Genomic DNA, 115,343 nt, shown 5'->3' on the forward strand with positions numbered 1-115,343 from the left:
CGAATTATAGACACTTCCTAAACAACGTCAACAGCCAGAACTAAAAAACTGCAAAATAAAGGGAAAAAAGTGAGATTGAGCAAGAATTAGGACTAAATTGATTACGGAATAGTCAATTTAACGTTAGCGCCCCACCCAAGAACAGAGAAGCGCATGCAAACATGACATAAAGCGGGACTATATAGGCGCCATTAACACAAACGCCACCACGCCTTAATGGGCAAAGTGTTGTATATCAACTAATTGTATTTCTGAGGCAGGAATAGGATCTGAGAAAAAGTGCTGAGCCACACGCGCGAAACGGGTAGGCCCGTCGGTTACTAAGAACTGAACCTCCCCTTTGACCGCCCCTATATTTAATAGACCATCTATTTGCAATCGATCAGCCACCGCACGGGCCGTTATCTCTGCCGAATCGACTAAGCTGACCGCGTCACCCATCACCTCCCCAATCACTCCCTTTAATGCAGGAAAATGCGTACAGCCTAATACTAGCGTATCGATCATCGGATGATCGACATGCCGGAATGGTTCAAGACAGGCTTCAACTATTTGCTTAACGAGATCACCGTTATGCCAACCCTCTTCAGCAAGCGCAACAAATAATGAACAGGGGTGGGCTACAACAGAAGCACTAGGTAGCCGTTCTAATATTGCATTTTGATATGCTTGGTTATTAACGGTCCCTTCCGTAGCAATCACACCGATATGCTGACTCTGGGTAGCATCACAGCTAGCGTCGGCACCTGGGCCAATAACACCAATCACAGGAATATCTGGATATAAATACTGAAGTGGCTCAATAGCCACCGCCGATGCCGTATTACATGCAATCACAAGCATTTTAACGTTGCGCTCAATCAGCGCTTTCGCCGCTTGTTCAGCATAACGGGTGACAGATAACGCACTCTTAGTTCCATAAGGAACCCGTGCAGTATCACCTAGGTAGATGAGGTTTTCATTAGGAAGGCGTTGACGAATCGCATTGAGGACGGTGAGCCCACCCACGCCGGAGTCAAAAACACCTATAGGCAGCTGGACATCACCACTTGCACTCATCGCTTACTTTTTTTCTTCTTGTTCATTTTTTTCAATTGTTTTACGTGATCCCTAAAACGCTCTTTTTTAGCTAACTGACGCGAGCTAAGCGGGTTCACTTTGCCTTCAAATGGGTTTTCGCTCGATTTGAACTCGAAACGAATCGGCGTGCCTTTAATGGCAAGCACTTTAATAAACTTGTTTTCCAGATAACGCTTATATGAACCCGGCAACGATTTTGTCTGATTACCATGGATAACAATAATAGGGGGATTAGACCCACCCTGATGAGCATAACGTAATTTAATACGACGATTATTGATCGCAGGCGGTTGATGATCGGCGACAATATCTTCAAGCAATCGCGTTAACTTACTGGTCGACCATTTAGCCATGGCACAATCGTAAGCTTCTTCAACAGAATCATACATATTACCCACCCCACTTCCATGAAGCGCGGAGATAAAGTGCATACGAGCAAAATCAGCGAACTCAAGCTTACGCTCAATCTGCTCTTTAACCTCATCCTTCTCTTCAGCCGTCATGCCATCCCATTTATTCAATGCAATAACTAATGACCGCCCGGTATCAATCACAAAGCTGAGCATATGCATATCTTGCTCAGTTATTCCGTCACGGGCATCGATAACCATAACGACTACATGCGCATCTTTAACCGCTTGCAGAGTCTTAACAATAGAGAATTTTTCTACCGCTTCACGAATACTTTTACGACGTCGAATACCTGCCGTATCAATCAGTGTGTAATTCCGACCATCGCGCTCGTAAGGGATATAAACACTATCTCGTGTCGTACCGGCCTTATCAAATACAACGACACGCTCTTCACCTAACAAACGGTTAACCAAGGTTGATTTGCCCACATTCGGCCGACCAACCACTGCAATTTTGATCCCTTTCTGCACTTGCGCCATCACTTCAAGCGACTCTTCAGTCAGCTCTGGTAACTCTTCAAGCACATATTCAATTAACGAGGTAACACCACGTCCATGGGCAGCAGCAATCGCCAATGGATGACCTAAACCTATAGAGAAGAAATCACCGATAACAACATCAGGATTTAAGCCGTCCGTCTTATTTACAACTAAATGGCAAGGCTTTGATGTTTTACGTAAGTAGTTAGCAATAACCTCATCGGCAGGGTTAAGACCTGCACGACCATCAACAAGAAACAACACTATATCCGCTTCATCGATCGCCTGAAGTGATTGTTTAGCCATTTCATAGTCGATACCTTGCTCATCGCCCGTGATACCGCCCGTATCAATTACGATGTAATTCTGATCCTCACCTAATTGACCCTCGCCATACTTTCGATCGCGCGTAAGCCCTGGCAAGTCAGCCACTAACGCATCTCTTGATTTAGTTAGGCGGTTAAATAATGTAGATTTGCCGACATTCGGTCGACCAACGAGAGCAATTACCGGAAGCATGAACCCTACTCCTGCATTATGCAGGTATAAACAAAACGACGGCTACATGCCTAGCAAGTAGCCGCCAGAATCGAACAATTTAAGTTACTGTATGCTCAGCGCAGCCAAACGGCCACTATTTGTGAGCACATACAAAACATCATCTTTGACGAGCATATCGCCATAGACGCCTGAAGAATCTACCTTATGTCTAGCAACAAAATGACCATCGGTCTGCGACATAACATGCAGATAACCTTCATAATCAGCGACCACAACATCACTACCTATAGTGGCAGGCGCTGTGATACCTCTATTTTCAAGCTCAGCCTGGCGCCAAACACTCGCGCTACTTGCACGATCAAACGCCTGAACAGCGTCATTAGACTCACTGACGTAGATATTACCAAAACCTTCAGCTAATGAGTGGTAGCTTGATACATCCTGCGCCCACACTACCTGCGCACGGAATGGGTTTATCGCCACTAGACGTCCCTGATAACTAGAGACATAGATCATCCGATCAACTAACAGCGGACGCCCATCAATATCAACCATACGCTCCAATTCAGATCGACCTTGCGGCAACGCCACTCGACTTTCCCAAATTGCAGCACCTTTAGCATTATCAATCGCTACCAGCTTACCGCTAGCAAACCCTGCAAACGTAACATCACTTGCCACAATAGGTGAACTGGTGCCACGCAAGGTTAAACGAGGAATCTGGCTGTCATATAACCAGCGCTGCTCACCCGTCACTATATCAAAGGCAATAACTTTACCGTTAATTAGCTGAAAAACGGCGAGCTCTTCATTAAATTGAGCCGCTGAAGTCACTTCCGAGTTAACGTTAGCACGCCATAACTCAGCACCATCTTCAGCAGAAAGCACAACCACTTCACCCTCTTCGTTAGCGACAGCTACTCGGCCAACACCTGCACCAACACCGCCCACGATCGTGGTTTCAAGCTCTACTTCCCAAACTTTCTTGCCTGTTTTAACATCAAACGCATACACCGACCCATCTTTATCAGAGGCAAATATATGCTCTCCATCAATGGCCGGTCTAAACTGGTGATACTTGTTACCTAAGCCTGAACCTACAGAAGCGGACCATAAAACAGATACAGTTTTTTCTGCCTCAAATGAAACCAAAGGATTGGGTTCAACTTCTTCGCCATCATCACCCCAAAAGCCACAGCCTGCGATGATCAGAGACGCGATACTAACTGCAGCTAAACGGCATAGACTTTTCATTTAACTCTCCTGTGCAGCCAGATCATTCAATTTCATTTCTAACAACGGACGGTTATTCGCAGTAGATGCATTAAGAGCCGTCTCATACGCAGACTTAGCCTGAGCGATTTCACCTTTAGCGAGGTAAATATCACCTTTCAACTCATTAATACTCACCACATAACCAGCAACCGGCACACTATTGATAATAGTCAGTGCTTTATCCGCATCGCCTTGGTCAGCAATAATTCGTGCTTTACGCATACTTGCTAACACAAAAATTGATTCCGTCGGCTGATGAGCCAAAACCCAATCAAGCTCGGTAAGCGCCTTATCCAACTCACCCTGCTCAACGGCAACACGCGCCATAATGAGTGCTGCATAATTTGCATAGGCAGTATCATCATAATCCGCTTTAAGCTGCCCACTCAGGTGGTTAGCTGTCGCCAGCTTCGCTTCATCCTGCTGCGGGCCGATTGCACCAACAACAGAATCCAATAAATTTTGATACAGAATAGACCCATTCTCAGCCTGAACAGACTCGTGCTGCTGCCAACCTTTCCAGCCAAGAACGGCTGCCAACGCTACCGCAATACCTAGAATCAAGGATTTGCCATTCTCATCCCACCACGACTTTAGCGCCTGGACTTGCTCTTCTTCGGTGCGTAGCTCTGCCACCTTAAACTCCTGTGCCTATGTTCAAATTCAATAAATTTAGGTTATGCGCGATAGTATTCTGTAATCGCTGCCAGCATCTGCGCTTCCGTAAGATCAAACACCGGTTCATCTTGGTGCCAGATTGTACCGCAAAGCTGCTGATTATCAGACTCTTTTACTAATAGAACAAGAGGCGCACCTGATTGTTGCGCTTTCTGTTTAATATTTTTTAATCCACCGCAGTGTACACGCACTCTTAAGCCCTCACATTCATCACGCAAACGATCAGCCAAAAGTACAATTTTGGATTGCAAACCTTTCTCTTCTGCCGCCACATAGAGATCAAACGGCAAACGCACCTTCTCAGGTATCAGCTCTAATGTTTCAAGCAATAAGATTAGGCGCTCAACACCCATCGCAAATCCAACCGCCGGTGTAGGTCGTCCGCCTAACTGCTTAACCAGTCCATCATAACGACCACCCGCACAGACCGTACCTTGAGCACCTAACTTATCAGTTACCCACTCAAAAACGGTTTTGCAGTAATAATCCAAACCGCGCACTAAACGAGGGTTAACCTCATAAGCAATGCCCGCTGAATCCAAAATTGATGTTAGCTCAGAGAAATGCTGCCGCGATTCCTCATCTAAATATTCACTCAACACAGGCGCATCATTTAACAGTGTCTGTGTTTGTGGGTCCTTGCTATCCAATATACGCAGTGGATTAGAGTCTAGACGACGCAGACTATCTTCATCCAACTGCGCTTTATGCGCACTTAAAAAAGTAACGAGCGCGTCTTTATACTCAGCCCGCGCCTCATTACTACCTAATGAGTTAAGCTGAAGCGTAACCGAGTCGAGTAACCCCAACCGCTTCCACAAACGCGCACTCAATAGAATAACTTCTGCATCTATATCTGAACCGCCCATCCCAAAGGTTTCGACACCAATCTGATGGAACTGACGATAACGTCCCTTTTGAGGGCGCTCATAACGAAACATTGGACCTTGATACCAAAACCGCTGCATCTGATTAAAGAGCAAACCATGCTCTTCTGCGGCACGCACGCAGCTTGCCGTACCTTCGGGACGAAGCGTTAAACTTTCGCCATTGCGGTCATCAAAGGTGTACATCTCTTTTTCAACAATATCAGTTACTTCACCGATAGAGCGTTTAAAGAGATTCGTCTGCTCAACGATCGGCATACGAATTTCACTGTAACCATAAGCAGAAAGGACATCATTGACGGTACTTTCAAGATATTGCCATACTGGCGACTGTTCGGGCAGGATGTCATTCATCCCGCGGATGGCTTTAATTTTGGCCAAAACTACAACCTATAATGCTAAAAATTATTCAGAAACAGGGAGATTTAAACGAACGACATTCTTATTACTAAAGGGCGCTAGATCAAACGTAGCCCCATTATATCTAAAACTACCAACCGCATCCGCCGCACCAATAAGAATGCTCAACGGCGGTTTACCTGTAACGTTAACACTCTGCCCTTTTCCCCTAAGGTTATTAAACAGCTTTTGACCGTCACCATCCTTAATAGATACCCAGCACTCCGCAACAAAATCAGCAGAGATTGTAATATCCGCGTTGACATCCAACACTTGACTAGAACCGTTCAGCGCAGCGCCAGCCTCAGCTGATTTTGGCGTTGCATCGATCGCATCCTGAAGCGCTTTACGCTCCTCTTCAGTCAACTCGGCCTGCTCTTCATCAACCGCGGCTTTATTGCTTAGACCTTCATCAACAGGACTGTCATCTAATGTAGGCAAAGCTAAAGTAGCCGTACCATTTTCTAACATGACAACGTCACCCGCGTCGGTTGCCGATGAAGCGTTTTCTATACCCTCACCTTCAGGCGCAGACGTGGCATCAAAACCGCCATACTGAGTCTGCCACCACCAGATTGAGACCCCTAAAATCGCTAACACAAACACCCATGTGAATAATTTCATCAATGGATCGCCCATCTTAACCTGCTGACGAACGCGACTAACAGGACGAATAGCGCCGTTGCTGGAGCCCTCACCATGAATGGCGACATATTCCGCAACGCGCGCATCGATACCATCAATACCTAACATCTTTAAGTAGGCACGAATATATCCTCTAGCAAATACCATACTTGGCAGGCCTTCTAAACGACCAGCCTCTATACATCGAAGGTACTCAGTCGGCAGGTTTAGATCCGCTGCCGCTTGTTCTATAGATATAGAGCGAGATTCACGAACAGACGTCAGGCGCGCACCCCATTCTTCAGCCAGCACTTCAGGTTGGCGTTCTTGTTCTTCATTATTCAACGCGCAGACTCCTCATATTCACGATACTCTTTTGAATCCGGGTACAGGTTTTTAAGAATCAATGCAAAAGTAGCGGCACGGGTTGCTTCTCTATTATGTCGAGCCAACCGAATGCCGACCCAAAGACTTTTTGCATAGTGATCAACACGTCGATTTTCTACTAAAGCAAGAAAACGATCAAAGTAATTTTCAGCTTCCAAGTAATTACCTTCTAATAGATACAGATCGGATAATTCTACCAATGAGACCGGCCGATTAGCGGTTACTTGTAGCGCACGTTTAAACGCGTGCTTAGACGCTTCATTACGTTCCAACAAACGATAGCAGCGGCCTAAGTTTTCAAATGCTTGGGATCGTAAGTTATAGAAAGGATCTTCGGTGGCTCTTGCTAGCTCTTCACATGCTTCGGCATAACGCTCATTAGAGAAGAGAAAAGCACCAAAATTATTGTGTACCATGGCGGAGTCAGGTGCGACCGATGTCGCCTTGCGGAAGTACTTCTCAGCTAAATCATCATCACCCTCAAGCTGAAAGGTCAAAGCTAATCCATTATACGCTTCGGCGTAACCACTATTAAGCTCAATAGACCGCTGGAATGACTGCTTCGCCGTTACCGTATCGCCACTTTGAAGGTATTGAAACCCCAGCTGGGAATATGCTTCATAAGCAACTGTCTTATTGCTCTCAGGCTGGGAACCCTTTGTCGTACAACCCACGACGACTAGCACCATAAATAGAGCGAGTACCAGTTTGATTCCTCTCACGCTTTCCTTCCCTCTTTTTGTTATGAGTGACGCTTACTCAAGCCCTTGTTGTACAACAGGTATATATTTTTGACTACGACGCGTTCGGTCTTCAACTTGACCCACTAATTGACCACAAGCAGCATCAATTTCATCACCGCGCGTACGTCTTACCGTCGTAACAATGCCACCATGAACGATAATCTCTTTAAATGCCAGAATTCTTTCTTCTGTCGGACGCTCATAGCCTGAATTAGGAAATGGATTGAATGGAATGATATTCAATTTTGACGGCATTCGACGTAAAACTTTCAGTAACTGCTTGGCATGTTCCGGCTTATCATTTACACCATTAATCAACGTATATTCAACGGTGATGACGCGCTTATCACTTAGCTTGCCTAAATAACGATTACAGGCATCAACCAAGTCGTTAATAGGATAACGTTTATTAATGGGCACAAGAATATCACGTAAATCATCATTCGGCGCATGTATAGAAACCGCCAAAGACACATCGGTCACTTCAGCAAGTTTATCAATTGCAGGCACAACCCCCGCAGTGGATAAAGTAACACGCCTTTTAGATAAGCAGTATGCATTATCTTCCATCATCAATGTCATCGCATCAACGACGTTATCGAAGTTCATTAGCGGCTCACCCATCCCCATCATCACTACATTCGACACAACCCGTTGTGAGGTTGTGTTGTAGTCACCATAGGATCTAATCGCAATACGCAGCTGACCAATAATTTCAGCTGCCGTCAAATTGCTATTAAAGCCCTGCTTACCCGTAGAACAAAAACTACAATCTAATGAACAACCTACCTGCGATGATACGCACAGTGTTTTGCGATCGCCGTCAGGAATTAAGACAGCCTCAACACTGGAGCCACTCTCAGTACGAATAACCCATTTTTTAGTGCCATCTTTGGAAACTTTTTCGAGTAAAACTTCAGGCTCACGAATTTCCGCAACTTCTTCCAGCTTAATGCGTAATGCCTTACTGATATTCGTCATCTCTTCGAAGCTAGAGGCTCCAAGCTGATGAATCCATTTAATCACCTGGGTTGCACGGAATTTTTTCTCGCCAATTTCTTCAAAAAAAACTTCCAGTTTTGCGGGTGACATGCCCAGTAAATTAACTTTCTTGGTGGATTCAGTCATGGATGACAGTGCTCATAATTGGGGTAGATCAATAGACCGCTTAACCCGAAAAGGAGAAAGCGGCCTGGACGGCAATTACTTACCGAAGAAGTAAGCGATTTCGCGCTCAGCTGATGCTGGAGAATCAGAACCGTGTACCGCGTTTGCATCAATAGACTGTGCAAAGTCACGACGAATTGTTCCTTCAGCCGCTTCCTGTGGGTTAGTAGCACCCATTAGCTCACGATTTAAAGCAATTGCATTTTCGCCTTCAAGCACCTGAACAACAACAGGACCAGACGTCATAAATTCAACAAGATCACCAAAGAAAGGGCGTTCTTTATGTTCTGCATAAAAACCTTCAGCTTCCTCTTTAGAAAGCTGTTTTAGCTGCATTTCAACGATTTTTAGACCGTTAGTCTCAAAACGAGAAACGATTTTACCAATAACGTTTTTAGCAACTGCGTCAGGCTTGATAATTGAGAACGTACGTTCAAGTGCCATGTTTAAAGCTCCAAAATAAAATAAAACAAAAAGAGTTATCTGAAAACCTTTACCGTTTGGTTAAATACCTACTTTTATCAATAGGAAACAATCAACAAACTGCAATAGGGCTTTCGGATGACCCCTACAAAAATCCAGCGCGCAATTATACGCTAGAGCGGCGCCAGAAAACAGCACTTAAAAAACAACAAAACCCGGCTTAACCGGGTTTTTATACAATAGCTTGAGAATTAATCCATCTCTTCTATCCAAGCCATTTGAATGCCTTCAAGAATCTTCTCTCCACAACGATCAGGATCATCATCAAACGTTTCGAGATCCATCACCTTTTGATACAGATCTGGAAAGCTAATCGTCATAGGATCCTGCTCTGGATACTTTTCAGACAACTCTATAGCAATATCTAATACATCCACCCACTTAAGACTCATATCAATCCCTTTAGTGACGTTCAGAAACCTGATTAATGGTGTACTTTGGAATTTCAACGACTAAGTCTTCATCCCCTACTACCGCCTGACAACTCAAACGCGACTCAGGCTCTAAGCCCCAAGCCTTGTCTAACATATCATCCTCAAGCTCATCCGATTCCTCTAAGGAACCAAAGCCTTCACGCACAATCACGTGACAGGTGGTACAAGCGCAGGACTTTTCACAGGCGTGCTCAATCTCGATTCCATGAGCAAGCGCCGCATCACAGACCGTAACCCCTGGCTCGGCGTCAATCACCTTACCTTCAGGACATAACTCATCGTGTGGCAGAAAGATAATCTGCGGCATCACTCACTCTCCCCAAGTTCATCAATACTGTGGCCTTGCAACGCTTTCTGAATACTATGATCCATCCGGCGCGAAGCATACTCATCCGACGCTTTCGACAAGGCGGCAACGCCCCGTTCAATAGCAATCAGATCACTACCATTACGTAGCTCAATTAGTTTTTCAATCTCACTTTCCAGTGCGGCGTACTCATCAGCACTCAACAACTGCTTACCGTCAGCGACCAACGCATCCTGAAGTGAAACAATCAGCCGATCTGCATCCACCTGCTGCTCGCGCAACGCACGCACATCTTTATCTTCAGCAGCATTTAAATAGGACGCTTTCAGCATCTCTGCAATTTCAACATCACCTAAACCGTAAGACGGTTTAACCTGAATACTACTCTCAACACCCGAGGTCAGCTCTTTCGCATGAACACCCAACAAACCATCGGCATCCACTTGATAGGTAACGCGAATTTTAGCAGCGCCCGCCGCCATCGGCGGTATACCCCGTAAAACAAACCGCGCTAAAGAGCGGCAATCCGATACCAGCTCACGCTCACCTTGGACAACATGAATCGCCATCGCCGTTTGGCCATCTTGATACGTGGTAAACTCTTGAGCGCGCGCAACAGGAATAGAGGTATTCCTATGTATAATTTTCTCCGTTAACCCACCCATCGTCTCAATACCTAGCGAGAGTGGAATAACGTCCAGCAACAACATACCGCTATCAGGTTTATTACCTGCCAGCACATCAGCTTGAATAGACGCACCCACGGCAACAACACAGTCTGGGTCTATTTTTATATGTGGCTCACGCGCGAAAAACTGCTTTACCTCTTCCCGCACCAATGGCACACGGGTTGAACCGCCTACCATCACAACTTCGAGCACATCTTCAGCTTCAACCGATGCATCTTTCAACGCTCTACGGCAAGCCCGAATGGTACGCTTAACAAGTGGCGAGACCAGCTCATCAAACTGAGCTCTCGATACTGTAATGGACTGTTTATGCCCTTTAATCTCAAGATCAATGGTCGCTTCGTCAGCACCACTCAATACTTCTTTCGCTTGTTTTGATTTTTCCATCAAATAGCGGGATACCGAATTACCATCAATATCTACGCCTAGCTGCTGCGCTATCCACTCAGCCAGAGCCAAGTCAAGATCATCACCACCCAGTGCACTATCACCACCGGTAGACAGCACCTCAAACACGCCTTTATTTAGACGCAGTATAGATATATCAAAGGTACCACCGCCAAGGTCATAAACGGCAATAATGCCTTCCTTACCTTGATCTAAACCATAAGCAACAGCCGCAGCCGTAGGCTCATTCAACAAGCGAAGCACTTTAATATTCGCTAAGGTCGCTGCATCTTTAGTCGCCTGCCGCTGCGCATCGTCAAAATAAGCAGGAACCGTAATAACAGCACCCGTCAACTCGCCGCCTAGCGCCTCTTCAGCACGGGCAACCAACGTTTTCAATATATCAGCTGAGACCTGAACAGGGCTTTTGTTGCCTGCTGCTGTTTTAATGTACGGCATACCACCATCATTAATATCAAACTGATAAGGCGCTTCATCACCTAGCGTCTTAAGATCACTAACGCCGCGCCCCATTAATCGTTTAACCGATATAATCGTATTATCTGGATCTGAAGCAGCATAGGTACGCGCCTCAGCACCCACCAAATGATTGCCGCATGGCATATACCGCACAACGGAAGGCAACAGGTGCTGACCATCAATATCGGGGATGGTAACTGCTTCACCACTCTTAACGGATGCCACAAGAGAATTGGTGGTGCCTAAATCGATACCAACTGCCAATTTATGCTGATGCGGAGCTTCACTCTGCCCCGGTTCTGCTATCTGTAATAGCGCCATAGTATTGCGTTAACCATCCAGCCTGTCTTCGAGACGTTCTATCTCAACGACAAGCTTTTCTAAAAATTGCATTTTACGCACAGACTCAGTTGCGACACTTAACGCCTCATCCTGATAATTCTGTGCAAACTGTTCGCGCAAAGCCTTTAACATACCTTGAACTTCAACCTGTAGCGCGTCTAATTCAGTATATGGATCTTCCAGCTCAGGAATCTCTTCCAAACGCTCACGTAACTCCATCTGCTGCATCAAGAACATTGGGTCGACGGCTGTAGATGACTCACTCTCGGTATCAATCCCTCGTAATGACAGAAGATACTGCGCTCTTAAAAGCGGTGAACGTAATGTCGCGATCCCTTCATTAAGGAAGGACATATATTGCACAGCCATACGCTGCTCACGATCAGATAAATGAGCATAACGGTCAGGGTGAAGTGTTTTTTGTAATTCGCGAGAACGATCAGCCAGTGCTGACTGATCAACAGTGTACGATACCGGCAGGCCGATAAACTCAAAAAAATTCTTAGTGATATCCATCATTCTGCCGAAAAGAGTTTAGACGTTAAAGCTTTCACCGCAACCACATTCGCTAGAGACATTAGGGTTATTGAATTTAAAACCTTCATTCAACCCCTCTTTCACGAAATCTAATTCAGTACCATCCAAGTACAACAGGCTTTTAGGGTCAATAACAATCCGAACATCTTGCGGACCATTAAACACCTCATCCTCTTCCTGAACATCATCTACGAATTCAAGGACATAAGCCATACCAGAACAGCCAGAGGTACGCACACCTAAACGAATACCCGTACCGTGGCCACGCTTCTCAATATAGCGAGCAACATGCTCTGCTGCCGCCTCAGTCATGGTAATTGCCATAAACGTCTACTTCTCCCGAACAAGCAACTAAACGATTACTTGCTCTTTTTTTCTTTATAGTCGGCTACTGCCGCTTTAATCGCGTCTTCAGCTAACACAGAGCAGTGAATTTTCACTGGTGGTAACGCTAACTCTTCAGCAATGGCAGTATTTTTCAACTCTGCTGCTTCTTCTAGCGACATACCTTTAACCCACTCAGTGATTAAAGAGCTAGAGGCGATCGCAGAACCGCAACCATAAGTTTTAAACTTAGCATCTTCAATAATGCCATCGTCGCTTACCTTGATCTGTAAGCGCATAACATCACCACATGCAGGCGCTCCTACCATGCCGGTACCAACGTTTGCATCTTTATCATTCATCTTGCCAACATTACGAGGGTTCTCGTAATGATCAATAACTTTCTCACTATAAGCCATGACGACCTCCAAAAACTTTCAGCGTTGAATTAGTGATGAACCCATTCAACTTTGCTCAGATCAACACCGTCTTGAAACATATCCCACAACGGTGAAAGCTCACGTAGCTTGCTCACTGCATCCTCAATTTGAGCCACAGCGTAATCAACCTCTTCTTCCGTCGTAAAACGCCCGAAAGAGAAACGAATAGAACTATGTGCAAGTTCATCATTCAAACCCAACGCACGAAGCACATAGGAAGGCTCTAAACTTGCAGACGTACAAGCCGAACCGGAAGAAACAGCCAGATCTTTTAATGACATCAGTAATGACTCACCCTCAACAAAGGCAAAACTGATATTTAAATTACCCGGAACTCGCTGCTCTTTAGAACCATTCAAATAAACCTCTTCCATATCCTTAATACCGGCAAGGAAGCGATCTCTTAATGCGATAATAGCTTTAGTATCGGCAGCCAGCTCTTCTTTACAGATACGAGCAGCTTCCCCCATACCTACAATTTGATGTGTCGGCAAAGTACCTGAACGCATACCACGCTCATGACCACCGCCGTGAATTTGAGCTTCCAAACGGACACGCGGCTTACGACGTACAAACAGTGCACCGATCCCTTTTGGACCATACATTTTGTGCGCGGAGAAGGACATAAGATCAACTTTCGCTTTATCTAAATCAATCTCTATTTTGCCGGCACTTTGAGCCGCATCCACATGAAAGATGATACCCTTAGCACGGGTCAACTCACCAATGGCTTCAATATCTGTAATTGTGCCAATCTCGTTATTCACATGCATAAGCGACACAAGAATCGTATCTTCACGAATAGCATCTGCAACCGCTTGCGGCTCAATCAAACCATCTGTATTGGGCGTTAAGTAAGTTACTTCAAACCCTTCACGTTCAAGCTGACGGCATGGATCTAAAACAGCTTTATGCTCAATCTTAGAGGTAATAATGTGCTTACCTTTCTTTTGATAGAAATGAGCTGCGCCTTTTACCGCTAAATTATCAGATTCTGTAGCGCCCGAAGTCCAAACAATCTCACGGGGATCCGCATTAATCAGATCAGCAACTTGGCGTCGAGCAATCTCTACTGCTTCTTCTGCTTTCCAACCAAACAGGTGTGAGCGAGAAGCGGGATTGCCAAAATTACCATCCACCGTCAAACACTCGACCATTTTATTAGCAACGCGTTGGTCAACAGGAGTCGTAGCGGAATAGTCTAGATAAATCGGTGTTTTCATTAATTCTCTCCGAGCCTACTTATACAGACGCTTTACCTGAAAGCGCCAGCGTATCTGATCCCGTCATAATCTGATCCAAATTAACCCGATCCTGACGTTCTGAAATATTTTGCACATCTTTTCTGGCGACTAAATCAGCCAATGATATGCTTCTTAAAAAACCATGAATTTGATCACTTAAATCGCACCATAGATGGTGAGTGAGGCAAATTTCGCCACTTTGACAGTCACCATGACGCTGGCAACCTGTCGCATCGACCGATTCATTCACCGCATCGATAACCTCAGCAACATTGATAACAGCTTGTTCGCGATTAAGCTGATAGCCACCACCTGGGCCTCGCACACTACGTACTAATTCATTTCTACGCAGTTTTGCAAATAACTGTTCAAGGTATGACAAAGAGATTCCTTGTCTTTCTGATATATCAGCCAAACTAATAGGACCCTTGCCTTCATGCAGAGCCAGATCAAGCATTGCTGTTACAGCATAGCGCCCTTTTGTCGTCAGTCGCATATTTCGTACCCCGATGCGAGTTAGCATTTGAGTCTATTATGCAATACCCGACTAAAAAGGTCAATTAAATAACCAACCATTATAGTAGGGCTTTACCTACTTTGTGCGCGAATTCTAACACGAATAGACGATAACCCCACGCCCCAAATCAAAGATTACTCTTTAACCTGCTTCTGGGTGGCCGTTAAGATGCCACGCAGCACATTCACCTCAACCTTATCCAACAAGGAACGAAGGTATAGGCGGCGCAATCTAGGCATTAATTGACGCGGACTATCTGGGTCCAAAAAATCAATATCGATGAGCGTCTGCTCCATATGAGCAAACAACCGCTCTAGGTCAGCACTATCTGCCAAGTCGATATCCCAATCCGTTCCCCACTGCGGTTTATGCACCGCATTTTGCTCAGCATACAAACTCGCCATGCGTAGCTCATAGGTAATCACCTGAACAGCCGCCGCCAAATTTAACGAACTAAACGCCTCATTTGAGGGTATGTGCACATGATGATGACAAAGGTGAAGCTCTTCATTAGTCAGCCCACGATCCTCTCGACCAAAAACGATCGCGACTTTTTTATCCGTCATGATAGGCGATACGATTGAAGCCAACTCGCGAGGATCAACAATAGGCCAAGGGATATGGCGACCACGCGCACTTGTCCCAACAACTAACTGACAATCCGCAATAGCGTCCTCTAGAGTCTCGTGAATAACCGCACTCTCTAGCAGGTCCGTTGCCCCTGAAGCTCGCGCATCAGCATTGGGATGCGGAAACTTTTTAGGCGCCACAAGATGCAGCTCTTCAAACTTCATATTTTTCATTGCACGCGCGACCCCACCAATATTTCCAGGATGGGTAGTATTAACAAGCACGATACGCACATTAACTGACATCAAATCGACCTTAGAAAGTAGGAAACAACCTATTTTAACAGACCTAGCGGCATCAATTCAGCTATTAAGCACATCTAATCCCCGACTTAACACAAGCTTTTATTCACGACTCTCCCATCATCAGGTATAATACCTGCTTCAATTTTGTACAGTCTTTAGGTCCCCATCAGATGCAACCTATGGTTAACATTGCACTGCGCGCTGCTCGCGTCGCAGGAGAACAGATTACCCGCGCCGTCGAACGCTTAGATCTTGTAAAATCAGAACAAGCGGATGTAGCAAAATTAATCAGCGAAACATGTAAAAAAGCTGAATTAAGCATTACTCAGGCGATCCACAAAGCTTACCCAAGCCACAAAGTGGTTGGGGAGTACACTGGGGAACATGCACCTATTGGCGAAGGCCCTGAATTCACTTGGAGCATCAATCCAATTGACAGCCTATCCAATTTCTCCAACGGCTTACCAACCTTTGCACTTTGCATTGCAGGCCAACAGAACAATCGCATAGAACACGCATTGATTCTAAACCCCATTACGAACGAAGAATTTACAGCTAGCCGCGGCCATGGGGCGCAGCTAAATGGTAAACGCTTACGCGTAAGCAACCATAAAGGCATCGAAAACGCCTTAATCAGCACCGGCTTCTTCAATCGCAAAAATGATAAAGATCACCTCGAAACTTATCTCAATATTTTTCGCGATATCACCACAACAGGTGGCACCCTTTATAACGGCGGCTCCCCTGCACTCAATTTAGCCTACACTGCGGCAGGCCGAATCGATGGCTATTACCAGATCGGCCTAAATTACGGTGAGATCGAAGCAGGGCTTCTACTTATTCAAGAAGCTGGCGGACTTGTAGGGGACTTTAAAGGCAGCAATGATTTCCGTAAAAACGGTAATTTAGTTGCAGGCAACCCTAAAATGTTTAAAGCACTCACTAAGGCACTTCAACCATCACTTACTGATGATCTGAAATAGACCTTACTGTAGACACAAAAAAACCGGCATATGCCGGTTTTTTTATGCTTACACAACCCTTACACTTCGTAAGGGTTACGTAAAATAATGGTCTCAACACGATCAGGTCCAGTAGAGATAATATCTACAGGCGCCTCAACCAGCACTTCGATACGCTTAATATAAGCAACAGCTGCTGCTGGTAGCTCATCAATCGACTGCGCACCGACTGTGCTCTCATGCCATCCTGGCATTGTTTCATAAACCGGCTCAACCGCTTCGTAATCTTCACTACCACTAAGCGATGTAACGATATGACCGTCTGAATCTTTATAGCCTACACAGATGTTAATCTCATCCATGCCATCCAAGACATCAAGTTTAGTCAAACAAAGACCTGAAACAGAGTTGATCTGTATCGCATGCTTCAATGCAACCGCATCAAACCAACCACAACGACGCGCACGACCAGTCGTAGAACCAAACTCATGACCACGTTCAGCCAAACCTTCACCTACATTACAATGCAGCTCTGTAGGGAATGGGCCACCGCCAACACGCGTAGTGTAAGCTTTAGTGATACCTAAGATATAATCCAGATACAACGGACCAAAACCACTGCCCGTAGATGCACCGCCCGCTGTCGTATTAGACGATGTCACATAAGGATAAGTGCCATGATCAATATCTAACAATGACCCCTGCGCACCTTCAAACATAATATTCTTACCCGCTTTGCGCAGGTCATGAAGCATAGCCGTCACATCAGCAACCATAGGCGCAATCTGCTCACCCATCGCCAACGCTTCATCAAGCACTGTTTGGTAATCAACAGGCTCAACCTTGTAATAATGCTCAAGCTGGAAGTTGTGATATGCCACAACCTCTTTCAATTTAGTTGCAAAGCGCTCTTTATCCATCAGGTCAGCTAAACGCAAACCACGACGCGCAACTTTATCCTCATAAGCAGGACCGATACCACGACCTGTCGTACCAATCTTTGCTTCACCACGCGCAAGTTCTCGCGCCTGATCTAATGCAACATGGTAAGGAAGAATAAGAGGACAAGCGGGGCTTAAGCGCAAACGTTCACGCACAGGAACCCCTGCATCTTCAAGACCTTTAATCTCTTTCAACAGCGCTTCCGGCGAAAGCACCACACCATTACCAATCATACACACGACATTGTCGCGTAATATCCCCGATGGAATCAGGTGCAAAACAGTCTTTTCACCGTCTATAACCAACGTATGACCCGCATTATGTCCGCCTTGAAAGCGAGCGACTGCTGAAGCTTGGTCTGTTAGCAAATCAACGATTTTGCCTTTACCTTCATCACCCCATTGGGTACCCAGAACGACTACGTTTTTGCCCATTGCTGCCTACTTGAGATTACTTGAAAAAATTTAATACACGTTACAGGTCGCTAACGACCCATTCACCATTACGCTGCACCAATTGAGCGGTACATTTTGTTGCCGGTTCAACGTCCGACAACGCATAAATAACACTGACACCATCCGCACGAAGCTGCTTCACTTTCTCTAGAAGCGAAGCATCCTCTTCTGCTGGCGCTAGAACTCGCTGAAGGCTTGGAGCCACATCCGAAGATAGCTCAACAAGCGTATACAGATCAGCACTAAAACCGGTCGCCGGACGCGCACGCCCAAAATCGCGACCAATCTCATCGTATCGACCACCTTTAGCAATCGCTTGCCCAAATCGAGGGATATACGCAGCGAAAACAACACCTGTGTGGTAGTTATAACCGCGCAATTCACTTAAATCGAAATACTGATCTAGATCGGGAAAGCGTAGCGCAAGACGATCAGTTAACTGCTGTAGGTACTCAATAGCGTCAAGCACACGCGCAGGCGCCTCAGCAAACAACTGACGGGCACGCGCTAACACCTCAACCCCACCGTTCAAGCGGGGTAATTCTAACAAACATTTTGCGATGATAGGTTTTGCATCCAAGGCGTTAACAAACAACGTCAACTCAGGCAACGCCTTACGACTTAATATATCCAAATACTGTTCTTTCTGCTGCTCAGTTAACTGCGCAACTTCCATCAACCCAGTAAACACACCAACATGACCTAAATCGATACTCAGCTCATGCTCAAGGCCCACCGCCTGCATAGTCTCAACCATAAGGGAGATAACTTCTACATCACTCTCAATACCTGAGTGACCATAAAGTTCAGCACCAATCTGTAGAGGGTTACGCGAAGCTAAAGGCTGGGTAGGCATGGCATGAACAACAGGGCCGGCATAACAAAGACGTGTTACGCCGGGTGTACGTAAGCGGTGAGCATCAATACGTGCAACTTGCGGTGTAATATCCGCGCGTACACCGATTAAGTGACCACTCATCTGATCCGTTGCTTTAACTGTATTAAGTTCCAAATCACGACCAACACCTGTCAGCAACGACTCAAGATGCTCAAACAAAGGCGGCATAACCAACTCATAGCCCCAATGCTCATACAGATCCAGTAGACGCCTACGTGAAAGTTCAACGCGACGGGCCTGCGAGGGAAGAAGCTCTTGCACACCTTCCGGTAGCAGCCAACGATCTGCCAATGCCATGTGGTACTCCGTATATCTCAAAAAAACATCACACCGGGTAAACACCCGATACTTCAATAAATCTTTAATGAACTACGTAGAGAAGAAAAACCCCTAGTAGCATACTGCCAAGACCGATAAAACGTAGAGATCGGTCACTGATAAGCGCAAGCTGCTGAACAAGATTGCGCCATCGCTGTGGATAAAGAAAGGGGATTATACCTTCAAATATAAGCATCAAGCAGAAACCAATCACCAGACCATTAATCAATTCAGATGACATAAACCTACCTGATATTCCCAATCCCATCACACAAAAAAACCGGGCTTTAACCCGGCTGCGATATTCTATCACGGAATCAGGGGAATGCCTTCCCCTGAACCGCTTTTTTGTATATTTTTACGTCAACATTTCTTAACGTACACTCGGTTGCCCCATGTACTTAAAGAAATCGCTGTCAGGCTTCAAGACAAGCACATCGCCACTTTGGGAGAATGACTCGCGGTACGCCTGCAAACTACGGTAAAACGAGTAGAACTCTGGATTAGCTGAATAGGCTTTAGCATAGTTATTTGCTGCAACCGCATCCCCTTCACCACGAAGCTCTTCTGACTCACGATACGCCTCGGCCTCAATAACCGTTCTCTGACGATCAGCATCCGCACGAATACCTTCCGCAAGCTCTTTACCACGGGAGCGAAGCTCGCGCGCCTCAAGTTCACGTTCAGAACGCATACGTCCATAAACAGATTCAGACACCTCTTGCGGTAGATCGATACGCTTAACACGCACATCTACAACTTCGACACCTAACTCTTGGATAGCAATTTTACTTAAATTATTAGTCAGTTCGCGCATCAACTCTTCACGCTCACCAGAAACAACCTCAGTTACAGTACGCTCACCAAACTGATTACGTAATCCAGTATCAACACGGTCTGAAAGTAGCTGCGCTGCTTTTAACGTATCACCAGACGTTGCGGTATAAAATTTCTGTACATCCGATACACGCCACTTCACAAAAGAATCAACGATTAAACGCTTCTTCTCAAGGGTCAAGTACGCTTGTGGACGCGCATCCAAGGTCAGAATACGTGCATCAAACTTACGCACTTTATTCATCACTGGAATTTTAAAATGCAAACCAGGTGCTACATCCGCTTGGGAAACCTCACCGAACTTCAGCAAAACCGCGCGTTCAGTTTCTTTCACGATATACAGAGAGCTTTGGGCAAACAAAACGACAATCGCTAGGATAACTAGGCCTACTATGGATTTAGATTGCATTATCGACCCTCCCTACGTGTAGTCTGTCTTATACGAAGCTCATCAACCACCTGATCGGTTACTTCTCTCAAGCTTTGGCTATCTAAACGAACGGGTGAGTTCGCATCAGCCGCTACAGGTCGACTTTGCATAATTTTATCCAGTGGTAAGTACATCATATTATTACCACCCTCAACATCGATCAGCACTTTAGGGTTACCCGCAAGCACTTCCTGCATTGTGTCTAAATACAAACGTTCACGTGTTACGTCCGGCGCTTTCTCATACTCTGTTAGTAATGCAGTAAAACGCTTAGCATCACCTTCAGAACGAGCAACAACCTGTTCTTTATACGCACTCGCTTCTTCTAAGACACGCTGTGCCTTACCGCGTGCTTCTGGAATAATTCCATTCGCATAAGATTCAGCTTCGTTTTTAACACGCTGCTCATCTTCTCGCGCCTTGATCACATCATCGAAGGCGTCTTGAACCTGATTAGGTGCCTTAGCTTCTTTGATGTTGACCTTAGAAATGCGCAAGCCAGTACCGTAATCCTTCATATAATTCTGCAAACGTTCTTGCACTTTAACTGAAAGTTGCTCACGCCCCTGCGTCAAAATCGAATGCATATTGGTAGAACCAACCACATGACGAAGCGCAGATTCAGCCGCATGAGAAAGACTTGCTTCAGGATCCCTAACCGTTAAGACAAATCCTTTGGCATCAGAAATAACGTACTGAACCGTCATCTCAACATCAACGATGTTCTCATCTTTAGTCAACATAAGCGCACGATGATCACGGGTACGAACACGTGTCACGTTTACAAGTTCAACAAGATCGATTAACGGTGGGTTCCACTGCAAGCCAGGTTCGACAGTACCACTGTACTTACCTAAACGAAGCACAACGCCTCGCTCCTGCTGATCGACTGTATAAAATCCCCAGCCACCCCAGACCAATACCGCAATTACGGCAATGATCACAAAGAATCCAGCACCCGATGAAGAGCCGGAGTTTCCTCCATTTCCAGAATTACGCTTGCCAGAACCACCGAATATACCACTCAGCTTATCCTGCAGTTTACGTAACGCCTCATCTAAGTCAGGAGGTCCCTGATCACCACCCCCTTTATTACCCCCGCGGTTATTATTACCACTACCCCAAGGATCTTTATTATCGCCATTACCACCAGGCTCATTCCAAGCCATACGCCACTCCGTATAAACAACTAGTTAGCTAAATTAAAACACACAAACCCAATAAACATTATTCGATTGATCATACTACCCCTCTCGTAATACTCGACGTATTTAAAAGAAACAGACGTATCCATCGAACAAACTCAATAAGGATTGACCTCTACTGGAAAACAACGTTCCTGAGGCATACCCAAATGACTCAAAATTTGTAACATATCTTTTTTCTGGATACGCACCTCAAGAACAATAGATCCATTTTCATCCATTTGCTCCGAAAGTACCGCACCACTGTCATACAATCGCGCTCTAAACTGACCTTCACTTGATTGCAAAGTAACACTGTCGTGATAAACATCATCCGCCAGTAACTCATTAACCGCCTGAAATAACAGTTCATGACCTTTACCCGCTACCGCTGATAACCAAACGCGAATAGGTTTACCCTCTTCGTTACGGTCAATGCGAGCCTCACGCCCTTCAAGCAGGTCAATTTTGTTATACACTTCAAGCACAGGCACTTCATCTGCGCCAATTTCACCCAAAACATGTTCAACTTCAGCTACATGCTCATGCCTATCATCATCATGACAATCGATCACATGCAATAACAGTGTTGCCTCAATCGTTTCTTGCAGTGTCGCCCTAAATGCTTCAACCAGTTTATGCGGTAAGTGTCGAATAAAACCAACCGTATCAGCCAGTATCGCGGGCCCAACATCCTCAATATCAATACGACGCAAGGTTGGATCCAAGGTCGCAAAAAGTTGATCAGCTGCATACACTTCGGAGGCCGTAAGCGCATTAAACAACGTCGATTTACCCGCATTGGTATACCCAACCAATGAGAGCGTAGGTACTTCGGCTCGTTTTCGCGAGCGACGCCCCTGATCACGCTGCTTACGTACTTTTTCCAAACGTTTATGAATAGATTTCATCCGAGCACGCAACAAGCGACGGTCAGTCTCAAGCTGTGTTTCACCCGGACCACGCAAACCTATACCACCTTTTTGTCGCTCAAGGTGAGTCCACCCGCGAACCAATCGGGTCGACATATGGTCCAACTGCGCCAACTCAACCTGCAACTTACCCTCATGGGTACGTGCACGCTGAGCAAAGATATCCAGTATGAGTCCTGTACGATCAAGCACCCTACATTGGATTTCACGCTCAATATTTCGTTCCTGAGCGGGACTCAAGGCATGGTTAAAAATCACAACTTGCGCATCATGATGATCAACCAAGGTCTTCAGCTCTTCAAGTTTACCTTGCCCTATGAAGAACTTAGGATTGGGGTGCCCAAGCGACCCAGTAAGAAATTCAACCGGATCTGCACCAGCAGATAATGCCAGCTCTTCGAGCTCCTTCGGACTTTCTTGGTCAGCCGCAGCTGCCAAATTCATGTGTACTAATATGGCGCATTCGCCACTCTTCGGTCGCTCAAAGAACAATGATTATCAGTCCTCTGCTTTCATTTCGTCAGCCGACGGCAGTTTTACAGGACGCGCGGGTACAACTGTAGAAATCGCATGCTTGTAAACCATCTGACTTACTGTGTTTTTCAACAGAATCACAAACTGATCGAAAGATTCGATCTGACCCTGCAATTTAATACCGTTTACCAAAAAGATAGAGACCGGAATACGTTCCTTACGTAACGCATTTAGATAAGGGTCTTGTAACGATTGCCCTTTTGACATTTTGCAAACTCCTTCCCAAGAAATATTTTATATTTTGTCGTTATAGTATTGCTGACGGCGCACAATTCGCCTCACTGTAACCGTATTACAACTAATATACGGCATTTTTACAGTCCAGCATGACATTATATAATGCCACCATCCACTAATTTCAAGGCATTAGATAATAGTTTTGGATCATGAGTGTCCATCCAAGCGAGATTTTCCCAACTTCTCAGCCAAGTAACCTGCCGCTTTGCTAACTGACGCGTAGCCACTACACCCTTAAATTTCATGGTTTCAAAATCCCATGTGCCCGCAAAATACTCCCATACCTGCCGGTAACCAACACACCGTACTGAGGGCATCTGCAGGGTTAAATCGCCACGCTCCCACAACCCACGAACTTCATCAACAAACCCTTGTTCCAGCATGATATCGAAACGTTTTTCGATACGCTCATGCAACATCGTTCGCTCTTTTGGCATCACCGCCATTGGTACGATAGAAAAATCAGGCTGTTGTGATTTTTGCTCTGCCCACAACTCACTCATCGGCCGCCCCGTGATCTCATACACCTCAAGCGCCCGCTGCAATCGCTGCGAATCATTTTTATTTAAGCGCGCCGCCGATTCTGGGTCCACATCCGCTAAACGACGGTGGATACTCTCCCACCCCTCTAGTTCAGCCTTTTTTAAAATCTGCTCACGCACCACGGGATTCGCTTCGGGTAAAGTAGCTAATCCATTCTTTAAGGCGTGAAAATACATCATCGTTCCACCGGTCAACAGAGGAATTTTTCCCGCTGAACGTATTTCATCAATTTGCGCCAGCGCATCACGGCGAAACTCCGCCGCCGAATAAGCCTCGGCCGGATCACATAGATCAATCAGCTTGTGGGGGTAACGCGCCAAGGTAGCCGAATCCGGCTTAGCCGTGCCTATATCCATACCACGATAAATCATCGCCGAATCGACACTCACAATTTCGCATGGCAGTTGATCATACAACTGCATAGCAAGATCCGTTTTACCTGAAGCCGTCGGCCCCATCAAAAAAATAACTGGCAGATTACTCAAAATACCCTCAATTACTGTCCACGCATAAATAACTTATCAAGATCACTCATTGTCATCTGACTCCACGTAGGTCGACCATGATTGCACTGTCCACTACGCTCGGTACTTTCCATATCACGCAGTAGCGCATTCATCTCAGGTATTGTCAGCTGTCTATTTGCCCTAACAGCGCCATGGCAAGCCATAGTGCCTAACAACTCATTAATATGCTGTTCTATTCGCTTACTTTCACCGTAGACCAACATGTCAGATAACACATCACGAATCAGTTGCTCTACATTACCTTTCGCTAACGAAACCGGCACTTGACGCACCACTAACGTTTCTTCACCCATACGCGCCAACTCAAAGCCTAAACGTTTAAAGGTCTCCGCATGCTCTTCAGAACAATCCGCCTCACGATCGCTCACCGCAAGACTCAAAGGTACCAATAACGGCTGAGAACGTACCACATCCTCTTCATAAGACCGCTTCATGCGCTCATATACAATGCGTTCATGTGCCGCATGCATATCGACCACAATTAAGCCTTGGGCACTCTCTGCAAGAATATAAACGCCATGCAGCTGGGCAATTGCATACCCCATCGGAGGGCACTGCTCTTCCCCCTCAGTCACTACATCAGTTTGACTACCCTCAGGGTGCAATGCCCCATAACCTGACAACTGGTCATTAATCTGTCCGCGTGAGGGCTGAGAATTGGCATAATTAGGTACATAACCCGCACCCATGCGGGATGATGAATCACCACCCACCGATCCACCAGCAACCGACGCCTGACTCCGCTGACTAAACGCCATCCGCCCCTGCTCATGTCGCTGTTCTGGTGCGGCCGTTATTGATTGCAGTCCGCCATCAAGCCCCGCGTCAACACTCCGCTCACCCGTTAACTGATCTTGTGGTCGCATATCGGCGATTAAACGATGCAAGGTTCGAAATAAGAAATCATGGACCAAACGACTTTCGCGAAAACGAACTTCATGCTTGGTCGGGTGAACATTGACATCCACTAAGGCGGGATCAAGCTCTAAATAAAGCACGTAAGCGGGAAAGCGACCGTGATAAAGCACATCAGCGTAAGCTTGTCTGACCGCATGGGTCACCACTTTATCTTTTATCATGCGCCCATTAACAAAGAAATATTGTAGATCGGCCTGACTGCGAGAGAAGGTAGGCAAGCCCACCCAGCCCCACAACCGTAGCCCTGAGGCCTCTGCAACCACATCAACATTAAGCGCATTATCGATAAAGGCTGAGCCACAAATGCTGGCCACTCGGCGCTCTTGCTCCAATTGACTATCAGCTTGACGTAACTGATGAATCACTTTCCCGTTATGCCGTAATTGGAATGCCACATCAAAACGGCTTAACGCCAAGCGTTTAACCACTTCATCAAGATGACGAAACTCAGTTTTTTCAGTTTTAAGAAATTTACGCCGGGCTGGGGTATTAAAAAACAGGTCTTTAACTTCAACCGTTGTGCCTTCTGGGTGGGCGGCAGGCTCAATGGTCGCCTCCATATCTCGCCCTTCAGTCTGCACTTGCCATGCATTCTCTTGCGAAGCCTGGCGGGAGGTCAATGATAAGCGGGAGACAGAGCTAATACTGGCTAACGCCTCGCCGCGAAAGCCTAAACTGCCAACGGCTTCAAGATCTTCCAGCACCTGTATTTTCGATGTCGCATGCCGACTTAACGCTAATGGCAGATCTTCTTTGTCTATACCCGCGCCATTATCGCGAATGCGCATCAACTTCACGCCGCCCTGCTCAATTTCAACATCAACCTTACTGGCGCCAGCATCAAGGCTATTTTCTAGAATTTCTTTTATAACTGAAGCAGGTCGTTCGACAACCTCGCCCGCTGCTATCTGGTTAGCTAATCGCGGTGATAGCAAATGAATGCGTGACATTAAAAATCCTTTAACTTGCGGGAATTCTTAGAACTTGGCCCACTTTGATCGTATCATTTTTCAGGCTATTAACCTTACGTAATGATGCCAACGAAACACCATTTTTTGAAGCAATAACGGAAAGCGTATCACCGCGCACAACTTTGTAGCTACGATTATCCTTAGCTTTGCGCTGCGCTATCAACGTAAGAGCCGGCGGCTTACGCTCAAAATGCTGCACAATACCTTTATAGATCGCATCAGCCATCTTCTTTTGATAGCTTCTCGTTTTTAAATTTGCGGCTTCACCGGGATTAGAGATAAATCCAGTTTCAACCAAAATAGAGGGGATATCAGGTGATTTAAGCACCACAAAACCGGCCTGTTCCACGTGGGACTTATGCATACGCGCAAAACGCTTAATATTGGTGTGAATCCCTTTCGCTATAGAGCGACTGTCTTCTCGGCTGGCCGTCATCGACATATCAAGCAAGACACTCGCTAACACATTATCTTTATCATCTAAGCTAACACTCCCCACACCACCAATCAGATCCGCACTGTTTTCTTTACTGGCTAACCAGCGGCCCATCTCACTACTTGCGCCTCTCGAAGAAAGCACCCAAACAGAAGCACCTCGGGCCCGCGGGTCTTTAAATGCATCCGCATGAATAGAGACAAATAGATCCGCATTATGCTTCCGCGCGGCGGTCGTTCGCCCCCGTAAACTAATGTAATAATCCCCGGTACGCGTCAACTGCCCTTTGTAACCCGGCGTTTGATCTAAACGTCGCTTGAGCTCTTTCGCCATCGCCAAAACAACATCTTTCTCTCTAACCCGTCCGCTACCGATTGCCCCCGGATCATCACCACCGTGACCCGCATCGATCGCAATAACAATATCTCGTCCCGCGATAGCTTGAGGCTCCGCCGTTTTAGTCGCTTTACCTAGGGATTCTTTCTCATACAGGTCTAAAACCAACCGATGACCATATTTTTGGTTAGGTTTTAGATCAAAACTTTTGGGCCGCACCCCATGCTTCAGGTCTAACACTAACCTGAGCGTTTTACCGTTTTTACCTGAGCGAATGCGCTCAACGGGGCTTTTATCCAGCCCCAACCGTTCTAAATCTGCCTTTAACGTCGAGTTTTCAACATCCAATACAATGCGGTCAGGGTTATCTAACGTAAATACCTTATGCGCAGCGGGCCCCGAAAGATCAAACACTAAACGCGCATGATCTGGTGCAAGCCATATACGCACTTTCTCGACCTCCGCCGCGTTGACCGCAAATGCGCCAAGCAGCAGAACGGCACCAAATAACCAGCTTACAACCCGTTGATACTTCGTTATTCGCATAAAGCCTTAATAAACCCCTTCACAAAAACTAAAAACGCCCACTTAATCGATAACACAGTATATAAACGTTTAACTCATAAGCTTATCGGCCATTATCTGACCTAGTGCAGTCTGTGGTGTCCAACTCAACTGCCGACCATACCCCAACAACGCTATCTGTAACACTAAATCAGCCACAGGAAGCATCCCACGACCTTTATCTGGCCACTCAACTAAACAGAGCGCTTGCTCATCAAAATAATCTCGAATACCTAGGTACTCTAACTCTTCGGGATCGGACAACCGATATAAATCAAAGTGGTAGATATGCTTACCATTAACCTCATAAGGTTCCACCAGCGTATAGGTAGGACTCTTAACCGAACCTTGATGACCAAACCCTCTAATAACGCCGCGACTCAAGGTTGTTTTACCCATACCAAGATCACCTAACAAAAAAATAACCCCGTGACCTTGCGTAGCTTGGGCTATTTTAGCGCCAAAGGCGACCATAGACGCTTCATCTGGTAGTTCAATCCGATACTCTTTACTCATATTTACCATTTATCACTTTAGGAATCGTTAAAAACAGATCGGACGCCAGCATGCCCACCTCACCTTGAGACTGAGCAACCGCGTCAGCCGCTTTCGCATGGACATAAACGGCAATACGGGCTGCATTTTCCGGGGTCATTTTTTGCGCTAAAAATGCACCACAGATACCCGATAGCACATCCCCCATGCCGCCAACCGACATACCGGGATTACCCCCATTACATAAATAACTGGCGTCACCAGCGGACACAAGCGAGCCTGCACCTTTTAGAACAACAGCGCCACCGCACACCGCTTGTAACTTTTCAACCGCACTAAAACGATCGTGTTCGATCTCAAGCACCGTCATATCCAATAACCGCGACGCCTCACCCGGATGCGGCGTACAGATCCAACGAGCACGTTGATGACGATCATACTGAGTAAATAATTGTTTACTGGCCATTAAATTTAAAGCATCAGCGTCTAGCACCATGGGCTTATCTACAGCCAATGCCGCCGCCAACATCTGCTCAGCCCATGCATTTTGACCAAGTCCGGGCCCTAACACAATCACATCCGCCTGCTCCAGCAATGGCTGCAAGTGCGCACCCGAGTCAACAGACTTAACCATAACCTCTGGACATCGACTTAACGACGCCGCCACATGTTCAGCACGCGTAGCCAAGGTGACTAAACCTGCACCACTGCGTATGGCCGCCTCTGAGGCTAATAACGCAGCCCCGCCCATACCACGATTGCCACCAATCACCAATAAATGACCAAACTTCCCTTTGTGAGACGCCTTTAGACGCGGCGGCAAACACTCACGCAAGTCGTCGTCCGTTGTTCTAAAAAGATTAACAGGGATCGCCTCATAAACATCATCCGGCACTTTAAGATCATCAAATAACAGAGTGCCGCAGTAATCAACAGCCTCTCCCGTCAACAAACCCCGCTTCATGCCGATAAAACTCAATGTCATATCAGCGCGTACAGCAACGCCCAACACGCGCCCGGTGTCAGCACAAAGCCCTGACGGTGTATCAACTGAAATAACCGGCTTAGAGGAGGCATTAAGCTGCTCAATCGCGGCACGAAATGCACCACGAACATGACCGGACAACCCCGTGCCTAACATGGCATCAACTAACAGGGCACCACGAAAGCTCATGCCAGGCCGATAAAGCTCATAGGTCGGATATATCGCTTGCAGCTGCTCCCATGCAGCTAACGCCTCCCCCTGAAGCCCAGCAGAAAAATGCTCATCACCGATACAAATCAGCTGTACATCAAACCCTTTCTGCTTAGCCAACAGCGCAACAACAAAACCATCGCCCCCATTATTACCAGCACCACACAAGAAAGTGATCGCCGTGACGCTGGGGAAACGCTCAAGCATTTCAGCAAAAACAGCGTGCCCCGCTCGTTGCATAAGACGGATACCCGGAATGCCAAATTCATTGATTGCCGTACGATCTAGCACACGGGTTTGTTCCGCTGTGTATAATGTCGCCGGAAGAACCGCTCTGTTAACAGACATCACTTAAACCAATTTTATGTAACGTTATGTTTTTATAACATTATGAGGAATCTTCCCCGTAAAGGGCAAGCCTGAATATATGCCAGATAATCCATCACACACACTCGCAACCCTCGCACAGAAGATAAAAGACTGGGCCAATGAGTTAGGTTTTCAACAGTGCGGGATTACCGATTGCGATCTAAGTGCCGAACGCGCGCATTATGAGCAATGGATCGAAGCGGGATATCACGGCGAGATGGGGTACCTCAACAACCATTTAGACAAACGATTCTCAGCGGATAGTTTACTGCCCGGTACGCAACGCATTATCTGTGTACGTATGGATTACCTGCCACCTGATACCGATGCCTTAGAGGTGCTAGATGATGGTAAGCATGCTTACGTATCTCGCTACACGCTAGGCCGCGACTATCACAAGCTTATTCGTAAACGACTCACCCAACTTGGCAAAAAGATCGATGAGGCGGTAGGGGAAACCGTCTTTCGCGCATTTGTTGACAGCGCCCCCTTATTGGAGCGCCCTTTGGCTGAAAAAGCGGGCATTGGCTGGCGCGGAAAGCACACGCTTATTCTTAACCGTGAAGCTGGGTCTATGTTTTTTCTCGGGGAGTTGCTCATTGACCTCCCCCTGCCTATCGATGAACCCACTACGGAAGAGCACTGCGGAAAATGCACCGCGTGCATCGATGTATGCCCCACCCAAGCATTCCCTCAACCCCACCTACTCGACGCACGTAAATGCATCTCTTATTTAACCATAGAGTTGAGCGGTTCCATCCCCGAAGCCCTTCGTCCTAAAATGGGCAATCGCATTTTCGGTTGTGACGATTGTCAGCTTATCTGCCCTTGGAATAAGTTTGCTGATTTCACGCGGGAACAGGATTTTCATCCACGACAAAAACTCGACAAGCATGAGCTAATTGAGCTCTTCAACTGGGATGAAGCTACCTTCTTGAAAAAAACTGAAGGGTCAGCCATCCGCAGAACCGGTCATATTGGCTGGCTCAGAAACATTGCCGTCGCCTTAGGCAATAGCGACGGCGGCGAGGCGGTCATTAATGCGTTAAATGCTAAATTAACGCATGAATCAGAGATTGTTCAGGAGCATAGCTTATGGGCGCTAAACCGTTTAGCCAAAAGCGAGGAAAAAGGGATGCTACCGATCCATACACATCCCCGACGAGAGAAAATTAAATTCTAAAGCCCTACCCCACCAGCCTTAAACGGGTAGATTAAAGCTTAATGAAATGCTCTCGGTAATATTTCAACTCTTCAATAGAGTCTCGAATATCATCTAAGGCTAAGTGAGAGCCTTTTTTAACGACACCAGCAGCCACTTCAGGCTTCCAGCGTTTAGCTAACTCTTTCAGCGAACTGACGTCTAAATTACGGTAATGGAAAAACGCTTCCAACTCCGGCATATATTTATCAAGGAAACGACGGTCCTGACCAATACTATTGCCACACATGGGGGACTCACCCGCAGCCACATATTGCTGTAAGAACGCAATCGTATCCCGCTCAGCCTGAACCTCAGTCACTGTACTCTCTTTAACACGCTGAGTTAGGCCGGATTTACCATGCTGATTGGTACACCATTCATCCATACCATCCAACAACGCATCAGATTGATGGATCGCTAACATAGGACCTTCAGCCAATATATTTAGATCAGAGTCGGTCACTATGGTCGCAATCTCAATAATCACGTCCGTTTTCGGCTCAAGACCGGTCATTTCTAGATCAATCCAGACCAAATTACCTTTATTTGTCATTAAAAATCTCCAAAGTTGACGCAGGCACTACTCTTTCCCTTAGAATACCCTACCTTAGGCAGCTAAACAGGCCTTATTATTCTATTAAAATCATAAAAACGGGGATATTTAGTGATTCAGCCGCTACTCTTTAAGAAAACACAGCAACCAAGGGCGTATCACTAACAGGCTATGACAAAACGAAAACTTACCCGTCGTCAAAGCTGGCGCATTCAAAAGATCCAAGATGAACGCACCGCACGTGCGTCTAAAAAAGACTCAACCATTGAGCAGCAACTCGACAGTAGTGAATTAGGACCTGAACAACATGGCCTAATTATTTCTCACTTTGGTCGCACCGTTGATGTCGAGGCTGCTGAAGGTGAACATGAAGGCACCATTATTCGCTGCCACATGCGTACTAACTTAGGCCAACTAGTGACAGGCGATCGCGTCATCTGGCGCCAAGGTAAAGATACCGGTGTGGTCGTCGCCAAGCTCGAACGTAAGAGCGAGCTCCTCCGCCCAAACCCCTACGGTGAGATGAAACCGGTCGCCGCCAACATTGATTTTATCGTCATTACGGTTGCGGTCGAGCCGACTCCCCATGCAAACCTTATTGACCGTTACTTAGTCGCTGCCGAACTGAGTGGTATAGAGCCGGTTATTTTGCTGAACAAAACCGACTTACTTAATGCAGAAAACCGAGAAAAAATTGAAGCGATGCTTCAGCGTTATCGCGATATTGACTACGAAGTCTTGCTGGCCTCAACATCGGCAGAAGAGGGCCTCGCAGAGCTTAAAGCCAAACTTGATCAACGGATCAGTGTGTTTGTGGGTCAATCTGGGGTAGGTAAGTCATCACTCATTAACGCCCTACTACCCGGCATCGACTTAAAAGTCGGCGATCTATCGGTACAAACCAAAAAAGGCCGACACACCACAACCACCGCACGGTTATTTCACTTCCCTGATGGCGGCGACCTTATTGACTCCCCGGGAATCAGGGAGTTTGGCTTATGGCATATTGAGCTAGATGACGTTATCAGCGGCTTTAGAGAGCTTAAGCCCCTCGCCGGTTTATGTAAATTCCGTGACTGTAATCATGAAAAAGAGCCGGGTTGCGCGCTGAAAAGTGCGGTTGAAAATGGCACAATCAGTGAGCAACGCTGGAAAAGCTATAAATACATTCTCTCCTCCATTGAGGAGCAGAATAGTTAAATGCAGTACAGACTATAAAAAAATAAGCGAACAAGGGCGTAGTACACATGTCGAACTCTCCATACGGTGCCAAGTCTTGGGTCAGCTACCTAAAAGACCGCCCTCTGCCTGTAAGAAACAGTGTGCTTCGCCGCCTGCAACGTAAATTATGCGATGCTTCCGTTCCACTACAAGACTTAAAAAAAGTCATCAAGTCTGATCCTGTTCTCTGTTTACACATGGTGCGTAAGGCCTCAGAACTGCATGATAAAGTAGACTCAAAAGTAACCAGCATTGATCACGCCATTAACTCTCTCGGGTTAGACCACATAGAGAGCGTTGCCAAAACAATCACCCCACTAAAGCTCAACCCATCGAGCGTAGCGCAGAAAATGTACTTCCGTTATATCGCTGTGAGTCATCATGCGGCTTCTCAAGCCCAGTCATGGTTACTGCGTAAGAAGACCCTCTTTGCAGAAGAAACCTATCTCGCCTCCCTGTTTTACGGTGTAGGTCACTGGCTGCTATGGCAGCATGCCGCCTTACATATGAGCGAAATTCAGATAAAAATACGGGAAGAGAATACGGACGTTGTATTAGCCGAAACCGATATTCTTGGCTGTACAGTTCAAGAAATTTCGCGCGGATTAATTGAGAGTTGGGGCATCTCTGAACTCGCCGTCACCAGCTTAGAACATGAAACATCACCCAATAAAAAGACGCTGGCGCAACTGCATCAACGCGCACTCGGCGATCCACGTTTAAGCGCAGAGGTCCTACGGGATATCAACCACCTCGTACAGGAGAAGTTTTTCCCTGTAAAACTATCCAACTGGATCGCCTTGACCACCAGCTTTGGCTGGGAAAGCACAAAGTCGATGAAAATTATCGATATCATCAATGATTTTTTAAACGCCGAAATTGCAGAAACAATCAACAATTTGCATATCACCTGTGCCCAATCATCACGCATTTATCATGTACCTGGCACACTCGCGCTCGCGGCGGAAATGCTACTACTGCCCTCCCCTAACAGCATTAACTACCGTATCTCTAGCAAAGAAGCTGCGCTGCTTTGCAACGCAATGCCTGCCACCGCACAACAGACAGCAGCTAAGCCTAAATCCCCACAGCCCCGTGAAAACGACACACCCCCGTAAAAAACAAATCGGAATTTCTAGACAAGGCCACGTACGACCAAATAGCTGAACGCTTTTTGAAAGACTACACCGCCTACTCCCAGCCTAAGCATATTTTACGTGGACTGATGCAGGGCTTAAGCAAAGGGTTAGGGTTTAATCGTGTTGCCATCTTACTGGTCAACCATCGGGCTCACTCGCTTAAAACCGCCATCACCTATGGGTTTGACGATGGACACCCGATCCATGCATTTAAATATGACCTGGAAGTACCCAGCCTCTTCAAAAAACTGAGAGAAAAACCAGGCTGCATCTGGATAAAACCCAGTAACAAAGAGCAACTTCTGCATAGGCTGCCTGAAACCTACCATGACTGGGGAAACCCTAACGGTTTCCTCCTCATGTCTGTTTTCTGTGATAAAACCCCCTTAGCCATCATCCACGCTGATTATGATATGGCAGGGCCAGAAATCACTGAATTTCACTATGAACTCTTCAAACACCTCTGCTCCACCGCAACCTCCCGCCTGAAGATAATCAAAAAATAGCGTGGGCTCTCACAATCAGTCAGTTTGTTACAAATATAGACAGGATAAGCTTTCCAGCGTTATACCAACCCAGTATTATCTTCTCTTCTAATCAGTTTTTTGGAGCGATCACATGACACTGCCCCTATTAATTGAGGCCTCTGAACTTAATCAGCACCTCAATAATCCCGATCTATTAATTGTTGATCTCTCCAGTGAAGAGAATTATCTAAAAGGGCATATCCCCGGCGCCATCAATCTACCTGCCTCACGTTTACTTTCAGGACAAGCGCCGGTTCCAAACAAGCTTCCCTCTAAAGATCAGCTACAACAGCTATGTAACGATATCGGCTTAACCAAAAACAGCGTAGTGGTGGCCTATGATGACCAAAAAGGCCCCTTGGCGGGCAGGTTTATCTGGACACTACATGTGATAGGCCACAACAGCGGTTCTATGCTTAATGGCCAACTCGCCAGCTGGACAGCGGCAGACTTACCGCTCGAAGCAAGCCCACAGCACGCCAAAGCCGCCACCGCCTACAACATAAACATTAACCCTGCCCTTATCGCAGACGTTGCATTTATAACACAACATCTAAAAGCACCTAACGTGGTGATATGGGATGCTCGAAGCTACCCTGAATACACTGGCGAGAAGGTTATCAACGCCGCCAAAGGGGGGCATATTCCGGGCGCCCATCACTTTGAATGGACCGATTGCTTCATTAGCGCAGATAACCTTCGGATTAAACCCGCTAATGCATTATTATCAGCGCTTAAAGAGCAAGGCATCACCCCAGACAAAACAATCATTACACACTGCCAAACCCATCGCCGCTCGGGACTTACCTATATCGTTGCACGCCATTTAGGTTTCAATGATGTGCGCTGCTATGACGGCTCATGGTTTGAATGGGGTAACCTACCTGAAACACCTGTGGAGAAATAATGAGAACGCTCAAAGATAAACTGTTTATTCTTTTTCAACAGATTGTGCCGCAACACCTTTTATCGAGACTGGTTGGGAAAATCGCTGATTGCACAATCCCTTGGGTGAAAAACAGCTTTATAACCTGGTTCTGTAATAACTATCAGATCGATATGACGGAAGCACAAGAAGAGGTAGCGACAAACTACCCGAGCTTTAATGCCTTTTTCACACGGGCCTTAAAAGATGATGCTCGACCTATAGACCACACCCAAGGCGTGATTACCAGCCCAGCAGATGGTGCGTTCAGCCAATTAGGCAAGATAGAACATGGCCGAATTTTTCAGGCAAAGGGACGCGGTTATGGCCTAACGACCCTGTTAGGCGGTGACCAAGAACGGGCGTCAGCATTTATCGATGGAGCGTTTGCAACCATCTACCTTTCACCACGTGACTACCATCGTGTACATATGCCTGTCACAGGTACACTCACCCATACCACTTACGTGCCGGGTGATCTTTTCTCAGTCAACCAAACAACGGCGGAAGGGGTTGAGCAGCTCTTTGCTCGAAACGAGCGACTCATCGCCTATTTCGATACAGAACACGGCCCGATGGCCATGGTGTTAGTGGGCGCCATGATTGTTGCAGGCATAGAAACCGTATGGTCAGGACAGGAAGCCCCTCGCCTAAAAGCAGCGGTACACCGATCCTTTCAGCAGGATACCGCCAAACCGATCAGCCTCGAAAAAGGCGCAGAGATGGGCCGTTTTAAGCTCGGCTCAACCGTCATATTATTATTTGGTAAAGACGCTATTAACTGGCAAGCAGAGCTTCAAGCCAATAGCCCCATAAAACTGGGCGAAGCAATAGGCGCACAAAACACCGTATAAACAGCCTATATCTAATAACCCTAAACTATGTCTGCTGTTCTCAACTATTTTTTGACGTAAACTAAACAGATTCAACGATTACCTATAGGTATGAGAGTTACAATGAACAACCTAATTACGTTACTTGAAGAAAAAAATATTCAGCTCAACACTGACAACACCCATGTCCTAAGTAGCAGCGGTAAAAAAACTCAAGTTGTTCCTCTTATCCATCAACGTATTCTGTCCGTCAAAGGCCCTGAAACCGAAAAGTTTCTCCAAGGACAGCTGAGCTGTGATGTTAGCGCAGCCTTTAGCACCGGCAGCTCTTTAGGTTCACACTGCAATATTAAAGGCCATATGCTGAGCCTGTTCCGCCTACTTAAAGCGGGGAATGACGAGGCGTGGTTACGTATGAGCCATGATATCTTCGACAGCGCGACCGCTAACCTGAAAAAGTACATGATGTTCTCTAAAGCAGAGTCCAGCGAAATCAGCGATCAGATCTCAGGGATCGGTCTTATAGGTCCTGGTGCGCAAACCCTAATAGAACGTTGGTTTGGTAACAGCCCTAGCGAAACAAATAGCATCATATCCCTAAGCAATGGCTTAGTGGTACGCGTACCCGGTGATCGGTTTGAGATATGGATGGAAGATAGCGCTTTAGTCGACATGTTACAGCAGCTACCTGAAGAAGCGGGTATTGGCTCAACCAATGACTGGATTCTCAGCGAAATCGATGCCGGTATCCCCGACCTGCGTGCAGAAACGCAGGAAGCGTTCATCCCACAGATGACAAACTTTCAAGTCTTTGCCGGCGTTAGCTTCACAAAAGGTTGTTACACCGGACAAGAGATTGTGACGCGCCTACAGCACCGCGGACAACTGAAAAAGCCGATGTATATTGCGGAAGTCTCTGCAGACACCCCACCACAGGCGGGCGATGCGATTACCGCACTGAACAAACCCAATGCTGGACGCGTCGTTATTGCCGCCCAATGCGGTGAAAACAGATACAGATTGCTCGCAGTTATTGTAAAAAATGTAGCGGAGCAAGATCCCTTGTTCCTGCATGATCAAGCGGTAGAGCTTAAAACGCTTCCCTATTCACTTGATCCAAAGCTTTTTCTACCCAAATAAATGCTCAATTAACTACCAGCAGTTGACCTATTGGTGAAATAACGAGACACTTCTCACATGGATTTAATACCGCTAAGGGAGAAGCGCGGGGATGAAAGGTAGTACAACGAATACCCCGACAATACCGTTATTGCTTATTGGTATGACAGCGATACTTAGTATATTGCTGCTTCTTTATATCCACGTGATTTCAAAAAGCACAAGCCAAAAGTTTGTCCCTTGGGTCGATGCCTCAATGGAGATTAAGCTGGAAACCACACTCGCCCATTTATGGTTTGAAGAGATGTTAGCGGGTGACTCCAGCTTATCCATAGACACCGTCTACCAGCATGTAACGCTGGCTAAATGGTATGCTACCGCCATCTTAGATGGGGGCGAAAACGAACAAGGTATCTACTACCCCCTTCAAGATAGCAAGTTAAGAGCGCAAGTTAATGCGCTGCTGTATTCTTTACAACAGTTCCATAATGCCACCAATACACGTTATCAACTTACCGATAACCGATCCACCACCGATCAACAGCTGAATACGCTTTTCATGCAAATAATGGAAAACGCCAGTACCCTAGAAGCCGATTTAAAACAACATATAGCGCATGAGAACAACTCACAGAACACGCTCTTATTTATGCTGTTTATTGTTATATGTTGTATGTGCTTTATTTCGGCGTACTCTATCTGGCGCTTTACCGACAACCGAACACGCTACCTCAAGCAGCTCTCCGCAGCCCATCGACAAATATCGGAACAGTACGCAAAATTAAAGACTCTGGCCCATACGGATCAGCTAACAGGCATACCCAATCGAAAGATGCTAGAAACCTTCGCCCACCAAGCGCTGAGTAAAGTAAAAAGGGATAAAAAGTGGCTCTCGGTGACCTTTATCGATTTAGATTTCTTTAAACCGATCAATGACCAGTTTGGCCATAATGTAGGCGACAAAGTCCTTATCAATTTCACCAACACGATTAAAGCGCACTTAAGAGAAGGGGACATTCTTTCTCGCTTAGCAGGAGATGAGTTTATTCTTCTGATCGAAGCCGGTAGCGAGACAGACCTTCACGATGCACTCAACCGCATCATATCCTGTGTGCAAAATCAGTTATTACAACCGATTGTCACCACCCCTGTGGATATCCACGTTCGATACAGTGCAGGCACAGCCGTCGCACCAAAAGATTCAACCGACTTTGAGACCTTAGTCCACTACGCCGACCTTGCTATGTACGACAGCAAAAAGAATGGACGCGGGCAGCATCACTATTACGACGACACCAACACCCGCCAAGAGGAGCTCACCTTTGAGTCGACTAACCCTGAGGAGGGAGCTGCCAGTTTATAGCTGGGCGCCCCTGCTGAGTAAGATAATCGTTCGCTTGACTAAAATGCTGGCAGCCCAAAAAACCACGGTAAGACGATAACGGAGAGGGGTGAGGTGCCTTTAAGACCAGATGCCGCTCTTCATCGATACACGCACCTTTCTTTTGCGCATAACTTCCCCACAGCATAAACACCACATGCTGACAGCGCGCGTTAATCACCCGAATAACTTCATCGGTAAAGCGTTCCCAGCCTTTGCCTTGATGTGAGCCAGCCGCGCCCTGCTCTACCGTTAGCACACTGTTTAGCAGTAACACTCCCTGCTGCGCCCAACTTTCCAGATAGCCATGGCTAACAGGCTCAACGCCGAGGTCCGAATACAACTCTTTATAAATATTTACCAATGACGGTGGCACCTTAACCCCCGGCTGGACCGAAAAGCATAACCCGTGGGCCTGCCCCGGTTGGTGATAGGGGTCCTGCCCCAGAATAACCACTTTTACATCATCCAGGGGCGTTGCTTCGAACGCATGGAACCAATTCTCAGAGGGCGGAAAAATCACTTTCTGTTGATCCGCCTGCGTTCGCAAAAATTGCATTAACCTTTGCATATAAGGCTGTTCAAACTGCTCACCTAAAGCCGCTTGCCAACTAGGCGCCTGTGCTAACACCATGATAACTTACTACCCTAATCGTTTAATGGATGCCGTTTTCCCATCGGGGACTCCATAATCACGCGACCATGCCAGATAGAGAAATATCTAAGCTTACCGGGCGCATGGGAGACGACACCTGAAATTATGATTGCCAAGAAATAGATAATGGCATTCGGCTGATCAAACCACCAGATCATGGTCGATAACAACAGCAACTTAACCCCGATAGCCGTCCCTCGCAGCTGAAGCAACCAGATACCATCGGAATACACCTCTAACGCGCTCATGACAAAACCACTCATGACTGTCAGGTATAAAAACCACTGCCAAGACGCCACGGGCTGCTGATATAAATACGCGCCCGCCAACCCAGAAACCCCAATCAAATGCACGGTACGGCTGATAATACTTATCCAACGTTTTGCGGGGATACTCCGTTTTTTTGCGGGGAAGAGCCAATTCATCATATGGGCAGTCTATCTCTCATCAGCGAAAACAATGAAACGCACACCTACAAAAAAGCCCTCAGAGAGGGCTTTCAAGTGTTCGCTATAGTTCTATTTGCAATTACGTCCGTGGACGCATGGCAGGAAACAGAATCACATCACGAATCGAAGGTGAGTCAGTGAATAACATCACGAGACGATCAATACCAATACCCTCTCCGGCAGTCGGCGGCAAACCATATTCCAACGCGTTGATGTAATCGCCATCGTAATGCATCGCTTCATCATCACCGGCATCTTTCTCAGCGACCTGCGCACGGAAGCGTTCCGCTTGATCTTCAGAGTCATTCAACTCGGAGAAACCATTTGCCAGCTCACGACCCGCAACAAAGAACTCAAAGCGATCGGTAACAAAAGGATTATCATCGCTACGACGGGCCAACGGTGAGACCTCAGTAGGGTATTCAGTAATAAAGGTCGGCTGCTGAAGGCGATGTTCAACCGTTTTCTCGAAAATTTCGATCTGAACTTTGCCTAAGCCCCAAGTATCTTTAACCGCAATATCTAAGCGTTCAGCAATCTGGCGCGCCGCATGATCATCAGCCAAAGCCTCAGCCGTAATATCTTCGTTAAAGTGCAAAATGGAATCGAATACACTTAAACGCTGGAACGGCTTAGCCATATCGTATTCAAAGGTTTCAAGGACTTCACCTTCATCATTACGAACGGTATTGATGATCGTTGTTGTACCTAACACCTCTTGTGCCACAGTACGCAGCATATTTTCAGTTAGGTCCATTAAGTCATGGTAGTCGGCATAAGCCTGATAGAACTCAATCATAGTGAATTCTGGGTTATGACGCGTCGATAGACCTTCGTTACGGAAGTTACGGTTAATCTCGAACACCCGTTCAAAACCACCCACAACCAAACGCTTCAAATAAAGCTCAGGCGCTATACGAAGATACATGTCACGATCAAGCGCGTTATGGTGTGTCACAAACGGACGTGCTGTTGCACCACCGGGAATGACTTGAAGCATCGGTGTTTCTGCTTCAATAAAACGGCGTTCAGTCAGGAAGTTTCGAATACCGGATACTATTTTAGAGCGCATCTCAAACACGCGACGCGAATCCTGATTAGTGATCAGATCGACATAACGCTGACGATAGCGAATTTCAGTATCCTGCAAACCTTTGTGCTTATCCGGCAAGGGACGTAGGTTCTTAGTCAGTAACTGGTATTCGCCCATATCCACATAAAGATCACCTTTACCGGACTTGTGTAGAACACCTTGCACACCAATAATGTCGCCAAGATCTAAACGCTTAGCAAATTTACGTGCTTCTTTATTGACATAAAACTGAACACGACCCGTCATATCTTGAATCACGCCAAACGCGCCGCGATTCAACATTACACGGCCTGCAATGCTAACGGTTATCGCCGCTTCTTCCAGCTCTTCCTTCGTCTTATCGCCATACTGATCTTGTAGATCCTGAGCGTACGAATCACGACGGAAGTTGTTTGGAAAGGCATTACCCTCTTCACGAAGCGCATTTAACTTTTCGCGACGCTCTGCGATTAGGCGGTTCTCATCTTGCTTCTGATTATTGTCAGACATCGGTGTGTAAACCTTTAAATTCGTTAACTAATAGTCCAACCTTAAACAGGAAGGACTTGGCTGTTACAACGCACAGGGGTTACACCTATACGCTCTAACAAGCGCCATAATCTCAAGAGACCTATTGTTTAAAAGCCCGCTTTTAAGCTCGCTTCAATAAATAGATCTAGATCACCATCCAGCACCTTATCGCAGTTAGAACTCTGCACATTGGTACGTAGATCCTTGATACGTTGATCATCTAAAACGTAAGAACGAATCTGACTGCCCCAGCCAATATCCGCTTTTGAATCTTCCAATTCCTGCGCGGCTTCACTGCGTTTCAACATCTCCATTTCATAGAGCTTAGCGCGCAGCTGCTTCATACAGGTATCTTTGTTTTGGTGCTGTGAACGCTGACTCTGACTCTGTACAACAATACCCGATGGTTCATGGGTAATACGCACAGCAGATTCCGTTCTGTTGACATGCTGACCACCCGCACCAGAGGCACGGTAAACGTCAACACGAAGATCCGCAGGGTTAATCTCGATCTCTACATTATCGTCAATCTCAGGTGATACAAACACCGACGAAAATGACGTATGACGACGACCACCCGAATCAAACGGCGATTTACGGACTAAACGGTGTACACCCGTTTCTGTTCGTAACCAACCAAAAGCATATTCACCTTGAAACCGAATTGTCGCCGATTTAATACCCGCCACATCACCTGCCGAACACTCTAGCAGCTCAGTTTTAAAGCCTTTATCTTCACCCCAGCGTAGATACATACGCAGCATCATCTCAGCCCAATCTTGTGCTTCGGTACCACCGGAGCCTGACTGAATATCAAGAAAGGCATTATTAGCATCAGCTTCACCAGAAAACATACGACGAAACTCAAGTTTCTGGAGACGCTCTAGCATGGCAGCCACATCGTTTTCGACTTCAACGACGGTGTCTTCATCATCCTCTTCGACCGCCATATCGAGCAGGTCACGCGTATCTTCAACACCCGCCGTCAACTCATCGATCGTCTCAACGACCATCTCGAGCGCCGCGCGTTCCTTACCAAGCTGCTGAGCATTTTCAGGGTTATCCCAAATAGCAGGATCTTCTAGCTCGCGAGTCACCTCTTCAAGGCGCTCTTTTTTACCTTCATAATCAAGAAATCCGCGTAATTCGTTTGCACGATCGTGGATATCTTTTAAGGCATTGAGAATTGGGTTAATTTCCATGATAAAGAATCGTAGACAGCCGTTTAAAAAAGGGCGACATTTTATCGAAATTAAGCCCATAACACTACCAATTTCGATCCATCTTACGCTTTAATTGCCTTAACGCCTTAATTCCACGATTCAAACTAGCACTACATAGAAACAAAGATTTAGAATAGTTTTATTCGGTGACAACGGAATCCAAGATGTTTAGTAAACGCCTTATATTACTCTTACTACTTTTCTTCACGCCTCACCTCTCAGCCGCTACCGGTGAAGGCGAAATCGCCCTCATCGACATGACCGGTTCGATCTTCGGCATTTTAGCGCTTGTCATTTTTGTTATCGGTTATATTTTCGTGCTGGGGGAGGAGTTTATTCACCTCAGAAAATCCAAACCGATTATGGTCGCCGCTGGCTTAATATGGCTATTAACCGGCATCGCCTATGCACTAAGTGGCGACGAACTCACCGCAGGGTTAGCCGTTCGGCAATATATTTTAGAATATGCGGAGCTTTTCCTCTTTTTATTAGCCGCCATGACATTTATCACCACCATGGAGGAGCGTCTTGTTTTCGCCGCACTCCGTTCTTGGCTGGTTGTACAAAGCTTCTCCTTACGAAAAATCTATTGGATCACTGGGTTACTGGCCTTTTTTATCTCGCCTATTGCCGACAACCTATCAACCGCACTGCTAATGGGCGCCGTCGTATTAGCTGTAGGAAACTCCTATCATAAGTTTGTCACCGTGGGCTGCATCAACATAGTTATTGCCGCGAATGCGGGCGGCGCATTCAGTCCCTTTGGCGACATTACAACGCTCATGGTTTGGCAAAAAGGCTTAGTGCAATTTGAAGACTTTTTACTGCTATTCTTCCCTGCATTAATCACTTGGTTTATCCCAGCCTTCCTGATGAACAGAGTCATTGAGGACGGCCCGCCATCCGGCGAAACAAACCTCCTCCACATGAAGAAAGGCGCCGTAACCATTATTATTATTTTCCTCTTCACTATCGCCTTATCGGTGGCCTCACACAGCCTATTACACCTGCCTCCAGTGTTAAGCATGATGACCGGATTAGGCATTTTAAAATTGTTTGGTTTTTACATTAGCCAACAAGCACCCATCAGCCAAGATCAAGGACATATACACCATTACCAAGCGGAAAATATGCAAACCCATGAACAAAGTAAAGGGGATCATGCCGATGTTATCCGCCGCTTTAATATCTTCAAAGTTGTAGAACGCTCATCATGGGATACCTTGATGTTTTTCTATGGCGTCGTGCTTTGCGTAGGCGGTCTCGCCACACTCGGCTATCTCACCCTGTTATCAGAATTTATGTATCAAGGATTGGGCGCAACAACGGCCAATATACTGGTTGGGGTCGCCTCAGCACTGATTGACAACATTCCAGTAATGTTTGCCGTACTGAGTATGGAGCCTGACATGAACGTACAGCAATGGCTGCTGGTCACGCTCACCGCGGGTATTGGTGGTTCACTTCTGTCGGTGGGGTCTGCGGCAGGTATTGCGCTAATGGGGCAAGCTCAAGGGGTTTACACGTTTATGAGCCATCTAAAGTGGAGCTGGGCTATCTTAATAGGATACGGCTCCGGCATCCTAACCCACCTGTATATCAGTGGTTTACTCTAAAACGGCGTTCAGTCGAAGAACGCCGCTAGCGCCTTAGTCCCTGCCAAATTCGGCGAGTACTTGCTGGGACCATTGTTTAACCCGCTCATTCGTCTCGCCATGCTGACAATCTTCATCAATGGCCAAGCCTACAAACTGGGTGCCGTCATCCGTTACCGCTTTTGATGCTTCAAAATCGTATCCCTCAACCGGCCAATACCCCACCATCACGGCACCTTGTGCCTGCATATGATCGTGAAGTAAGCCCATCGCATCAAGAAACCACTCGCTGTAACCTATTTGGTCGCCCAAACCGAAAACAGCACAGGTCTTACCTGAGAGATCAGCCGCTGCAATTACATCCCACAGATCAGCCCAGTCCTCTTGTAGCTCACCAAAATCCCATGTTGGAATACCCAGGATTAAATGCTGGTAATCTGAAATGCTATCTAACCCATCCGCCGCAATATCAATCCGGTGGATTTTATCAAAGCCAACATTCTCTGCTATGAGTTCAGCAACGCTTTCTGTGTTTCCAGTTGTAGAACCATAAAAAAGACCAATCGATCCTTGCATTCCTTTTACCTTATTTCAGACAAACAAAAAGCAGCACATGGCTGCTTTTTTGGATTATAACAAATTACTTATTAAACGCATCGAAAGTAGAGTGTGCGATCTCTTCAATCTCGGTTCTTGCATCTTGTAACGCCTTCAAATTTTGATCACTGGCACTCTTAATTGTTGTTTCAAGATCTTTTGCATAACTCTTCTGTAGGTCAATCAGGTCGGTAGGTGACTGACATTTCTGCATCTCTTGCGTCTGCTGAATGGTGGCTTCAATACAAGATTTGGTACAAGCCATCTGCTGCCGAGTCAGCTCCTCTAACATCTTAGTTTGAATATTAACCAGCTCTCGAAAAGGCCCCATTGAATCTGTAATTTTTTTATTCATATCCTGAAACATAACCACTTCCTCTACTCTACCGCCAGAAGCACAACAATTTCACGTCGCTTATAATTCACATAATGTACGCATGATTTATTTCTTTAAACACTTATAATAAAGCACTCTATCATCAAAATGGCAAAGTTTATCTTGTCCCTATGATACCAAATAACAATATAAAGGATGTGGGAAATGCGCCTGTTACACACAATGTTACGCGTTACTGATTTACAGAAATCTATCGATTTCTATACCGACGTTTTAGGGATGAAACTTTTACGCAGTAAGGACTACCCTGAAGGACGCTTCAGCCTAACCTTTTTAGGCTACGGCGACGAATCAGAGCACACGGTATTAGAGTTAACCCATAACTGGGATACAGATAGCTACGATTTAGGCAACGCCTATGGACATATCGCCATTGAAGTTGACGATGTCTATAAAGCCTGTGAAAAGATCAAAAGCAAAGGCGGCGAGATCGTACGCGAAGCGGGTCCAATGAAAAACAGCACCACCATTTTGGCCTTTGCTAAGGACCCTGATGGCTACATGATTGAGCTTTTAGACGCGACACGTAACGACTAAGCCCAATAAAGAGGCGACCGCCAAAATAAAAATATATAAGAAAAACGCCCGTCATAGCCCGCCATTCGGGGCTATGGCAGGTTTTATTAACGCGCCTTCACTTTACTGCATTCAGCCGTAATGCAGACTCAGGTCATTATTAGTATAATACGCACGCGTTATATTAGAGCGTGCTAAATAAACACGATAGTGATTTTATAATTTGCATACAAAATTCACCTTTATAGCCATTAGGTATGAAAATTTGTATTCAATAGGGTTATAATTAACCACCTCTCTCGAATCCTAACGACATTTAAAGTGAGCGATACTCGATGAAGAAACAATTTCTTTTAGCTGCAGGTTTGATGCTAAGCATTAGCACAACACAACTAATGGCGGCTGACCTCGGCAAAGGCACACTAGCTTTTGATAACAAAGACTACACCACTGCGTTCAACGAACTAAACACTTTTGCCAAAGAAGGCAATCAAGATGCGATGAACATGGTTGGCCAGATGTATGAAAATGGCTGGGGTGTAGAAAAAGACCTTAAAAAAGCACGTCGATTTTACAAGCGTGGCGCAGCGTTAGGTCACATGGGTTGTGTTAACAGCCTGCGCGCCCTAAAAGATCAAGAATACAAAAAAGAGTTAGTAACCGTTGTTCCGGCTGCAGAAGCAGGAGACGCTAGCGCGCAAAATCGCCTCGGAGAGATGGCGGAATTTGGCTATGGCATGAAACGCGACCCTAACTTAGCGATTCAGTGGTACAAACAAGCCGCAGAACAGGGCTTAGTTGCAGCACAACATAACATTGGCCGTAGCTATAACTTTGGCACAGGCGTAGAACAGGATTTTGCGGAAGCAGAACGCTGGTACCGTAAAGCCGCGGAACAAGGCCATACGGATGCGATGTTCTTTTTAGGCACCCTCTATTCCAACAACCACGGCATGCAAGCGGATCAAAACACTAATATTCTTGCTTATGCGTGGATGCACAACGCTGCTGAGCTAGGCAACCGTACAGCGGTCGCCATTGAAAAACGCTTAGTGATGAAACTTAGCGAAAGCGAACTAACCGACGCTAAACAGTTAGCAGCCACATACCGTCAAGAGTACGTTGGCAAGTAACTCCCCGCGTTAAATATAGTAAAGGCGATCCTAGGGTCGCTTTTATTATATTTCTAACCTGCTCGACCTTAGGGCAATCTAAACTGAGTTTATTTCATTCAAGATATCAACAGATTGATGATATAATCACCACCTCATAACCCAATAGACTTCTTGATTAGGTAGGCATACACCTTCCTCTCCAGCCCCTACACGACGAATAAACCTTATGAATAGCGTGAAAACGCCCTCTGCTGACATGTTAAGCCTTTCCTCTAAACGCCCTCAAACAACAGCAACAGTCATACTCGCTGCCGGTTTATTTGCGTATAGCCTCTATTGGCTCAACAGCAATGAATCCAGCCAACTTATGTGGCTGATGCTGATCGGTGGTTTACTGGGATTGGCCCTTTTCCATGCCTCCTTTGGCTTCACCACTGCGTGGCGTAATTTCATTATCAATCGTCGTGGTCGTGGTCTTAGAGCACAGATGATCATGCTCTCAGTCACCGTCTGTTTATTCTTTCCGGCCTTAAGTGCAGGCGAGCTCTTTGGCACAGAGGTTGGCGGTTATATTCGCCCTCTCGGCTATTCAGTCCTGATCGGCGCATTTATGTTTGGTGTCGGCATGCAGTTAGGCAATGGCTGTGCTTCAGGCAACCTTTACCACGCGGGCGGCGGACAATTGCGCGCCATCCCAAGCATGATCGGCTTTATGATTGGCGGTTTATGGGCAACCGCTGACTATGAATGGTGGATGGAGCTGCCCCAATTGGCACCGGTATCGGTGATTGAGCAAGCCGGTGTGGTCGGAGCCATTCTATTAAATCTAGCAGTTTTTGCTGCCATTGCGGGCATCACTATCTGGCTCGAAAAACGTTCCCACGGTGAGGTAGAGACAGATAAAGCCTTCGCCGACATCACCAACTGGCGGCGCTACCTACAAGGCCCTTGGCCCTTCATCTGGGGCGCACTGGCTTTAGCTTTACTCAATTTTGCCACACTCGCCTTAACGGGCCGCCCTTGGGCGGTTGCTGTCGCGTATCCACTTTGGGGCGCTAAGCTTGCCATGTTATTGGAGCTGGAACTAGATTTTGACTTCTGGACCTACTGGCTTCAACCGGGCAGAGAAAGCGCATTAAGTGAAAGCCTCACGAGCGATATAAACTCTGTAATGAATGCAGGCGTGTTACTCGGCGCTTTTCTTGCGGCAGCTATGGCGGGAAAATTCTCCTTTGAGTGGCGCTTACCGCTACTTCATTGGATTGCCGCGATCTTAGGTGGATTGATGCTAGGTTATGGCGCTACTATAGCGTTTGGCTGTAATATCGGTGCTTATTTTGGTGGTATCGCCTCCGGCAGTTTACATGGATGGCTTTGGCTTGTTGCCGCCTTTGCTGGCAGCTACTTAGGTACCTATTTGCGCCCCTTATTTAAGTTAGATGCACAAACCTCAACAGCAAGCACCTGCTAAATACCGCAAACTTTTTACATAATTCAGATGACAGCGATAACCCATGACACGTTCCTTTAAAGAAACCTACTCCGATATAAAGATCGCCAGCCCGCTTAAACGTTTAGGCGCATTTATCTATGACATGATGCTGATTATCGCATTGCTCATGGTCTCTACTGGCATTATCACCATGGGCTTTAATGATGGGGAATCGGTACAAGGTCCCCTATTCCAATCATTCCTCTTTATTTTGGTGTATCTCTTTTTGTCTTTCTTCTGGATGAGGAATGGGCAAACACTCGGCATGCTCGCGTGGCGCTTACGCGTACAAACAACCGAAGGTGAGCGCCTTAATGCTAAGCAATGCTTACTTCGCTACATCGTCGGCATACTATCCCTTCTCGCCGGAGGTGTAGGTTTTTTATGGATGTTTATCAGCAAACAAAAAATGACATGGCACGATATAGCATCCGGCACCCATGTGGTTGAGCTACCGAAACGTGCAAAGATTTTAGAGTAGGGTCAAGATAAAAGCGGTGAGACATCCCTTGCTCAACGGCAGCAAAGCACACCGCTGAGCCTCGATCTTACTTAGCTCGATTTAACAGCCAGAAGCCTAAGCCAATACAGATAACAATAGGTGCCGCCACGGCGATTAAAGGCGAGAAGCCAAATACCGCACTGGTTGGCCCTAAAACATCTTGGCTCAATTTAAACGCCAACCCAACAATAATGCCGGTAATCAGCCGCTGACCTAACGTAACGCTTCGCAGTGGACCAAAAATAAACGAAACCGCAACAATCACCAAAGCAAAGATAGCAACAGGCAGTAATAACTTGCTCCAAAAGGCAACGCGATATTGCGAAGACGCTAAGCCCTGCTCATCCAGATAATCACCGTAAGACAACAATCCAGACATTGATAAGTTCGTTGGTTTAATCATAACCACTTTAAGTAGTTCAGGTGTTAAACCACTGGCCCACACTTCGCTCTCTAGTTCAGATGTCATCAACTGAGCCGCAGCGGGATCATCGCTCTCCCTTTTATCCGGAAAACGGGTCTCTTTAATCCTCGACAACTCCCAATCCTGACCGTTATACCGTGCGGTTTTAGCAAAACTTGCACGTGCCAAGGTCAAATCATCATTAAACTCATAACGGGTCAATCCCCGAACAGAGCCATCAGGAATAACGGCGTTAATATGCAAAAAGGTCATCTCGTCCCTGTGCCACACATGGCTAGCATCACTGATAGCCGAGTTTCCTGTTAGCATCACTTGACGGTGGCTTTGCGCACTCTGCTCGCTCTGCGGTACGACAAACTCACCTAAACTCAAGGCCATAACAACAATCAGAAAAACCGGTTTCATAACGGAAACGATAATGCCGAACGTGGATACACCTGCCGCACGCATAACCGTAAGTTCCGAGCTGGATGCTAAAATGCCCAGTCCTAACAAACAGCCAATCAAACTAGACAGTGGAATAAATTCATAAAAACGACGGGGGGCCGTTAACATCACATACTTAACCACCGCACCAAAGGTATAGTCCCCGCCAATATCCTTCATCTCCTCAACCAACGCGAAGAGCATATCTAAACCAGCAACCACTAAAAGAACAATTAAGAAGCCACCTAATACATGGCGCGCCACATACAGATCTAAAATTTTCATGAGCTTTTCTTCCACAACATACTCAACGTCGGCATAGGTATTTGGTTATACAACCGACTCCAGAAAGCGCCAAACACAATCATATTGAAGGCAAATCCAGCAAAGATTAAATGCACGACCCAAATAGCAAGGGGAGAATATACACCCTCACCAACACTGCTGGTCACACTACTCAGAATTGAAATATAGGTTAGGTAGATAATAATAGATGGCACCAAACGGGCGAAACGCCCCTGCCTAGGGTTCACTCGGCTCAACGGAACCGCTAACAGCGTAACCACTATGGCGAGTACAGGTAACGATAAACGCCAATTTAGCTGGGCACGATATTTAGGCTTGTCTGACTGCCAAAGCGTCGATGTGGGCAAGGCTTCGATATGATCATAGCGAATTTCACTATTTTTGCGCGCGATCTCACTGCCATACTTAGCAAACCCTAGCTCAACAAAATCCCCTAAACCCGGCAACCCTTCATAACGATAGCCATTGGCTAAGATCACAAATCGCTGATCCCGCTCAGTATCCGTCAACGTATCACCGCTTTCAGCTAACGTAATCCGCACCCGGTCATTGGTTTTATTTCGGTCGGCAATAAATGTCATACCTAAAAGGCCGTTTTTGCTCACCGAATCGGTATACGTGACCCGCGCACTATTGCTCTGGCGCTGAAAACGCCCCGGCACAAGGCTTTCCAACTCACTACGGCTTTCTTGATCATCAAAGATTTTATTCGTTTCTGATGCCCCATAAGGCGATACAACCGTTGCTAACAAACCGACAATAACCGCAACAAACAGCGCCGGCCCCATAGAGAAACCGATTAAACGTCGACGGCTCATCCCACAAGCTTCCAACACCGTCATCTCACTCTCAAGATAAAGGCGCCCATAGCCCAACAAAAAGCCTAGGAACAAGCCCAAGGGCAAGATCAGCTCAAGAAAACCGGGCAAACGATAAAGCATAATAGAAAAGAGAACGCTCGGGTCTAACTCACCGACAGCGGCTTTCGACAGATACCTGACAAAACGCCCACTCATAATGATAAACAACAGAACCGAGCTCACAGCGAGCATACTGAGCAGAACTTCACGTGCTAAATAGCGAAAAACGATCACTCTATGTCCTTAATGAAAACTGTTACCGACACAAAAATGGTTTATATTATGAGGCTTCGACATCAAATAAAGCCGATAGTCACAAGAAATTGCCTACTCATTTTGAAAACCGATATGGAAAATCTATTTAGTATCAGGTCACACACCTATATAGTAGCCAGCATTATCCTTTAATCTGCGGACAATGTCTTGTGCAGACGCATACACGCCTCAAGTTGGAGCCAATATGGATTTTGAAATTGTAAACGGTGATATCGAATCACTTGAAACCGAATGTCTAATCATCGCTGTAGAAGCAGATTCCACCTTATCACCCGCAGCCAAAGCCGCCGATGAAGCAAGCGCGGGTTATATTAGCGAGATTTTAAACGGTGGTGACATCAGCGGCAAAAACGCAGAAAGCCTACTACTACACAAAGTCCCAGGCCTAAGTGCCAAACGTGTCCTTCTTCTGGGTTTCGGCAAAGAAGATGAACGCAACAACCGTAACTTCCGTAAAATCGTTACGGCCGCTATGGGCATTGTGAAAAGCACCGGCGTGAGCAGTGTTACCTTTGCACTAGATTGCACACTGACTGACGATGCAGACCAATACCGTCAACTTCGCCATTTAGTTGAGTGGAGCGGTGCCGAGCTTTACAACTACGACGAAACAAAAAGCAAAAAAGCGGATCCATCCAAGCTTGAGCAGATCGGCATTCTGGTTAGCGAAGAAAACTCAGATCTGGCCGAAACAGCACTGCTTGATGGTACTGCCATTGTTAACGGCATGAGCATCGCGCGTGACCTCGGCAACCTACCCGGTAACATCTGTACACCGACCTACCTTGCCGAACAAGCGCTTGAACTCGATGATGAATTTGAAGACCTCACAGCGACCATCGTTGATGAAGACGAAATGGCTGAGTTAGGTATGCACTGCCTTCTATCCGTAGGTACGGGTAGCGCACAGCCTTCAAAATTAGTGGTTATGGAATACAAAGGTGGCCCTGAAGGTGAAAAGCCACATGTATTAGTCGGCAAAGGCGTTACCTTTGATACAGGCGGTATCTCCCTCAAGCCCGGCGGCGGCATGGACGAGATGAAATATGACATGTGTGGTGCAGCCAGCGTATTTGGTGCCATGACAGCCGTATGTGAAATGGCGCTACCGATCAACGTGGTTGGTATTGTTGCAGCAGCAGAAAACATGCCGAGCGGTAACGCAACTAAACCGGGCGACATTGTAACAACCATGTCTGGTCAAACAGTCGAGATCCTAAATACCGACGCGGAAGGTCGATTAGTGCTATGTGATGCCCTCACTTATGCCGGTCGCTTTGATCCCGCGTCTGTGGTTGATATTGCCACCTTAACCGGTGCATGTATCGTCGCATTAGGTCACCACGCAACAGGCGTACTCACCAATACGGACGACTTAGCCCAAGAGCTTATTGAAGCGGGTAATCAAGCGGCGGATAAAGCGTGGCAGTTACCTTTATGGGACGAGTTCCAAGAGCAGCTTGATTCTAACTTTGCTGATATTGCGAACATCGGTGGCCGCCCAGGTGGAACCATCACCGCCGCGTGTTTCCTATCTCGCTTTACAGAAGAGTACCGTTGGGCGCATTTAGATATCGCGGGTGTTGCATGGCACAGTGGCGGAAAAGCAAAAGGCTCAACAGGCCGCTGCGTTCCGTTATTGACCCAGTACCTACTTAACCAAGCGGCTGAAGAAGAATAAAGCCAAGGGTTAACATAGATGACCAGTAAAGCTGATTTTTACGTATTGCCTTCAACCGATCCCGATGCACGGGGTCGTTTTCTGTGTCGTTTGGTTGAAAAGATCCGTGCCCTTGGGCATGAGATCTTTATCCAAACCCGCGACGAAAGCGAAGCACAACGTATCGATCAGCTACTCTGGGAGTATCGTCCTGAATCCTTTATCCCCCACAGTTTATTGAGTGAATCGGATAACGCAGGCGTAAAGATAGGCTGGGACGCACAGCGCCCAGCCCATCAAGATGTGTACGTAAACCTAGATTTAGAGATTCCAGACGACGCGCTTAAGTTTGACCGTATTCTAGAAATTGTCGTGCAAAGTGACGATATACTTTTAGCAACACGTGCTAACTACAAGCAATATCAAGCCAATGACGTACAGATCGATATGCACGATATGCGTAAGAAGATCTAACATTAAATACCTCCATTCCCGCTATAGCCGGGCATATTATTCGAAAAGCATTACAAAAAATTAAAAGGAGTTAATTATGCTTCGAGCAATACTCGTTTCATTCTGCATAACCCTACTAACAGGCTGTGCTAGCGCACCTACGCCTCCAGCCATGAATTTTCATGAGGGAGGTAGAATTGGTTTATATATCGATGTATCTGAAACGATAAAACACAAACACGTAGGCACCACAATTTTCAATAACAATGAGAAGATTTATCCAGTTCAATGGGATTTTGCGAATAGTATTCAACACATTGTTTCCTCCTCTCTCCAGAAAAATGGGTATGAGGTAGTGATCATTCCTAAAGGGAGCATTGCAGTTAACAGCGAAAGTCGAATGATCGAATACCAAAAGGAATCTTGGATCGTACCCCCTTCAGGAAAAAAGCTATTTGAGACGTTAAGAAATGACATGAAGCTCGATGCCGTGTTTATTTTCCAGAAAGGAAATACCCTAGTGAACCTAGAGTGTGGCTCTGGAGGCTGTTCACCTCACTACATGGATGCGCCGGGTCTATATAGCCGCTCTATGTTCGGTTTAGCGTATTATCTAGGATCATGGGGATTCGATTGGTACACATACAGCCTAAATCCTCCAGCAGACTTAACCAAAACCGCCCCCTATGATTTTCACTTTACACAAACCTCAACACCGTTATCGCGTAACCCAGGATTTGAAGAGCCCAAAGAAATCACTGAACTTTCAGCAGAAGAATTACTGAATCTTAGAAAATTAATTCTGCAGGATATAGAGCAGAAAACGCTCATGCTTGTAGAAAATATGAATAAGTAATGATTGAAGCCCTGTGATAAGCAGGGCTTTAATTAATACAAGTGTTCCCGTTCCCACGCACCGTTACATTCCATTACCTTCTATCAAAACGCCAATAACAACACACGCAATCAAGCATCAGCAAAAATAGATCAAAACATCCCGCCCAAACCCTCGCCACTGATTAGCATTAACCTGTATAATGCCGGGTTTATTTGAGCCTCCCAAAAACTCAGGGAAGCCCGTCATTGACTGATTTTCGGAAGAACTAGAGCGCCATGGAAACGACTTACCAGCCGCACGAAATTGAGAAATCCTGGTACAAAACCTGGGAAGACAACAACTACTTCGCCCCATCAGGCGAAGGTGACTCTTACTGCATCATGATTCCGCCGCCAAACGTCACTGGCAGCCTTCATATGGGTCACGCTTTCCAGCATACGATCATGGATGCCCTAACACGCTATAAGCGCATGCAGGGTAAAAACACCTTATGGCAGGTAGGTACAGACCACGCGGGCATTGCAACCCAAATGGTTGTTGAGCGTAAACTGGCAGCAGAAAGCCAGCAGACACGCCATGACCTTGGCCGCGATGCGTTTATCGAAAAGATCTGGGAATGGAAAGAAGAATCTGGCGGTACCATTACCAACCAGATGCGCCGCCTTGGTAACTCCGTTGACTGGAATACCGAACGTTTCACCATGGACTCTGGCTTTTACAAAGCCGTACAAGAAGTCTTTATCCGCCTCTATGATGAAGGCCTTGTTTACCGTGGCAAACGCCTCGTAAACTGGGACCCAAAACTACACACCGCTATCTCTGATCTCGAAGTAGAAAACAAAGAGACCAAAGGTAAAATGTGGTACCTACGCTATCCGCTTGCGGATGGCGCTAAAACAGCCGCCGGTGAAGATTTCCTTGTGGTCGGCACCACACGTCCAGAAACGATGCTCGGTGATACCGGTGTCGCGGTTAACCCCGACGATGACCGCTATAAAGACCTTATCGGCAAAGAGATTATCCTACCGCTTGTCGGTCGCCGCATTCCTATTGTCGGTGATGAACATGCCGATATTGAAAAAGGTACAGGGTGCGTAAAAATTACGCCCGCACATGACTTCAACGATAACGAAGTCGGCAAACGCTGCAAACTACCTATGATCAACATCCTGACCTACAACGCAGATATTCGCGCTGAAGGGGAAGGCTTTAATACTGACGGTACACCAAACAACGACCTTAATACCGCCATCCCTGAAAAATACCGCGGTATGGAACGTTTTGCGGCACGCCGCCAGATCGTAGCGGATTTTGAAGAAGCGGGCTTACTGGTTAAGATCGAAGAAAACGATATGACCGTACCTTACGGAGACCGTGGGGGTGTTGTCATTGAGCCTATGCTCACGGACCAATGGTTTGCCGATGCCAAAACACTGGCTAAACCTGCAGTAGAAGCCGTAGAAAAAGGCGACATTAAATTTGTCCCTCAGCAGTACGAGAACATGTACAACGCGTGGATGCGCGACATTCAAGATTGGTGTATCTCCCGTCAGCTCTGGTGGGGTCACCGCATTCCAGCCTTCTACGATAACGAAGGCAATGTCTACGTCGCCAACGACAAAGAAGCCGCACGGCAAAAATACAACCTAGCGCCAGACACTGAACTACGCCAAGACGATGATGTACTGGATACGTGGTTCAGCTCCGCACTATGGACATTCGGTACCTTAGGCTGGCCTGAAAACACCCAGCGCTTACAGACGTTCCACCCGACCGATGTACTGGTGACAGGCTTCGATATTATCTTCTTCTGGGTTGCCCGCATGATCATGATGACCATGCACTTTATGAAAGATGAAGACGGCAAACCCCAAGTTCCCTTTAAAACAGTTTACGTCACTGGCCTCATCCGCGATGAGAACGGCGACAAAATGTCCAAATCTAAAGGCAACGTGCTAGATCCGTTGGACATGATCGACGGTATTGAGCTACAAACGCTACTTGAGAAACGCACCGGTAACATGATGCAGCCTCAATTGGCTGAAAAAATCGGCAAACGTACCGAAAAAGAGTTCCCAGAAGGGATCTCAGCCCACGGTACTGATGCACTACGTTTCACCCTTGCGGCACTGGCCTCTACGGGCCGTGACATCAACTGGGATATGAAACGTCTAGAAGGTTACCGTAATTTCTGTAACAAAATCTGGAACGCAGCCCGCTACGTGTTAATGAACACAGAAGGCGAAGATTGTGGCCAGAACGCAACGGACGACAGTGGTATCGAGCTATCCCTCGCGGATCGCTGGATCAGCAGCCGCCTACAACAAGTCGAAACCGACGTGATCAAACATTTCGACGAATACCGTTTCGATATTGCCTCTAAAACCCTGTATGACTTCATCTGGAATGAGTACTGCGGTTGGTATTTAGAGCTATCTAAACCGGTATTATGGGATGAAGATGCCTCTGCAGAAGCAAAACGAGGCACTCGCCGCACCTTAGTACGCGTACTTGAAGCATTGCTTCGATTGGCACACCCAATCATGCCGTACATTACAGAGGAGATCTGGCAGCAAGTGAAAGGCTTGGCAGGTAAAGATGGCGACACCATCATGAACCAACCTTACCCTACGGCAAACAACGACAAGTTTGATGCCAGCGCTGAAACAGAGATCGAATGGCTTAAAGGTGTTATTACCGGTGTCCGTAACATTCGGGGGGAGATGGGTATCTCGCCAGCGAAAGAGCTTACCGTTTTATTACAAAACGGCAGCGCTGAAGACCTAACACGCCTAGACGCTAACCGTACCTTCCTCTGCAAATTAGCAGCATTGGAAAGCATCACATGGCTTAACGCCGGTGACGACGCGCCCATGTCAGCAACACAGCTCGTCGGTGATATGGAAGTGCTCGTCCCTATGGCTGGCCTTATCAACAAAGACGCTGAACTGGCTCGCTTACAAAAAGAGCTCGATAAGCTGCAAAAAGATATCGGCCGTGTAAAAGGTAAGCTCGGCAACGAGAAGTTTGTATCCAACGCCCCTGAAGCGGTTATCGCCAAAGAGCGTGAGAAGATGGAAACCGCTCAATCTGCGTTTGATAAACTGCAAGATCAGTACGCTAAGATCGAAGCGCTCTAAGCCGACGATCATCGCTTACCCTTGACCCGTCCTAAAATACGTTGACGGTTTTTTATTAAAGCCAGTTGAGCATTCAACTGGCTTTTTTATGCACTTCAGCAGGTGTTTTCATACCTAAGCTGCTGTGCGGTCTTAAATAATTATATGCATAAATACTTTCATTAAGTACCTGCCTTAAGTCTTCTATTGTTTTATAGCGATGGATTAGAAACTCTTGTTTCAAGATGCCATTGAGTGAATGGCGACAGCGCCTAAAAATAGTACGCGCGGTTCCAATGCTGCAAGAAGGCGCTACCGTTGAAAACGTCGCGCTTGATTTAGGCTATAGCACCGCCTCTGCGTTTATCGCGATGTTCAAACGCTTACTAGGTACCACACCCGATGAATACAGAAAAAACAGCTATTAGCCGACAGCAAACATACCTCAACGTACTCTCTCTTTAACAGGGGTTATCTTTTTAATCGAGCCGCCCGTTAAGGCATAAAAAAGCCTAAGCATTCACTTAGGCTTTTTATAAGAGCGGGGTTTATCACACCACCTAACTAAGCACTGGCATTAATCACCAAACCCGTTTCAGTTCTATCTTGGCTAGATAGCAACGTCATCAGCTCATCAAAGTTAACGGTGCCATCATCATTGAACACAGCAGACACCGCGTCTTCGCCAAAGTCTTCCGTTAGCTTCGCCTGAAGCTCTTCACTGGATACCGTTCCACCCTGTGGCGGCGGAGGCGGCGGCATAGCTCCAGCGGATTGATTAGCCGGACCTACATTGCTCAACAAGTCAGTTAACGCCGTTTCATCAACCGTGCCATCGTCAGCTAATATGCTGCTCGCATCAACACCAAAACGACTCTCTAGATTTTCCACCAGCTCCTCAGCAGACAAACTCCCCTCTTCAATAGCGGAAAGCATGCTGTTTGTCAGTTCTTCAGCCGATGGCGGCTTACCCATCATAGGAGGAGGTCCCATGGGTTGTGTACCCGTAACGTTCATAACATTCCCCTTAAATATCGATGTTTAAAAACGTCAGGATAAGTGCAAAGCCTGTACCGCTTCACCCGTTAATACAATTCTTTTGACTGCTTAACGTAGCTTTACCTAACTTTACAAAAAATGGATGAAATTTAAGTACTTAACACCCAGATCATCATTACTTAGACTCAAGCCAAATGAGATACTCCTCGCAAGCGGCAATCGATTGCCGCCCGATCCAGAGCCGCCAGCTATATGAGCCCATTAACTTAACCGATCCACGCCTGTAGGAAGCCACCCCGTGTGCGATGGTTTTGTGCCCTATTTCCTTTTAAGGCGCTCACTTATAAAGAGAAGAAAGTTAATTCAGAATCATTGCCCAAAAGGACAATTGCGTTCGAGAGGCCAAGCATTACTTTTTGCAACATCAACGGCACAAGATACAGTGACCTACAGCAATCCCGACTTAATCAAGTCAAAACTTTCTAATATGCGGGCCACATACTGGTCTTTAGGGCGAAAACTACCTTGGGTCTTTTGGCGTAAATCGCTTTCCATATGGTTAAGCATTTTACCTAAACGAAAACGGTGTAAGCCTGTCCGAGCTTGAATCGGGTCGGTGATCACACCGGATAAAGCGGCACAGGAGGCCAGTATGGTCAGGACAAAGGCGATAGTCGCGGCAGTTAAGCCTAACGAGGGATCCGGTGGGAAGATGCCGTAATAGAGTTCGCCCACACTAGGCCCCAAGATAAAGTCCGAGGCGGCTAACTGAGCGCTTAATGAATAGGCCAACATCAGTGCAATGCCGATCCCACCCGGCGTAAATTTCTGAAAGGTGAATGCGCCCAAGATGGTACAGGAGAGTGTGTTAGCAATATCCGCCGAGGCGGTTCGCGTCACTTGGTATTGCGACAATGACTCAGCCATCACAGGTTCAAAGCAGCCATGAAAATGCGCCATATCCACCTCGACCTGCTCGGTTTGCTGATACAGCTGGCGCAACTCTTCGGTGATATAGCCATTAAGGGAGTGCGCATGATCCAGCTCGGTGGATGGCCGGCTGAGCAGTTCCGCTATAACAAGGTCAGAAATATGCTGTTGCACCTGAGTAGTAAAACCCGCAGGCACCGCGGCTAACAGCGTGCTAAGCCGTCCTTTAGGTGCAATGTAACCCAGAATAAATCGGATCAAGCAGATTAGCGTATAACAAGGGGCCCAAAACAGGTTCACCGGCGCACGTAAGATATCTAACCCAAAGGCGACACGGTTAGTTTTTTTGGCTCCGGGGTAATCAAAATGGGTGCTGACGAAGTGAGGTATACGTGCTCGACATGCGTCAAAGTAGCGTTGAATGCCCCGCTCAATGGCGGGTTCTATCTTTGACGCTAAGGTCGCTGTCATGGACGGTAAATTCTGAGAGCCTGACATGGTCTACCTTAAGCATAGGATTGTGTGGTGATAACCGGAAAAACACGGTTAGTGTAGCCTATACTTTATTAAAAATAGATGAAAACGTCTCTCGTTGCCGCGACGGTACTAAAACCGGCTAGCACGTCCGTCTAGCCGATTAATCAAGCCCATACGGGGCCGTTTGTAGCGGCCCTATAGCCCGCTACTCGGTGGCGGCCTTCGCAAATTTTGCTAATGCACCCGACACTTTATCCAAGGCACCCTCACAGCCTTCCATGTTATGGCGTGCCGCTAAGTAACGAGGATCATTGTAGCTTAGCCATACCGCGCCATTTTCATCCTTCCAGATTAACGCTTTTTGCGGTAGGTCGATGCCCATGGTTTGCGCGCATTGCATTAACGGGGTACCCGCCTTTGGGTTACCAAACAAAACAACTTCGGTTTCACGCAGTTCTTTATTTACTTTTTTAGCACCGTCGGCATGATTGATACGGGTAAAAACGGTCATCCCTTTACTGGTGAGTACCGATTCTAATTTGTCTGCTGTGTCCTTAACGCTACGTGTACTGGGTACACTCACGAGTCCATTATCCGCTGAGGAACCATCCGCAGCAAACGAGAAATTACTAATACCTAACGTAAGCGCAACTAAGATTAATGCTTGTTTCATATGTAAAGCTCCCTAAATTTAATCAAACAGCCGTTTGGATTGAATATGTGACAAGAAAAATGAGAATAAGTTTCAAATAAAGCAATGACATGCCAATCAACATTACCTGTAACAGGGCAAATCATAAAACACAGCGCGCTTGCTAGCACTGGGGCCATGTCACAGGGCGTCAGCATCTGTATGCTATAGTTAAGTAACATTGTTTTGAACTGATTATTATTAATATATAACTATTTGTTTTTATTAACTATTAATAGCACTATATACACATACCAACATTACTCATATGAGCACTGGCCAGCATTGACCATGAACCTTAACTGCACAGTTAAAGAACGACTCACCTACTCGCTTTATATAGCTGCGCTCTTTGTTCTGCTTATGATGAGTACGTCGGCGTTTAGTAATAACCACATTGAGTTTACACCGGAAGAACAAGATTTTATCAACAACCATCCCGTTATACGGGTGGGCGCAGAGACCGATTGGGCCCCGATCGATTATGTCCATAACGGCCAACATACTGGGCTGACTAGCGATTACCTAAAACTCATCGCTGAACGTACAGGGCTTCAATTTGATATAGTGACAGGATTCACTTGGGATGAACTGCTCACGATGCAGCTCAACCAGCGACTGGATCTGTTACCCGCTATTTACTGGTCGCCTAAGCGTGATCACTTGATGCACTTTACCTCGCCCTATATCAAGTTACGTCATTATGCTTTTACCAAGTCATCCCGTGACGACATCAAAAACATGGCGGATCTACAGGACAAAGTGATCGCGATCCCTAAAGGCTACTCATACTTAGAAACGCTCGAACGTGAGTATCCAAATATCAATATACTCTTAGTCAATTCGACGCTAGAGGCCATTGATGCCGTTATTACAGGGCAGGCGGATACGCTGATTGAGAGCACTGCAATTATTAATCACTACCTTAACGAGAATAATATCTACGGCTTAAAACCAGCGTTTGCCGCCGAATTTAATGTCAATCAGGTATATATGGCGGCACGCGCGGGCTTACCCCTGCTCGCCTCTATTATTGATAAAGCCCTTAAAGACATCACGCAAACAGAAGCCAACAAAATCACTGACCGTTGGGTCAACATAGTAACCACCGACCCCGCTCCCCAAAACACACAACTCCTCACCATCGAAGAGCTTCGCTACCTGCAACGAAAGCACGTTATTAAAACCTGTATTGACCCCAACTGGTTACCCTATGAGGGTTTTATTAACGGGAAATATAGCGGCATTTCAGCCGAGTATATTGCTTACTTTTCGGAGCAGATCGGTATTCCGATTGAGGTGGTAAAAACAGACACATGGGAGCAATCACTTAAGGCAGCTCGGCTCCGTCAATGCGATATGCTTGCCCTTGCCAGTAACCGACCGGATCGACGCAAATATCTCGCGTTCACGATCCCCTACGTAAAGACATCCCTCGCCTTAGCGACCCAACAAAATGAGTGGTTCTACTCTAACTTTAGTGAGCTTGCAGGAAAGCGTATAGGTATTATCAAAGGCTACTCCCCTAGCAAAGTGATAAAAAAGCGCTTCCCACAAATACAGCTTGTCGAATTTAGTACCATTAATGAAGGCTTACAAAGCGTGACGCAAGGGGAGATCCTAGGCTTTCTCGACTCAGTGCCAACCTTGAGTTATCACATTCAAACGGATTTTATTGGGGAGCTAAAGATCAGCGGCAAGTTTGATTACGATTGGAGCACTGGGATTGCGGCTCGAAATGATGAACCTCACCTCGTGGCGATATTAAATAAAGTGATTCGCGCCACGCCAGAGAGTGTTCATAACCGTATCAGAAGTAATTGGCTCGGTGTACGCTACGAAGAAACGGTTGATTATCGTTCACTTTGGCAACTAGTGTTGGTCTTCAGCATCATCTTAGCCTTAGTCATTTTACGCTACCGCCGCTTGAGCAAGCACAGAAACGAAATTACCGACAAAAACACTGAGCTCGCGCGCATCAATGAGCAACTCGAAACACAAAAAGAGGCGGCACAACATGTCGCCAACCATGATCTACTCACAGGCTTACCCAATCGCTCACAACTGTTGCTACGTCTCGAGCATGCGATAGAGTTAGCCTCGCGCCAAGGCAACCAAATCGCGGTTTTCTTTATTGATTTAGATAGATTTAAATACATTAACGATTCGCTAGGTCACCATGTGGGCGATGCACTCCTGCGCCAAGTTGGTGACAGAATGCGGACAAGGTTACGCAATTCTGACACCTTAGCGCGGATCGGCGGGGACGAATTTGTCGTTATTTTAGAATCCGTTGAAGATGAAGCATCCCCCGCTCGTACGGCACAGGATCTTATCGACATTATGCAGCAGCCCTATTCTGTCATGGGCCATGCGGTGAATATTAGTGCAAGCCTTGGTATCGCCATCTACCCCAACGACAGTCAAGATATACACACCTTAATTAAACATGCCGATATTGCTATGTATCGTGCCAAAGAGCTGGGGCGCAACCACTTCCGTTATTACACACAATCACTCTCTGAACGCACCGATAAACGCCTCAAAACAGATGCGGCGTTACGTGAGGCCCTATCCCTCAACCAATTCTCGTTGCACTTCCAGCCGATTATAGATTTAACCTCATGCACCGTGAGCCACGCAGAAGCATTAATACGCTGGCACCACCCAGAGATGGGCATGGTCTCCCCCGAGTATTTCATCCCGCTCGCTGAAGAAAATGGGTTAATCCATGAAATAGGCTTATGGGTTTTACGGGAAGCCTGTCGCTGCCATAAAGAGTGGAAAAGCCAAGGGCTCGATTTACAAAAGATCTCCATTAACGTCTCAAGCATTCAGTTCCAAAAAGCGAACCTGGCCGACGCCTTTAAAACTATATTAGAAGAGGAAGCCATGGAGGCACACCGTATTGATATTGAGATAACCGAACGTTACCTCATGGATCAGACGGCGCGTAATATCCACTATTTAAACACCCTCAAAAAAGCAGGCCATACGATTACGGTCGATGATTTTGGGGTGGGTTACTCCTCCATGAGTTATATGAAACGCCTTCCTCTCGATATCATTAAAATCGACCGATCCTTTATCAGCGATATACCGGAAGATAGAAATGATATACAGATCTCTCAAGCAATCATCTCCCTCTCCCATAACTTGGGCTACAAAGCGACGGCTGAAGGTGTCGAAATCGTGGAGCAGTTTAACTTCCTGAGGGAGACGCTTTGTGATTATGCGCAAGGCTACTATTTTAGTCCGCCGGTTCCCGCACATCACTTTATAACCTGTGTAGAGCAATTGAATGCCCGGTTAACGAACGAAATAGCGTCCTCCGAGATCGATAAGTAAACCATGCACACCTTTCCCCAAAAACTGTGGATAAGTTTGTAGATTAATTATGGGTATCCTCTGTAAGCCTTATAATATAAGGCCTACGGAGAATTGTTCGTTTATTAACCCTATCCACCAAACCCCTCTTTTACGCGCAATAGCAATACTTTTTTAAAAAAATATATGACCGGATGCTTTCGCCTTAACCTCTGTATAAAAAGCAGTCAGATGAAGGTTAAAATACCCTCTATTTTTACCCCCATATTCTGTGGATAAGTATGTAGACTAATTATGGGTATCCTCGCAAAGCCCCGTAATGAAAGGGCTTAAAGAAACTGGTTACTTTTTACGCCAAGGGATATCTTTATGAAAAATTTCAAATTAATTAGGCTTTTAATTGCCTTATACCCCAGCCTTGTAGTAATTCTGTCTATATCCTTTTTTAACTTATCGAAGTCACTGAGATGTCATTCACCCTACTCTCCCTTTTTGTCCCCACATTCTTCTTAGTGTCCATTACACCGGGTATGTGTATGACGCTTGCACTTAGCTTAGGCATCTCGATTGGGGTGAGACGCAGTCTCTATATGATGTGGGGCGAATTGATTGGAGTTAGCCTCGTCGCCACGGCTGCCGCCTTAGGCGTCGCAACCCTAATGCTAACCTATCCCGATGTTTTCGCTCTGCTCAAATTAGGCGGCGGTGCGTATCTGTGGTGGATTGGCTATCAGATGTTTTGTTCGCGGGGCAAGTTAGTATTAACCGAATCAGAACAGGAACAAACCGAGCATTCACGCTCTCAATTAGCTTTAAACGGCTTTTTAACCGCGGTGGCAAACCCTAAAGGATGGGCGTTCTTTGTCACACTACTCCCTCCCTTTATCGATTCGGAGCTCCCGATGGCACCCCAGCTCAGTATGCTAATAGCGATTATTCTTTTACTTGAGTTTATCTGTTTGCTGATTTACGCCAATGGCGGAAAGCTACTGCGTCAATTACTGATGAAGCGTGACAATGTACGCTTAATGAATCGTATCGCCGGTTCACTGATGATTGCCGTGGGGGTGTGGTTAGCTTTTGGGAAGTAAGTCTGTACTGAACGGATAAATGATATACAGAGGAAAGGGACAAGCGTAAAACACTAGAGAGACTTTCCCCCTATTGCCAGCTATAAAGCATTCAGCAATCGGGGGAAAGGCGCATAAATCCTCAACCTAACAAGCGAAGATTAATTTCTTAAAACAGTCACTTCAGCGCTCATAACCCAAGCAGAAACACCCGCGCTATTCTGGGAACGGATACGGTACTGGTAACTACCACCAAAAACTGAATCTTGATAAGTCGTTGAGTCCGCAGCCGCCGTTACAACTGAACGATAAGCACCCCATTGACCGGCAAACTTACGGCGTTTTTCTAGATAAAAACCGGTTTCATTACTGCTTTGATCTGTCCAGCTTAAACTCACCGTACCCGCACCTGACGACGCGTTAAAGTTACTCGGTGCATCCGGAGCCGTTGGTGTTGTACTACCCTCTAATGCCGCGATCGCTGCGCCTGCATCTAGAATACCAGAACCACACTGTACACATTGTGCAGGAAACTCACGGGCGGAAGAGGTTAATACCGCTTTGACTTCTGCCGGTGTGATGCTCGGTTTCTTCACATAAAGTAAACCAGCCACCGCTGCCACGTGAGGCGTTGCCATACTGGTACCTTGATAATAAGCGTATGTTGGCGCTTCAGGAGCCGTTGTACCTTCATTAAGCGTAGAAAGAATGCCATTACGAGCGCCGCTATTTGTTTCGCCTCCAGGCGCCGCTATATCAACCACATCACCATAGTTCGAGTAATAAGATCGACCACCTGCTCGGTTAGTCGCAGCTACGCTAATCACATTATCACAGCTCGCAGGGGTATAGTTTGCAGCGTCATCATCTGAGTTACCTGCCGCAACAACAATCGTCGTACCCGCCGCAACAGCGGTATCTATCGCTTGTTGATAGATCGCGTTACAACTACCTGCGCCACCAATACTCATATTGATAACTTGCGCTTTATTTGGGTTATCTGCGCCCGTTGCCGCCCACACAATCGCATCGGCAATATCGGAGGTGTAACCACCACATTTACCTAAAATTCGGACAGGAACAATATTAATTTTGTTATAACCAACACCCGCAACACCGGTGCTATTGTTAGTAAAAGCACTGATCGTCCCACTGACGTGAGTCCCATGCCAGCTACTATTAGATGCAGGAGAGCCTAAGTAACATTCACCTCGACTTACCCAATCACCCGGATCACTTGGATCGGCATCACGGCCATCACCATCATTTGAAATAGATTTGGCAGTGATCATATCTGTGCCACTGATGATATTTCCATCAAGGTCAGGGTGGGCGGTAATACCTGTATCTAACACAGCAACATTTACAACGGAATCGCTGCTGTCTAATTGACTCCACGCACCATCAGCATTCATACCACCAGCAGGCTCAAAGTAATGCCACTGTAGATCATAAATAGGTTTTTGCGCGCCAACAATGCCTTCAACAGGAGGGATCGCCAGATCATCAATTGCAAACATCATCTGGTCAGCTTCCGCATGTTTAATACCAGAGACGGCTTTTAATACTTTAAGGTAGTTTTTAAGGCTGGCGAAGTTTTCTCTTGCGGGCAGTTTAAAAACATACGCCCCCTGAGATGTCTTACGTACAAAGACAAGCTTTCTATTAATGCGCGTTGATAGCGTTCTCGCTTTTGAGTTACCTTCAACATTTGCGCTATCAAACTGAATAATGATTTGGTCGGTGGGCTTATGTTCAACGGTAGTAGCCGCTGCATTTAACGATATCAAAGAAGCTAAACCAAGCAGTGGTAAAAACCGAAAGTTCCTGATTTTCATTTTAAATTCCTATAATCCCTTATCACAATGGATAAACTAATTCGAATCTTAAAAGACAGCAAAGTAGGACGCTTAATTAGCTGATAACCCTTAATATCTTATAAGCTCAAAGATTTTGTAGCTACATTCTAACGTTTTTGTTCAATAATTGCTCATAGCAGTTTTCAATCAAAAACAGCGCAGCGTGAAATTGAGTCTAGAAGAGGGACGTTAAACGAAGATGAAAGAACTATAAATTATCCCTTAGCAAGGGGATCAGTAAACCTATGTTGAGGTCGGTATGCTTCAATCACTTTTAAATTGAATTTGGTATGTTCCACATTAGGCTTCTCTAAGCCGAACGCAGAGATGGTATGTTCAAACCGCTCAATAATCTCGACTAGATTATAGCCATTTTGCGGGGCGACTCTCAGCAACGGTAACCCTGTTTCATAACACAGCTCTTCTATAAATAGATCCTGCTGCTTATCGCGCGCTTTATGGTAGATGTGATCATCTAACTCAACCGCACAGATAATGGCGTCATTTGACTGGGCACACACGATATAATCGAACTGAAGGCCAAGTAGCGGCTTGACTGCTTTACGTTGCGCTCTCTCCGACAAGGTTGTTTCTGCGTCAAACACCGCGTCCATAGGTACTTTACAGACAACGCGGAACCCTTCACCAACCGCTTTTTCCAGTATGGAAGTGAACATACGCTCTTTCTGTGACAAGCGCGGATCAAGTTGTTGCTTACCTGACCTCTTTTTGAATACGATAAAAACAAACGCACTCAAACAGGACACAGCAAGAAGGTAGGGCCACGATTGTTCAATCACATTTTTAACCTTGCAAAAAATAAGGCGGCAATATTACCCAGTGTACATTCAGAAAGCATCCCAAATTTAAATGAACAGCGCGTTTCAATTAAAAAATGCACCTATAACCGCGGGAATAGCCATCGCTGAATAGTGAAGGCTGAGTTTACCCCCTGTGAAATTACTCATAGCTGAACGTCATCTACCATTCGCACCCAGCGCCGGACTCAAGCGGATCGGCTAAACGCCTATTTTAGTCGGCATAATCAAGACAGGTAAGGTAAAGACGAAGATCCAACTCGTAGCGATGGTAATTAGGCTCCATATATTCGCACAGCTGATAAAACGCTTTGTTATGGTCCATCTCCTTTAAGTGCGCTAACTCATGTACCACGATCATACGTAAAAATTCTAACGGCATCTGTTTAAAGCGCGTATCAATTCTTATCTCTTTTTTGGCTTTAAGTTTTCCACCATGCACACGGGATATACGGCTATGCAAGCCTAACGCATTCAGCGCCGATATTTTATCACTGTACTCAACTTTACTGAGGGGGGATGATTTACGCATATAACTATTTTTAATAGCAATGGCGTACTCATAAAGGGCTTTGTTACTTTGGAATGTGTGAACTTTTGGGTATTTCGCTTGCAACAACGCTCCCAGTTTATTCTGATCCAACAAGCTCTGTGCCTGCTGCTGAATATGCTCTGGGTAATGGCTTATATATTTTAACCGATTCATTTTATCTTCAATCAGCCAAGCGTAATAGAAGACCCACTACGCTTGGTTGGGTCGTTAAACTTCGCGAATATGAAGCACCATACCCTCTGATGCATAAACTTCTATCAACATGCCGGCTTTCAAATCGTTTTCCGCTTCCACTTTCCACAGCGTATCACCAATTTGAATTTTACCTTGGCCATTATCAACATCCGCCTGCAGGGTAAGTTTTCTACCAATCAACTGAGCGGCGCGGTTATTAATATTAACCGCGTCATCTTTCGTATTTTGGCCCCGGAAAAATTTCCAGAAAACAACCGACGCGACCACCGATAACAGTGCAAATAACAGAAATTGGATCTGCCAGTCATGCACTAGACCTGTAGCTAACAGCGCTCCTATGCCAAATGCGGCAACAGCTAGGCCGATCAAAAACCCAGCGGCGCCTAAGGCTTCTCCGGCGAGTAACAACAAGCCAAAAATAACCCAATGCCAATATGACAAAGCTTCTAACTGCTCAATCATTTAGGATCCCGCTTTAGTATTTTTAAGGAGTTCACCGATACCCGCAATAGAACCAATCATACTGCTGGCCTCCAGCGGCATCATAACCACTTTAGAGTTATCGCTTGCACCTATACCTTGTAAGGCCTCGGTATATTTTTGTGCAATAAAGTAATTTAATGCTTGTGGGTTACCTTGAGAAATCGCTTCTGAAACCACTTTAGTCGCGCGCGCTTCCGCCATCGCTAAACGTTCACGTGACTCTGCTTCACGGAATGCCGCTTCTTTCTCACCCTCCGCTCTTAAAACAGCTGCACGTTTTTCACCTTCGGCCACTTGAATCGCTGCTTCGCGCTCACCTTCTGCCGTTAAAATTGCGGCACGTTTTTCACGCTCTGCTTTCATCTGGTTTGCCATCGCATCAACCAGATCACTTGGAGGGGAAATATCACGGATCTCTACACGGGTAACTTTTACGCCCCAAGGATCAGTGACTTCATCAACTTTATTTAACAGGTGGCTATTAATACTGTCTCGGTTGGATAACATCTCATCCAACTCCATTGAGCCTAGCACCGCACGAATGTTTGTCATAACCAGATTCTGCATAGCGCGGTATAAGTCATTCACTTCGTAACTGGCTTTAGATGCATCGTGTACCTGATAAAAACAGATAGCATCGGTTGTAATCTGAGCATTATCAGCACTGATAACTTCTTGCGGCGGAACATCGAGCACCTGCTCCATCATGTTTTGCTTAGTGCCGATACGATCCACAAAAGGGATAATTAAATTCAGTCCAGGCGTTAACGTTTTGGTAAAACGACCAAACCGCTCTATCGTCCAGTTGTAGCCTTGCGGGACCATTTTGACCCCCGAAAAAATCACGATCAGCGCCAATACAACAACGACGCCTGCTGTCATTTCAAATCCAAACATTACAATCTCCATTGTGAAACACTAAAATTCTGTACGCCGGCCCTATTTCTCTATGCTTTAGAGTCATTGGCGGCCATTACATGTACAGCGTCAATTCCCTTATTTTCTCATTAGTAAGTGAATAAAGTACTACAGCCGTCCATGGTAATACTGATCAAGAATAACTGATAGAGAGCCTATAAAAAAACCTAAATAAGCAGGAGGAGAGTAAAAACGATTGAAGAGTGGGGATAGAGGGAAGAGGAAGGAAGCAGGGGTAACCTACTCCCTTTCTAAAAATAATTAGTTAATGACTAATTATTTTGCTTTTTTAAGCAGTTTTTTAAGGCCTTTAAGCTTACCTTCGTGCTTAGCAATTTTAGCTTTACGTGCTTTGATCTCTTTTTTAACGGATTTTGCTTTTACTTTAGTTTTAGCCATTTGATCAATCCTCTGTCTAAATAATGTAATGTGAATCGAGCACTCAGTAATGGTTGGACTCAACCTTCACTTTGTTCATGCTCTTCTAGAAAACCACGTATAAAACGACGTATCTCTCGTGCGGCGCTGGTATCTAGTTCTTCACAAAGCGAAACAAATTCATCCCGCTGTTCATCATTAATGCGAATGACCAGTTGGCTGTTTTTTTTCTTCGCTTTCGTCTTCTTTTTTTCAGTCATGCCCTGCGACCTCAAATAACTTCTGACAGCAAGAATACAGCAAATACAACGCATACCCAACGCACATCTAAAGCACATCGAATGTATATACATGCATTTATATACTGATTCGCCTAAATGATCAAACAATCACAGAAGAATTCATAAAAGTTAAATATATATCCAAGACAGGATACTCCTGAGTCGGCATTTATTTTTCGCCCTGTGTTAAAATCCCGTTCCTTTACCATACTGAGTCGATGGAACAAGATGGACATACTGCGTAACGCCTTCGGAGAGTTTCAATTAGCCCGCTTTCCTCGAAGAAAAAGAGAGCAACTAAGGGCCTGGGATGCGGCAGATGAATACATCCTCCAACACCTCAGTGAAAACAAGCTCATCAATCCACAGGCTAACGTACTTATTCTAAATGATCAGTTTGGTGCGCTAACAATCTCACTCACCCCTTTTAAACCCGAATTAATCAGTGACTCTTGGTTAGCCCATGCAGGTATTAAGGCAAATCTGACCGATAACCAGATCAATCCGGAGGAGGTAACACTCCATACCAGTCTTGATTATCCGGAACAGCCGTTTGATGTTGTTCTCATTAAAGTCCCCAAAAGCTTGGCCATGCTCGAAGATCAACTGATTAGATTAAAACCGCTGCTAAAACCAAACAGCATTGTGGTTGCAGGCGCGATGGCTAAATCGATTCATACTTCAACCTTAAAACTTTTTGAGAAAATCATTGGGCCTACCACAACATCGTTAGCTCAGAAAAAAGCGCGTTTAATTTTTTCCGAGGTTGATACCGCTACCACGCTGACGGACTCCCCCTACCCATCTACCTATCCGTTAGAAAATACCCATTATCAAATTAGTAATCATGCAGCGGTTTTCTCCCGTGATAGCTTAGATATAGGGACTCGTTTTTTCCTCCAACACCTTCCTCGCTCTGATGGATATGAAAACATTATCGATTTAGGCTGCGGCAACGGGCTCGTAGGGTTAATTGCCGCGGATAAAAATCCTAGCGCCAGCCTTAGCTTTGTCGATGAATCATTTATGGCGGTGGACTCGGCGAAGATCAACTTCACCCGTGCCTTTGGTGATGAACGCAAAGCACGCTTTACCGCAACTGATTGTTTACAAGGGTTTGCCAAAAGCAGCTATGATCTCGTGCTTAACAATCCCCCCTTCCATCAAAACAATGTGGTTGGGGATTTTATTGCTCAACAGATGTTCCGGGAATCTTATGGGGTATTAAAACAGGCGGGTGAGCTTTGGGTGATCGGTAACCGTCATTTGGGTTACCACATTTCGCTGAAAAAAATATTTGGTAACTGCACAACCGTCGCAAGCAATAAGAAATTTATTATTCTAAAAGCGGTCAAGCAGTAAAAGAAGGCTGTGCTGATTAACGAGAAAAATGCAGGGGAATCACACAGCGAACAAGCGAGGGGTTTGGGGCCGACAGAGTATCCATCGACCCAAAGGTTGATCAACTGCTCATGGTCAGCGGCATAGGAATAAATTCACCGACTTCATCCGGTTTTTGATCAAGTACGGCCTCCCACCCCTCTTCACCAGGTTTCATCTCATCAGGTAAGCCCCAGAGTTCACCACACCAATACGCAGCAATCCAACGTTTACCATAACGGACTTTATAAAAGCCCCTCTCTCTATTGTCATTCACCATCGTCTCCTTCTTTACATTAAAAACACAAAAGCCAATCACTCATTACACAGTCACGGCTCTTTAAGGAAGTCTAATTTAGAAAGGACTTATCATGTCGCTTTGTAAGCCTACAGCGTTACAACAACCTATTACTTACGACAAGTCTGCCTACAGATAAGGCCTAACGCATATGCAAGCTTATGAATATAAGTGTACACAATATAAGCCCGCTATAAATACGATTTAGCCTAAGGTTTAATAAGCAGGAACGGGATTAGCAAACGACAAAAACCGAAAAAGACCACATACGTGATCTTTTTCGGTTTTCGCAAAATGATATCACTGGCTAATAAAAGGAAGGTGACAACAACCTCAACAGCGAAATCTAGCTGCTACTTCTTTTTATCTTCATTCATCAAGCCGCGAACTTTAAAAAAGCCCCAAATCATAGCTGCGCTCATTGCACCAATCATAACCAAGCTAGGAACCAACACTTCCATACTATAAATATCAATCATTACGACACCCCCACAATTTTTCCGTCATTTATTGTCGTTCTGGAGACAGACTACCCCTTAACACATTAGCAAATATTGATGCAGCTCAAGAAATAGCCCCCTGATCCTTAGGGTCCCTATTTTTTATTGATCTAGTTCAACTTATTGGCCCTTTCACGGATCGCGTTACCTCCTATGGCGTCGACGTACAGTGCCCCTCCTACCTGGTGAACAGGTACTCAATACCTCCCAACGTAGGCATCAAATAACAGGATCAAACCTTAAAACCATCAGCACACACTAGAAAATCATCAAAAATAGATAACGACAAAACAAAAACAAATTAAAATCAAACAAAGTGGATATTAGATTAAAATTTCTCAAGATAAATTAAAATATAATATCCTTATTTTTCAACAAGTTAGACCGACTGCCTTCTGCTTTAAAAAAACCTTTTAAATTTATATTTAATCTATATTTTTCAATAACTTACATAAGATAAAAATCGGCCTATAAATTGCCAATAATCAATATCTAATTTATAATGATCATATCTATATAAAGACAACTTTTTTAAGGATTTTGACTATGCAAGAGAAAGAAATAAGACTTCTTTTTAAAGCCGGCGTATTTGATTCGTGCCAAGCAATTCCCATCTCTATGGCACGGGGTTGGACACTCAAATTTGTTACTAAACATGAGGAGGTGTTTACACTTGAACTTCAACGCTCTAAAAAAGAGCGGGAGTTTAAAAGCTTAGATGGCGCTGCAGCCGTGGCGAAAAAGATCGGGTTTGAATGGTTAAAAGTTCAAATAGGAGATTTGGAATGGCAGGAAAAAGTAAAATAAAGACATAAAAAAGCCGTCTATTAAACGGCTTAGTTGAGGTAGTAAACCACTAGAATGATGCTATTTGCTTAGCGCATCTTTGATTTTCTGGTCGGTTTTATACTGGCTTAATGCGTACACTGACCAAATGGCAGCGGGGATCCAACCGACAAGTGTTATCTGCAAAATTAGACAGATAATACCGGCAATCGGTCGACCTATCGTAAAAAACTGTAACCAAGGTATCAGCAAAGCTAAAAGTAAACGCATAATAATTTCCAACTTTTACGGGATAAAAAGGCGCGCTTTAAATCTATATTCAAAGCGTTAACGACTCAGGCTTACAGCTCAATACGTCCAGCTGATAGCTCGTCTTCAGTCGCTTCTCGTATATCCATAATTTCAACATCGAAATTTAATTCAAGGCCGGCAAATGGATGGTTTGCATCGACGGTGACGTCGTTGTCATCAATTTGAGTAATCGACACCAGCTGTGTATCACCGTTCTCATCTTCCATCTGATACATCATTCCGACGTCTAGTGCGGCAAAATCAGCAAACGATGCACGTTCAACTAAGGATACTTTATCCTCGTCGCGCAGCCCATACCCTTCGCTAGGAGACACATTAACCTTAAACTTATCACCGACAACATGCCCATCCATTGCACGCTCTAAACCTGGCACAATGTTGTTATGCCCATGTAAATAGGGCAGCGGCTCAGCGCCACGAGAGCCATCCAGTACTTCGCCTTCTGCATTGACTAAAGCGTAGTGAAACGTGACAACTTTATCTTTAGAAATTTTCATATTCTCTCCGGTATTAAAGCGCCAGCTGCTGTGTCATCCAACAACCTAAGGCTTCGATCTCTTCCATAATGACTTCATGGCCCATCGGGTACGTGGTCCACGAAGCACTTAGATTCATCTCATTTAAAGCAACCATCGCCTGCTCTCCCAGCGTGAGCTGGACAACATCATCTTTGGTCCCATGCCCTACCCAAATAGGAAGTGCATGCGCAGCTGATGGGCGCTGTTCTTTTATCTCGTCGGCGGTCGCCATATAAGTCGATAAGGCAATCAATCCAGCTAAAGGCTCGGGATAGGTCAATGCGGTATGATACGCAACAGCACCGCCTTGGGAAAAACCGGCCAAAATAATCTTATCCGCAGGGATACCTTCAGCGACCTGTTCATCAATCAGTCGCTTAATCCTCTCGCTGGATGCGATCAGCGCGGGTTTATCTACTTTACGCCCCACATTCATTTCCAAAATATCGTACCACGCGGGCATAGGTGCTCCGCCATTAACGGTCACGGGCATGACTTCAGCATGGGGAAACAAAAAGCGTACGGCGCTGGTTTTAGGTAGCTGTAGATAAGGGATGATTGGCTTAAAATCGAAACCATCTGCACCTAATCCATGCAACCAGATAACACACGCCTCGGGCGTAGTATCAGGCTCAACCCGAACGAGGGTTTCATCTGTCTCTTGACTCATGGCTGTAACCTCTGGACCTGCCAACCCTTATCGGTCAGGTTAAATTGAAAGCGATCATGTAATCGGTTTTCGCGTCCCTGCCAAAACTCAAAACGGGTTGGCTTTAAGATATAACCACCCCATGTTTCAGGGTGAGGAATCGCACCATCCGCATGTTGTTCTTCTAACCGCTGCACCGCTAACTCTAAGCTTTCTCGACTATCAACCGGGTGGCTTTGGCAGGACGCAGCAGCACTCAATCGGCTGCCCAGTGGGCGTTCATTAAAATACTTTTCACCTTGGGCCTGTGTTAACTTTTCTACTCGGCCCTGAATACGCACCTGCCGCTCTAAGCCGTACCAGTAAAACATCAACTCAGCTTGTGGATTTTCCGCTAAATCAGCACCTTTTTGGCTACGGTAATCGGTGTACCATGCAAACCCCGCTTCACCAAAATGCTTCAGTAATACAATACGTGCTGACGGCATGCCCGATGCACTAGCGGTGGCTAACGTCATGGAGGTTGCATCATCAGGGGTGACGGAAAGTGCGGTATCCATCCAATCAGTGAACTGAGCCAGCGGATCACTGTTGAGCCCATCTTCACTGAGAGGCGCGGCTATATATTCTCGACGGGTCGTGGTGAGATCACCTTTTGCTTTCATAAATATCTCTCAGGCTCATGCCAATATTCGCTAAAAATAAGGCGAACTATAGCACTAAGAGAGGTTGCAAATAAGAGTGATCTCTTGTGCTGTGGCCGGTTAAAGGATATTTTCTAATGCAGGTGGAAGCTTGTGTATTAAATCGTTATACCGATGTTCATATACACCACCTTTGATCACTTGTACCGTGTTCAACATTACCTATATAGTTGCTCTTGTACCTGTCACGCATCATTAAGGGAAATTATGCGTTTTATTTTGGTTATCGCTTCATTAGTTTTACTCACCGGTTGTTTAGATAAAAACGCTAAGCCATTCGAAGTCAAAAACCTAGCCAAGTCCGATATAGATATGGTTGCTGACGTGAATATTAGAGAGTGGCGTCAACTCACCCGTGAACTCACCATTAAGCTCTATAAACGCAATCCGAAAGAGCTGAAAAAAGTTAGCGGTATGACAATTAATACCCGTTTAGATCAGCTCTTCCCCGCAGAACGTCTACCTAATGGGTTTGCTGAGCTTGGCTATTCCGATGGGGTTGACGCGGTACCCCTAGCGTTTTCTGATGAATACCAAGGCGACCGAGTATTTGCGTTAATGGCGGGTATTACCGGGATGCTAAATGCAGCCTACGATGGTAAGCAAGAGGTCTTTATTCTTGATGATCTGGACCAGCAAAAGCTGTATAACGCGGCGCGTAATCTTGAATCTATCGCTTGGCACCTTAACAACCGCAAAGATTCAGAAGGACAGCTTTACATCTTAAGCAATGGCATCTCGTCAGACGGGATAAGTAATTACAGCTATGAGCGTATTCTGGGCAAGCTCATCGGCATTCAAGACCTGATGGCCGATATCATTTCTGATAAAACCAGCCGCACAATTAACCGAGTGGTCCAAGGTGCGGCATCCATGACCTTCCTACCTATTTAGCCCTCACGCTGGGGGCTATTTAAGCACCGATTAACCCTAGGGTTTTTGCCATTAAGGTGCTTATACCGGCTTAGTCATAGGCGGTTAAACTGCCCAGTAAGCTGTATTAATACAAGCGATGTTATATTAGCTTTCGCAGCACGTTAGCGGGCTATTAATGCGTATTTCTGAAATCTTATGGTTTTTATTCAGGAATAGAGCGATGTCCGCACGATTTGGCATCTCATCAAGCATATGCCGTGTAAGCCGCTCGTAATGCTGAATAAAGCTCTTAATCTGCTCCTCATCCATAATGCGTAAATGTTCAGTCGGCTGTTGCGTGTCATAAATATATTTAACCCGCTCCGCTAGCTTTTTCTCTTGCAGCGATCGCCACTCAAATACCGCATCCATACTGGGCACTTTCAACATGATAAGTACCTCTATCATAGAAAACAGCTCTTGATAGGCGCCAGACAATTGCGTATTAACATAATCACGCCACAAACCGGTCGTGTCTTTATCCCGTTCGAGTTCATTGATCGGTTCCAATAAGGCCTCAGCGGTTTGCGGGTCAGCCCCAACACACCAGCCTTCAAAAACGATCACATCCGCAGGCCCAACCCACTCTTGCCAAACGGAGGACTGACAACGGTCATCGGTGGATTTATCAAAAACCGGAATCTTGGTCACGCTATGCTCATCGCTGTGTTTCAACGAATTGAGAATCTCGATACCTAAATCAACATCATGGGTACCCGGTACACCCCGTGTCCGTAATAGGGGGTGGATAGTTTCTGAGAGTTCGACCCGCTCATCATAGGTTTTATAAAGGTCATCAATTGAGAAGCCCACCACCTTAAGATTAAAACCTTCGGTAAGGATAACTTCCAACAGATTAAACAGGGTTGATTTTCCCGCCCCTTGCGCACCATTAATTCCGATAACAAGTGGGCCACTCTTTTGTCGTTTTTTACAGGCGAGCCATGCCCCTAAAGGTACATAGATCGCCTCAAACATATCCACTAAGCCGATATCGACTTTTAATGACTCAAGGGTGGAAGCAAACGCTTTTTCAACCGCCTCAACCGCGTCCTTTCGCTCCTGATCACTTAAACAAAGTTGATCTTGTGGCCAACGTGTCAATACGCTCATCTAAACTCCTTTAATTACCTATTCCACTAAAATAAGCGTACGTTAATTATCGCTCTGTTCCTGCAACCAGGTTTGCACTCTTTCAATCTGAAAACCCTCCATCAACGAGGGGACATGACCAATACCAGGGATAGAAAACAGGGTTAATTGCTTGTTTTCCGCCATGACCTGCACAGTATCCTCCAGCAATACATCTGACTCCTCCCCCCAAATCAATAACTGAGGCACCTGAATCGCTGACCATAATGGCCATAGATCCACCGCTTCGGTACTGTTCTCTTTGGTTGCTTGCGCAATAGCAGGGTCATAATGCAAAGCATATGTACCCTTCTCTTGCAGACGAGAACCGTACTTTGCCACATGATGCCACTGCTCATCGGTCAGATGCTTAAATGATAAATAGGTTTGACGCATATACTGCTCAACCTCAGATAAACTGTGAAAGTGCTTATCTCCTAGGTATTCAGATATACGCTTTAATGCTGCTGCGGGAACATAAGCCCCTATATCATTCAGCACTAAGCGTTTAATCGGTGAGCTCGGAAGCGCAGCGAGACATATCCCGATTAACCCACCCATCGATGTTCCGATCCAGTCCACACTGTCTACGTTTAATCGCGCTAACAGCGTTGTCATATCATTCAAATACAGCGGCATATTATACGCTTGGCCTTCAGGTAACCAATCGCTCTCTCCGCGCCCCACTAAGTCAGGGCAGATTACACGATAATCCTGAGATAAAGCTAAGGCAAGCTCGTCAAAGTCACGGCTATTACGGGCTAGGCCATGTACACAGATAAGAACACGGGGATTATCCCGACGCCCCCATTCGTGATATACCATATTGTGGAATCCAGTTGCGTTTAAACAACGTACACTACGGGTATACATGCCGCCTCCTTTTAACCTTAATCATTTGAAATAATACGTGACTACAGTGTAGCTTTACACAGGAAACCGCGCTAAAACACGATCAGCTGATACCCTAACCTTTACTTATCATTAAAGGGGCCATGTAAAAATTTGTAAAGATAGAAACGATTAATAACCAAGGACTAAAGGTTCAGCTAAGATAGGGTTTACAATAATTAGAATGCTTACTGCCTGAGTATGAAAACAATATGACCGACGTAACAGCCAAAAAAAGCACCGCACTAAAATGGATTTTACCCTTAGTTATCATTGGGGTAGCGATTGCGGTATTCATGTTTTTAAAGATGACCAAGCCTCAGGCCCCCTCACGTCCTACAACAGAAAAAATATGGACGGTCAGCACCATCCCTGCAGCCCTAGGACTTCACCCGCCCTCTTTAACACTTTACGGTAAAGTCGAATCGCCGCGCTTAAGTAATGTAACGGCGGCAGTGACCGCCTTTGTTAAACACGTCTATACCGATGAAGGGCTCGCCATTCAGCCCGATGAGCTGCTGGTTCAACTTGATGACAGCGACGCGCAGCTATTGATCCAACAGCGCCAAGCAGATGTTGATAACATCATCGCCCAAATTGAAGCCGAAAAGGTGCGCCATCAGACCGACTTACAATCCTTGGCCATTGAGAAAAACTTACTCAGCCTACGCTTAAAAACCGTGCGCCGTTATGAAAACCTAATCAAACGCAAATTAACCAGCCAAGAACAACTTGATGCTGCACGCCGGGATTACCAACAACAAGCCCTCTCGATTGCCCAACGTGAACAGTCCATAGCCGACCACCCAAACCGTCTACAGCAGTTAGATTCGCAACTTATGCGTACAACAAGCTTATTAGATCAGGCCAAGCTGGACCTTGCCCGAACACAGATAAAAGCCCCTTTCCATGGCCGAGTCTCCAGCCTTAATGTATCGCCGGGTGATCGTGTTCGCGCCGGTGATCCTGTTATTGGGTTTTACAGCTTGGATCGTTTAGAAGTGCGGGCACAAATTCCTAATCGAATTTTACCCTTGTTACGGCAAAACGATGCGCTACAACAGGTTTCAGCCAGTGGCCAGATCGACAACCAAACCATTGAGCTACGCCTTGATCGTATTGCCGCTGCGGTAAATAGTGGCAGAGCAGGGGTGGATGGTTTTTTTAGCATTCAAAATACACCTTACCAACCCGCCCTAGGTCGCTCCTTAGCGATCAACGTTACCCTACCCGCCATTGCAGATGTTGTTCCTGTGCCACCTACTGCACTGTATGGCCTTAACAAAATTTATAGAGTGGTCGATGAACGTTTAGAGTCGCTCCAGGTGAACCGCGTGGGCGACAGTGTTGACGCTAACGGCAAGCCCGTCGTACTGATTGCTAGCCCCGCGATTAAAACCGGTGACCGTCTCGTTATCACTCAACTTCCGAATGCCATTACCGGTTTACGGGTCAAAGAATTTTCTGCGGCGGTAGATGATAAAGGGCCTAAGGATGAGTAAGTATGACGGCGCTTTACAAAATATAACGGCCTCATTTGCGAGTCACCGCGTAGCAGCCAATCTATTTATGCTACTGATGATTTTGGCCGGAATATGGGGTATCAAAAAGCTTAACACTCAATTTTTCCCCTCGTTTGAGCTAGATGTGATCACCGTCCAAGTTATCTGGAGCGGTGCGGCCGCTGAAGATATCGCCAGTTCAATTATTTTGCCGATTGAGGAGGAGCTAAAATCACTCACCGGGATCGATACCCTGTATTCAACCGCACAGCAAAGCTCAGCCTCCATTCGCATCGAGGTCGATGAAGACGCTGATGTGGATTACCTGCTCGACGAAGTGAAGCAGAAAATAGACAGTGTGCGTAATGAACTACCGAGTGATATTGAGGAACCCCTTGTTCAACGCATCATCCGCTATGAACAGATCGCCAGCTTAATCATAAGCAGTAAAAACAGCACATTAGAAGAACTACGTACTTTTGCCCATCGTTTTGAGCAAGAGTTACTCGCACTCGGCATTAATAAAATAGATTTTACCGGCCTGCCCGACCAACAGATCAGCATTGAGTTTCCAGCCGCCCAGCTACATGAACTTGATATGACCATGGCGCAAGTGGCCAACAGCATAAAGCTGAGAAGCTTAGACCTGCCAGCAGGTACCGCAGCGAAAGGCGATGGTTCACGCCAGATCCGTAGTTTAAACCAGCAACGCGATGTTGAAGGGTTTAGACAACTACCGGTCATCACCGATAATGAGGGACGTTTAATTCGCTTAGGGGATATTGCCGATGTCTCACTTAAGGTAAAAGACAGCCAAGTATTATTGCAATACCAAGGCGCTCCCGCCGTTATGTTACAGCTGCGCCGTACCGAAACCCAAGACACATTAAAGTCAGCCGAGATTCTCAATACTTGGCTCGAAAAGACCCGTCCGACCCTGCCTGATGATATTAAAATGGTCACTTATGACGAGCGCTGGCAGCCCGTCAAACAGCGTATCAACCTCCTGCTAAAGAATGGTATTAGCGGCCTTATTCTTGTTATTTGTATCCTGTTTCTATTCCTGAATGCCCGTGTTGCTTTCTGGGTAACCATTGGTATTCCCGTATCATTTATGGCGACCCTTGCCGTACTTTATGCGATTGGCGGCAGTATCAATATGATCAGCTTATTTGGCTTGATTATGGCGTTAGGGATTATTGTCGATGACGCCATTGTGGTAGGTGAAGACACCCTAACCCACGTACAAATGGGCGAGAGCGGCCTCCATGCAGCGATAGGTGGCGCCCATCGAATGCTGGCCCCGGTTGTGGCATCGTCAATGACCACCGTCGCGGCATTTTTGCCTCTCTTACTGATTGGCGGCACCATTGGTAATATCCTTATCGATATCCCAACGGTCGTCATCTGCGTCATCATGGCCTCTCTGGTGGAGTGTTTCTTAATTCTGCCGGGCCACCTGCATCACAGTATTAAAAATATAGCCGACCTTCGCCCCTCCAAACTACGCGTGCGGCTTGATAATGGTTTTAACCAATTTAAGGATGGGCCATTTAGAAAGCTCGTCACAAAAGCGGTGGAGTTTCGCTGGACAACCATTGCGGTAGCCGTGGGCATGTTTATTCTCGCCCTCGCTCTCATTATAGGCGGTCGCGTTAAATTCACTTTTTTCCCTGCGGTGGAACGCGATACCATGACCGCCAATGTGCAATTTAGTGCGGGCACCGATTCCGACATTGTCGACCAATTTATCAATCATTTAGATTTAACATTAATTGAAACAGACAACGCCTTAGGCGGCGACAACATAAAGGTCGCGTTCCAACAATTGAGAAGCGCATCGTTTTCTAGAACATCCGCATCGGGTACATCTGGGGATGAGTTTGGTTCTTTATTAGTAGAGCTGCAACCTGGGGACAACCGTGCCATAAGCACATCGGCCTTCAATAAAGAGTGGCGAAAACGCATCACGGTACCGGCGGGAATTGAAAAATTCACCATTGAAGTCGCCACAAGCGGGCCCCCTGGAAAACCGATTGAGGTCAAACTCACCGGTAACGACATCCAAAACATAAAACAGGCCTCCCTTGAGCTACAGGCACTGCTAAAAAGCTATGCGGGATTAACCAATATCGACGATGATCTACCTTTTGGTAAATCACAATTAATCTACGAACTCACGCCTGCAGGTAAAGCCGCTGGGTTAACCTTAGATGCGGTTGGTCGCCAATTGCGTGCAGCATTTGATGGCTTAGAGGTGCAAAACTTCTATCAAAATCAAGATGAGATTGAAGTCCGTATTCAGCTCCCGAAAGCCGAGAGAGACCGTCTTAGCATTATTGAGCAGCTGCCCGTTGTTCTACCGGACGGCGGCACCACACCACTCAGCAATGTCGTGACATTCCGCGCACAGCAAGGGCTAGACACATTAACCCGTGTGGATGGTCAGCTCTCCATTAATGTCACAGCCGACCTAGATGAATCCGTTGCTAATGCGGGGGAGATCATTGAGGATCTTAAATCAAACAAGCTTGAGCAGATACTTGCCCAGCATGGCGTGTCAGCAAGTTTTGAGGGTAAAAACAAAAGTCAGCGTGAAACCTTAGCGGATATGAAACTTGGATTAGCCTTAGCACTCATTCTGATTTTTATCATCTTAGCTTGGGTATTTGCATCGTATAGCTGGCCTATCTCCGTGATGCTTGCGATCCCGCTAGGCCTCACGGGGGCGATCCTTGGCCACGGCTTTATGGGCATGAATATGACCATCTTATCCCTGTTCGGCTTCTTTGGACTCTCAGGTATTGTAATCAACGACTCCATTGTACTGGTCACGTTTTATAAAGAGTTACGTAAAAAAGGTATCGCGATTCAAGAGGCTTTAATCGAAGCCTCCTGTCAGCGTTTACGCGCCGTACTGCTCACATCACTAACAACGATTGCAGGGTTAACACCCATTCTATTCGAAACGTCCCTACAGGCTCAGTTCTTAATCCCTATGGCCGTCTCTATTGTTTTTGGTCTCGCTTACGGTACCGCCTTGATCCTCCTATTTGTACCGGCCACCCTGACCATTATCGAATCGGTTCGCACCAACTTAGGCCTCAAGAACCATGACGCACCGGACCTTCCGTTGGCGATCGATGGTAAACATTAACCCCTTTGGCGGTTAAGGCGGCGGTAACGACACAAACAACGGCTTAAATGACCTGCGCCCCCTGCTCAGCATTGCTACCTTAACCGGGAGCAATGCTGATATTTCACCCCACACTTAGGCTTATTTTTTCCAAACAGCCCATAGCAAAAGCCGCACTTATGACTAAGTAACGACGAGCTAACTCCGACTATCGCCCCTCCATTATCAATCCAAGTTCCTTACGCCAAAAAACAATTAAGACTTACAGAAAATAAGGGATCTCGGGGACAGATATCGCTGTCTTATTTATCACCTTGTCTATTCGCAGATTCAGGATAGTTAAGGTATAATTTGCCTCCTATTTTCTGCATTTCTATTTTCATCTATATAGTCCCATAGGAACTCAAGGATCAGTATGAATCGCGACCTCAGCCTATTACAGCCGTACCCTTTTGAAAAACTGACCGCACTCAAAGCGGAAGTGACTCCTCCGGCTGATCTAGATCATATTGCGCTGTCTATTGGTGAGCCAAAACACCCGTCGCCGCCGTTTGTACAAGCGTGCCTAAATGACAATATGGACAAGCTCGCAAACTACCCAACAACCAAAGGCTTAGTTGAATTACGCCAAGCCATTGCAGACTGGTGTACTCGTCGCTTTTCACTCGTCGAGGGTAGTCTAAGTGCAGAACACAATGTATTACCGGTTAATGGCACCCGTGAGGCGATCTTTGCTTTTACACAGGCCGCTATAGACCGCAGCCCTGACGCGCTTGTTTTATCACCCAACCCGTTCTACCAGATCTACGAAGGCGCTACATACTTAGCAGGGGCGACACCTTATTACTTAAACTGTTTAGAAGAGAACGGTTTTATCCCTGATTACGACGCTATTCCAGAGGATGTATGGGAACGCTGCCAGTTATTATTCTTATGCTCTCCGAGCAACCCAACGGGTGCCGTCACCGATTTAGACACGCTAAAAAAACTGATTGCCTTGTCAGATAAGCATGACTTTATCATCGCATCAGATGAATGCTATTCAGAGATCTACCTTAATGAAGAGCGCCCACCTGTTGGGCTACTACAAGCCTGCGCTGAACTGGGCCGTAACGATTATCAAAACTGTGTTGTCATGCACAGCCTATCAAAACGCTCAAACCTACCCGGCCTTCGATCTGGTTTTATTGCCGGTGATGCAGCCTTACTTGAGCCATTTCTTGCGTATCGCACATACCATGGTTCATCTATGCCGATTCAACACCAGCTGGCATCCATTGCAGCGTGGAGTGATGAAGACCACGTACTAGACAACCGTGATCAATATCGCCATAAGTTTGATGCGGTCATTAACACCTTATCACCGGTGATTGATGTTAAGCGCCCCGAGGCCAGTTTTTACCTTTGGGTCAAAACCCCCATCGCTGATGATAAATTTGCGCAAGGTCTCTTTGCCTCCCAAAACGTAACCGTACTGCCTGGCAGCTACCTGTCTCGCACCGCTAACAATCAAGTACCCGGAGCGGGTTATGTGCGCATGGCCTTAGTCGCCACCGTTGATGAGTGTGTAGAAGCTGCACAACGTATCCGCCACTACATTGAAACTCTGTAATAGGCCATATCGATGATTACCATGTACGGTATACCTAACTGCGATACGATCAAAAAAGCCCGTAAGTGGCTGGACAATAATCAGATTGATTACCGCTTCCATGATTATCGTAAAGATGGATTAGACAAGGCACTGCTGACCCGCTGGGCATCAGAACTCGGTTGGGAAACCCTGCTTAATAAGCGTGGGACCACATGGCGTCAGCAGCCAGAAGAGATTAAAAACAGTATTAATGAACGCTCAGCCATTGAGCTGATGCTAGAACACCCTGCCATGATAAAACGACCGTTAATTGATACAGGGAACGTGCGTCAGGTAGGTTTTAAAGACACAGACTATTCCGCCCTGTTTGACCTATAAGTCACAGGCAAAACGAATTTAAAAATTTTGAAAATCGGAGATCAACATGGCTAATTTTGCATTCGGCTTAGGTGTAGGAACAAAATCCTCAGCGGGCGAACTACTTGAAGTTTATTACAACACCCCTCTACTTAACGCTGATGATGCCATCGTAAATGCCGTTGCCGAAAAAGTAGGCTACCAAGGCGGTAATGCTGCAATTGAAATTAAGGAATCCCAACTTAAAGATCTTGAAGCTGCATTCCTATCAGTAAACGCTGAAGCGCAAGCGGAAGTTGTTGAGATTTTAGAAGGCACAAGCCAAGCATTGGTGTTATGTATTCTTGAAACCGATGAAGCACCGTCTTCAACAGCTGAAGCGTACTTAAAGCTTACACTACTGTCCCATCGTCTCGTTAAGCCACATGGGATTAACTTAACCGGTATCTTCGGTTTATTACCTAACGTAGCCTGGACGAACGAAGGCGCGATCTCTCTTGATGACCTACCAAAGCGTCAACTTGCAGCCCGTGCACAGGGCCGTATTTTAAGCGTTAGCTCCGTAGATAAGTTCCCTAAAATGACCGACTACGTTGTACCAACAGGTATCCGTATTGGTGACGCGATCCGTGTTCGTTTAGGCGCACATGTGGGCGAAGGCACAACGGTCATGCACGAAGGTTTTGTTAACTTCAATGCCGGCACCTTAGGTGTCAGCATGGTTGAAGGCCGCATCTCTGCAGGCGTTGTCGTTGGTAACGGTTCTGATCTAGGTGGCGGCTGTTCAACGATGGGCACACTATCAGGCGGCAACAACGTGGTTATCTCCATTGGTGAAAACTGCCTACTGGGCGCCAATGCAGGCCTAGGTCTACCCATGGGCGATCGCTGCACACTTGAAGCGGGTCTATACGTGACAGCCGGTTCAAAAGTAACCATCCTTGACGACCAGAACAACGAAGTCAGCACGGTTAAAGCCGCTGAACTTGCTGGCAAACCGGACCTACTCTTCCGTCGCAATTCACAGAATGGACGTATCGAAGTTAAAACGAACAAATCTGCAATTGAATTGAACGAAGAGCTACACAAACACAACTAAGACGCTCTGTCATAGCGCGCCTGATTAGCTCCCTAATCCTAGCGACAGACAGAGACGGCTCAGTTGTCATAGCTAAAAGTGCGCCAATGGCGCACTTCTTATTACTCGCACTAATTTAAAAGGCTACATGGATCACCCTTATGACCCAGACACTTTCAGCGACAATCGAACTTGCCAAAGACCTTATCAATCGCCGCTCCGTCACACCGGAGGATGAAGGCTGCCAAGATATGATGATTGAGCGATTAGAAGCACTGGGGTTTAACATTGAACGCCTGCCCTTTGAAGAGGTGAAAAACTTCTGGGCGCGCCGTGGTGATTCTGGCCCTGTTTTTTGCTTTGCGGGTCACACAGACGTTGTTCCATCAGGGCCAGAAGAGCGTTGGGAGTACCCACCTTTCGAAGCAACAATTAAACAGGGCATGCTATGTGGCCGAGGCGCGGCAGACATGAAAGGCAGCATTGCCGCGTTTATGACCGCGCTAGAACGGTTTATAGAACAACATCCCGATCACCAAGGCTCAATCGCACTCCTGATCACAAGCGATGAAGAGGGCCCTTGGGTCAACGGTACAACCCGTGTTATTGATCATTTAGAAGCCCGTAACGAAAAAATAAAGTGGTGTATTGTTGGCGAACCATCCAGCACAACTCAGGTAGGCGATGTCATTAAAAATGGCCGTCGCGGCTCCTTAGGTGCCACATTGACGGTGCGCGGTGTACAAGGACATGTTGCTTACCCCCATTTAGTTAAAAACCCTATCCATATGGCCGCCCCTGCATTGGCAGCATTAGCCGCTGAAGTATGGGATGAGGGTAATGACTTTTTCCCCCCCACCAGCTTCCAAATCTCAAACATTAATGGCGGCACAGGTGTAACGAATGTAGTGCCTGGGCATGTCGACATTATGTTTAACTTCCGCTTTTCAACAGAAGTTACGGCTGATGAATTAAAAACACGGGTAGGTAAAATTTTAGATGAGCACAATTTAGATTGGGATATCGATTGGGTACTGTCTGGCAACCCGTTTTTGACCGCTGAAGGCGATTTAGTCGAAGCGTGCCAACAGGCCATTTCAGCCGTTACCGGAATAGAAACAGAGTTATCCACCTCAGGTGGCACCTCCGATGGTCGCTTTATTGCACCCACCGGCGCTCAGGTTATAGAGCTCGGCCCAATTAACGCAACAATTCACAAAGTGGATGAACGCGTTAGTTGTAGCGACCTAGATACCCTATCTGACCTCTATGAAAATATCATGGCGCGTCTACTGACCCAATCTTAAGGCACCTAGTCTGATGTTACTCACTTGCCCTGTGTGCAAAGCATTACTGATCCAACAGGATAAGCATCTATGCTGTGAAAACAATCACAGCTTTGATGCAGCCAAACAGGGTTACTGGAATCTTCTATTAGCCCATAAGAAGCGCTCGAAAGATCCCGGCGATAATCCAGCGATGGTACAAGCACGCAGGCACTTTCTGGAACTGGGGTTTTATGAGCCGCTTTCAGATCAGGTCAATCAGCTAGCCATAACCGCCTTAGATTCCATAGACAACCCCAGTATTCTCGATATGGGCTGCGGGGAAGGCTACTACACAACACGCCTACAAGACGCACTCAATACAACACAGAAAACAGCCTCGATAGCCGCTTTAGATATTTCAAAACACGCCATAAAAGCGGCGTGCAACAGAACCAAAGCCATTACGTGGCTGGTCGCATCGGGGGCAGACACGCCGCTTCCTCCAGAGAGCCTTGATCTGCAACTCGTACTTTTTAGCCGTTTAATGCCAGAAGCCTTTGCTAAACCCATGAAGCCAGGCAGTACACTGATTGTTGCTTGGCCCGGTGAGCAGCACCTCATAGAACTCCGCAAGCTGATCTATAAAGAGATAAAAGCCAGCCATTTTGATCCCGTCAGCACCCTGAGCGAACAGTTCGATCTCGCCCATAAAACACGCGTAACTTACCCCTTTACGCTCAGCTCAGCCGACCAGATTGCCTCCCTATTAGCGATGACACCCCATGGTCAACGACTTGCACCTGAAGCACAGGAAAAGATTCATCAGTTAGAGACCTTACCACTCACGTTAGACGTTAACCTTGGGGTCTTTACACGCCTATGAGTCACAAGCTCAAACGCTGGTTATATCGACGGGCAGACAACCCCAAACAGAACCTCATACTGCTAGGCAGTGGGTTCGTTATTTTCTTTTTTGGCGTTTTAATCTTAGGCACCGCTGAATTTGTTTTAAAAAGCTCTCTATCGCAGGAGATTCTTGCACTCATTGGCTTGATCATCCTATCGGCTGGCATCATACTGGCAGCAATTGGCTACATAAGCCTTAGCGTTTTACGCATTATCCGTTTTATAAGCGATGACAAACATGACTAGTACACGACACCCTGATATCGAAATCTATATTAAAAACTGTTCGTTCGAAGCGATTCAGGAATGGCTAGCATCACAGGCAGAAAAAATAGATTATATTTCATCCAAAGGAACAACCCACCAGCTCAACTTGCGCTTCTCCGGTAACGATGTAGAGACAATGATTCATGAGCGCGCAGCAGGAAAAGCATGGACAAGCCTCTGGTTAAAGTCTGACAAAAGCCCTTGGGCAACAGATCTTGAATGCGCTCACGCAACGGCCACCGCACTAAACACACAAGTTCGATGCATCGTTTCAAGCTGGGAAGATGGTGATGATCCTGATGAATATTGGAAGATTGAAAACGGCGCAGAAGAAAAAATTCAGTGGCAAACATAAGGCTTGCCTATCCATTAATTAGCTGCATAAGATGAGCGGTACTTATAACTTATCCCACGCTAAGTTAGCTGGCTATTACCCTCACCATAAACCACCACTCGATTTCGCCCTCCTTCTTTTGCCGCATAAAGTGCCTCGTCAGCCCGTTTAAGTAGCCTATTTAATGTATCCTCATCGTTAGTATATAAATGCGATACACCAAGACTAACTGTGACGCTAATAAGCTCGCCATTATCATTAAAACTTAGCTCAGATACTTTATGCCGTAACCGCTCAGCCACCGCATAAGATGCGTCTAGAGAGGTTTCAGGCAACAGCATGGCGAACTCCTCACCACCAATTCGACCAAAACTATCCACTTCTCGCAGTTCACGGGTACACACGTTTACAATGTCTAACAAAACCGCATCACCAAACGCATGGCCGCAACGATCATTGATCTGCTTAAAGTAATCCACGTCTAGCATAAGTAGGGTTAACGGTAACCTATAGCGTTTACTTCTTGCACACGCGCTTTCTGCCTGCGCCATAAAATACCGGCGATTATAAGCATTGGTCAGCGAATCCCTATTAGCAAGCTCTCGTAACTCCTCATTACTCTTTTCTAAGGCAGCCGACGCTTCTGCTAACTCATGCGTCCGGATCTTCACTTGATTTATAACCAACATATTTTGCCGAGCCAGCGCACCAATAATGGAAAATAACGCTAACACTAACGCAGTCCCTCCAACATGGACCACCCAGCCCAATACCTTATTGATACCTCCCTGATAGTTCGCCTCAACGTCCCAATAAAAATCCCAGCGCGCATTACCCGAGCGCGTCTGATAATAAAACGTTTCAACAATATCGTCGGTATCCGGCGAACCAATCATCAGATGTTCAACCAACACCTCGCGATCACCTTCACCCACGGGAAGGCGTTCAACCATTCGCAGCCTTAAACCATTCGGTACATGCAGCACGCTTAAATCTGCAAAAAAATCACTTAAATTAACTAAAGAGAGAACAACACCGGGCTGATTATCATTGGCAGCACTAAACGCAAAGGCGATAAATAGTTTGCCGTAATCATCAATAAACATAGGACTTAAGACCACCTGCGAAGGACTCGCCAGCGCTTGGCGCAAAACCGGAGCAATAATCGGCTGCGCTCTAAGATCACCCTTTTTAGAAAGCACCCCATGAACATCCGTGCTATAGCGCACTTTACTTTCCATATTGGGAGAATTGCTATTCATCACCGAAACATAGGCCACACTGGTTAATGGGATTACTGATTCATTCTCAATCTCCTCCATCAACTCGACCCCTTTAAAAAACTCATCCTCTGTAATAGATTGAGAGCCATAAAAGAGGGCGGCTACTCCCCTCAACTCTGAATGAAAAAGCGACATCCAGTTAAGGCTAATATGGGTAATCTGCTGGGTTTCCAGCTCGGCTTTATCTAACCAAACTTTGGCGGCGTGATCCCCTAAAGCCCAGCCCCAGCCATTGATTCCAATCAACGAAATCAAAAACGCCAGAACAAACATTATAAGCTTTACAACTCGCCTCTGTATTAACACATCTAATGCCTTATTTCACAGATAAAAATTGAACACACATAGCCCTTAAACCCTGTCCAAATACCCGCTGATTCAGTCCTCTCCTTTCAAGCGAACCCCCACTGAATAAGTCGCACGGAAACCGCTAGGAGCCAATGACGTTAAACGCGCTAACGCGTTTATATTTTTTTGATCAACCACATAAATTTCGGGGCCCACATGGCGAATAAAGGTTTTTTTATCCAGTACTCGTACCAATTGATCGACTGCAATTCGCCCTTGAATAACCGCAGAATCAGTCGGCGCTCCAACAATCTGTCCTCGCTTAATCCCTCGGTAGACCTCAGGCGTAAAATAATAAGCAAGGATCTTAACTTGGTCACTTAACCCTCGGGCACGTAACACCTTAATGGCCGCAGACGCCGTGACAGCAGTACCCACGATATAATCAATATCAGGTTGCATATCTAACACCTCGTTTAGCAAGGCTGTCTGCACTAACTTTCCCGTATCCCCATAGCGTTTAGCAACGATATTAACATCGCTGCCCATCAACGCCTTCTGAAACCCCAAATCACCCGCTAACACCCAACCCGCACCCTCAGGTCCGGGGAACCAAGCCACCTTTGCAGGTGAATTTGATGTGGCATGAAGCTGAGCAAGATAAGTGCCAGCACTAAACCCCATTTCTTCAAAGGACACTAAGGAGCGGGCAGCCACACGTGAAGATGACATGCCATTAATCACATCAATAACAGGTATACCTTTATTATGAAGCTCCTCAACAAGATCATCTAACCCTTTATAAGAGATGGCACCAATAATAACGCCGTTACTTCCCTCCTCCACGCACTTACGGATCTGTTGCAATTGAGTCTGTAAATGATCATACCCCCCCGCTTCATGCACCTCTAAGTTAATCCCTAAACGACGCGCTTCACTGACCACACCGAAGTTAACAGCCAGCCAATAGGAGTCTTTCATATGGGGGAAGGATGTACAGATGCGCCACGTTTTTTTAGCGGTTTTTAATGGACTGTAGAACGCAAGGTTCTTTTCTTTTTCACCATTAATTGACTGCACCTGAGCTTCTACAGGAAAGGGGTACCAAGGAACGTCCCCCTGAGCATACACCGTCACAACAGCACACTTCAGAAGCAGGATAGAGATCAAGGTTGTTAAACTACATCTCATCATTATTCAAGAATCACCACAGCCCATAACTTACCTAAACGCACTCACAAAGTGCCGCTAAAACAGATAAAACCGGTGTCGTATTACATATGTGAATAATGTATCGCGCCCTGTTTATACACAGTCAGCGTTGATATTTTGAAAATCCACAGTATACAAGATAGCAGCTTTTAACCTGGGAGGTCGAAAAAGACAACAGGTAAACGGCAGGGACGCTGAATTAAAAACAACCTAATTCAAACAGAAGGGAGGGTAATAACCACTCAATACAAGAGAAGCGATTTTAAGCCGCAGCGCGGATCTGCTGCTTAGAACGTTCAATTTCACCGATAATTAACTGCCCTGTCGACATCAGCCCGACCTTAGCGTACTCATCGGACGCCTGAGCCTGCTGACGCGGTGTATGGCTATGGCTATAGATATAACCATTAACATAGGCAAAGTCGCCTACGAGGCCCTCGTGTACCGCTAGATTTAATCGTTCAGCAACGTGAGCATCGTATAATTCATTAGGATCAGGGTAGACGCTTTGCGCTTCAGGCAGTTGAAATTCACCAGAACCCACCTGAGGCGCGCTGTCAGGTTTAATCAACGCCTGATTAGAATGAATCAAGCTCATCAACATTGAGAACTGCGCACCACTACCACTCTGAACCGCTTGGCTCAAAGTAGAGGTATAGCCCTCAATTCGGTTAATGATCTGCTCAGTTCGCATACGGCTCGCTAATGAATAAAATAAATACTTGAATGTAGTCCCGTTTTTATCGACCAACGGTTAGAATTCTTTACTATAAAATCACAAAGAATAGGGATAATTCATGGGAAGGTGGCGTCCACCACAGCCTCGCAGCTCGAAATACATTACCGCCGAAGGGTATGCTCGCTTGAATGAGGAGCTTAAATACCTATGGAAAGTGAAACGACCCGAGATAACACAGTCGGTAAAAGAAGCGGCAGCCCAAGGGGACCGTTCAGAAAATGCGGAATATATTTACGGCAAAAAGCAGTTACGTGAAATTGACCGACGCGTTCGTTACTTATCAAAACGATTGGAAGATATGGTCGTGGTCGATCGCGCACCTGATCCATCAAAACAAGACACCGTCTTTTTTGGTGCGTGGGTAACTTTGGTCGATGAAGAAGATAATCAACGCAAACACCGCATTGTTGGCCCTGATGAGATCGATGCCGGTTCCCACTATATCTCGATGGACTCTCCCCTCGCCCGCCTTATTTTAAAGAAACAACTGGGCGATGAAGTCTGCTTTACAAAGCCTGATGGCAGCGAGGTTTTCTATGAAATAATCGCTATAAAATATGAATAAAAGAAGCCTAAAGCCAGCCGTCAGGCTCGTTTATTCTGATACATGCGTTTATCGGCCTCCTCGATCCAGTACGCTAAGGATGCACTCCCATCATCAATCAAAACAGCGCCGATACTAACACTTAATTCTTGGGCAGCCATACTATCAACTAAACGCTGTTGTACATGATCTAGCTGCTCAGCACTATTAGCGGCCACCAGCATAACGAACTCATCACCGGATAAACGCGCGGCAGTATCATTTTCTCTGACCTCCCCCGCCAAAACGTCACCTAAGCGCTTTAAAGCAACATCACCTGCTGAGTGCCCATAGGTGTCATTTATATCCTTAAGACCATTCATATCCATATACAGAAGCCCTAAGGATAGATTCGAACGCCTCGCTAACGTTAAACGCTGCTGTGCCACCGCATAAAACCCTCTGCGGTTATAAAGCTTAGTCAGCTCATCGGTCATCGCCAGGTTAGAGATAACTTGATACTGAGATAGAATTGCGAGATCCGCCTCAATTAAATCTCTTAACTCTCCCACCAAATCAACATAATCCTTTTGATAATCCGTCGTATTAAAATCCATCACACAAATCGTGCCAAAAGGCTCACCCGTCGGCCATTTAACCGGTAAGCCTAGATACGAACGAAAACCATCTTCACTTACTTCTGGGTTGGTCTCCCAATAGCGGTCACCTCGTGCATCAGCAACATAGAGAGTACCTTGCTGTTCCACCACTTTTTTACAGAACAGATTGGTATCCACCGGAATGATGATGCCTGCCTCATAAGGGTTAGACTCTTGATCACTTGAGATAACAACCTGAAAGCCTTTAGAAGCATATTGAACAATAAAACCTGCAGGCGCATTAAAGACTCGCGCCATCACATCAACGGTCTTCTGCCATTTAGCTAAAGGCAGCAGCCCTTCTCTCTCATCTAATACCCATTGATCAGGTGTAAGCATCTCCATTCCTCAAAAAACAACTAGAACGTCTACTGTGACATGCCAATCGACAAATAGTTTTCATTACTTAACAAGATAAACATACAGTACATAAGTCATAACCGAATGAGACAACACAGGCACTATTCCAAAATAAAAACACCCGATAACGATCAAACGCTAGTATTTAGAGACAGATGCCTAAAAATTTCCGCTGCATTTATTTTAGACATAAAAAAACCAGCGCAGGGCTGGATTCTTATAAGTGGTGGGTCGTACAGGATTACTATTGCCCTTCGGGCCATCGTCGCAGGCTCCGATGTTTTCTTATGACTGCGTCATGCGAATCGAACCTCTAACGGTTCTCATCCTGTACTCGTGTATTTTCTACAGGCATAAAAAAACCAGCGCAGGGCTGGATTCTTATAAGTGGTGGGTCGTACAGGATTCGAACCTGTGACCAATTGGTTAAAAGCCAACTGCTCTACCAGCTGAGCTAACGACCCATCTCTTAAATTGGCTCCCTGAGCTGGACTCGAACCAGCGACCAATAGATTAACAGTCTACTGCTCTACCAACTGAGCTATCAGGGAACTCTAGTTCCAGTAAATGGCGGAGGGATAGGGATTCGAACCCTAGGGCCCTCTCGGACCGCTGGTTTTCAAGACCAGTGCTTTCGACCACTCAGCCATCCCTCCGCAGGAACGGCGCGTATATTATAGGATTGAGTTTTTGTGTCAACCAGTAACGCGACTTTTTACTGAAAAAAGCTGAATTATTATGAAACTATTTTCATAATAAAAATAAGCGGTTAGATAGTGTACAGAAATACACGATAAAGCCGCACAATCAGATCAAATTATAACCACTAGGTCAACATACCGATCTAATTCACTTTGTACCTTCACCCCCTCCATGGGGCAATATTTTTTCTATTATTTTACATTTTTTATAAAAAAACCTTAAAAAAATCACATATTTGGGTAATTAGGCCCACCCGTTCCTTCAGGTACAACCCAACGAATATTTTGCGCAGGGTCTTTAATGTCACATGTTTTACAATGTACGCAGTTTTGGCTGTTAATCTGAAAACGCTTCCCCTCTGCCTCCTCAATCACTTCATATACCCCAGCAGGGCAGTAGCGTTGTGCGGGTTCAGCAAAGCGCTCTAGATTGCTCCCAAGCGGTATAGATGGATCTTTTAACTGTAAGTGACAAGGCTGATCTTCTTCATGGTTAGTATTCGAGAGAAAAACTGAACTCAGTTTATCAAAGCTAAGCACCCCGTCCGGCTTTGGATACGTAATCTGTTCACACGCTGCCGCCGGTTTTAACTGTGCAAAGTCTTCATGATCATCATGCAGCGTCACCGGTAATTTGCCGGAGAAGAGGTTTTGGTCGATAAAATTAAAGGCGCCCCCCAGCAATGAACCGAACTTATGCATCGCCGGTCCAAAGTTCTTAGAACTAAATAACTCATCATATAACCAAGACGCTTTAAACTTATCCGCAAAGCTATTCAGATCTTCCCCACCAGCTGACGAGGACTGCAGCGCGTCAAAGATCGCCTCAGCCGCCAACATGCCAGATTTCATCGCCGTGTGTGTACCTTTGATTTTTGAAAAATTCAACGTACCTGCATTACAACCCGCGACGATACCACCAGGGAAAGTCATCTTAGGCAGCGCATTAAAACCACCTTTAGTGATTGCTCTTGCCCCATAAGAGACACGCTTACCGCCGTCTAAATACTGTTTAAGAACCGGGTGATGCTTCAACTTTTGAAATTCATCAAACGGACTTAAGTAAGGATTTTTATAGTTTAAATCAACAATCAAACCAACAACTACTTGATTGTTTTCGGTATGGTAAAGGAAAAAGCCACCACTGCTCTCGCCTGTTAGCGGCCAACCCGAACCATGCAGTACAAGCCCAGGCTGGTGTTTATCTGGATCAATATCCCATAGCTCTTTAATGCCCAGACCATAATGTTGAGCATCCGATTGAGCAGCAAGATCATATCGTTCGATCAGCTCTTTACCTAAATGCCCCCGACAACCTTCAGAGAAAATAGTGTATTTCGCGTGCAGCTCCATACCCGGCATATAACTATCTTTTTGCTCGCCGGCTGCACTAACGCCCATATCCCCTGTAGCAATTCCTTTAACACTGCCATCCTCGTTATACAGCACCTCTGATGCAGCAAAACCGGGGAAAATTTCAACACCGAGTTGCTCAGCCTGCTCCGCCAACCAACGACAAAGATTCCCTAAACTCACAATGTAGTTACCGTGATTGTGCATCGTTTTAGGCACAAACATATTCGGTACTTTTATGGCAGCAGTGTCGTTTTTCAGCATGAAGATCTGATCTTCAACCACGGGGGTGTTTAAAGGCGCACCCTGCTCTTTCCACTCAGGAAAAAGTTCATCCAGTGCGCGACTTTCAACGACGGCACCCGACAATATATGCGCGCCCACCTCTGACCCTTTTTCAACCACACAGACCGTCAACGCTTGCTCAGTCGCCTGCGCTTGCTGCATCAATTTACACGCAGCCGATAAACCGGCAGGGCCTGCACCGACAATCACCACATCAAATTCCATGGACTCTCTTGCCATAGCATTCATACTATTCACCTCAATTCTTTTCAGGTATTAAGCGCGCCACTCACTATCGCCACTTAAAACTGTCCTTCGCTCATAGCCATGATCGTATCACCACCGGAGTGCATCGCCGCTAACAGCGCGCCTACCCGAGGCAACATCTGCTCAGCAAAGAAACGGGCTGAAATGATTTTAGCGTTAAGGAACTCAAGATCAGCCCCCTCGTTAGCAAGATCCCGCTGGGCAATAGCCGCAGACTTCGTCAGCAACCAGCCACCACAAAGGTAGCCCATCAACATCATATAGCTCACACTCGCACTGCCTGCGGCTGACGCATCTTGCGCGGCTTGAGCCAATACCCACTGCTTAGCATCCTCGGCATGCTCAACCGCCGCTTGCGTGGCGGTAACAATATCTTGTAGTTCGGGCGCGGATATAGCGCCCAGATCATCGCGCATCTCAGATAAAAGATCGCTAACCGCAACGCCACCATCCACCAGCGTTTTGCGACCAATCAGATCCAGCGCTTGTATACCCGTGGTTCCTTCATAGATCGTCAGAATACGGGCGTCGCGGTAATATTGAGCAACACCGGTCTCCTCGATAAACCCCATGCCACCATGAATCTGCACCGCTAGATAGGTCAATTCCTGAGACAACTCTGTGACCCATCCTTTGACTATAGGTGTTAACAGATCATTTCGCTTTTGATGCTTTAACTGGGCCGTTTCATCGGCCGCGTTGTTTACGTAGTCACTCTCCGCCCGTGCTACATACACTAATGCACGCATCGCTTGGATCGACGACTTCATCTGCAAGAGCATTCGGCGAACATCAGGATGCTGAATAATGCTAATACGTGAACCATCCCGTAGCGTCCCTTGGATTCGCTCTTTAGCATAGGCTAATGCATGCTGATAGGCGCGTTCAGAGATCGCCAACCCCTGCAAACCAACCCCCTGTCTTGCATCGTTCATCATGGTAAACATACAGGCTAAACCCTGGTTTTCCTTACCAACCAGATAACCGATAGCACCGCCGTTATCACCAAAACTCATCACGCAGGTTGGGCTACCATGAATACCTAACTTATGTTCAAGAGAAACCGCATAAGCATCGTTGCGCTGCGCCGTTGGGTTACCCTGCTCATCAAGTAGGTATTTAGGGACCACAAATAGCGAAATACCTTTAACCCCCGCAGGTGCATCAGGCAGTCGGGCCAGTACCAGATGAACAATATTGTCCGTCATCTGATGATCACCCCACGTAATAAAGATTTTTTGCCCACTGATACGGTAATGACCACCTTCAGGAACCGCCTTGGATTTAAGCGCGGCAAGATCCGTACCCGCATCAGGCTCCGTTAAGTTCATGGTTCCTGTCCATTCACCACTAATCAACTTAGGAAGATAGTGCTGTTTAAGCTGGTCATTACCATGGGTTTCGATCGCTTCAATAGCCCCCTGTGTTAACAAAGGACAAAGAGACCAAGCAAGATTCGCTGACTGCCAGATCTCATTCACTGCAACCGCTAAAACATTCGGCAAGCCTTGCCCGCCAAACTCAGGATTGCCCGCTAGCGAGGGCCAGCCACTGTCACAGAACTGTTGGTAAGCATTTGAAAAACCGGGTGTTTCAATAACATTGTTATTTTCGATAGTGGCGCCTAACCGATCACCAGTAACGTTTAACGGCGCTAACTGCTCACTACCCAACTTAGACGCTTCATCAAGCACCGCCTCCGCTAAGCCTTCAGCAAATTCATCAAGCCCCGCTTGATGACAGATCTGCTCAAGACCCACCAGCTGATTGAGGACAAAAACACCTTCTTGATAGGGATAACGATAATCGCTCATTGTTCTTCCTGCTCCGTTCTGTAACCGAGCTATCAAACCTAGGTTACATTTTATTATTCTTAAGGAACCATATTCACATTGGGAAATGCTATTAACATGATCTAACTAGCGCGTTAAACCAGCAATAACATTTAATACCTCATTTAATAACAATAACGGTCAAAACGAACAAAGCCTTGGATTCCAAGATGCCACAGCCCTATTCAGAAGCACCCAACTGCTGACAATATGTATCGCTACGCCGATATTCACCCGGCGTCAAACCGGTCCATTTTTTAAACGAACGGAAAAAAGCAGAGGGCTCATCAAACCCCATTAATCCAGCAACATCATTGATCGACAACTGGGGGGAGTTCATATAATTAAGCGCTGCCATTTTGCGGCTTTCATCTTTGATTTTTTGGTAGGATGTATTTTCATCTAACAGGCGACGACGCAAGGTAGATACCGACATGTGCAGGCGGTAAGCCACCTCCTCCGCACTGGGCAGTTCTTGGCTAAAATCTTTCCCGATTAATGCGACGACTTGCGATTTTAAGCTCGCTTCATCATCCACCATAACAATCAATTGGTAAGGTGCAGTTTTGAGGAAGCTACGCAGTGTTTTAGGGGTCTGCACTATAGGAAAATCGAGATAGCGTGCAGGAAAAACGATCGCATTATCATGCTGATCAAACTTAACCTCAGACTGAAACAGCGTTTTATACTGCGCCACATCATCCGGTTCAGAAAAGGAAAAATAAGCCGCTTTTAACTCTAGGCGTTTACCGATCAACCAGCATAAAAAATGATGCCACATGGAAAGAGAGGTACGAATTCGGCCTGGATTTTCATCGGCCAACAGCTCATCCATCGACGCCTCAGATGCATCAGTGGTCGTAAAAGAGACTTTTGCATAACGCCCCTTACGCACCAAAAATGGCTTAACCTGAGTACCACGACACACTTCATGAAAATCACTGGCGCGATAGATCGCTTTTTCCAAGGTTGAGCAGTGAATCAGGCAGTGACACATCATCCGAAAGGTGCCATTAGGCACCTTTCCACCACTTAACATGCCAAAGTATTCGTCTTGGGCGATGTAGTAGATACGCTGATATAACAGACCAAACTTATCCGCTGGAAATTCGGTTTGACTACCAATTTCCGATGGATTAATACCTACCTGGGTCAATAGCTGATCAACACTAAAGCCCTGCTCTTGAACCAGTTGTAGAAGATGCCGTACATAGCCTGCCGGCACAGTAATTTTACGCTCCATAATTTCGATACCTACATCAATCTTAGTTAACATGAAACGCATTTCCCATCTATATTGTTTACCTGAAACATCATTTTTATCAACCTAAAAGAACAATTTTGTTAATAAATATGGAGTCAATTGTTATTGAGACTCAGGCGGCAGCCGTGGATTATGTGTAGGGTTCCTTACTCTAACTTGCGGCTAAAGCACCCGAAAAAAGGCGCTTTATTAAAAAGTCGACTATCTTAGAGGTAACACTAATTAGCGCTTTAAAAAAATAACAACGCTAGGTGAACGAAATGGCAATAAGAAACAGGATTTTGCATTGCAGCAAAAACCAACATCAGGTGTTTACACACCAACTACTTCCCTTATTGATAGGTTCTGTCGTATCTATTAATCAGGCACACGCACTCGAATTTAATCTTGGCGAGATAGAAGGCCGCTTTGATTCACAAGTTTCTGTCGGCGCCAGCTGGCGAATGGATGAGCCGTCCTCAGCCCTGATCGCACCCGCCAACGGCGGCACCAGCAAAGGCGGAGGCAGCTATGACGATGCGACCCAGAACTTCAAGAAGGGAGAAACGTTCTCCCAAATCGTCAAAGGCATACACGACCTTGAACTAAGCTATGAAAATGTCGGTTTCTTTGCCCGCGCTAAATATTGGTACGATTTAGAGCTGGAAAACGGTGCGCGTCCACATGGTCATGCCGCTAACGGCTACACCCCTGATACCGAATTAAACGACGCAGATTTTAATGATTTCGCTAAATTTTCTGGATTTGAGCTACTTGATGCATACTGGTACGGCTCATTTGAGGTTGCCCAAAAACCGCTTGATGTTCGCTTAGGCCGACAGGTCGTCAACTGGGGCGAAAGCACCTTCATTCAAGGGGGGCTAAATGCCATCAACCCTTTTGATGTCAATGCGTTTAGACGTGCAGGGGCAGAAGTAAAAGAAGGCCTACTCCCCGTCAATATGGCATTTGCCTCATTAGGTGTTACAGACAATTTAAGCGTTGAAGGTTTCTACCAGCTCACATGGGAGCCTACGGCCATTGATGGTTGCGGCACCTACTTTTCAACCAATGATTTTGTTGGCGAAGGTTGTGACGGTATTCGTATAGGTAGTGGCGCTCTAGGCACACTAGATGACCAGACTTACTTCAACAATCCCGCGGCTTTAGGCGGACAAGACCCTGTCGTTTACAGAAATGCCGATGGTCGACGTGAAGCGGATGATGATGGTCAGTTTGGTATCGCTTTCCGCTACTTTGCCGAAGAGCTAAATAACACCGAGTTTGGCCTCTATGCTGCGCAATACCACAGCCGTCTTCCCATCACGAGTGGTGTGTATGACGTAGGCGCCTTTTTTGGCGGCCTGCCAGCCACCTTGGGTTCATCCTATTATGTTGAATACCCGGAAGACATTAAAATGCTCGGTTTGAGCTTTAGCACTAATGTCGGTGATATCGCATGGTCCGGTGAGATCAGCCACAAAAAAGACGTACCGATGCAAATCAACGGAACCTCGTTGATCGCGGGCATCCTAACCGCAGGTGCTACAGGTAATGCCGCGCTAGATAACTATATCAAAACGGCAACCGGTAATGGCGCTTCATTTGACAGTGAAGTAGACGGTTATCAAACCTTTGATGTGTCACAATTCCAAACCAGCTTAATTAGCTTCCATGACCGTGTACTCGGCGCAAGCCGCTTAACCCTCATTGGTGAATTCGGTTGGACCCACGTCCACAGCCTAGATGAAAGTGCTAATGCACTAAAATATGGGCGTCATGGCTCTTATGGCTACACGGCTGGGGATAACGACGGTTTCGTAACTCAAGACTCATATGGTTATGTTGTCAGGGCTAATTTAAACTACCCTAATGCGTTTGCCGGTGTAAATTTAACACCTGAAATTAGCTTCAAGCATGGTTTAGAGGGTTATGGTCCTCAACCGGGCGCGGGCTTCAATGAAGATGAAAAAACATTAGGCCTAAGCTTAACGGCGGATTACCTAAACAGATACTCAGTCCAGCTTTCATATACTGATTACTATGGCGGCGACTTCAACTCGATTGAAGACCGAGACTTTCTTTCACTCAGCGCATCCGTTTCTTTCTAAGAAACGTTGATTAGATGGAGATATCATCAATGCTAAAGACTAAAAGACTGCTGCTGAGCACTGCCCTTATTTTGGCGTCATCTGCAGCCTATTCAGCAACAACCGCTGAAGAAGCCGCAAAACTCGGCGATACATTAACCCCTATAGGTGCAGAAAAAGCGGGCAATGCATCCGGCACAATTCCCGCATGGGATGGTGGTTTAGCAACCTCAGACAACCGTTACGCTAATCCGTTTGCAGGTGAGCAGCCTCTATTTACTATCACCGCTGCTAATGCTGACCAATATAAAGACCATTTAACACCAGGTCAGCTCGCCATGTTAGCGCGCTATAAAGATACGTTCTCAATCCCGGTGTACCCAAGCCACAGAACAGCGGCACTTCCCGAACATATCTACAACGCAGCGAAAGCGAATGCCACATCAACCACCTTAACGGATGGTGGCAACGGCTTAAAAGACTTTACCACGGCGATCCCTTTCCCGATTCCTGTCGATGGACTTGAAGTCATTTGGAACCACATGACGCGCTACAGAGGCGGAGCCTTAGAACGTACGTTTGTGCAGGTACCTGTGCAAGCAAACGGGAACTACACTGCGGTTAAAATAAACGAAAAAATGTCATGGCCCAGCTCCCTTGAGGGAGGTGCTGACCCACAAAAAGACGAGAACATTCTGTTTTACTTTGTACAAGAAGTTAAAGCACCCTCTCGTCTAACCGGGAACGTGCTTTTGGTACATGAAACGATGAACCAGATCACCCAGCCTCGCCAAGCGTGGACCTACAATGCGGGTCAGCGCAGGGTTCGTAGAGCGCCCCAAATCGCTTATGACGCGCCAGGTACTGCCAGTGATGGCCAACGTACTACGGATAATTTAGACCTATTCAATGGTGCGCCTGACCGTTACAACTGGAACTTAGTGGGTAAACAGGAAGTTTATATTCCTTACAATAGCTTCAAACTCGCTGACAGGGGGCTAAAATATGAGGATATATTGAAGCCGGGCCACATGAACCCTGAGCACACACGTTACGAACTACACCGTGTATGGAAAGTGGAGGCCACACTAAAAGAGGGCGAACGTCACATTTATGCTAAACGTACCTTCTATATAGATGAAGACAGCTGGCAGATTGCGATTGTGGACCATTATGATGGTCGTGGTGAGCTTTGGCGTGTAGCGGAAGCCCATCAGTTCCAGTACCGCGATGCGAATGTACCTTGGTTGGTTGCGGAAACATTATATGACCTGCAATCCGGCCGCTACCTTGTTGGTAGCTTAACAAATGAAGAAGGGGAAGGCTTCGACTTTACGAAACGCTTCAGCCATAAGCAATTTACACCGCAAGCGATTAGACGCTTAGGGAAGTAATTCAACGCTTAACACCCTCTTATTTGATATATCTAGCGCCTCCTCAACCTTTTGAGGAGGCTTTTTTATAAAAAGGCTTTTCTAATTCAGCATGGACTAGGATAATAGAGTATTAGCAATGCATGCTGTTACAACTCACCTACTCCGGAAATGAAAGCCATGGCCGAAATCGGCAAATACAACACCCTTGAAGTTATAAAAGAACGAGATTTCGGCGTTTATCTGGATGCCGGGGATCTGGGTGAGATACTCCTACCTAAACGTTACTGTGCTGATGACCTCAGTGTCGGTGATCACCTGCGGGTCTTCATCTATCTTGATACGGATGATTACCTGATCGCAACGACCGAAACACCATCAGCGATTATTGGCGAATTTGCCATGCTAAAAGTGTCTGAAGTAAACGACACCGGTGCTTTTTTAGATTGGGGCTTACCTAAAGAAGTGTTGCTACCTTATAGCGAACAAAAAAACCGCCCTGTTGAAGTCGATAAACGCTACCTTGTGCGCTTGTATTTAGACAAACACACGAACCGTATCGTCGCCTCCACCAAAATTGATAAGTTTCTGGATAAAACACCGCCTAACTACAAAACCGGTGAAGAGGTTCAATTGGTCGTTGCCAACCGGACCGATCTGGGACAGAAGGTTATTGTGAACCATGAGCACTGGGGGATGATTTTCCGCAGCGATGTACTCAAAACACTTTATCCCGGCCAAAAATTTAAAGGCTACATTAAAGAAGTACGCGCGGATGGGAAAATCAATGTATCTATGCAGAAACCCGGCTACGGGAAAGTCATCGATACGACCGATAAAATTTTAGAGATGATGGCTGAACAGGAAGGTTTTATCACCGTTCACGACAAATCATCACCTGAGATTATCTTTCAACATTTTGGCATCAGCAAAAAAGCGTTTAAAAAAGCGGTGGGGTCTTTATTAAAGCAAGATAAGATCACCGTAGAATCCGGCGGGCTGCGCCTTAAAGATTAAAATAAAAAACGCACTTAATTAAGTGCGTTTTTTTTCATGCATATAAAGATCTTACCCTTGCGTGGCAACCCACGCTTCAAGCTCATCCGCACTACCGATCAACGCCCCATCGATAAAGATTTGCGGCGTCGTACCACGTCCAGATACCGCTTGTAGCGAACTAAAGCTAACACCTTGGGTGCCTAATACAATCTCTTCATACTTGTAGCCTTTATCCGTCAGCACTTTTTTCGCGCGGGTACAATGTCCACAGCCCGGCTTACTAATAATAGTGACACGTTTTGGCTGCTCTGCTTGAGGATTAATATACTCAAGCATTGTATCGCCATCAGATACTTGGAAAGGGTCGCCTGGTAGATCGGGCTCGATAAACATCTTCTCGATAACCCCATCTTTTACCAGCATAGAGTAGCGCCATGAGCGTTTTCCAAACCCTATATCACTTTTATCAACCAGCATGCCCATGGCTTCACTAAATTCGCCATTACCATCAGGAATGAAAGTGATCTTTTCAGCTTTTTGATCTTCAGCCCACGCATTCATCACAAAGGTATCATTAACAGACAAACAGATAATCTCATCAACGCCGTTGTCAGCAAAAATAGGGGCTAACTCGTTATATCTTGGCAAATGGGTACTCGAACATGTAGGTGTAAACGCCCCCGGTAATGCAAATAAGATAACGGTTTTCCCTTTGAACAACTGATCGCTTGTCACATCAACCCAATCATTGCCTTGGCGAGTGTGGAACACAACCTGTGGTACCGTTTGACCTTCTTTCGTTTGTAACATTGATGAATTCCTCATAATAAATAATGGCAGTTACGCGCTCTGGCGTTGATAGGGTTACTATAACCACACCCCACCAATTAAAGAAATTGAATAAAACAAGACATGTGATAAATTTAAACTATAGCAAAGAGTATGTCCGATCTAAGACTCAATAGGAACGATAAAACGCGATGAAGTCATCAAGCGGCAAAGGCTTACTAAGGTAAAACCCTTGAATAAAGTCACAACCGCGCTGCTCCAACATGGCCAGTTGCTCTTTCGTCTCTACCCCTTCAGCGATCACCTGAATCCCCAGTGTTTGCCCCATCTTAATAATCACTTCAACCAGTGTACGGTCTTGTTCATCATCTAAGATATCGGTCACAAAACTCCGGTCTATCTTCAAAAAATCCACTGGGTAATGGCGAAGATAGTTGATCGCTGAATAACCGGTACCAAAATCATCAATCGAAAACGCGATACCTTTATCACGTAATTGATTAATTTTATCCAGCTGATTACCCCCGCTATCCATTAACAAGGATTCGGTAATCTCAAAGACCAATTTGTGATGATCAATTTCATATTGATCAATAATATGCAGCCAGCGCTCTACCGTATCTTTAGGAAAAAACTCAGCAACTGAGCGGTTAACCGCGATTTGCACATCGACTCCTTTAACCGTCAGAAGGTCCGACAAGTAACAGGCTTCCTCTAATATCCAATCCCCTAAAGCGCGAATCACACCGGTTTGCTCGGCGATGGGGATAAAATCAATCGGCGAGACAATGCCCCGCTCAGGATGAATCCATCGAATAAGCGCTTCGCATTTCGATATTTTATTACTTGTTAAGGTCATTATCGGTTGCAGGTAAAGCTCAAATTCACCTTTACGAATCCCCTCAAGGATCTCATTATGCACCTGTACATGCCGCTTAACTTCTTGGCTAAGTTCATCATTAAAGAAATAGATTCTATTTTTACCGGCGCGCTTAGCCTCATACATTGCCCTATCGGCATTTTGTAAGAGGACATCCATAGAGCGACCATCTTGAGGGTAAATAGCGATACCCAGACTATGCGTCACCGACAGGTACTGACCATCAATAAGATAGGGCTCACCCAGTTCAAGCTGAAGTTTTTCGGCCAGCAGCTCGGCTTGGGTAGCCGACTCAATATCATTCAGCACCACAACAAACTCATCACCGGCCAAGCGTGCGACCAGATCATCCGAACGAATAATACGGCTCATTCGCTGGGAGAATAACTTTAAAAGTTCATCCCCTACATGATGACCCCAGTTATCATTGACCTCTTTAAAGTAATCCAGATCGACAAAGAAAAGCGCAAAAATTTTGCCATAACGCTGATGCTCGTTTATCACTTTTTTAAATTGCAGCGTAAAATGATAACGGTTAGATAACCCCGTTAGACCATCGTAACTCGCACGATAGTTGGCCGTATCGATTGCAACTAACTTCTCTCGGTAATTAGACACAATAAGGTAAGTGGCCATGGCGGTGACTAAACTCACCAGCAGCGCAACAAACCAGAAGTAAGCAACTTGCTGATTACTGACGTACCACCCCCCTTTCACACTGGCTGCTAGCTGCCAGCGCCCCGTCGGTAAAAAAACATCAACAATAACGGGGTCATGATCAAAGGTAGAGGCGTAACCAAAAAAGACCTCACCTTCACGCCCTGTGCCATCTTTTCCGCGCACCGCAATATCTAATCCCCACAACGTTTCCTCAAGACCTGCATTTTCAAACAGATCTTTATCATCAATAACGCCAGAGATAAGCCCCCATAACACATCACGATTTTCACCGATATAAACCGGCACACGAGCAATCAACGCACTCCCACCCTGCACAAGCGGTATCGGCCCAGTTAAAATAATTTGCTTCGTATTAATAGATTCCTGAACGGTGGAAAATTGCGTTTCGACATCACGATAATCAAGCCCTAACGCCGATTCATTGCCTTCGAGGGGGTAAATATTGCTAATAATAAGGTCGGGCGCCAAGGCGATATGACTAATACTCAATTGGGTCTGTAGGTATTCATCCACTAATCTTGCAAATTCAGCTTGTGTTATATCAGCGTTAATCGCAATTTCAGCCTTTAACCCTCGCAACACAACAAGGTGTGAATTGATGGCACCCTCAAGGCGAGCCCCTAAGGTAAGAAGATTAATAAACGCTTGGTGTTTATGGTTGTCACGAATTCGATCAAATTCATGATTAACAAAAAAGGTCGCTATCAGTAACACGATCAAAAACATACAGACAGACAATGTTAATGAACGCTGGATAAAAAACTGTATAGCCTGCCGAAACATGTTTATAAATAACGCTCCAAAATCAATACGATTGCATGGTTTGATACACATTACTCAAATGTGTTCATACCTATATTAGTCGCCCCGCTCCCTACGTCAAAATAAGTCTTAAAAATAACCTGTCTGCACTGTCCATGCTTCACCGCCATAATAGCGTATTTTCAAGGCTTTAGTAGGCTGAATCATGCTCTTCAGCACTATTAAACAAACAAACAAACAATCACTCAATAACTATGTCAGGTCGAGGCTTATCATCAATAATGACACCGCTGTATCAACCTGAAGTACCTCTTTTAAACACAGATAGCAATGAACCCTTATAAGGTAAAGTAACCCGCTTTAATGCCGGCTTAACACACCTAGCCTGAACCTTTGATAATTTCCTAGCGGGATTAAAATTAATATATAATCCTTAGTGCCATGTGAGCCTACTATCGACATACCTCACACAACCTATTTAGCACAAAGGTCACAGACGATGTCCATTGAGAATCATGTCTTCTGAAAATGTAGCCTGCCACTGCTGCGACCTAATCGTTGAGGTATCAACGCTGAAACCGGGGTGCAAGGCCCACTGTCCACGGTGTGGTCATCTATTATCGTCCCAAACGTCAAATGCCATTGATAAAGCCACCGCATTTGCCGCCAGCGCACTTCTTTTCCTACTTTTATCCCTCCCCTTCCCCTTTATGGCATTTCAATCCCAAGGGCGGGAGCAGCAGGTTTCATTACTAGACAGCGGTTATGATCTACTTATTTTAGGCTTTCCCCTGCTCGCTCTGCTGCTAAGCGTGTTTATTTTGATCATCCCAACCCTGCTACTCTGTGCATACCTCGTCATCTTGCTTCCTTTGCGTAAAGGGCAAGTCTACCCTTGGAGTTATACACTGACCCGTTTGATATTCAGCCTTCACCCTTGGGCCATGGCCGAAGTGTTTCTCATTGGCGTCTTAGTCAGTTTAGTAAAAATCTCAGGGATGGCCGATTTAGTTATTGGCATGTCATTTTGGGCCTATGTACTTTTTGCACTCTGCCTCATCGCCACTATCACCTGTATAGACCGATTACAGCTTTGGCACAGCCTCGACCAAGCGGCATCTATTCAAAGAACCCCACCGGCACATCGCTATGGTGGCGCCATGCAGCAGCAACTACAAAGTTGTCACTGCTGTGGTTTAATACATGATCTTAACGCCCATTCTTGCCAGCGCTGCTCAAGCCCGTTACACCCAAGAACCCCATTCAGTTTACAAAAAACATGGGCCTTTTTAATCACCGGCGCTCTGCTCTATATCCCTGCTAACCTTTACCCCATTATGCACACCCGCTTACTCGGTGCAGACGAACCTAGCACCATTTTGGGCGGGGTCGTTTTATTATGGCAACACGGCTCTTACCCCATTGCCCTGATTGTCTTTATTGCCAGTATTTTAATACCCATTGTTAAAATGCTAGCCCTATTTTGGCTCGCATTTAGCGTAGAAGCGGGTCATCAGAACCGCGTTAATGAACGTATATGGATGTATAGAATGACCGAACTGATTGGTCGCTGGTCCATGATTGATGTTTTTGTTGTAGCGGTGTTAGTCGCACTGGTACAACTTGGTGGGCTTGCCAGTATTCAACCGGGACTCGCCGCAACGGCCTTTGCAGGGGTTGTAATTCTCACCATGCTATCGGCTTTAAGCTTTGACCCACGCTTAATATGGGATAACCTGAACCAACGGGAGTTAAACAGCATCAAAAGTGGGCAAGCCCCCTTAAATGACCTACTCGATGAAATTAACTAAGTTCTCTATGTTCACTCATCAGATACCTAGCCAACAAGATAACTGAAACTTATGACAGCAACAGAGCATTCTTCAGCACAACCGTTGATAAGCGCTAAGCGTTCGGTCTCCAGCATCTGGTTACTACCCTTTATTGCGTTATTTATCGGCGGTTGGATGGTTTATAACGACTGGGCCCATCGTGGTCAACTTGTCACTGTCAGCTTTATTACAGCCGATGGGATTGAAGCTGGAAAAACAAAAATTAAAATCCGTAATGTAGAAGTAGGCAAAGTAGAATCGGTCAAACTTAATTACCCCGATAATAATGTCCTCGTACAAGTAAGAATCGAGCCTGAAGCGGAAGCACTTCTGCTTAAAGATACAAAATTCTGGGTGGTCAGACCCCGTGTAGGGGCAGGCGGTGTGAGTGGTTTAGGCACATTACTCTCGGGTGCTTACATCGAAATGACCCCAGGCGATAAGGGCAAACAACCAAAACAATATATTGGTTTAGAAGAGCCGCCCGTCACCTCTACAACAGAACCGGGCTTACGCTTAGAGCTTATCAGTGATAATGCTCACTCCTTAAGTGTTGGTGATACCGTACTTTACCGCGGTTTTCCCGTTGGCCGTATTGAGCGGGTCAACTTTGATGCCGACGCCAAAGAAGCCATTTATGGGATCTTTATCCAAGCACCTTATGACCAGTTAGTCAGCTCCGATAGCCGCTTTTGGAATATGAGCGGTATTAACCTTAACCTCTCCGCCAATGGTATTAATGTTCAAACCGGCACCTTTGATACCCTGTTTAGTGGCGGCATTACCTTTGACCTTCTCGAAGGTGAGCAGCAAGGAAGGAGCGCTAAAGATGGTGATCGCTTTCGACTTTATGCCGATTTTAACAGTGTAAAAGAACGCCCTTATGCCTACTACAACGAGTATTTGCTCCTATTTGACCAATCGGTACGTGGGCTCGTAGCCGGTGCTCCGGTGGAGTTTCGCGGTGTGCGCGTAGGTACCGTGGAAAACATCTCTTTCCAGATCGCCCATTTATCTGAAATCACCGATTCGCGCATCCCCGTGGTCATTAGACTCGAACCGGGACGCTTAGGTTATAAAGATGAAGAGCGCGTACTGGCCGATGTTCACGCCAAACTCAGCAATTGGGTGGAACGGGGCATGCGCGCCAGCCTAAAATCGGGCAACCTCGTAACAGGTAGCCTCTATGTCGACTTAGACCTCTACCCCGATGCGCCAAAACAAGCACTGACAAACGTAGATGATTATTCGGTTATTCCAACGGCGTCCGGTGGTTTTGTACAGTTAGAAAACAAGTTGATCGCCGTGTTAAGTAAGATAGAGCAACTCAAAGTCGAACCGGTTCTAGACCAGTTAGCCAGCACGCTTAATTCCAGTGAAAAAACGATCACTCAACTGGACAACACCCTAAAACAGATTGAAGGCTTAGTTAACAACAAAGATACAGCCGCCCTGCCTGAAGAGCTGAAAGCCACTTTAAAAGAGATACGCTTGGCCGCTCAGGGGCTCACGCCTGACAGTCGTTTATATTTAGAGATGAACAACTCACTACAAACGCTGCAACAAACCTTAAAACAGCTACAACCGGTGATAAAAACCTTAGATGAAAAGCCGAACGCACTTATATTTGATGCTGAAAAAGGCCCAGACCTTATTCCAGGAGGGAAAAATGCCAACTAACATTTTTATCGCCTTAGCCGCCTCGCTGATACTCTTAAGCGGTTGTGCCCAACAAGCCAGCCGCAACGATAACCAATTTTATCTACTCAGTAGCGACAGTGCCGCAGTTCAAAAAACAAATACAGCCCACGTTATCGGTTTGCGACCCGTGACCGTCGCCGCCTACCTTAATAATGCGGGCATCGCATTACAAACAACAGAAAGCCAGATCAAAATTGCTAACCACCATCTATGGGCCGAACAACCTAACCTTGCCATTACCCGGGTCCTACATGGCGAGTTAAACAGACAGCTCAACGACAGCCGAGTCGATAATGGCCAGTTTGGACGCAGCCCTGACTGGCAATACACCCTTTCGACCCATGTGGATCAATTTCATGGAACCGAAGATGGCTTAGCCGTGTTCAGTGGTTACTGGCAACTAGAGTCAAAAGATAACGTTCTATTAAGCGCCCGTTTCAACCTATCATCACCCTTAGAAAAACCGGGTTACAGCGCATTGGTCGCACAGCTACGTGAACTGCTATCTCAACTCGCAGAAGCGCAAGCCTTACACATTTCGGCGCAACTGACAGACTCAAGATAAAGCCACCCAGCTAAAATCATAGGCAGCCGAACTTAACAGGGTTAAAGTGGTCTATACTGGTTAGAAGTTCTGTGTCAGTTAAAGCGCTATGCTTACAGTGTATGATTTTTAATAATTTTATTGGTTTGTTTTATGGATAATACTATCGCTGCGTTCGGTTTAGCGGCTACATCATCGACATCAAGAAGCAGTGCCGATACGGCCAACAACACTTCGCCTACGGATGCGTTACTAGCGTCACCGTCTAACGGTGCCGTCGAACGTAACCGTGATCTACCGGCCACAAGCCAAGTTTCAGAGATCAATAATCCCTCAGACGTTGGCACCAATCGCAGCTCGCGCGCAGAAGAACGGCCCGACCCCGCGACGCAGCAGAAACAGATCGAATCATACCTTGCAGAACAAACCGGCGAAGCAGCAGAGTCCTTCCAAGGGATCGATATCCAAACAGCACTCGATCTACAAGAAAGCTTCCGTAACCGCCCAGCACCAGATGAACAGGCCACCGCTTCAGCCGTACAACAAAATGCTGAACAAACGGCCGATGCGAACGAGCAGCAGTCACAGGAACTACAGCAACGCTTACAAAGCCGACTGGCCGAGCAGATTCCAAACGATCCGGGGACTGAGTTTCCTCAACTAATCGAAACTGTCGCATAGACTCTGCGGTAAAGCATAAGAACTGGTTTAATCTGACGCGTAGTCGATAAGCATGAAACTTTCGGCGCCCAATCGGCTCTAAGCGTTACTTAGCCGCCCTACCTTCTTTAGGAAACACTTGATGAAAATAGCGCCATCCTCTATTTATCATACCCTTCGTTTTCAAATAACCGCTGTTATTATCTTATTAATCAGCGTGTTAGTGATAAATACTCTCTTTTCATTTTATAGTGAAAGTCAGCGCCGCCATGACTATAACGCGCTACAAAGCTCCGGTAGCACACAGCAGCTATTCAGCTCCCTTATTAGCCGCAGCACTCAATACGCCAGCGCCGCACCCAGAGATTGGGACACCTACTTCCGCGATCTGGGCATGTATGGGGAAGATTTAAATAACATCATCTTAAAACTAGACACCACCCTATTAGCCCTCAACGATCTGCCGGATATCCAACAGCAGTGGCAAATCTACTCCCAAGAAATACACAAGGTTCGAGGGGACCTAGCAGAGCCTAAATTAGAGTCCGTTGCACAGTGGGTCGTCGCCCATCAAGCGGAACTAGAAGCCCTATCTCAACAGATAGATACACGTATTAAAACGATGCTTGAGCAGCAGCTAGAAAAACAGCGGCTGATCAATATCGCACTGCTTGCCCTCTCTTTACTGGTGGGTTTATCTGCCCTTTTTGCACTTAATCGATTTTTTAGTCGCCCCCTACAAAGCATACTGGCGCGCCTACAACACTTAGCCCAAGGCAAAACTTCTTCAGATGACGCCATCACAAGCCGCAATGAGATGGGTACGATCTATTCCGCTATAGACGAGCTCGCACTCAACCTTGATACCACCTTCAACCTGACACGTAGCGTTAACCAAGCAACCAGTGTTGATAGCGCCCTATGCTTTGTTTATCGAGAGTATCAACAACGCCTGCCAATCGATGCCTTGTGTTTAATCCGTGATAGTAACGATACCCAGTCTTTACTGCTTGAAAGGGTTCACAGTGACCAGCAACTCAGGCTACAAGAAAATAGCCGGCACTCTAAACTCCGTTGTGAACTGTGCAGTATGATTGAGCTGTCTGAACCTCTTCTATGGCAGGAGGATACCGACTGGAACGGAAAACATTCAGCCCTCGCTACTTATCTACATGACGCCGGTATTAACTCTGCGCTATTTTTCCCGTTTAATAATCAAAGCGGCTCCGTGCTACTCTTTGCCAGCACTCAACCCTCGGCATTTAATGAAAAACACCTTCAACTACTAAAAAATGCAGGGGGACAGCTACAGCACGCGTTTGAAAAAACAGAATTAGTTGAAAGCCTTGTCATATCAGCCGTTAGCGGTTTATCAAAACTGGCTGAAAGTCGCGACCCTGAGACCGGTGATCATCTCGCCCGAATGTCTCAATACTCTATGATTCTCGCCGAAGAGCTTAGCCACGACAGCCTTTACCAAGACCAGATCGATAACCGCTATATCCGCGATATACTCCGTTTCTCCCCGATGCATGACATTGGAAAAGTAGGGATCGCCGACAGTATTCTGCTTAAACCCGGTCGATTAACCGGTGAAGAGCGCCACGATATGGAGTTCCACCCCGCCATTGGCGGAGAGGTTTTAAAGCGCTGCGAAGAACAACTTAACGCCAGTGGACATAGTATGTTCACCACTGGTATCGAAATTGCTGAAGGGCACCATGAAAAGTGGGATGGCAGCGGTTATCCACATGGCTGGAAAGGGAAAGAGATTCCCCTCTCTGCGCGCATTGTTGCCGTTGCGGATGTATTTGATGCCCTCACGTCAAAGCGCCCTTACAAAGAAGCGTGGCCGGTAGAAAAAGCGCTTAAACTCTTTGATGAAGAATCGGGCAAACACTTTGATCCTGAGGTCATCAACGCCTTTCATCGCGCACTGCCTAAAATGCTTGAGGTGTATGAGCGTCTAAAACACGTCTAAACACCCCTCGATCAACACCTACAACAGTCAACAGCCGCACATAGATAAAAGCCACAGAGACAACTCTCTGTGGCTTTACGCTCAAATATCCGCCGCTAATCGAGTACCTTGATCAATCGCCCTTTTCGCATCCAGTTCAGACGCCACATCGGCGCCACCAATCAAATGAACAGGCAACATGTTAATCTGATCAACAAGCTCACGACAGGGTTCCTGACCGGCACAGATGATCACATTATCAACCGCTAACGTTTTCGCCTCACCATCAACTAACATATGTAGTCCAGCATCGTCGATCTTCAGGTATTCACACTTATTCAACATATGAACCCCTTTCTTTGCAAGATCAGCGCGATGGATCCAACCGGTTGTTTTACCTAGCTTAGCGCCCACTTTAGATTTCTTACGCTGCAAGAGATAAACCTCTCTAGCGGCAGGTTCAAACGCTGGAGTCATATTTTCTACCCCACCCCGTGCCGCCATGTTCATATCAACACCCCACTCTTGCATGAAGGTTTTTATGTTCAAGCTAGAGGATTCCCCTTGGTGTATCAGGTATTCAGAAATATCAAAGCCTATGCCTCCAGCCCCTATAACGGCCACGGTATTACCAACACTGGCACCCGACATCACATCAAGATACGTCAGTACTTTGGGGTGGTCGATCCCTTCAATATCCGGCGTCCGAGGGGAGATCCCCGTTGCCAGCACGACCTCATCAAAGCCTTGTTCTTCCAGCATCTCACCCCGTACAAAAGTGTTAAGTTTTAATTCAACCCCTGTCAGCTCAACCTGTTTAGAGAAGTACCTTAAGGTTTCGTAAAACTCCTCTTTACCCGGAATCCGTTTGGCGATATTAAACTGCCCACCCACTTCAGATGCGCCATCAAACAACGTGACCTTATGACCTCGTTTAGCCGCCGTAGTGGAGAATGCTAACCCCGCTGGCCCTGCGCCCACCACCGCTATTTTTTTACTGTGGGTCGCCGGTGCGATCAACAGTTCAGTCTCATGACACGCCCGTGGGTTGACTAAGCAACTGGTTAACTTGCCAGCAAACACATGATCTAAACAGGCTTGGTTACAACCAATACAGGTGTTGATCTCATCCGCTTTATTTTGTTCAGCTTTTTGCACAAACTCAGGATCTGCCAAAAATGGGCGCGCCATAGACACCATATCAGCATCACCACGGGCTAAAACCGATTCAGCCACCTCTGGCATATTGATACGGTTTGACGTAATAACCGGCACACTTAGCGCCTCGCGTACTTTAGCGGACGCCCAAGTAAAGGCAGCGCGCGGTACTTTGGTCGCGATGGTTGGAATACGCGCCTCATGCCAACCGATGCCTGTATTAATAATGGTGGCACCGGCTTGTTCGACGGCTTTACCTAACTGCACAATCTCATCAAAACTACTCCCGCCCTCAACAAGGTCTAACATCGACAACCGATAGATAATAATAAATTCACGCCCCACCGCTTCACGGGCACGTCGAATAATCTCTAGCGGAAAACGGATTCTATTTTCATAATCACCGCCCCATCCATCCTCACGCTTGTTCGTTCGGTTCACAATAAATTGGTTAAGTAGATAACCTTCGGAACCCATAAT

The 115,343-nt window shown here is 46.2% G+C and carries 109 protein-coding genes, 3 tRNA genes, 1 other RNA gene and 1 pseudogene (1 of these 114 running past the window's edge); 42 read left to right on the forward strand and 72 right to left on the reverse strand.

Annotated elements, in window-relative coordinates; genetic code table 11:
* Positions 1-213: 213 nt before the first annotated feature.
* The 18 genes from murI to A3773_RS13095 all read right to left on the reverse strand — a co-directional run bounded on the left by murI (position 214) and on the right by A3773_RS13095 (position 15,693).
* On the reverse strand, positions 214-1,059 hold the full coding sequence (gene murI, locus A3773_RS13005; RefSeq protein WP_067986725.1) for a glutamate racemase: 846 nt from the start codon (positions 1,057-1,059) through the stop codon (positions 214-216).
* Positions 1,056-2,492 carry a ribosome biogenesis GTPase Der gene (gene der / locus A3773_RS13010; RefSeq protein ID WP_067986727.1) on the reverse strand — a complete coding sequence of 479 codons (1,437 nt, stop codon included), beginning with the start codon at positions 2,490-2,492 and terminating at the stop codon, positions 1,056-1,058. The genes murI and der overlap by 4 nt, the downstream gene beginning before the upstream one ends.
* Positions 2,493-2,576: 84 nt before the next feature.
* Complete coding sequence (gene bamB / locus A3773_RS13015; RefSeq protein ID WP_067986729.1) at positions 2,577-3,728, reverse strand: outer membrane protein assembly factor BamB; 1,152 nt, start codon at positions 3,726-3,728, stop codon at positions 2,577-2,579.
* On the reverse strand, positions 3,729-4,385 hold the full coding sequence (locus A3773_RS13020) for a YfgM family protein (RefSeq protein WP_067986731.1): 657 nt from the start codon (positions 4,383-4,385) through the stop codon (positions 3,729-3,731).
* 41 nt (positions 4,386-4,426) lie between these two features.
* Entirely contained in the window at positions 4,427-5,668 is a 1,242-nt protein-coding gene (hisS, locus tag A3773_RS13025; RefSeq protein ID WP_231902213.1) for a histidine--tRNA ligase, read from the reverse strand.
* Positions 5,669-5,719: 51 nt separating this feature from the next.
* The gene (locus A3773_RS13030; protein ID WP_067986735.1) at positions 5,720-6,682 is read right to left on the reverse strand and encodes a RodZ domain-containing protein; all 963 of its coding nucleotides are present in this window, start codon (positions 6,680-6,682) and stop codon (positions 5,720-5,722) included.
* Positions 6,679-7,446 (reverse strand): type IV pilus biogenesis/stability protein PilW, encoded by a 768-nt coding sequence (gene pilW / locus A3773_RS13035; RefSeq protein WP_231902211.1) that lies wholly within the window; start codon positions 7,444-7,446, stop codon positions 6,679-6,681. The genes A3773_RS13030 and pilW overlap by 4 nt, the downstream gene beginning before the upstream one ends.
* A gap of 33 nt (positions 7,447-7,479) precedes the next feature.
* Positions 7,480-8,595, reverse strand: a complete 1,116-nt coding sequence (gene rlmN / locus A3773_RS13040) for a dual-specificity RNA methyltransferase RlmN (protein ID WP_067986739.1) — start codon at positions 8,593-8,595, stop codon at positions 7,480-7,482.
* A 75-nt stretch (positions 8,596-8,670) separates the two neighbouring features.
* Positions 8,671-9,078: a nucleoside-diphosphate kinase gene (ndk, locus tag A3773_RS13045; RefSeq protein WP_067986740.1), complete on the reverse strand. Its 408-nt coding sequence runs from the start codon at positions 9,076-9,078 to the stop codon at positions 8,671-8,673.
* Between the two features lie 230 nt (positions 9,079-9,308).
* Positions 9,309-9,509 (reverse strand): Fe-S cluster assembly protein IscX, encoded by a 201-nt coding sequence (gene iscX / locus A3773_RS13055; protein ID WP_067986745.1) that lies wholly within the window; start codon positions 9,507-9,509, stop codon positions 9,309-9,311.
* A gap of 10 nt (positions 9,510-9,519) precedes the next feature.
* Positions 9,520-9,858, reverse strand: coding sequence for an ISC system 2Fe-2S type ferredoxin (fdx, locus tag A3773_RS13060; protein ID WP_067986747.1), 339 nt, complete (start codon positions 9,856-9,858; stop codon positions 9,520-9,522).
* Positions 9,858-11,735, reverse strand: a complete 1,878-nt coding sequence (hscA, locus tag A3773_RS13065; protein WP_067986748.1) for a Fe-S protein assembly chaperone HscA — start codon at positions 11,733-11,735, stop codon at positions 9,858-9,860. The genes fdx and hscA overlap by 1 nt, the downstream gene beginning before the upstream one ends.
* 9 nt (positions 11,736-11,744) lie before the next feature.
* Positions 11,745-12,275, reverse strand: coding sequence for a Fe-S protein assembly co-chaperone HscB (gene hscB, locus A3773_RS13070; RefSeq protein WP_075109567.1), 531 nt, complete (start codon positions 12,273-12,275; stop codon positions 11,745-11,747).
* Between the two features lie 15 nt (positions 12,276-12,290).
* Positions 12,291-12,617, reverse strand: coding sequence for an iron-sulfur cluster assembly protein IscA (gene iscA / locus A3773_RS13075; RefSeq protein ID WP_067986754.1), 327 nt, complete (start codon positions 12,615-12,617; stop codon positions 12,291-12,293).
* Between the two features lie 35 nt (positions 12,618-12,652).
* On the reverse strand, positions 12,653-13,036 hold the full coding sequence (iscU, locus tag A3773_RS13080; protein ID WP_067986756.1) for a Fe-S cluster assembly scaffold IscU: 384 nt from the start codon (positions 13,034-13,036) through the stop codon (positions 12,653-12,655).
* A 29-nt stretch (positions 13,037-13,065) separates the two neighbouring features.
* On the reverse strand, positions 13,066-14,280 hold the full coding sequence (locus tag A3773_RS13085; RefSeq protein ID WP_067986757.1) for an IscS subfamily cysteine desulfurase: 1,215 nt from the start codon (positions 14,278-14,280) through the stop codon (positions 13,066-13,068).
* 19 nt (positions 14,281-14,299) lie between these two features.
* Positions 14,300-14,797, reverse strand: a complete 498-nt coding sequence (gene iscR, locus A3773_RS13090; protein WP_067986759.1) for a Fe-S cluster assembly transcriptional regulator IscR — start codon at positions 14,795-14,797, stop codon at positions 14,300-14,302.
* 155 nt (positions 14,798-14,952) lie between these two features.
* The gene (locus A3773_RS13095) at positions 14,953-15,693 is read right to left on the reverse strand and encodes an RNA methyltransferase (RefSeq protein WP_067986761.1); all 741 of its coding nucleotides are present in this window, start codon (positions 15,691-15,693) and stop codon (positions 14,953-14,955) included.
* 170 nt (positions 15,694-15,863) lie between these two features.
* Here A3773_RS13095 and A3773_RS13100 point away from each other — a divergent pair, with 170 nt between their 5' ends.
* Entirely contained in the window at positions 15,864-16,676 is an 813-nt protein-coding gene (locus A3773_RS13100; RefSeq protein WP_067986763.1) for an inositol monophosphatase family protein, read from the forward strand.
* Between the two features lie 59 nt (positions 16,677-16,735).
* On the opposite strand, the gene A3773_RS13105 is transcribed toward A3773_RS13100, so the two are convergent.
* From A3773_RS13105 to A3773_RS13160, 12 genes are all read right to left on the reverse strand, one after another.
* Complete coding sequence (locus A3773_RS13105; protein WP_067986765.1) at positions 16,736-18,031, reverse strand: adenylosuccinate synthase; 1,296 nt, start codon at positions 18,029-18,031, stop codon at positions 16,736-16,738.
* Positions 18,032-18,071: 40 nt separating this feature from the next.
* A complete protein-coding gene (locus A3773_RS13110) occupies positions 18,072-19,247 on the reverse strand; it encodes an ATP phosphoribosyltransferase regulatory subunit (RefSeq protein WP_067986767.1) in 1,176 nt (391 codons plus the stop codon).
* Positions 19,248-19,311: 64 nt separating this feature from the next.
* A complete protein-coding gene (locus A3773_RS13115) occupies positions 19,312-19,509 on the reverse strand; it encodes a DUF2065 domain-containing protein (protein ID WP_067986768.1) in 198 nt (65 codons plus the stop codon).
* Positions 19,510-19,641: 132 nt separating this feature from the next.
* A complete protein-coding gene (gene hflC / locus A3773_RS13120) occupies positions 19,642-20,514 on the reverse strand; it encodes a protease modulator HflC (protein WP_067986770.1) in 873 nt (290 codons plus the stop codon).
* Positions 20,514-21,704 carry an FtsH protease activity modulator HflK gene (hflK, locus tag A3773_RS13125; RefSeq protein ID WP_067986771.1) on the reverse strand — a complete coding sequence of 397 codons (1,191 nt, stop codon included), beginning with the start codon at positions 21,702-21,704 and terminating at the stop codon, positions 20,514-20,516. The genes hflC and hflK overlap by 1 nt, the downstream gene beginning before the upstream one ends.
* 134 nt (positions 21,705-21,838) lie before the next feature.
* On the reverse strand, positions 21,839-23,143 hold the full coding sequence (gene hflX, locus A3773_RS13130) for a ribosome rescue GTPase HflX (protein ID WP_075109568.1): 1,305 nt from the start codon (positions 23,141-23,143) through the stop codon (positions 21,839-21,841).
* 6 nt (positions 23,144-23,149) lie between these two features.
* A complete protein-coding gene (gene hfq, locus A3773_RS13135; protein ID WP_067986775.1) occupies positions 23,150-23,392 on the reverse strand; it encodes an RNA chaperone Hfq in 243 nt (80 codons plus the stop codon).
* Between the two features lie 125 nt (positions 23,393-23,517).
* Entirely contained in the window at positions 23,518-24,423 is a 906-nt protein-coding gene (gene miaA / locus A3773_RS13140) for a tRNA (adenosine(37)-N6)-dimethylallyltransferase MiaA (RefSeq protein WP_067986778.1), read from the reverse strand.
* Between the two features lie 38 nt (positions 24,424-24,461).
* A complete protein-coding gene (gene mutL / locus A3773_RS13145) occupies positions 24,462-26,360 on the reverse strand; it encodes a DNA mismatch repair endonuclease MutL (RefSeq protein ID WP_067986780.1) in 1,899 nt (632 codons plus the stop codon).
* A gap of 10 nt (positions 26,361-26,370) precedes the next feature.
* Positions 26,371-27,699, reverse strand: a complete 1,329-nt coding sequence (locus A3773_RS13150) for an N-acetylmuramoyl-L-alanine amidase (protein WP_067986782.1) — start codon at positions 27,697-27,699, stop codon at positions 26,371-26,373.
* A 69-nt stretch (positions 27,700-27,768) separates the two neighbouring features.
* A complete protein-coding gene (tsaE, locus tag A3773_RS13155) occupies positions 27,769-28,233 on the reverse strand; it encodes a tRNA (adenosine(37)-N6)-threonylcarbamoyltransferase complex ATPase subunit type 1 TsaE (protein ID WP_067986784.1) in 465 nt (154 codons plus the stop codon).
* Complete coding sequence (locus A3773_RS13160; RefSeq protein WP_067986786.1) at positions 28,226-29,755, reverse strand: bifunctional ADP-dependent NAD(P)H-hydrate dehydratase/NAD(P)H-hydrate epimerase; 1,530 nt, start codon at positions 29,753-29,755, stop codon at positions 28,226-28,228. The genes tsaE and A3773_RS13160 overlap by 8 nt, the downstream gene beginning before the upstream one ends.
* 79 nt (positions 29,756-29,834) lie before the next feature.
* Between A3773_RS13160 and queG the strand changes: the two genes are divergently transcribed.
* Positions 29,835-30,959, forward strand: coding sequence for a tRNA epoxyqueuosine(34) reductase QueG (gene queG / locus A3773_RS13165; protein WP_067986788.1), 1,125 nt, complete (start codon positions 29,835-29,837; stop codon positions 30,957-30,959).
* A gap of 31 nt (positions 30,960-30,990) precedes the next feature.
* Here queG and orn read toward each other — a convergent pair whose 3' ends face one another.
* On the reverse strand, positions 30,991-31,533 hold the full coding sequence (orn, locus tag A3773_RS13170) for an oligoribonuclease (RefSeq protein ID WP_067986790.1): 543 nt from the start codon (positions 31,531-31,533) through the stop codon (positions 30,991-30,993).
* 171 nt (positions 31,534-31,704) lie between these two features.
* On the opposite strand from orn, the gene rsgA reads away from it, so the two are divergent.
* The 7 genes from rsgA (at position 31,705) to A3773_RS13205 (ending at position 38,660) form a co-directional block, all read left to right on the forward strand.
* Entirely contained in the window at positions 31,705-32,733 is a 1,029-nt protein-coding gene (gene rsgA, locus A3773_RS13175; protein WP_067986792.1) for a small ribosomal subunit biogenesis GTPase RsgA, read from the forward strand.
* Between the two features lie 47 nt (positions 32,734-32,780).
* Positions 32,781-33,872, forward strand: coding sequence for an HDOD domain-containing protein (locus tag A3773_RS13180; protein WP_067986794.1), 1,092 nt, complete (start codon positions 32,781-32,783; stop codon positions 33,870-33,872).
* A 56-nt stretch (positions 33,873-33,928) separates the two neighbouring features.
* Complete coding sequence (locus tag A3773_RS13185; protein WP_067986795.1) at positions 33,929-34,399, forward strand: hypothetical protein; 471 nt, start codon at positions 33,929-33,931, stop codon at positions 34,397-34,399.
* Positions 34,400-34,511: 112 nt separating this feature from the next.
* A complete protein-coding gene (locus A3773_RS13190) occupies positions 34,512-35,327 on the forward strand; it encodes a sulfurtransferase (protein WP_067986797.1) in 816 nt (271 codons plus the stop codon).
* Positions 35,327-36,199, forward strand: coding sequence for an archaetidylserine decarboxylase (gene asd / locus A3773_RS13195; protein WP_067986799.1), 873 nt, complete (start codon positions 35,327-35,329; stop codon positions 36,197-36,199). Before A3773_RS13190 ends, asd begins: the two co-directional genes overlap by 1 nt.
* A 102-nt stretch (positions 36,200-36,301) precedes the next feature.
* Positions 36,302-37,318 (forward strand): CAF17-like 4Fe-4S cluster assembly/insertion protein YgfZ, encoded by a 1,017-nt coding sequence (gene ygfZ / locus A3773_RS13200; RefSeq protein WP_067986802.1) that lies wholly within the window; start codon positions 36,302-36,304, stop codon positions 37,316-37,318.
* 91 nt (positions 37,319-37,409) lie between these two features.
* Positions 37,410-38,660: a GGDEF domain-containing protein gene (locus A3773_RS13205; protein WP_067986804.1), complete on the forward strand. Its 1,251-nt coding sequence runs from the start codon at positions 37,410-37,412 to the stop codon at positions 38,658-38,660.
* Here A3773_RS13205 and ung read toward each other — a convergent pair.
* The 4 genes from ung to prfB all read right to left on the reverse strand — a co-directional run bounded on the left by ung (position 38,629) and on the right by prfB (position 42,587).
* Positions 38,629-39,312: a uracil-DNA glycosylase gene (gene ung / locus A3773_RS13210; RefSeq protein WP_067986806.1), complete on the reverse strand. Its 684-nt coding sequence runs from the start codon at positions 39,310-39,312 to the stop codon at positions 38,629-38,631. The two genes, A3773_RS13205 and ung, sit on opposite strands and share 32 nt — an antisense overlap.
* Before the next feature lie 14 nt (positions 39,313-39,326).
* On the reverse strand, positions 39,327-39,761 hold the full coding sequence (locus tag A3773_RS13215) for a hypothetical protein (RefSeq protein ID WP_231902212.1): 435 nt from the start codon (positions 39,759-39,761) through the stop codon (positions 39,327-39,329).
* 100 nt (positions 39,762-39,861) lie between these two features.
* Positions 39,862-41,364: a lysine--tRNA ligase gene (gene lysS, locus A3773_RS13220; protein ID WP_067986808.1), complete on the reverse strand. Its 1,503-nt coding sequence runs from the start codon at positions 41,362-41,364 to the stop codon at positions 39,862-39,864.
* A 128-nt stretch (positions 41,365-41,492) separates the two neighbouring features.
* Positions 41,493-42,587 (reverse strand): peptide chain release factor 2, encoded by a 1,095-nt coding sequence (gene prfB / locus A3773_RS13225; protein ID WP_075109575.1) that lies wholly within the window; start codon positions 42,585-42,587, stop codon positions 41,493-41,495.
* Between the two features lie 185 nt (positions 42,588-42,772).
* Between prfB and nhaD the strand changes: the two genes are divergently transcribed.
* Positions 42,773-44,224, forward strand: a complete 1,452-nt coding sequence (gene nhaD, locus A3773_RS13230) for a sodium:proton antiporter NhaD (RefSeq protein ID WP_067986810.1) — start codon at positions 42,773-42,775, stop codon at positions 44,222-44,224.
* A 33-nt stretch (positions 44,225-44,257) separates the two neighbouring features.
* Here the strand turns inward: nhaD and fldB are convergent, their stop codons facing one another.
* Entirely contained in the window at positions 44,258-44,779 is a 522-nt protein-coding gene (gene fldB / locus A3773_RS13235) for a flavodoxin FldB (protein ID WP_067986813.1), read from the reverse strand.
* 64 nt (positions 44,780-44,843) lie between these two features.
* Positions 44,844-45,167 (reverse strand): phasin family protein, encoded by a 324-nt coding sequence (locus A3773_RS13240; protein ID WP_067986815.1) that lies wholly within the window; start codon positions 45,165-45,167, stop codon positions 44,844-44,846.
* A gap of 174 nt (positions 45,168-45,341) precedes the next feature.
* Here A3773_RS13240 and gloA point away from each other — a divergent pair, with 174 nt between their 5' ends.
* From gloA to A3773_RS13260, 4 genes are all read left to right on the forward strand, one after another.
* Complete coding sequence (gene gloA, locus A3773_RS13245) at positions 45,342-45,734, forward strand: lactoylglutathione lyase (RefSeq protein WP_067986818.1); 393 nt, start codon at positions 45,342-45,344, stop codon at positions 45,732-45,734.
* Positions 45,735-46,048: 314 nt separating this feature from the next.
* Positions 46,049-46,846: a tetratricopeptide repeat protein gene (locus tag A3773_RS13250; protein ID WP_067986819.1), complete on the forward strand. Its 798-nt coding sequence runs from the start codon at positions 46,049-46,051 to the stop codon at positions 46,844-46,846.
* A gap of 208 nt (positions 46,847-47,054) precedes the next feature.
* On the forward strand, positions 47,055-48,299 hold the full coding sequence (locus tag A3773_RS13255; RefSeq protein ID WP_067986821.1) for a YeeE/YedE family protein: 1,245 nt from the start codon (positions 47,055-47,057) through the stop codon (positions 48,297-48,299).
* 43 nt (positions 48,300-48,342) lie between these two features.
* On the forward strand, positions 48,343-48,801 hold the full coding sequence (locus A3773_RS13260) for an RDD family protein (RefSeq protein WP_067986823.1): 459 nt from the start codon (positions 48,343-48,345) through the stop codon (positions 48,799-48,801).
* Between the two features lie 67 nt (positions 48,802-48,868).
* Here the strand turns inward: A3773_RS13260 and lptG are convergent, their stop codons facing one another.
* Together lptG and lptF are read right to left on the reverse strand one after the other, a co-directional pair.
* Positions 48,869-49,957, reverse strand: coding sequence for an LPS export ABC transporter permease LptG (gene lptG, locus A3773_RS13265; RefSeq protein ID WP_067986825.1), 1,089 nt, complete (start codon positions 49,955-49,957; stop codon positions 48,869-48,871).
* Entirely contained in the window at positions 49,954-51,072 is a 1,119-nt protein-coding gene (gene lptF, locus A3773_RS13270) for an LPS export ABC transporter permease LptF (RefSeq protein WP_075109571.1), read from the reverse strand. Before lptF ends, lptG begins: the two co-directional genes overlap by 4 nt.
* Before the next feature lie 226 nt (positions 51,073-51,298).
* Between lptF and A3773_RS13275 the strand changes: the two genes are divergently transcribed.
* From A3773_RS13275 to A3773_RS13290, 4 genes are all read left to right on the forward strand, one after another.
* Entirely contained in the window at positions 51,299-52,795 is a 1,497-nt protein-coding gene (locus A3773_RS13275) for a leucyl aminopeptidase (protein WP_067986828.1), read from the forward strand.
* Between the two features lie 18 nt (positions 52,796-52,813).
* On the forward strand, positions 52,814-53,248 hold the full coding sequence (locus A3773_RS13280; RefSeq protein WP_067986830.1) for a DNA polymerase III subunit chi: 435 nt from the start codon (positions 52,814-52,816) through the stop codon (positions 53,246-53,248).
* Between the two features lie 76 nt (positions 53,249-53,324).
* Positions 53,325-54,083 carry a hypothetical protein gene (locus A3773_RS13285; protein WP_067986832.1) on the forward strand — a complete coding sequence of 253 codons (759 nt, stop codon included), beginning with the start codon at positions 53,325-53,327 and terminating at the stop codon, positions 54,081-54,083.
* A 257-nt stretch (positions 54,084-54,340) separates the two neighbouring features.
* On the forward strand, positions 54,341-57,205 hold the full coding sequence (locus A3773_RS13290) for a valine--tRNA ligase (protein ID WP_067986834.1): 2,865 nt from the start codon (positions 54,341-54,343) through the stop codon (positions 57,203-57,205).
* Positions 57,206-57,278: 73 nt separating this feature from the next.
* On the opposite strand, the pseudogene A3773_RS17710 reads toward A3773_RS13290, so the two are convergent.
* Positions 57,279-57,440, reverse strand: a pseudogene (locus A3773_RS17710) (integrase core domain-containing protein); the annotation flags it as partial.
* A gap of 40 nt (positions 57,441-57,480) precedes the next feature.
* On the opposite strand from A3773_RS17710, the gene A3773_RS13295 reads away from it, so the two are divergent.
* Positions 57,481-57,612 (forward strand): helix-turn-helix domain-containing protein, encoded by a 132-nt coding sequence (locus tag A3773_RS13295; protein WP_231902214.1) that lies wholly within the window; start codon positions 57,481-57,483, stop codon positions 57,610-57,612.
* A 136-nt stretch (positions 57,613-57,748) separates the two neighbouring features.
* Here A3773_RS13295 and A3773_RS13300 read toward each other — a convergent pair whose 3' ends face one another.
* The 3 genes from A3773_RS13300 to A3773_RS13310 all read right to left on the reverse strand — a co-directional run bounded on the left by A3773_RS13300 (position 57,749) and on the right by A3773_RS13310 (position 60,263).
* Positions 57,749-58,201, reverse strand: coding sequence for a hypothetical protein (locus tag A3773_RS13300; protein ID WP_067986840.1), 453 nt, complete (start codon positions 58,199-58,201; stop codon positions 57,749-57,751).
* Positions 58,202-58,630: 429 nt separating this feature from the next.
* Positions 58,631-59,611: a DUF6635 family protein gene (locus A3773_RS13305; RefSeq protein WP_082800628.1), complete on the reverse strand. Its 981-nt coding sequence runs from the start codon at positions 59,609-59,611 to the stop codon at positions 58,631-58,633.
* Positions 59,612-59,795: 184 nt separating this feature from the next.
* Positions 59,796-60,263 (reverse strand): DUF302 domain-containing protein, encoded by a 468-nt coding sequence (locus tag A3773_RS13310; RefSeq protein WP_067986841.1) that lies wholly within the window; start codon positions 60,261-60,263, stop codon positions 59,796-59,798.
* 309 nt (positions 60,264-60,572) lie between these two features.
* On the opposite strand from A3773_RS13310, the gene A3773_RS13315 reads away from it, so the two are divergent.
* Both A3773_RS13315 and A3773_RS13320 read left to right on the forward strand, forming a co-directional pair.
* Positions 60,573-63,629, forward strand: a complete 3,057-nt coding sequence (locus A3773_RS13315) for an EAL domain-containing protein (RefSeq protein ID WP_067986844.1) — start codon at positions 60,573-60,575, stop codon at positions 63,627-63,629.
* Positions 63,630-64,075: 446 nt separating this feature from the next.
* Positions 64,076-64,699 carry a LysE family translocator gene (locus A3773_RS13320; protein ID WP_067986846.1) on the forward strand — a complete coding sequence of 208 codons (624 nt, stop codon included), beginning with the start codon at positions 64,076-64,078 and terminating at the stop codon, positions 64,697-64,699.
* 140 nt (positions 64,700-64,839) lie between these two features.
* Here A3773_RS13320 and A3773_RS13325 read toward each other — a convergent pair whose 3' ends face one another.
* From A3773_RS13325 to A3773_RS13350, 7 genes are all read right to left on the reverse strand, one after another.
* Complete coding sequence (locus A3773_RS13325) at positions 64,840-66,516, reverse strand: S8 family serine peptidase (protein ID WP_067986848.1); 1,677 nt, start codon at positions 66,514-66,516, stop codon at positions 64,840-64,842.
* 236 nt (positions 66,517-66,752) lie between these two features.
* The gene (locus A3773_RS13330; protein ID WP_067986850.1) at positions 66,753-67,337 is read right to left on the reverse strand and encodes a DUF2726 domain-containing protein; all 585 of its coding nucleotides are present in this window, start codon (positions 67,335-67,337) and stop codon (positions 66,753-66,755) included.
* 232 nt (positions 67,338-67,569) lie between these two features.
* Positions 67,570-68,061 carry a M48 metallopeptidase family protein gene (locus tag A3773_RS13335; protein WP_067986853.1) on the reverse strand — a complete coding sequence of 164 codons (492 nt, stop codon included), beginning with the start codon at positions 68,059-68,061 and terminating at the stop codon, positions 67,570-67,572.
* A gap of 54 nt (positions 68,062-68,115) precedes the next feature.
* Complete coding sequence (locus tag A3773_RS13340; RefSeq protein ID WP_067986855.1) at positions 68,116-68,565, reverse strand: NfeD family protein; 450 nt, start codon at positions 68,563-68,565, stop codon at positions 68,116-68,118.
* Positions 68,566-69,483 carry an SPFH domain-containing protein gene (locus tag A3773_RS13345; protein WP_067986949.1) on the reverse strand — a complete coding sequence of 306 codons (918 nt, stop codon included), beginning with the start codon at positions 69,481-69,483 and terminating at the stop codon, positions 68,566-68,568. It abuts the gene before it with no gap.
* Positions 69,484-69,780: 297 nt separating this feature from the next.
* Positions 69,781-69,903, reverse strand: a complete 123-nt coding sequence (locus A3773_RS18580) for a hypothetical protein (protein ID WP_269454503.1) — start codon at positions 69,901-69,903, stop codon at positions 69,781-69,783.
* 59 nt (positions 69,904-69,962) lie between these two features.
* Positions 69,963-70,142 carry a hypothetical protein gene (locus A3773_RS13350; RefSeq protein WP_067986858.1) on the reverse strand — a complete coding sequence of 60 codons (180 nt, stop codon included), beginning with the start codon at positions 70,140-70,142 and terminating at the stop codon, positions 69,963-69,965.
* 249 nt (positions 70,143-70,391) lie between these two features.
* Here A3773_RS13350 and A3773_RS13355 point away from each other — a divergent pair, with 249 nt between their 5' ends.
* Positions 70,392-71,525: a methyltransferase gene (locus tag A3773_RS13355; protein WP_067986860.1), complete on the forward strand. Its 1,134-nt coding sequence runs from the start codon at positions 70,392-70,394 to the stop codon at positions 71,523-71,525.
* Between the two features lie 100 nt (positions 71,526-71,625).
* Here A3773_RS13355 and A3773_RS13360 read toward each other — a convergent pair whose 3' ends face one another.
* Positions 71,626-71,823 (reverse strand): hypothetical protein, encoded by a 198-nt coding sequence (locus A3773_RS13360; RefSeq protein WP_067986862.1) that lies wholly within the window; start codon positions 71,821-71,823, stop codon positions 71,626-71,628.
* A gap of 371 nt (positions 71,824-72,194) precedes the next feature.
* Positions 72,195-72,320 carry a hypothetical protein gene (locus A3773_RS18585; protein ID WP_269454504.1) on the reverse strand — a complete coding sequence of 42 codons (126 nt, stop codon included), beginning with the start codon at positions 72,318-72,320 and terminating at the stop codon, positions 72,195-72,197.
* A gap of 567 nt (positions 72,321-72,887) precedes the next feature.
* Here A3773_RS18585 and A3773_RS13365 point away from each other — a divergent pair.
* Positions 72,888-73,148 (forward strand): hypothetical protein, encoded by a 261-nt coding sequence (locus A3773_RS13365; protein ID WP_067865815.1) that lies wholly within the window; start codon positions 72,888-72,890, stop codon positions 73,146-73,148.
* A 60-nt stretch (positions 73,149-73,208) separates the two neighbouring features.
* Here A3773_RS13365 and A3773_RS13370 read toward each other — a convergent pair whose 3' ends face one another.
* From A3773_RS13370 to pdxH, 4 genes are all read right to left on the reverse strand, one after another.
* Entirely contained in the window at positions 73,209-73,397 is a 189-nt protein-coding gene (locus A3773_RS13370; RefSeq protein WP_067986864.1) for a YqaE/Pmp3 family membrane protein, read from the reverse strand.
* A gap of 71 nt (positions 73,398-73,468) precedes the next feature.
* Positions 73,469-73,936 carry an FKBP-type peptidyl-prolyl cis-trans isomerase gene (locus A3773_RS13375; RefSeq protein ID WP_067986866.1) on the reverse strand — a complete coding sequence of 156 codons (468 nt, stop codon included), beginning with the start codon at positions 73,934-73,936 and terminating at the stop codon, positions 73,469-73,471.
* A gap of 13 nt (positions 73,937-73,949) precedes the next feature.
* On the reverse strand, positions 73,950-74,627 hold the full coding sequence (locus A3773_RS13380) for an alpha/beta hydrolase (RefSeq protein ID WP_067986868.1): 678 nt from the start codon (positions 74,625-74,627) through the stop codon (positions 73,950-73,952).
* Positions 74,624-75,271, reverse strand: a complete 648-nt coding sequence (gene pdxH, locus A3773_RS13385) for a pyridoxamine 5'-phosphate oxidase (RefSeq protein WP_067986870.1) — start codon at positions 75,269-75,271, stop codon at positions 74,624-74,626. Before pdxH ends, A3773_RS13380 begins: the two co-directional genes overlap by 4 nt.
* A gap of 246 nt (positions 75,272-75,517) precedes the next feature.
* On the opposite strand from pdxH, the gene A3773_RS13390 reads away from it, so the two are divergent.
* On the forward strand, positions 75,518-76,204 hold the full coding sequence (locus tag A3773_RS13390) for a hypothetical protein (RefSeq protein WP_075109572.1): 687 nt from the start codon (positions 75,518-75,520) through the stop codon (positions 76,202-76,204).
* Positions 76,205-76,330: 126 nt separating this feature from the next.
* Here A3773_RS13390 and A3773_RS13395 read toward each other — a convergent pair whose 3' ends face one another.
* Positions 76,331-77,338 (reverse strand): hypothetical protein, encoded by a 1,008-nt coding sequence (locus A3773_RS13395; protein WP_067986873.1) that lies wholly within the window; start codon positions 77,336-77,338, stop codon positions 76,331-76,333.
* Between the two features lie 42 nt (positions 77,339-77,380).
* Positions 77,381-78,229, reverse strand: a complete 849-nt coding sequence (locus A3773_RS13400) for an alpha/beta fold hydrolase (RefSeq protein WP_067986876.1) — start codon at positions 78,227-78,229, stop codon at positions 77,381-77,383.
* A gap of 230 nt (positions 78,230-78,459) precedes the next feature.
* On the opposite strand from A3773_RS13400, the gene A3773_RS13405 reads away from it, so the two are divergent.
* The 9 genes from A3773_RS13405 (at position 78,460) to A3773_RS13445 (ending at position 88,710) form a co-directional block, all read left to right on the forward strand.
* On the forward strand, positions 78,460-79,749 hold the full coding sequence (locus A3773_RS13405; protein ID WP_067986878.1) for an efflux RND transporter periplasmic adaptor subunit: 1,290 nt from the start codon (positions 78,460-78,462) through the stop codon (positions 79,747-79,749).
* Entirely contained in the window at positions 79,742-82,906 is a 3,165-nt protein-coding gene (locus A3773_RS13410; protein WP_075109573.1) for an efflux RND transporter permease subunit, read from the forward strand. The genes A3773_RS13405 and A3773_RS13410 overlap by 8 nt, the downstream gene beginning before the upstream one ends.
* Positions 82,907-83,300: 394 nt before the next feature.
* The gene (gene dapC / locus A3773_RS13415; protein WP_067986879.1) at positions 83,301-84,497 is read left to right on the forward strand and encodes a succinyldiaminopimelate transaminase; all 1,197 of its coding nucleotides are present in this window, start codon (positions 83,301-83,303) and stop codon (positions 84,495-84,497) included.
* A gap of 12 nt (positions 84,498-84,509) precedes the next feature.
* Positions 84,510-84,857 (forward strand): ArsC family reductase, encoded by a 348-nt coding sequence (locus A3773_RS13420; protein WP_067986881.1) that lies wholly within the window; start codon positions 84,510-84,512, stop codon positions 84,855-84,857.
* A 46-nt stretch (positions 84,858-84,903) separates the two neighbouring features.
* Positions 84,904-85,935 (forward strand): 2,3,4,5-tetrahydropyridine-2,6-dicarboxylate N-succinyltransferase, encoded by a 1,032-nt coding sequence (gene dapD / locus A3773_RS13425; RefSeq protein WP_067986882.1) that lies wholly within the window; start codon positions 84,904-84,906, stop codon positions 85,933-85,935.
* A 140-nt stretch (positions 85,936-86,075) separates the two neighbouring features.
* Positions 86,076-87,221, forward strand: a complete 1,146-nt coding sequence (dapE, locus tag A3773_RS13430) for a succinyl-diaminopimelate desuccinylase (RefSeq protein WP_067986884.1) — start codon at positions 86,076-86,078, stop codon at positions 87,219-87,221.
* A gap of 13 nt (positions 87,222-87,234) precedes the next feature.
* Positions 87,235-88,065, forward strand: coding sequence for a putative RNA methyltransferase (locus A3773_RS13435; RefSeq protein ID WP_067986886.1), 831 nt, complete (start codon positions 87,235-87,237; stop codon positions 88,063-88,065).
* Positions 88,062-88,334 (forward strand): hypothetical protein, encoded by a 273-nt coding sequence (locus A3773_RS13440; protein WP_067986888.1) that lies wholly within the window; start codon positions 88,062-88,064, stop codon positions 88,332-88,334. Before A3773_RS13435 ends, A3773_RS13440 begins: the two co-directional genes overlap by 4 nt.
* The gene (locus A3773_RS13445) at positions 88,327-88,710 is read left to right on the forward strand and encodes a hypothetical protein (RefSeq protein WP_075107929.1); all 384 of its coding nucleotides are present in this window, start codon (positions 88,327-88,329) and stop codon (positions 88,708-88,710) included. Before A3773_RS13440 ends, A3773_RS13445 begins: the two co-directional genes overlap by 8 nt.
* A gap of 59 nt (positions 88,711-88,769) precedes the next feature.
* Here A3773_RS13445 and A3773_RS13450 read toward each other — a convergent pair whose 3' ends face one another.
* From A3773_RS13450 to A3773_RS13460, 3 genes are all read right to left on the reverse strand, one after another.
* On the reverse strand, positions 88,770-90,245 hold the full coding sequence (locus A3773_RS13450) for a GGDEF domain-containing protein (RefSeq protein ID WP_067865770.1): 1,476 nt from the start codon (positions 90,243-90,245) through the stop codon (positions 88,770-88,772).
* Positions 90,246-90,350: 105 nt separating this feature from the next.
* Positions 90,351-91,454 (reverse strand): TMAO reductase system periplasmic protein TorT, encoded by a 1,104-nt coding sequence (torT, locus tag A3773_RS13455; protein ID WP_197462786.1) that lies wholly within the window; start codon positions 91,452-91,454, stop codon positions 90,351-90,353.
* Positions 91,455-91,734: 280 nt separating this feature from the next.
* The gene (locus A3773_RS13460) at positions 91,735-92,166 is read right to left on the reverse strand and encodes a hypothetical protein (protein WP_067986890.1); all 432 of its coding nucleotides are present in this window, start codon (positions 92,164-92,166) and stop codon (positions 91,735-91,737) included.
* 103 nt (positions 92,167-92,269) lie between these two features.
* Between A3773_RS13460 and greB the strand changes: the two genes are divergently transcribed.
* Positions 92,270-92,776 (forward strand): transcription elongation factor GreB, encoded by a 507-nt coding sequence (gene greB / locus A3773_RS13465; RefSeq protein ID WP_067986892.1) that lies wholly within the window; start codon positions 92,270-92,272, stop codon positions 92,774-92,776.
* A 20-nt stretch (positions 92,777-92,796) separates the two neighbouring features.
* Here greB and A3773_RS13470 read toward each other — a convergent pair whose 3' ends face one another.
* The 8 genes from A3773_RS13470 to A3773_RS13505 all read right to left on the reverse strand — a co-directional run bounded on the left by A3773_RS13470 (position 92,797) and on the right by A3773_RS13505 (position 99,434).
* Complete coding sequence (locus A3773_RS13470) at positions 92,797-93,732, reverse strand: sensor domain-containing diguanylate cyclase (protein WP_067986893.1); 936 nt, start codon at positions 93,730-93,732, stop codon at positions 92,797-92,799.
* Positions 93,733-93,977: 245 nt separating this feature from the next.
* Positions 93,978-94,101: non-coding RNA, RtT sRNA (locus tag A3773_RS13475), on the reverse strand.
* Positions 94,102-94,141: 40 nt separating this feature from the next.
* Positions 94,142-94,217, reverse strand: a tRNA-Lys gene (locus tag A3773_RS13480).
* A gap of 11 nt (positions 94,218-94,228) precedes the next feature.
* Positions 94,229-94,304: transfer RNA gene (locus A3773_RS13485), tRNA-Asn, on the reverse strand.
* A 17-nt stretch (positions 94,305-94,321) separates the two neighbouring features.
* A tRNA-Ser gene (locus A3773_RS13490) sits at positions 94,322-94,409 on the reverse strand.
* Between the two features lie 273 nt (positions 94,410-94,682).
* Positions 94,683-96,332 carry an electron transfer flavoprotein-ubiquinone oxidoreductase gene (locus tag A3773_RS13495; protein WP_067986956.1) on the reverse strand — a complete coding sequence of 550 codons (1,650 nt, stop codon included), beginning with the start codon at positions 96,330-96,332 and terminating at the stop codon, positions 94,683-94,685.
* 62 nt (positions 96,333-96,394) lie between these two features.
* Positions 96,395-98,173, reverse strand: coding sequence for an acyl-CoA dehydrogenase family protein (locus tag A3773_RS13500; protein WP_067986895.1), 1,779 nt, complete (start codon positions 98,171-98,173; stop codon positions 96,395-96,397).
* A 199-nt stretch (positions 98,174-98,372) separates the two neighbouring features.
* The gene (locus A3773_RS13505) at positions 98,373-99,434 is read right to left on the reverse strand and encodes an AraC family transcriptional regulator (protein WP_067986957.1); all 1,062 of its coding nucleotides are present in this window, start codon (positions 99,432-99,434) and stop codon (positions 98,373-98,375) included.
* Between the two features lie 281 nt (positions 99,435-99,715).
* Here A3773_RS13505 and A3773_RS13510 point away from each other — a divergent pair, with 281 nt between their 5' ends.
* From A3773_RS13510 to A3773_RS13520, 3 genes are all read left to right on the forward strand, one after another.
* Positions 99,716-101,545, forward strand: coding sequence for a DUF1302 domain-containing protein (locus A3773_RS13510; protein WP_067986896.1), 1,830 nt, complete (start codon positions 99,716-99,718; stop codon positions 101,543-101,545).
* A 29-nt stretch (positions 101,546-101,574) separates the two neighbouring features.
* Entirely contained in the window at positions 101,575-102,918 is a 1,344-nt protein-coding gene (locus A3773_RS13515) for a DUF1329 domain-containing protein (protein WP_067986959.1), read from the forward strand.
* 159 nt (positions 102,919-103,077) lie between these two features.
* Positions 103,078-103,914 carry a CvfB family protein gene (locus A3773_RS13520; protein WP_067986961.1) on the forward strand — a complete coding sequence of 279 codons (837 nt, stop codon included), beginning with the start codon at positions 103,078-103,080 and terminating at the stop codon, positions 103,912-103,914.
* 51 nt (positions 103,915-103,965) lie between these two features.
* Here A3773_RS13520 and A3773_RS13525 read toward each other — a convergent pair whose 3' ends face one another.
* Both A3773_RS13525 and A3773_RS13530 read right to left on the reverse strand, forming a co-directional pair.
* Positions 103,966-104,706 (reverse strand): glutathione peroxidase, encoded by a 741-nt coding sequence (locus A3773_RS13525; protein WP_067986899.1) that lies wholly within the window; start codon positions 104,704-104,706, stop codon positions 103,966-103,968.
* Between the two features lie 148 nt (positions 104,707-104,854).
* On the reverse strand, positions 104,855-107,029 hold the full coding sequence (locus A3773_RS13530; RefSeq protein WP_197462787.1) for a putative bifunctional diguanylate cyclase/phosphodiesterase: 2,175 nt from the start codon (positions 107,027-107,029) through the stop codon (positions 104,855-104,857).
* Between the two features lie 494 nt (positions 107,030-107,523).
* Here A3773_RS13530 and A3773_RS13535 point away from each other — a divergent pair, with 494 nt between their 5' ends.
* The 5 genes from A3773_RS13535 (at position 107,524) to A3773_RS13555 (ending at position 113,726) form a co-directional block, all read left to right on the forward strand.
* Positions 107,524-108,819, forward strand: coding sequence for a paraquat-inducible protein A (locus tag A3773_RS13535; protein ID WP_067986903.1), 1,296 nt, complete (start codon positions 107,524-107,526; stop codon positions 108,817-108,819).
* Between the two features lie 51 nt (positions 108,820-108,870).
* The gene (gene pqiB, locus A3773_RS13540) at positions 108,871-110,520 is read left to right on the forward strand and encodes an intermembrane transport protein PqiB (RefSeq protein ID WP_067986905.1); all 1,650 of its coding nucleotides are present in this window, start codon (positions 108,871-108,873) and stop codon (positions 110,518-110,520) included.
* Positions 110,510-111,106, forward strand: a complete 597-nt coding sequence (locus A3773_RS13545) for a PqiC family protein (RefSeq protein ID WP_067986907.1) — start codon at positions 110,510-110,512, stop codon at positions 111,104-111,106. Before pqiB ends, A3773_RS13545 begins: the two co-directional genes overlap by 11 nt.
* A gap of 132 nt (positions 111,107-111,238) precedes the next feature.
* The gene (locus tag A3773_RS13550; RefSeq protein ID WP_067986909.1) at positions 111,239-111,766 is read left to right on the forward strand and encodes a hypothetical protein; all 528 of its coding nucleotides are present in this window, start codon (positions 111,239-111,241) and stop codon (positions 111,764-111,766) included.
* A 121-nt stretch (positions 111,767-111,887) separates the two neighbouring features.
* Positions 111,888-113,726, forward strand: a complete 1,839-nt coding sequence (locus A3773_RS13555) for an HD domain-containing phosphohydrolase (RefSeq protein ID WP_067986912.1) — start codon at positions 111,888-111,890, stop codon at positions 113,724-113,726.
* Positions 113,727-113,807: 81 nt separating this feature from the next.
* Here the strand turns inward: A3773_RS13555 and A3773_RS13560 are convergent, their stop codons facing one another.
* A protein-coding gene (locus tag A3773_RS13560; protein WP_067986914.1) for an NADPH-dependent 2,4-dienoyl-CoA reductase crosses the window boundary here: on the reverse strand, positions 113,808-115,343 show its 3' portion. The gene runs 489 nt beyond the window's last position; 1,536 of the gene's 2,025 nt are visible here — the last part of the coding sequence; its start codon lies beyond the right edge, outside the window — the gene reads right to left on this strand; it ends in the stop codon at positions 113,808-113,810.

The organism is Neptuniibacter pectenicola, from assembly GCF_001597735.1.
GTDB lineage: Bacteria > Pseudomonadota > Gammaproteobacteria > Pseudomonadales > Balneatricaceae > Neptuniibacter > Neptuniibacter pectenicola.

What these genes read in the sequence shown, in the direction of transcription:
- murI (WP_067986725.1), bottom strand. Translation starts at nt 1,059, where the DNA reads ATGAGTGCAAGTGGTGATGTCCAGCTGCCTATAGGTGTTTTTGACTCC.
- der (WP_067986727.1), bottom strand. Translation starts at nt 2,492, where the DNA reads ATGCTTCCGGTAATTGCTCTCGTTGGTCGACCGAATGTCGGCAAATCT.
- bamB (WP_067986729.1), bottom strand. Translation starts at nt 3,728, where the DNA reads ATGAAAAGTCTATGCCGTTTAGCTGCAGTTAGTATCGCGTCTCTGATC.
- hisS (WP_231902213.1), bottom strand. Translation starts at nt 5,668, where the DNA reads ATGAATGACATCCTGCCCGAACAGTCGCCAGTATGGCAATATCTTGAA.
- rlmN (WP_067986739.1), bottom strand. Translation starts at nt 8,595, where the DNA reads ATGACTGAATCCACCAAGAAAGTTAATTTACTGGGCATGTCACCCGCA.
- ndk (WP_067986740.1), bottom strand. Translation starts at nt 9,078, where the DNA reads ATGGCACTTGAACGTACGTTCTCAATTATCAAGCCTGACGCAGTTGCT.
- iscX (WP_067986745.1), bottom strand. Translation starts at nt 9,509, where the DNA reads ATGAGTCTTAAGTGGGTGGATGTATTAGATATTGCTATAGAGTTGTCT.
- fdx (WP_067986747.1), bottom strand. Translation starts at nt 9,858, where the DNA reads ATGCCGCAGATTATCTTTCTGCCACACGATGAGTTATGTCCTGAAGGT.
- hscA (WP_067986748.1), bottom strand. Translation starts at nt 11,735, where the DNA reads ATGGCGCTATTACAGATAGCAGAACCGGGGCAGAGTGAAGCTCCGCAT.
- hscB (WP_075109567.1), bottom strand. Translation starts at nt 12,275, where the DNA reads ATGATGGATATCACTAAGAATTTTTTTGAGTTTATCGGCCTGCCGGTA.
- iscA (WP_067986754.1), bottom strand. Translation starts at nt 12,617, where the DNA reads ATGGCAATTACCATGACTGAGGCGGCAGCAGAGCATGTTGCTCGCTAT.
- iscU (WP_067986756.1), bottom strand. Translation starts at nt 13,036, where the DNA reads ATGGCTTATAGTGAGAAAGTTATTGATCATTACGAGAACCCTCGTAAT.
- A3773_RS13085 (WP_067986757.1), bottom strand. Translation starts at nt 14,280, where the DNA reads ATGAAAACACCGATTTATCTAGACTATTCCGCTACGACTCCTGTTGAC.
- iscR (WP_067986759.1), bottom strand. Translation starts at nt 14,797, where the DNA reads ATGCGACTGACGACAAAAGGGCGCTATGCTGTAACAGCAATGCTTGAT.
- A3773_RS13095 (WP_067986761.1), bottom strand. Translation starts at nt 15,693, where the DNA reads ATGTCAGTTAATGTGCGTATCGTGCTTGTTAATACTACCCATCCTGGA.
- A3773_RS13100 (WP_067986763.1), top strand. Translation starts at nt 15,864, where the DNA reads ATGCAACCTATGGTTAACATTGCACTGCGCGCTGCTCGCGTCGCAGGA.
- A3773_RS13105 (WP_067986765.1), bottom strand. Translation starts at nt 18,031, where the DNA reads ATGGGCAAAAACGTAGTCGTTCTGGGTACCCAATGGGGTGATGAAGGT.
- A3773_RS13110 (WP_067986767.1), bottom strand. Translation starts at nt 19,247, where the DNA reads ATGGCATTGGCAGATCGTTGGCTGCTACCGGAAGGTGTGCAAGAGCTT.
- A3773_RS13115 (WP_067986768.1), bottom strand. Translation starts at nt 19,509, where the DNA reads ATGTCATCTGAATTGATTAATGGTCTGGTGATTGGTTTCTGCTTGATG.
- hflC (WP_067986770.1), bottom strand. Translation starts at nt 20,514, where the DNA reads ATGCAATCTAAATCCATAGTAGGCCTAGTTATCCTAGCGATTGTCGTT.
- hflK (WP_067986771.1), bottom strand. Translation starts at nt 21,704, where the DNA reads ATGGCTTGGAATGAGCCTGGTGGTAATGGCGATAATAAAGATCCTTGG.
- hfq (WP_067986775.1), bottom strand. Translation starts at nt 23,392, where the DNA reads ATGTCAAAAGGGCAATCGTTACAAGACCCTTATCTAAATGCGTTACGT.
- miaA (WP_067986778.1), bottom strand. Translation starts at nt 24,423, where the DNA reads ATGGGGCCGACGGCTTCAGGTAAAACGGATCTTGCTATGCAGTTGTAT.
- mutL (WP_067986780.1), bottom strand. Translation starts at nt 26,360, where the DNA reads ATGTCACGCATTCATTTGCTATCACCGCGATTAGCTAACCAGATAGCA.
- A3773_RS13150 (WP_067986782.1), bottom strand. Translation starts at nt 27,699, where the DNA reads ATGCGAATAACGAAGTATCAACGGGTTGTAAGCTGGTTATTTGGTGCC.
- tsaE (WP_067986784.1), bottom strand. Translation starts at nt 28,233, where the DNA reads ATGAGTAAAGAGTATCGGATTGAACTACCAGATGAAGCGTCTATGGTC.
- A3773_RS13160 (WP_067986786.1), bottom strand. Translation starts at nt 29,755, where the DNA reads ATGTCTGTTAACAGAGCGGTTCTTCCGGCGACATTATACACAGCGGAA.
- queG (WP_067986788.1), top strand. Translation starts at nt 29,835, where the DNA reads ATGCCAGATAATCCATCACACACACTCGCAACCCTCGCACAGAAGATA.
- orn (WP_067986790.1), bottom strand. Translation starts at nt 31,533, where the DNA reads ATGACAAATAAAGGTAATTTGGTCTGGATTGATCTAGAAATGACCGGT.
- rsgA (WP_067986792.1), top strand. Translation starts at nt 31,705, where the DNA reads ATGACAAAACGAAAACTTACCCGTCGTCAAAGCTGGCGCATTCAAAAG.
- A3773_RS13180 (WP_067986794.1), top strand. Translation starts at nt 32,781, where the DNA reads ATGTCGAACTCTCCATACGGTGCCAAGTCTTGGGTCAGCTACCTAAAA.
- A3773_RS13190 (WP_067986797.1), top strand. Translation starts at nt 34,512, where the DNA reads ATGACACTGCCCCTATTAATTGAGGCCTCTGAACTTAATCAGCACCTC.
- asd (WP_067986799.1), top strand. Translation starts at nt 35,327, where the DNA reads ATGAGAACGCTCAAAGATAAACTGTTTATTCTTTTTCAACAGATTGTG.
- ygfZ (WP_067986802.1), top strand. Translation starts at nt 36,302, where the DNA reads ATGAACAACCTAATTACGTTACTTGAAGAAAAAAATATTCAGCTCAAC.
- A3773_RS13205 (WP_067986804.1), top strand. Translation starts at nt 37,410, where the DNA reads ATGAAAGGTAGTACAACGAATACCCCGACAATACCGTTATTGCTTATT.
- ung (WP_067986806.1), bottom strand. Translation starts at nt 39,312, where the DNA reads ATGGTGTTAGCACAGGCGCCTAGTTGGCAAGCGGCTTTAGGTGAGCAG.
- A3773_RS13215 (WP_231902212.1), bottom strand. Translation starts at nt 39,761, where the DNA reads ATGATGAATTGGCTCTTCCCCGCAAAAAAACGGAGTATCCCCGCAAAA.
- lysS (WP_067986808.1), bottom strand. Translation starts at nt 41,364, where the DNA reads ATGTCTGACAATAATCAGAAGCAAGATGAGAACCGCCTAATCGCAGAG.
- prfB (WP_075109575.1), bottom strand. Translation starts at nt 42,587, where the DNA reads ATGGAAATTAACCCAATTCTCAATGCCTTAAAAGATATCCACGATCGT.
- nhaD (WP_067986810.1), top strand. Translation starts at nt 42,773, where the DNA reads ATGTTTAGTAAACGCCTTATATTACTCTTACTACTTTTCTTCACGCCT.
- fldB (WP_067986813.1), bottom strand. Translation starts at nt 44,779, where the DNA reads ATGCAAGGATCGATTGGTCTTTTTTATGGTTCTACAACTGGAAACACA.
- A3773_RS13240 (WP_067986815.1), bottom strand. Translation starts at nt 45,167, where the DNA reads ATGTTTCAGGATATGAATAAAAAAATTACAGATTCAATGGGGCCTTTT.
- gloA (WP_067986818.1), top strand. Translation starts at nt 45,342, where the DNA reads ATGCGCCTGTTACACACAATGTTACGCGTTACTGATTTACAGAAATCT.
- A3773_RS13250 (WP_067986819.1), top strand. Translation starts at nt 46,049, where the DNA reads ATGAAGAAACAATTTCTTTTAGCTGCAGGTTTGATGCTAAGCATTAGC.
- A3773_RS13255 (WP_067986821.1), top strand. Translation starts at nt 47,055, where the DNA reads ATGAATAGCGTGAAAACGCCCTCTGCTGACATGTTAAGCCTTTCCTCT.
- A3773_RS13260 (WP_067986823.1), top strand. Translation starts at nt 48,343, where the DNA reads ATGACACGTTCCTTTAAAGAAACCTACTCCGATATAAAGATCGCCAGC.
- lptG (WP_067986825.1), bottom strand. Translation starts at nt 49,957, where the DNA reads ATGAAAATTTTAGATCTGTATGTGGCGCGCCATGTATTAGGTGGCTTC.
- A3773_RS13275 (WP_067986828.1), top strand. Translation starts at nt 51,299, where the DNA reads ATGGATTTTGAAATTGTAAACGGTGATATCGAATCACTTGAAACCGAA.
- A3773_RS13280 (WP_067986830.1), top strand. Translation starts at nt 52,814, where the DNA reads ATGACCAGTAAAGCTGATTTTTACGTATTGCCTTCAACCGATCCCGAT.
- A3773_RS13285 (WP_067986832.1), top strand. Translation starts at nt 53,325, where the DNA reads ATGCTTCGAGCAATACTCGTTTCATTCTGCATAACCCTACTAACAGGC.
- A3773_RS13290 (WP_067986834.1), top strand. Translation starts at nt 54,341, where the DNA reads ATGGAAACGACTTACCAGCCGCACGAAATTGAGAAATCCTGGTACAAA.
- A3773_RS13295 (WP_231902214.1), top strand. Translation starts at nt 57,481, where the DNA reads ATGCTGCAAGAAGGCGCTACCGTTGAAAACGTCGCGCTTGATTTAGGC.
- A3773_RS13300 (WP_067986840.1), bottom strand. Translation starts at nt 58,201, where the DNA reads ATGAACGTTACGGGTACACAACCCATGGGACCTCCTCCTATGATGGGT.
- A3773_RS13305 (WP_082800628.1), bottom strand. Translation starts at nt 59,611, where the DNA reads ATGTCAGGCTCTCAGAATTTACCGTCCATGACAGCGACCTTAGCGTCA.
- A3773_RS13310 (WP_067986841.1), bottom strand. Translation starts at nt 60,263, where the DNA reads ATGAAACAAGCATTAATCTTAGTTGCGCTTACGTTAGGTATTAGTAAT.
- A3773_RS13315 (WP_067986844.1), top strand. Translation starts at nt 60,573, where the DNA reads ATGAACCTTAACTGCACAGTTAAAGAACGACTCACCTACTCGCTTTAT.
- A3773_RS13320 (WP_067986846.1), top strand. Translation starts at nt 64,076, where the DNA reads ATGTCATTCACCCTACTCTCCCTTTTTGTCCCCACATTCTTCTTAGTG.
- A3773_RS13325 (WP_067986848.1), bottom strand. Translation starts at nt 66,516, where the DNA reads ATGAAAATCAGGAACTTTCGGTTTTTACCACTGCTTGGTTTAGCTTCT.
- A3773_RS13335 (WP_067986853.1), bottom strand. Translation starts at nt 68,061, where the DNA reads ATGAATCGGTTAAAATATATAAGCCATTACCCAGAGCATATTCAGCAG.
- A3773_RS13340 (WP_067986855.1), bottom strand. Translation starts at nt 68,565, where the DNA reads ATGATTGAGCAGTTAGAAGCTTTGTCATATTGGCATTGGGTTATTTTT.
- A3773_RS13345 (WP_067986949.1), bottom strand. Translation starts at nt 69,483, where the DNA reads ATGTTTGGATTTGAAATGACAGCAGGCGTCGTTGTTGTATTGGCGCTG.
- A3773_RS18580 (WP_269454503.1), bottom strand. Translation starts at nt 69,903, where the DNA reads ATGGCTAAAACTAAAGTAAAAGCAAAATCCGTTAAAAAAGAGATCAAA.
- A3773_RS13350 (WP_067986858.1), bottom strand. Translation starts at nt 70,142, where the DNA reads ATGACTGAAAAAAAGAAGACGAAAGCGAAGAAAAAAAACAGCCAACTG.
- A3773_RS13355 (WP_067986860.1), top strand. Translation starts at nt 70,392, where the DNA reads ATGGACATACTGCGTAACGCCTTCGGAGAGTTTCAATTAGCCCGCTTT.
- A3773_RS13360 (WP_067986862.1), bottom strand. Translation starts at nt 71,823, where the DNA reads ATGGTGAATGACAATAGAGAGAGGGGCTTTTATAAAGTCCGTTATGGT.
- A3773_RS18585 (WP_269454504.1), bottom strand. Translation starts at nt 72,320, where the DNA reads ATGATTGATATTTATAGTATGGAAGTGTTGGTTCCTAGCTTGGTTATG.
- A3773_RS13365 (WP_067865815.1), top strand. Translation starts at nt 72,888, where the DNA reads ATGCAAGAGAAAGAAATAAGACTTCTTTTTAAAGCCGGCGTATTTGAT.
- A3773_RS13370 (WP_067986864.1), bottom strand. Translation starts at nt 73,397, where the DNA reads ATGCGTTTACTTTTAGCTTTGCTGATACCTTGGTTACAGTTTTTTACG.
- A3773_RS13375 (WP_067986866.1), bottom strand. Translation starts at nt 73,936, where the DNA reads ATGAAAATTTCTAAAGATAAAGTTGTCACGTTTCACTACGCTTTAGTC.
- A3773_RS13380 (WP_067986868.1), bottom strand. Translation starts at nt 74,627, where the DNA reads ATGAGTCAAGAGACAGATGAAACCCTCGTTCGGGTTGAGCCTGATACT.
- pdxH (WP_067986870.1), bottom strand. Translation starts at nt 75,271, where the DNA reads ATGAAAGCAAAAGGTGATCTCACCACGACCCGTCGAGAATATATAGCC.
- A3773_RS13390 (WP_075109572.1), top strand. Translation starts at nt 75,518, where the DNA reads ATGCGTTTTATTTTGGTTATCGCTTCATTAGTTTTACTCACCGGTTGT.
- A3773_RS13395 (WP_067986873.1), bottom strand. Translation starts at nt 77,338, where the DNA reads ATGAGCGTATTGACACGTTGGCCACAAGATCAACTTTGTTTAAGTGAT.
- A3773_RS13400 (WP_067986876.1), bottom strand. Translation starts at nt 78,229, where the DNA reads ATGTATACCCGTAGTGTACGTTGTTTAAACGCAACTGGATTCCACAAT.
- A3773_RS13405 (WP_067986878.1), top strand. Translation starts at nt 78,460, where the DNA reads ATGACCGACGTAACAGCCAAAAAAAGCACCGCACTAAAATGGATTTTA.
- A3773_RS13410 (WP_075109573.1), top strand. Translation starts at nt 79,742, where the DNA reads ATGAGTAAGTATGACGGCGCTTTACAAAATATAACGGCCTCATTTGCG.
- dapC (WP_067986879.1), top strand. Translation starts at nt 83,301, where the DNA reads ATGAATCGCGACCTCAGCCTATTACAGCCGTACCCTTTTGAAAAACTG.
- A3773_RS13420 (WP_067986881.1), top strand. Translation starts at nt 84,510, where the DNA reads ATGATTACCATGTACGGTATACCTAACTGCGATACGATCAAAAAAGCC.
- dapD (WP_067986882.1), top strand. Translation starts at nt 84,904, where the DNA reads ATGGCTAATTTTGCATTCGGCTTAGGTGTAGGAACAAAATCCTCAGCG.
- dapE (WP_067986884.1), top strand. Translation starts at nt 86,076, where the DNA reads ATGACCCAGACACTTTCAGCGACAATCGAACTTGCCAAAGACCTTATC.
- A3773_RS13435 (WP_067986886.1), top strand. Translation starts at nt 87,235, where the DNA reads ATGTTACTCACTTGCCCTGTGTGCAAAGCATTACTGATCCAACAGGAT.
- A3773_RS13440 (WP_067986888.1), top strand. Translation starts at nt 88,062, where the DNA reads ATGAGTCACAAGCTCAAACGCTGGTTATATCGACGGGCAGACAACCCC.
- A3773_RS13445 (WP_075107929.1), top strand. Translation starts at nt 88,327, where the DNA reads ATGACTAGTACACGACACCCTGATATCGAAATCTATATTAAAAACTGT.
- A3773_RS13450 (WP_067865770.1), bottom strand. Translation starts at nt 90,245, where the DNA reads ATGTTTGTTCTGGCGTTTTTGATTTCGTTGATTGGAATCAATGGCTGG.
- torT (WP_197462786.1), bottom strand. Translation starts at nt 91,454, where the DNA reads ATGATGAGATGTAGTTTAACAACCTTGATCTCTATCCTGCTTCTGAAG.
- A3773_RS13460 (WP_067986890.1), bottom strand. Translation starts at nt 92,166, where the DNA reads ATGCGAACTGAGCAGATCATTAACCGAATTGAGGGCTATACCTCTACT.
- greB (WP_067986892.1), top strand. Translation starts at nt 92,270, where the DNA reads ATGGGAAGGTGGCGTCCACCACAGCCTCGCAGCTCGAAATACATTACC.
- A3773_RS13470 (WP_067986893.1), bottom strand. Translation starts at nt 93,732, where the DNA reads ATGCTTACACCTGATCAATGGGTATTAGATGAGAGAGAAGGGCTGCTG.
- A3773_RS13495 (WP_067986956.1), bottom strand. Translation starts at nt 96,332, where the DNA reads ATGGCAAGAGAGTCCATGGAATTTGATGTGGTGATTGTCGGTGCAGGC.
- A3773_RS13500 (WP_067986895.1), bottom strand. Translation starts at nt 98,173, where the DNA reads ATGAGCGATTATCGTTATCCCTATCAAGAAGGTGTTTTTGTCCTCAAT.
- A3773_RS13505 (WP_067986957.1), bottom strand. Translation starts at nt 99,434, where the DNA reads ATGGAGCGTAAAATTACTGTGCCGGCAGGCTATGTACGGCATCTTCTA.
- A3773_RS13510 (WP_067986896.1), top strand. Translation starts at nt 99,716, where the DNA reads ATGGCAATAAGAAACAGGATTTTGCATTGCAGCAAAAACCAACATCAG.
- A3773_RS13515 (WP_067986959.1), top strand. Translation starts at nt 101,575, where the DNA reads ATGCTAAAGACTAAAAGACTGCTGCTGAGCACTGCCCTTATTTTGGCG.
- A3773_RS13520 (WP_067986961.1), top strand. Translation starts at nt 103,078, where the DNA reads ATGGCCGAAATCGGCAAATACAACACCCTTGAAGTTATAAAAGAACGA.
- A3773_RS13525 (WP_067986899.1), bottom strand. Translation starts at nt 104,706, where the DNA reads ATGTTACAAACGAAAGAAGGTCAAACGGTACCACAGGTTGTGTTCCAC.
- A3773_RS13530 (WP_197462787.1), bottom strand. Translation starts at nt 107,029, where the DNA reads ATGTTTCGGCAGGCTATACAGTTTTTTATCCAGCGTTCATTAACATTG.
- A3773_RS13535 (WP_067986903.1), top strand. Translation starts at nt 107,524, where the DNA reads ATGTCTTCTGAAAATGTAGCCTGCCACTGCTGCGACCTAATCGTTGAG.
- pqiB (WP_067986905.1), top strand. Translation starts at nt 108,871, where the DNA reads ATGACAGCAACAGAGCATTCTTCAGCACAACCGTTGATAAGCGCTAAG.
- A3773_RS13545 (WP_067986907.1), top strand. Translation starts at nt 110,510, where the DNA reads ATGCCAACTAACATTTTTATCGCCTTAGCCGCCTCGCTGATACTCTTA.
- A3773_RS13550 (WP_067986909.1), top strand. Translation starts at nt 111,239, where the DNA reads ATGGATAATACTATCGCTGCGTTCGGTTTAGCGGCTACATCATCGACA.
- A3773_RS13555 (WP_067986912.1), top strand. Translation starts at nt 111,888, where the DNA reads ATGAAAATAGCGCCATCCTCTATTTATCATACCCTTCGTTTTCAAATA.